This window comes from Meiothermus sp., from assembly GCF_026004075.1.
Taxonomy (GTDB): Bacteria; Deinococcota; Deinococci; order Deinococcales; family Thermaceae; genus Meiothermus.
In genome coordinates, this window is record NZ_BPIK01000001.1 from 1827868 (window position 1) to 1940569 (window position 112702).

At 62.3% G+C, this 112702-nt stretch carries 109 protein-coding genes and 1 tRNA gene (2 of these 110 running past the window's edge); 68 read left to right on the plus strand and 42 right to left on the minus strand.

Translation table 11 applies throughout. The annotated features are described in order from the left end of the window. Both rdgB and rph read right to left on the minus strand, forming a co-directional pair. Positions 1-256 carry the start of an RdgB/HAM1 family non-canonical purine NTP pyrophosphatase gene (rdgB, locus tag Q0X18_RS08835; protein ID WP_297561164.1) on the minus strand. 356 nt of this gene lie to the left of the window's left edge, so the window shows 256 of its 612 coding nt (coding positions 1-256); it begins with the start codon at positions 254-256; the stop codon falls past the left edge of the window. A gap of 54 nt (positions 257-310) precedes the next feature. Next, positions 311-1027, minus strand: a complete 717-nt coding sequence (gene rph, locus Q0X18_RS08840) for a ribonuclease PH (protein WP_297561167.1) — start codon at positions 1025-1027, stop codon at positions 311-313. A 49-nt stretch (positions 1028-1076) separates the two neighbouring features. On the opposite strand from rph, the gene Q0X18_RS08845 reads away from it, so the two are divergent. Then, positions 1077-1151: transfer RNA gene (locus tag Q0X18_RS08845), tRNA-Thr, on the plus strand. Positions 1152-1204: 53 nt separating this feature from the next. Here the strand turns inward: Q0X18_RS08845 and Q0X18_RS08850 are convergent. Then, positions 1205-2038, minus strand: coding sequence for an alkaline phosphatase family protein (locus Q0X18_RS08850; protein WP_297561170.1), 834 nt, complete (start codon positions 2036-2038; stop codon positions 1205-1207). A gap of 118 nt (positions 2039-2156) precedes the next feature. On the opposite strand from Q0X18_RS08850, the gene Q0X18_RS08855 reads away from it, so the two are divergent. The 3 genes from Q0X18_RS08855 to Q0X18_RS08865 all read left to right on the plus strand — a co-directional run bounded on the left by Q0X18_RS08855 (position 2157) and on the right by Q0X18_RS08865 (position 3915). Beyond that, complete coding sequence (locus Q0X18_RS08855) at positions 2157-2576, plus strand: OsmC family protein (RefSeq protein WP_297561173.1); 420 nt, start codon at positions 2157-2159, stop codon at positions 2574-2576. Positions 2577-2728: 152 nt separating this feature from the next. Beyond that, a complete protein-coding gene (locus Q0X18_RS08860; RefSeq protein ID WP_297561176.1) occupies positions 2729-3283 on the plus strand; it encodes an RNA polymerase sigma factor in 555 nt (184 codons plus the stop codon). Beyond that, positions 3280-3915 (plus strand): anti-sigma factor domain-containing protein, encoded by a 636-nt coding sequence (locus Q0X18_RS08865; RefSeq protein WP_297561179.1) that lies wholly within the window; start codon positions 3280-3282, stop codon positions 3913-3915. The genes Q0X18_RS08860 and Q0X18_RS08865 overlap by 4 nt, the downstream gene beginning before the upstream one ends. Here the strand turns inward: Q0X18_RS08865 and Q0X18_RS08870 are convergent. Next, complete coding sequence (locus tag Q0X18_RS08870; protein ID WP_297561182.1) at positions 3910-5511, minus strand: succinic semialdehyde dehydrogenase; 1602 nt, start codon at positions 5509-5511, stop codon at positions 3910-3912. The two genes, Q0X18_RS08865 and Q0X18_RS08870, sit on opposite strands and share 6 nt — an antisense overlap. Positions 5512-5723: 212 nt before the next feature. Here Q0X18_RS08870 and Q0X18_RS08875 point away from each other — a divergent pair, with 212 nt between their 5' ends. From Q0X18_RS08875 to Q0X18_RS08900, 6 genes are all read left to right on the plus strand, one after another. Beyond that, entirely contained in the window at positions 5724-7076 is a 1353-nt protein-coding gene (locus Q0X18_RS08875; protein WP_297561186.1) for an ABC transporter permease subunit, read from the plus strand. Then, the gene (locus Q0X18_RS08880) at positions 7076-8404 is read left to right on the plus strand and encodes a sugar ABC transporter permease (RefSeq protein ID WP_297561189.1); all 1329 of its coding nucleotides are present in this window, start codon (positions 7076-7078) and stop codon (positions 8402-8404) included. The genes Q0X18_RS08875 and Q0X18_RS08880 overlap by 1 nt, the downstream gene beginning before the upstream one ends. Next, positions 8401-10140 (plus strand): glycoside hydrolase family 13 protein, encoded by a 1740-nt coding sequence (locus Q0X18_RS08885; protein WP_297561192.1) that lies wholly within the window; start codon positions 8401-8403, stop codon positions 10138-10140. Before Q0X18_RS08880 ends, Q0X18_RS08885 begins: the two co-directional genes overlap by 4 nt. Positions 10141-10198: 58 nt before the next feature. Beyond that, complete coding sequence (locus tag Q0X18_RS08890) at positions 10199-12451, plus strand: endonuclease MutS2 (RefSeq protein ID WP_297561195.1); 2253 nt, start codon at positions 10199-10201, stop codon at positions 12449-12451. 112 nt (positions 12452-12563) lie between these two features. Then, positions 12564-13238: a response regulator transcription factor gene (locus Q0X18_RS08895; RefSeq protein ID WP_297563049.1), complete on the plus strand. Its 675-nt coding sequence runs from the start codon at positions 12564-12566 to the stop codon at positions 13236-13238. A 293-nt stretch (positions 13239-13531) separates the two neighbouring features. Next, entirely contained in the window at positions 13532-14953 is a 1422-nt protein-coding gene (locus Q0X18_RS08900; protein WP_297561198.1) for a cell wall metabolism sensor histidine kinase WalK, read from the plus strand. An 18-nt stretch (positions 14954-14971) separates the two neighbouring features. Here Q0X18_RS08900 and surE read toward each other — a convergent pair whose 3' ends face one another. Together surE and greA are read right to left on the minus strand one after the other, a co-directional pair. Next, entirely contained in the window at positions 14972-15745 is a 774-nt protein-coding gene (gene surE / locus Q0X18_RS08905; RefSeq protein WP_297561201.1) for a 5'/3'-nucleotidase SurE, read from the minus strand. 135 nt (positions 15746-15880) lie between these two features. Further along, positions 15881-16360, minus strand: coding sequence for a transcription elongation factor GreA (greA, locus tag Q0X18_RS08910; RefSeq protein ID WP_297561205.1), 480 nt, complete (start codon positions 16358-16360; stop codon positions 15881-15883). 169 nt (positions 16361-16529) lie between these two features. Between greA and Q0X18_RS08915 the strand changes: the two genes are divergently transcribed. Next, entirely contained in the window at positions 16530-18593 is a 2064-nt protein-coding gene (locus Q0X18_RS08915; RefSeq protein WP_297561207.1) for a hypothetical protein, read from the plus strand. 8 nt (positions 18594-18601) lie between these two features. Here Q0X18_RS08915 and speB read toward each other — a convergent pair whose 3' ends face one another. The 4 genes from speB to Q0X18_RS08935 form a co-directional block, all read right to left on the minus strand. Continuing rightward, complete coding sequence (gene speB / locus Q0X18_RS08920) at positions 18602-19519, minus strand: agmatinase (RefSeq protein ID WP_297561209.1); 918 nt, start codon at positions 19517-19519, stop codon at positions 18602-18604. 78 nt (positions 19520-19597) lie between these two features. Beyond that, positions 19598-20644, minus strand: coding sequence for a phosphotransferase family protein (locus Q0X18_RS08925; RefSeq protein WP_297561212.1), 1047 nt, complete (start codon positions 20642-20644; stop codon positions 19598-19600). 15 nt (positions 20645-20659) lie between these two features. Beyond that, the gene (locus Q0X18_RS08930; RefSeq protein ID WP_297561216.1) at positions 20660-21853 is read right to left on the minus strand and encodes an acyl-CoA dehydrogenase family protein; all 1194 of its coding nucleotides are present in this window, start codon (positions 21851-21853) and stop codon (positions 20660-20662) included. Between the two features lie 68 nt (positions 21854-21921). Continuing rightward, positions 21922-23667, minus strand: coding sequence for an acyl-CoA dehydrogenase family protein (locus Q0X18_RS08935; RefSeq protein ID WP_297561219.1), 1746 nt, complete (start codon positions 23665-23667; stop codon positions 21922-21924). A 212-nt stretch (positions 23668-23879) separates the two neighbouring features. Here Q0X18_RS08935 and Q0X18_RS08940 point away from each other — a divergent pair, with 212 nt between their 5' ends. The 6 genes from Q0X18_RS08940 (at position 23880) to Q0X18_RS08965 (ending at position 28470) form a co-directional block, all read left to right on the plus strand. Further along, on the plus strand, positions 23880-24440 hold the full coding sequence (locus Q0X18_RS08940; protein ID WP_297561222.1) for an HD domain-containing protein: 561 nt from the start codon (positions 23880-23882) through the stop codon (positions 24438-24440). Positions 24441-24476: 36 nt separating this feature from the next. Further along, positions 24477-26375 (plus strand): DUF2207 domain-containing protein, encoded by a 1899-nt coding sequence (locus Q0X18_RS08945; protein WP_297561225.1) that lies wholly within the window; start codon positions 24477-24479, stop codon positions 26373-26375. A gap of 23 nt (positions 26376-26398) precedes the next feature. After that, positions 26399-26941 (plus strand): LemA family protein, encoded by a 543-nt coding sequence (locus Q0X18_RS08950; RefSeq protein ID WP_297561227.1) that lies wholly within the window; start codon positions 26399-26401, stop codon positions 26939-26941. Positions 26942-27017: 76 nt separating this feature from the next. Then, positions 27018-27272 (plus strand): DUF433 domain-containing protein, encoded by a 255-nt coding sequence (locus Q0X18_RS08955; protein ID WP_297561229.1) that lies wholly within the window; start codon positions 27018-27020, stop codon positions 27270-27272. Continuing rightward, positions 27272-27622 (plus strand): DUF5615 family PIN-like protein, encoded by a 351-nt coding sequence (locus Q0X18_RS08960; protein ID WP_297561231.1) that lies wholly within the window; start codon positions 27272-27274, stop codon positions 27620-27622. The genes Q0X18_RS08955 and Q0X18_RS08960 overlap by 1 nt, the downstream gene beginning before the upstream one ends. Further along, complete coding sequence (locus tag Q0X18_RS08965; protein ID WP_297561233.1) at positions 27619-28470, plus strand: hydroxymethylglutaryl-CoA lyase; 852 nt, start codon at positions 27619-27621, stop codon at positions 28468-28470. Before Q0X18_RS08960 ends, Q0X18_RS08965 begins: the two co-directional genes overlap by 4 nt. On the opposite strand, the gene Q0X18_RS08970 is transcribed toward Q0X18_RS08965, so the two are convergent. The 3 genes from Q0X18_RS08970 to Q0X18_RS08980 form a co-directional block, all read right to left on the minus strand. Then, the gene (locus Q0X18_RS08970; protein ID WP_297561235.1) at positions 28467-28781 is read right to left on the minus strand and encodes an FUN14 domain-containing protein; all 315 of its coding nucleotides are present in this window, start codon (positions 28779-28781) and stop codon (positions 28467-28469) included. The genes Q0X18_RS08965 and Q0X18_RS08970 overlap by 4 nt on opposite strands. 36 nt (positions 28782-28817) lie before the next feature. After that, positions 28818-29666 carry an SDR family oxidoreductase gene (locus tag Q0X18_RS08975; protein WP_297561237.1) on the minus strand — a complete coding sequence of 283 codons (849 nt, stop codon included), beginning with the start codon at positions 29664-29666 and terminating at the stop codon, positions 28818-28820. Positions 29667-29844: 178 nt separating this feature from the next. After that, entirely contained in the window at positions 29845-31017 is a 1173-nt protein-coding gene (locus Q0X18_RS08980) for a thiolase family protein (protein ID WP_297561240.1), read from the minus strand. A 213-nt stretch (positions 31018-31230) separates the two neighbouring features. Between Q0X18_RS08980 and ispF the strand changes: the two genes are divergently transcribed. From ispF to mgtE, 3 genes are all read left to right on the plus strand, one after another. Then, positions 31231-31707, plus strand: a complete 477-nt coding sequence (gene ispF, locus Q0X18_RS08985) for a 2-C-methyl-D-erythritol 2,4-cyclodiphosphate synthase (protein ID WP_297563050.1) — start codon at positions 31231-31233, stop codon at positions 31705-31707. A gap of 68 nt (positions 31708-31775) precedes the next feature. Next, on the plus strand, positions 31776-32393 hold the full coding sequence (locus Q0X18_RS08990) for a trimeric intracellular cation channel family protein (RefSeq protein WP_297561242.1): 618 nt from the start codon (positions 31776-31778) through the stop codon (positions 32391-32393). Between the two features lie 253 nt (positions 32394-32646). Then, a complete protein-coding gene (gene mgtE, locus Q0X18_RS08995; RefSeq protein WP_297561244.1) occupies positions 32647-34011 on the plus strand; it encodes a magnesium transporter in 1365 nt (454 codons plus the stop codon). Here the strand turns inward: mgtE and Q0X18_RS09000 are convergent. From Q0X18_RS09000 to Q0X18_RS09015, 4 genes are read right to left on the minus strand one after another with little or no spacing between them, the layout of a single operon-like run. Then, complete coding sequence (locus tag Q0X18_RS09000; RefSeq protein ID WP_297561250.1) at positions 34006-34806, minus strand: YwiC-like family protein; 801 nt, start codon at positions 34804-34806, stop codon at positions 34006-34008. The genes mgtE and Q0X18_RS09000 overlap by 6 nt on opposite strands. Continuing rightward, positions 34803-35126: a cupin domain-containing protein gene (locus Q0X18_RS09005; protein ID WP_297561252.1), complete on the minus strand. Its 324-nt coding sequence runs from the start codon at positions 35124-35126 to the stop codon at positions 34803-34805. The genes Q0X18_RS09000 and Q0X18_RS09005 overlap by 4 nt, the downstream gene beginning before the upstream one ends. Before the next feature lie 2 nt (positions 35127-35128). Beyond that, positions 35129-35506 (minus strand): metal-sulfur cluster assembly factor, encoded by a 378-nt coding sequence (locus Q0X18_RS09010; RefSeq protein WP_308446048.1) that lies wholly within the window; start codon positions 35504-35506, stop codon positions 35129-35131. After that, positions 35503-36663 carry a hypothetical protein gene (locus tag Q0X18_RS09015; protein ID WP_297561255.1) on the minus strand — a complete coding sequence of 387 codons (1161 nt, stop codon included), beginning with the start codon at positions 36661-36663 and terminating at the stop codon, positions 35503-35505. Before Q0X18_RS09015 ends, Q0X18_RS09010 begins: the two co-directional genes overlap by 4 nt. A gap of 94 nt (positions 36664-36757) precedes the next feature. Between Q0X18_RS09015 and Q0X18_RS09020 the strand changes: the two genes are divergently transcribed. From Q0X18_RS09020 to Q0X18_RS09045, 6 genes are all read left to right on the plus strand, one after another. Next, positions 36758-36985: a DUF2249 domain-containing protein gene (locus tag Q0X18_RS09020; protein WP_297561258.1), complete on the plus strand. Its 228-nt coding sequence runs from the start codon at positions 36758-36760 to the stop codon at positions 36983-36985. A gap of 2 nt (positions 36986-36987) precedes the next feature. Continuing rightward, positions 36988-37803, plus strand: coding sequence for a DUF2249 domain-containing protein (locus tag Q0X18_RS09025; RefSeq protein ID WP_297561260.1), 816 nt, complete (start codon positions 36988-36990; stop codon positions 37801-37803). 6 nt (positions 37804-37809) lie between these two features. Beyond that, positions 37810-38070 (plus strand): ferredoxin family protein, encoded by a 261-nt coding sequence (locus Q0X18_RS09030; RefSeq protein ID WP_297561262.1) that lies wholly within the window; start codon positions 37810-37812, stop codon positions 38068-38070. Positions 38071-38072: 2 nt separating this feature from the next. Beyond that, a complete protein-coding gene (locus tag Q0X18_RS09035) occupies positions 38073-38273 on the plus strand; it encodes a 4Fe-4S binding protein (protein ID WP_297561265.1) in 201 nt (66 codons plus the stop codon). 90 nt (positions 38274-38363) lie between these two features. Continuing rightward, a complete protein-coding gene (locus Q0X18_RS09040) occupies positions 38364-38810 on the plus strand; it encodes a hypothetical protein (RefSeq protein ID WP_297561268.1) in 447 nt (148 codons plus the stop codon). A 412-nt stretch (positions 38811-39222) separates the two neighbouring features. Then, a complete protein-coding gene (locus tag Q0X18_RS09045) occupies positions 39223-40065 on the plus strand; it encodes an isoprenyl transferase (RefSeq protein ID WP_297561271.1) in 843 nt (280 codons plus the stop codon). A 14-nt stretch (positions 40066-40079) separates the two neighbouring features. On the opposite strand, the gene Q0X18_RS09050 is transcribed toward Q0X18_RS09045, so the two are convergent. The 4 genes from Q0X18_RS09050 to Q0X18_RS09065 all read right to left on the minus strand — a co-directional run bounded on the left by Q0X18_RS09050 (position 40080) and on the right by Q0X18_RS09065 (position 44143). Beyond that, a complete protein-coding gene (locus tag Q0X18_RS09050; protein ID WP_297561273.1) occupies positions 40080-41285 on the minus strand; it encodes an MgtC/SapB family protein in 1206 nt (401 codons plus the stop codon). Between the two features lie 101 nt (positions 41286-41386). After that, complete coding sequence (locus Q0X18_RS09055; RefSeq protein WP_297561276.1) at positions 41387-42925, minus strand: GAF domain-containing protein; 1539 nt, start codon at positions 42923-42925, stop codon at positions 41387-41389. Beyond that, entirely contained in the window at positions 42918-43559 is a 642-nt protein-coding gene (locus tag Q0X18_RS09060; protein ID WP_297561278.1) for a response regulator transcription factor, read from the minus strand. The genes Q0X18_RS09055 and Q0X18_RS09060 overlap by 8 nt, the downstream gene beginning before the upstream one ends. Positions 43560-43813: 254 nt before the next feature. Next, positions 43814-44143, minus strand: a complete 330-nt coding sequence (locus tag Q0X18_RS09065) for a multidrug efflux SMR transporter (protein ID WP_297563054.1) — start codon at positions 44141-44143, stop codon at positions 43814-43816. 74 nt (positions 44144-44217) lie between these two features. Here Q0X18_RS09065 and Q0X18_RS09070 point away from each other — a divergent pair, with 74 nt between their 5' ends. The 5 genes from Q0X18_RS09070 (at position 44218) to Q0X18_RS09090 (ending at position 50927) form a co-directional block, all read left to right on the plus strand. After that, the gene (locus Q0X18_RS09070) at positions 44218-44871 is read left to right on the plus strand and encodes a response regulator transcription factor (RefSeq protein WP_297561281.1); all 654 of its coding nucleotides are present in this window, start codon (positions 44218-44220) and stop codon (positions 44869-44871) included. After that, entirely contained in the window at positions 44872-45906 is a 1035-nt protein-coding gene (locus tag Q0X18_RS09075; protein WP_297561284.1) for a M20/M25/M40 family metallo-hydrolase, read from the plus strand. Between the two features lie 256 nt (positions 45907-46162). Next, positions 46163-47002: a hypothetical protein gene (locus Q0X18_RS09080; RefSeq protein WP_297561286.1), complete on the plus strand. Its 840-nt coding sequence runs from the start codon at positions 46163-46165 to the stop codon at positions 47000-47002. Positions 47003-47128: 126 nt separating this feature from the next. Then, positions 47129-48868, plus strand: coding sequence for an ABC transporter ATP-binding protein (locus tag Q0X18_RS09085; protein ID WP_297563056.1), 1740 nt, complete (start codon positions 47129-47131; stop codon positions 48866-48868). Between the two features lie 151 nt (positions 48869-49019). Further along, positions 49020-50927 carry an ABC transporter ATP-binding protein gene (locus Q0X18_RS09090; protein WP_297561289.1) on the plus strand — a complete coding sequence of 636 codons (1908 nt, stop codon included), beginning with the start codon at positions 49020-49022 and terminating at the stop codon, positions 50925-50927. Here Q0X18_RS09090 and Q0X18_RS09095 read toward each other — a convergent pair. Together Q0X18_RS09095 and Q0X18_RS09100 are read right to left on the minus strand one after the other, a co-directional pair. After that, the gene (locus Q0X18_RS09095; RefSeq protein ID WP_297561292.1) at positions 50924-53587 is read right to left on the minus strand and encodes a hypothetical protein; all 2664 of its coding nucleotides are present in this window, start codon (positions 53585-53587) and stop codon (positions 50924-50926) included. The two genes, Q0X18_RS09090 and Q0X18_RS09095, sit on opposite strands and share 4 nt — an antisense overlap. 137 nt (positions 53588-53724) lie before the next feature. Next, positions 53725-54432, minus strand: a complete 708-nt coding sequence (locus tag Q0X18_RS09100) for a gamma-glutamyl-gamma-aminobutyrate hydrolase family protein (RefSeq protein ID WP_297561295.1) — start codon at positions 54430-54432, stop codon at positions 53725-53727. Between Q0X18_RS09100 and lysA the strand changes: the two genes are divergently transcribed. Continuing rightward, positions 54431-55606, plus strand: a complete 1176-nt coding sequence (lysA, locus tag Q0X18_RS09105) for a diaminopimelate decarboxylase (RefSeq protein ID WP_374707511.1) — start codon at positions 54431-54433, stop codon at positions 55604-55606. The two genes, Q0X18_RS09100 and lysA, sit on opposite strands and share 2 nt — an antisense overlap. Before the next feature lie 18 nt (positions 55607-55624). Here lysA and Q0X18_RS09110 read toward each other — a convergent pair whose 3' ends face one another. The 4 genes from Q0X18_RS09110 to Q0X18_RS09125 form a co-directional block, all read right to left on the minus strand. After that, positions 55625-56812 (minus strand): ABC transporter substrate-binding protein, encoded by a 1188-nt coding sequence (locus Q0X18_RS09110; RefSeq protein WP_297563057.1) that lies wholly within the window; start codon positions 56810-56812, stop codon positions 55625-55627. A gap of 242 nt (positions 56813-57054) precedes the next feature. Next, a complete protein-coding gene (locus Q0X18_RS09115) occupies positions 57055-59907 on the minus strand; it encodes a CHAT domain-containing protein (RefSeq protein WP_297561299.1) in 2853 nt (950 codons plus the stop codon). A gap of 152 nt (positions 59908-60059) precedes the next feature. Then, complete coding sequence (locus tag Q0X18_RS09120) at positions 60060-62054, minus strand: diguanylate cyclase (protein WP_297561301.1); 1995 nt, start codon at positions 62052-62054, stop codon at positions 60060-60062. 98 nt (positions 62055-62152) lie between these two features. After that, complete coding sequence (locus Q0X18_RS09125; RefSeq protein WP_297561304.1) at positions 62153-62521, minus strand: hypothetical protein; 369 nt, start codon at positions 62519-62521, stop codon at positions 62153-62155. Between the two features lie 243 nt (positions 62522-62764). Here Q0X18_RS09125 and mqnE point away from each other — a divergent pair, with 243 nt between their 5' ends. The 7 genes from mqnE to Q0X18_RS09160 all read left to right on the plus strand — a co-directional run bounded on the left by mqnE (position 62765) and on the right by Q0X18_RS09160 (position 69560). Then, complete coding sequence (mqnE, locus tag Q0X18_RS09130; protein ID WP_297561307.1) at positions 62765-63952, plus strand: aminofutalosine synthase MqnE; 1188 nt, start codon at positions 62765-62767, stop codon at positions 63950-63952. A 21-nt stretch (positions 63953-63973) separates the two neighbouring features. Next, positions 63974-64786, plus strand: coding sequence for a menaquinone biosynthetic enzyme MqnA/MqnD family protein (locus Q0X18_RS09135; RefSeq protein ID WP_297561315.1), 813 nt, complete (start codon positions 63974-63976; stop codon positions 64784-64786). 144 nt (positions 64787-64930) lie between these two features. Then, a complete protein-coding gene (gene sufC, locus Q0X18_RS09140) occupies positions 64931-65686 on the plus strand; it encodes a Fe-S cluster assembly ATPase SufC (RefSeq protein WP_297561318.1) in 756 nt (251 codons plus the stop codon). Positions 65687-65701: 15 nt separating this feature from the next. After that, the gene (gene sufB, locus Q0X18_RS09145; protein ID WP_297561320.1) at positions 65702-67111 is read left to right on the plus strand and encodes a Fe-S cluster assembly protein SufB; all 1410 of its coding nucleotides are present in this window, start codon (positions 65702-65704) and stop codon (positions 67109-67111) included. 1 nt (position 67112) lies between these two features. After that, complete coding sequence (gene sufD / locus Q0X18_RS09150; RefSeq protein WP_297561325.1) at positions 67113-68447, plus strand: Fe-S cluster assembly protein SufD; 1335 nt, start codon at positions 67113-67115, stop codon at positions 68445-68447. A 72-nt stretch (positions 68448-68519) separates the two neighbouring features. Then, entirely contained in the window at positions 68520-68822 is a 303-nt protein-coding gene (locus Q0X18_RS09155) for a non-heme iron oxygenase ferredoxin subunit (protein WP_297561327.1), read from the plus strand. Between the two features lie 366 nt (positions 68823-69188). Beyond that, on the plus strand, positions 69189-69560 hold the full coding sequence (locus Q0X18_RS09160; RefSeq protein ID WP_297561331.1) for a hypothetical protein: 372 nt from the start codon (positions 69189-69191) through the stop codon (positions 69558-69560). A 21-nt stretch (positions 69561-69581) separates the two neighbouring features. On the opposite strand, the gene Q0X18_RS09165 is transcribed toward Q0X18_RS09160, so the two are convergent. Beyond that, on the minus strand, positions 69582-70667 hold the full coding sequence (locus Q0X18_RS09165; RefSeq protein ID WP_297561333.1) for a LacI family DNA-binding transcriptional regulator: 1086 nt from the start codon (positions 70665-70667) through the stop codon (positions 69582-69584). Positions 70668-70843: 176 nt separating this feature from the next. Here Q0X18_RS09165 and Q0X18_RS09170 point away from each other — a divergent pair, with 176 nt between their 5' ends. The 10 genes from Q0X18_RS09170 to Q0X18_RS09215 all read left to right on the plus strand — a co-directional run bounded on the left by Q0X18_RS09170 (position 70844) and on the right by Q0X18_RS09215 (position 83783). Next, positions 70844-71413 carry a glycerol-3-phosphate acyltransferase gene (locus tag Q0X18_RS09170; RefSeq protein ID WP_297561336.1) on the plus strand — a complete coding sequence of 190 codons (570 nt, stop codon included), beginning with the start codon at positions 70844-70846 and terminating at the stop codon, positions 71411-71413. 63 nt (positions 71414-71476) lie between these two features. Continuing rightward, complete coding sequence (gene abc-f, locus Q0X18_RS09175) at positions 71477-73357, plus strand: ribosomal protection-like ABC-F family protein (protein WP_297561340.1); 1881 nt, start codon at positions 71477-71479, stop codon at positions 73355-73357. A gap of 107 nt (positions 73358-73464) precedes the next feature. Further along, positions 73465-74919, plus strand: coding sequence for a PLP-dependent aminotransferase family protein (locus Q0X18_RS09180; protein WP_297561344.1), 1455 nt, complete (start codon positions 73465-73467; stop codon positions 74917-74919). A 27-nt stretch (positions 74920-74946) separates the two neighbouring features. Next, positions 74947-76404, plus strand: a complete 1458-nt coding sequence (gene eat, locus Q0X18_RS09185; protein ID WP_297561347.1) for an ethanolamine permease — start codon at positions 74947-74949, stop codon at positions 76402-76404. 101 nt (positions 76405-76505) lie between these two features. Continuing rightward, positions 76506-77882 carry a glutamine synthetase family protein gene (locus Q0X18_RS09190; RefSeq protein WP_297561350.1) on the plus strand — a complete coding sequence of 459 codons (1377 nt, stop codon included), beginning with the start codon at positions 76506-76508 and terminating at the stop codon, positions 77880-77882. A gap of 12 nt (positions 77883-77894) precedes the next feature. Then, complete coding sequence (locus tag Q0X18_RS09195) at positions 77895-78665, plus strand: glucose 1-dehydrogenase (protein WP_013013057.1); 771 nt, start codon at positions 77895-77897, stop codon at positions 78663-78665. Between the two features lie 4 nt (positions 78666-78669). After that, positions 78670-80058, plus strand: a complete 1389-nt coding sequence (locus Q0X18_RS09200) for an aldehyde dehydrogenase family protein (protein WP_297561356.1) — start codon at positions 78670-78672, stop codon at positions 80056-80058. Beyond that, positions 80055-80750 carry a gamma-glutamyl-gamma-aminobutyrate hydrolase gene (locus Q0X18_RS09205; protein ID WP_297561359.1) on the plus strand — a complete coding sequence of 232 codons (696 nt, stop codon included), beginning with the start codon at positions 80055-80057 and terminating at the stop codon, positions 80748-80750. The genes Q0X18_RS09200 and Q0X18_RS09205 overlap by 4 nt, the downstream gene beginning before the upstream one ends. Then, positions 80714-82516: a putative nucleotidyltransferase substrate binding domain-containing protein gene (locus Q0X18_RS09210; protein WP_297563058.1), complete on the plus strand. Its 1803-nt coding sequence runs from the start codon at positions 80714-80716 to the stop codon at positions 82514-82516. The genes Q0X18_RS09205 and Q0X18_RS09210 overlap by 37 nt, the downstream gene beginning before the upstream one ends. Before the next feature lie 10 nt (positions 82517-82526). Next, positions 82527-83783: an LCP family protein gene (locus tag Q0X18_RS09215; RefSeq protein WP_297561362.1), complete on the plus strand. Its 1257-nt coding sequence runs from the start codon at positions 82527-82529 to the stop codon at positions 83781-83783. A gap of 25 nt (positions 83784-83808) precedes the next feature. On the opposite strand, the gene Q0X18_RS09220 is transcribed toward Q0X18_RS09215, so the two are convergent. Further along, the gene (locus Q0X18_RS09220) at positions 83809-83991 is read right to left on the minus strand and encodes a hypothetical protein (RefSeq protein ID WP_297561369.1); all 183 of its coding nucleotides are present in this window, start codon (positions 83989-83991) and stop codon (positions 83809-83811) included. Between the two features lie 234 nt (positions 83992-84225). On the opposite strand from Q0X18_RS09220, the gene deoC reads away from it, so the two are divergent. Both deoC and Q0X18_RS09230 read left to right on the plus strand, forming a co-directional pair. Beyond that, complete coding sequence (deoC, locus tag Q0X18_RS09225; RefSeq protein WP_297561372.1) at positions 84226-85209, plus strand: deoxyribose-phosphate aldolase; 984 nt, start codon at positions 84226-84228, stop codon at positions 85207-85209. 31 nt (positions 85210-85240) lie between these two features. After that, positions 85241-87592, plus strand: a complete 2352-nt coding sequence (locus Q0X18_RS09230; protein WP_297561375.1) for an aldehyde dehydrogenase family protein — start codon at positions 85241-85243, stop codon at positions 87590-87592. On the opposite strand, the gene Q0X18_RS09235 is transcribed toward Q0X18_RS09230, so the two are convergent. The 6 genes from Q0X18_RS09235 to Q0X18_RS09260 all read right to left on the minus strand — a co-directional run bounded on the left by Q0X18_RS09235 (position 87589) and on the right by Q0X18_RS09260 (position 91393). Beyond that, complete coding sequence (locus Q0X18_RS09235; RefSeq protein ID WP_297561378.1) at positions 87589-88197, minus strand: hypothetical protein; 609 nt, start codon at positions 88195-88197, stop codon at positions 87589-87591. The two genes, Q0X18_RS09230 and Q0X18_RS09235, sit on opposite strands and share 4 nt — an antisense overlap. A gap of 252 nt (positions 88198-88449) precedes the next feature. Further along, on the minus strand, positions 88450-89010 hold the full coding sequence (locus Q0X18_RS09240; RefSeq protein WP_297557198.1) for an IS630 family transposase: 561 nt from the start codon (positions 89008-89010) through the stop codon (positions 88450-88452). Then, entirely contained in the window at positions 89010-89522 is a 513-nt protein-coding gene (locus tag Q0X18_RS09245) for a winged helix-turn-helix domain-containing protein (RefSeq protein WP_119361502.1), read from the minus strand. Before Q0X18_RS09245 ends, Q0X18_RS09240 begins: the two co-directional genes overlap by 1 nt. Positions 89523-89941: 419 nt before the next feature. Continuing rightward, a complete protein-coding gene (locus Q0X18_RS09250; RefSeq protein WP_297561380.1) occupies positions 89942-90250 on the minus strand; it encodes a BMP family protein in 309 nt (102 codons plus the stop codon). A 39-nt stretch (positions 90251-90289) separates the two neighbouring features. Next, on the minus strand, positions 90290-90754 hold the full coding sequence (locus tag Q0X18_RS09255) for a methylated-DNA--[protein]-cysteine S-methyltransferase (RefSeq protein ID WP_297561382.1): 465 nt from the start codon (positions 90752-90754) through the stop codon (positions 90290-90292). A gap of 9 nt (positions 90755-90763) precedes the next feature. Further along, entirely contained in the window at positions 90764-91393 is a 630-nt protein-coding gene (locus Q0X18_RS09260; RefSeq protein ID WP_297561384.1) for a TetR/AcrR family transcriptional regulator, read from the minus strand. Between the two features lie 196 nt (positions 91394-91589). Here Q0X18_RS09260 and Q0X18_RS09265 point away from each other — a divergent pair, with 196 nt between their 5' ends. Together Q0X18_RS09265 and Q0X18_RS09270 are read left to right on the plus strand one after the other, a co-directional pair. Next, a complete protein-coding gene (locus tag Q0X18_RS09265) occupies positions 91590-92684 on the plus strand; it encodes a phospholipase D-like domain-containing protein (protein ID WP_374707528.1) in 1095 nt (364 codons plus the stop codon). Then, on the plus strand, positions 92681-93286 hold the full coding sequence (locus tag Q0X18_RS09270; protein WP_297561396.1) for a nucleoside triphosphate pyrophosphatase: 606 nt from the start codon (positions 92681-92683) through the stop codon (positions 93284-93286). Before Q0X18_RS09265 ends, Q0X18_RS09270 begins: the two co-directional genes overlap by 4 nt. Before the next feature lie 7 nt (positions 93287-93293). On the opposite strand, the gene Q0X18_RS09275 is transcribed toward Q0X18_RS09270, so the two are convergent. The 4 genes from Q0X18_RS09275 to Q0X18_RS09290 form a co-directional block, all read right to left on the minus strand. Continuing rightward, on the minus strand, positions 93294-95900 hold the full coding sequence (locus tag Q0X18_RS09275) for a valine--tRNA ligase (protein WP_297561398.1): 2607 nt from the start codon (positions 95898-95900) through the stop codon (positions 93294-93296). Then, positions 95887-96708: a hypothetical protein gene (locus tag Q0X18_RS09280; protein WP_297561400.1), complete on the minus strand. Its 822-nt coding sequence runs from the start codon at positions 96706-96708 to the stop codon at positions 95887-95889. Before Q0X18_RS09280 ends, Q0X18_RS09275 begins: the two co-directional genes overlap by 14 nt. A gap of 565 nt (positions 96709-97273) precedes the next feature. Continuing rightward, positions 97274-97420, minus strand: coding sequence for a hypothetical protein (locus tag Q0X18_RS09285; RefSeq protein ID WP_297561402.1), 147 nt, complete (start codon positions 97418-97420; stop codon positions 97274-97276). 18 nt (positions 97421-97438) lie between these two features. After that, positions 97439-98116 (minus strand): GGDEF domain-containing protein, encoded by a 678-nt coding sequence (locus tag Q0X18_RS09290; RefSeq protein ID WP_297561405.1) that lies wholly within the window; start codon positions 98114-98116, stop codon positions 97439-97441. A gap of 176 nt (positions 98117-98292) precedes the next feature. Here Q0X18_RS09290 and Q0X18_RS09295 point away from each other — a divergent pair, with 176 nt between their 5' ends. The 8 genes from Q0X18_RS09295 (at position 98293) to minC (ending at position 105976) form a co-directional block, all read left to right on the plus strand. Then, the gene (locus tag Q0X18_RS09295) at positions 98293-99342 is read left to right on the plus strand and encodes an Mrp/NBP35 family ATP-binding protein (protein WP_297561407.1); all 1050 of its coding nucleotides are present in this window, start codon (positions 98293-98295) and stop codon (positions 99340-99342) included. 19 nt (positions 99343-99361) lie between these two features. Then, a complete protein-coding gene (locus Q0X18_RS09300; RefSeq protein WP_308446049.1) occupies positions 99362-99973 on the plus strand; it encodes an ArsR family transcriptional regulator in 612 nt (203 codons plus the stop codon). Between the two features lie 258 nt (positions 99974-100231). Continuing rightward, complete coding sequence (locus Q0X18_RS09305; protein ID WP_297561412.1) at positions 100232-100435, plus strand: hypothetical protein; 204 nt, start codon at positions 100232-100234, stop codon at positions 100433-100435. 13 nt (positions 100436-100448) lie between these two features. Beyond that, the gene (locus Q0X18_RS09310) at positions 100449-101558 is read left to right on the plus strand and encodes a thiamine pyrophosphate-dependent dehydrogenase E1 component subunit alpha (RefSeq protein ID WP_297561416.1); all 1110 of its coding nucleotides are present in this window, start codon (positions 100449-100451) and stop codon (positions 101556-101558) included. Positions 101559-101571: 13 nt separating this feature from the next. Beyond that, positions 101572-102546 carry an alpha-ketoacid dehydrogenase subunit beta gene (locus Q0X18_RS09315; protein WP_297561418.1) on the plus strand — a complete coding sequence of 325 codons (975 nt, stop codon included), beginning with the start codon at positions 101572-101574 and terminating at the stop codon, positions 102544-102546. A 9-nt stretch (positions 102547-102555) separates the two neighbouring features. After that, entirely contained in the window at positions 102556-103959 is a 1404-nt protein-coding gene (locus Q0X18_RS09320) for a dihydrolipoamide acetyltransferase family protein (protein WP_297561421.1), read from the plus strand. Positions 103960-104015: 56 nt separating this feature from the next. Continuing rightward, a complete protein-coding gene (lpdA, locus tag Q0X18_RS09325) occupies positions 104016-105410 on the plus strand; it encodes a dihydrolipoyl dehydrogenase (protein WP_297561425.1) in 1395 nt (464 codons plus the stop codon). 23 nt (positions 105411-105433) lie between these two features. After that, positions 105434-105976, plus strand: coding sequence for a septum site-determining protein MinC (gene minC / locus Q0X18_RS09330; RefSeq protein ID WP_297561427.1), 543 nt, complete (start codon positions 105434-105436; stop codon positions 105974-105976). Between the two features lie 66 nt (positions 105977-106042). On the opposite strand, the gene Q0X18_RS09335 is transcribed toward minC, so the two are convergent. Both Q0X18_RS09335 and Q0X18_RS09340 read right to left on the minus strand, forming a co-directional pair. Next, positions 106043-106480 (minus strand): DUF420 domain-containing protein, encoded by a 438-nt coding sequence (locus Q0X18_RS09335; protein ID WP_297561430.1) that lies wholly within the window; start codon positions 106478-106480, stop codon positions 106043-106045. A gap of 74 nt (positions 106481-106554) precedes the next feature. After that, positions 106555-106866, minus strand: a complete 312-nt coding sequence (locus Q0X18_RS09340; protein WP_297561433.1) for a hypothetical protein — start codon at positions 106864-106866, stop codon at positions 106555-106557. A 101-nt stretch (positions 106867-106967) separates the two neighbouring features. Here Q0X18_RS09340 and Q0X18_RS09345 point away from each other — a divergent pair, with 101 nt between their 5' ends. The 7 genes from Q0X18_RS09345 to Q0X18_RS09375 all read left to right on the plus strand — a co-directional run bounded on the left by Q0X18_RS09345 (position 106968) and on the right by Q0X18_RS09375 (position 111779). Further along, entirely contained in the window at positions 106968-107828 is an 861-nt protein-coding gene (locus Q0X18_RS09345) for a dihydrodipicolinate synthase family protein (protein WP_297561435.1), read from the plus strand. Positions 107829-107895: 67 nt separating this feature from the next. Then, positions 107896-108681, plus strand: a complete 786-nt coding sequence (locus Q0X18_RS09350; RefSeq protein WP_297561438.1) for a hypothetical protein — start codon at positions 107896-107898, stop codon at positions 108679-108681. A gap of 57 nt (positions 108682-108738) precedes the next feature. Beyond that, positions 108739-109305, plus strand: a complete 567-nt coding sequence (locus tag Q0X18_RS09355) for a winged helix-turn-helix domain-containing protein (RefSeq protein WP_297561440.1) — start codon at positions 108739-108741, stop codon at positions 109303-109305. A gap of 77 nt (positions 109306-109382) precedes the next feature. Next, on the plus strand, positions 109383-109925 hold the full coding sequence (locus Q0X18_RS09360) for a hypothetical protein (protein WP_297561442.1): 543 nt from the start codon (positions 109383-109385) through the stop codon (positions 109923-109925). Positions 109926-109927: 2 nt separating this feature from the next. Continuing rightward, positions 109928-110104: a hypothetical protein gene (locus Q0X18_RS09365; protein ID WP_297561445.1), complete on the plus strand. Its 177-nt coding sequence runs from the start codon at positions 109928-109930 to the stop codon at positions 110102-110104. Between the two features lie 6 nt (positions 110105-110110). Further along, entirely contained in the window at positions 110111-111016 is a 906-nt protein-coding gene (locus Q0X18_RS09370; protein ID WP_297561453.1) for an ABC transporter ATP-binding protein, read from the plus strand. Further along, positions 111009-111779 carry an ABC transporter permease gene (locus tag Q0X18_RS09375; RefSeq protein WP_297561462.1) on the plus strand — a complete coding sequence of 257 codons (771 nt, stop codon included), beginning with the start codon at positions 111009-111011 and terminating at the stop codon, positions 111777-111779. The genes Q0X18_RS09370 and Q0X18_RS09375 overlap by 8 nt, the downstream gene beginning before the upstream one ends. 21 nt (positions 111780-111800) lie before the next feature. Here Q0X18_RS09375 and hutH read toward each other — a convergent pair whose 3' ends face one another. Next, a protein-coding gene (gene hutH / locus Q0X18_RS09380; protein WP_297561465.1) for a histidine ammonia-lyase crosses the window boundary here: on the minus strand, positions 111801-112702 show its 3' portion. Its footprint extends 619 nt past the window's final position; only the last 902 of its 1521 coding nucleotides appear in the window; its start codon lies off the right edge, out of view; it ends in the stop codon at positions 111801-111803.

Sequence of the window (112702 nt, forward strand, 5' to 3'; positions counted from 1 at the left end):
GGGCCGAGTACACCCCTGGCTCGCCCCCTAATGCGGCGACCTCGAGGCCCGAGTCATCGGCCAGGGTGGGCATACCACTGTGCTTAGCGGCAAAAGCCGCCTTCAGCACTGCGTTGTCTTCGAAGGTAGAGCCCTCCTCGGGCGGCATCTTGAAGGGGTAGTCGAGCAGGGAAAACAGCGTCCAACCCAAAGGTGCGAGCCCGTCTCTGATCTCGCGGAACTTGCCGGGGTTGGAAGTAGCAATCAGCAGGCGCATCTAGAACATCTTATCCACAAAAAGCCGAGTAGAGGGGTTACCTGCAGACTTCACTCAAACCCGGTTCTTGAGCTGGGCGTGAACCCGCCGCACCACCTCGGGAATATGCGACAGTCCCATCTCCAGCATGGCCTGATAGGTAGCCTTGGGCACTGGACGTCCCTCCCCTGCCCCGTGCAGCTCGATAATGTCGCCGGACTGGGTTGCCACCACGGTCAGGTCGGCCCAGGCGTTCTCGTCCTCGAGGTGGGTTAGGTCGAGCAAAAGGCTGCCATCGCTCATCCAACCCACGCTCACCGCAGCGAACTCGGTGAGGGGCCATTCGTCCAGCTTGCCCTGATTGACCAGCCGATCCATGGCCATATGCAGCGCCGCATAGCCCCCCAAAAGCGAAGCCACGCGGGTTCCGCCATCGGCCTGAATTACGTCGGCATCTATCACCACGGTTTTATTGGGCAACAGGCTTAAGTCCAGCGCAGCACGGAAAGCCCGCCCCAAAAAACGCTGAATCTCCGCTGTGCGGCCCGATATTTTCTGGCGTTCGCGTTCTTTGCGTTCTTTGGTGGAGCGGGGCAGCAGGCTGTACTCGGCCATGAGCCAGCCTTCGCGGCCCGAGACGTGGCGGGGCACCCCATCGGTGAGCGAGACGGTCACCAGCACCCTGGTATTCCCCAGCTCGACGAGCGCGGAACCTTCGGCGTAATGGGTGTAACCCATGTGCAGGGTAAGGGGGCGCAACTCCTGGGCCGTACGGCCATCCTTGCGTTTCATCGCCGAGACTTTACCACATGCGCTCTTGCCGCTAAAATGACCGAGGCGTGCCGGTGTAGCTCAGCGGTAGAGCACTCGATTCGTAATCGAGCGGTCGTCGGTTCAAATCCGACCACCGGCTCCAGTCCAGGACGCGAAAAACCCGAGGGTGCGAATCCTCGGGTTTGCGTTTTCGCTTCAACTTGACCCCAGAAATTGTTGCTTGATCCAGGGCACCAGTTCGGTCAGCGAGTGCATGGCTGGAACCTTGCCTGCCAAGGCCCCATAGACGATGAGGGGCACCGGGTTGAGGGTGTGCTGGGTATGCCAGGGTTCTTCGGCGTTGCCATGATCGGCGGTAAGAATCAGGGTGGCAGTGGGGTTGGCGTTCAGGAAGCCCTCGAGGAAGCGATCCAGCTCGAGCCAGCGCTCATCGAGTTTTTCCGGGAGGCGATGGGCCGAGTAATCCAGCGCCCAGTGTTCCAGGATGGTCAGGTCGTGTTGCTGGGCTATCTGGGCAAAGCGTGCACCGGCGGCCTCGGGTTCGGGCCAGAAGGCTGGCAGGAGGGCCTGGGGATGATGCATAGGGAGGAGCTCGAGCCGGGCTGCCCTGGCCGCAAATCCAAAAGCCGAGAGCAGGTTGCGGCGGCTGCTCTGCACTCTTTCCAGGTATTCCGGGCGGTAGGCGTTGGCGTGCAACACCCGCAAACCCCGCTGGGTAGCCCAGACCTGCAAGCTATCCTGCTGCAGAAGGGTTTGGAGCTTGCTTAATGGGTGCGGCCCCTGGTGGTATCCCAGCATCTGGGCCGCGTTGAGCCCGGTCAGCAGGGCAGTCTGGCCGGTGCCCGACTGGGGCAGGCCTTCCACCCCTAGCCGGGCATCCAGGACGCGGTAGGCCAGGTTGGGCCGACTAAAGGGCTCCTGGCTGAACCCGCCGCTCAAAGCCTTCAGCGTGGGCAGGTTCAGGCGCCTCGGGGCGCTGCGGGGGTCGTGGGAAAGCCCCAGCCCATCCACGAACAAGAAAGCCAGCACGAGGGCATTGTGCGCCCATACGCAAGAAAGGTCAAACCACCACCCTGCCCAACTTGCGACCTGCGACACAGCCAGACCACAAGGGCCGGTTGCATGATAGGGGTTGAAAGGAGTTTTTATGCCTGTACGTTCGGCCAGTGCGGTTTGGAGAGGTACGCTAAAAGAAGGTCAGGGACACCTGAAACTGGAGAGTGGGGTCTACCAAGGGCCCTACACCTGGGCCTCGCGCTTTGCCGAAGCCAGCGGCACCAACCCGGAGGAGCTGATTGGGGCAGCCCACGCTGGCTGTTTTGCTATGTTTTTGTCGGCCCTCTTGACCAACAACAACACCCCCCCCGAAGAATTACGCGCCGCCGCCAGGGTGCACCTGGGGGAGGGGCCCACCATCAGCAAAATTGAGCTGCACCTTGAGGGCAAGGTGCCCGGACTTAGCCCAGAAAAGTTTCAAGAGCTGGCCCAGGAAGCCAAGGCCAAATGCCCCATCTCCAAGGCCCTGGCCGCGGTGCCTGAAATAACCCTGGAGGCAAAGCTGGTCTGACCTTTTGCAGATTTTCAGTCGCCTTCGTACAAAACTGGTTCCTCAGCGGCCAGGCTTCAACCGGCCCGGACAGCTAAACCAGGAGGCGCTCGAGTATCCATCTCACTTGAACATCTATAGCGCCAGCGCCAAACGTAGTGTTGAATAGAGGCGTGGAGCCAGACATTGCCCTGATGTCGCGCCTCGCCAAAGGGGATGAGCGAGCTTTGGAAGAGCTATACCGCCGCTATAGCCCCTCGCTGTACGCCCTTCTCCTGCGGATGCTCCAAAGCCCCGAGGAGGCCGAAGAAATCTTGCAGGACAGCTTTGTTCAGCTCTACCGAGAAGCCGCCCGCTATCAGCCCGAGCGCGGGGGTGTGGCGGCTTTTTTGTTCACCATTGGGCGCAATTTTGCCCTATCGCGTCTGCGTAACCGCAAGGCCAGACCCCCCAAAATAGACGACCTCGACCTGCACAACCCCGAGCAGGAGCTGGGCCTTTGGCGGGAGGACGACCCCACCGACCGGATTCTGGTGAGGCGGGCCTTGGGTAGGCTCGAGCCCACCGACCGTAAGCTGCTGGAAGAAGCCTTTTTCGACGGCTACAGCCACAGCGAGCTGGCCGAGCGCCACAACCTGCCCCTGGGCACGGTCAAAACCCGGCTGCGGCGGGCCCTGCTCAAACTGCGCGAGTATCTGGGCGGAAAAGCGGTCTCGGAGGAAGCATGAAAGACCTCCGCGAACTGCTCCCCGACTACGCCCTGGGCCTTCTGGAAGGCGAGGAGAAAGCCCAGCTCGAGCAGGCCCTGCAAAGCTCCCCCGAACTACGGGCGGAACTTTCCGAACTCAGGGCGGTGTTGTACCAGCTGCCGGAAAGCCTCCCCCCGGTTGCGCCGCCCCCGAGGGTCTGGGCCCAGGTGCAGCGCAGGGTTTCTCCCAGGCGGGATTTCCTGCGCTGGGCTGCGGCGGCCCTAATCCTGCTGGGGCTGGGCGGCTTCGGGGTGGAACAGTACCGCCGCTATCAGGCTCTGGCCGAGGAACAGGCCAAGCTGGCCCGCTGGCTGAGCGATCCTGAGGTCAAGTGGCAACTCATCCGAAACGACCAGGGCCAGACCTTTGGCACCATGCTCTGGCGGGAAGAGGGGCCCTGCCTAATGGTGCTGCGCGAACCGCCGCCTCGAGGCAAGGTCTATCAGGCCTGGGGCCGCAAGCACGGCGCACCCCCGGTCTCGCTAGGGGTCTTCACGGGGCGGGTTTTCGAGACCAACTACGAAGGCTTCGACCTGATGGGGGTAAGCCTCGAGCCCCCCGGCGGTAGCCCCACACCTACCCGGCCGCTGGGCCGGGTGCCGACCTCATAGCCGGTACCACAGGCGATAGAGCCATTTGAGGGCTCTGAGTAGAGCCGTCACGATGCGCCCGTACCAGCCCCTGGGCAGCCAGGCCGGGCCGGTGACGGGAATGAGACGCTCAATGGCAATGGTCTGTAGCTCGGTAAAGCGGTACAGCCCCTCCTGACCGTGCCGTCGCCCCAGACCCGAGGCCTTGAACCCCCCCATGGTCGCATCCATCGAGGCCCAGGCCGCGGCGTAGCTTTCGTTGATGTTGACCGTGCCAGCCTGAATACGGGCGGCCAGCGCGCGGGCTTTGCGTAAGTCCTTGCTCCAGATGCTGGCGTTGAGGCCATACTCGCTGTGGTTGATCTGGGCCAGCACCTGCTCGAGGTCACTAAACTTGTACAGGCTGACCACCGGGCCAAAGGTTTCTTCGTGGTACACCCGCATCTCGGGCGTTACATCGGTCAGGATGGTGGGCTCGAAGAACAGGGGCCCCAGGTCGGGCCGGGGCCGACCCCCGGTGAGCACCCTGGCCCCTTTCGCCACAGCGTCCTGCACGTGGGCCAGCACGGTATCGAACTGCCGCTGGACGGTGAGGGAACCCATCTGCGAGCGGTGATCCAGGGTGGCCCCCAAACGCAGGCTCGAGGTTTTTTCCACGAAGCGCCGGGTGAAAGCCTCGAAGACTTTCTCGTGCACGTAGATGCGCTCGAGGGAGACGCAAAGCTGCCCGGCATTGGCAAAAGCCCCGTGGATAGCGCCGTCTACAGCAGCCTCGAGGTTGGCGTCCTCCAGCACCAGCATGGGGTTTTTGCCGCCCAGCTCCAGGCTCACCCCAATCAGCCGTTCTCCGGCCTGGCGGGCCACCTTGCGCCCGGTGGGGGTGCTTCCGGTCAGGGCGATAAAATCCGCTGTAGCCACCAGGGCCTCGCCCACCTCGCCACCCCCGGTCACAACCTGAAAAAGGTCGCGCGGCAGTCCGGCCTCCTCCAGCAGGGCCTGAATCCAGAGGGCCGTAAAGGTGGTCTGGGGGTCGGGCTTGAGCACCACCGCGTTGCCCGCCATTAGCGCGGGGATGGGCTCACTCACCGCCATCACCAGCGGATAATTCCAGGGCGAGATAACCCCCACCACCCCGACCGGGTGGCGGTACTCCCAGGTCTGGGTCAGGCCCAGAAAAGTTCCGCCCACGCGCCGGGGGCGCAGCCAGCCGGGGCTACGGGTGGCGTAATACTGCGCCACAATGGCCGCGTCCAGCAGTTCTTCCTGGGCATCGCGGCGGGCCTTGCCGGTCTCGTACTGGGTCAGGTCGAGGATCTCGGCCTGCTGCTTTAGCAGCAGGTCGTGGAAGCGCAGCATGATGCGGGCTCGAGACCTGGCATCCATTCGGGCCCAGGCCGGCTGGGCCTGCCGGGCACGCTCCACGGCCTGGCGCACGTCCTCGGGACTGCACAACGGTATAACCCCCAGCACTTTTCCATCGAAAGGAGAGTACAGGGTATGCGGGGTACCCTGACCCGACAAAAAGACCCGCCGGGCCAGTTGTTCCAGCAGCTCAGGGGTAAACTGAGGGGTCTCCCGTGGGGGATTAATCACCCGCAACCGTCCAGTTTCAATCATCTTAAAACCCATGGTGGGCCGAAAAAATCCTCGAGTCAATACCCCTCCTACACCCAGGTCGGCAAAGCATAAAAGCGCTTCCACACTGACCAAATGGGATTATTTGGGTATCCGCGGACTTACAAAATGGAGCCTTCGAGTATATGCTAGTGGCGTTTAAAAAGGTACGTTGGTTGGGCCATCCCAAGCAACGCCCACGACGGAGGTCTGCAATGTATCGTTCTCCACCTGGCGCTCGAGGTTTTTTGATCGCTATTGGGCTGTTGGGAGGGGCCCTGATGGTGGCTGCGCTGGCAGGGCTCCTGCTGTTCTGGGCCCTGCAGGCGGCTTTCCCCAGGCCGGTAGAAGAGGGTTATCCGGGCTACCTGATCCTGATTTTTGGCACGCTCGTCCTGATTCCCATTCTGGTTGTACTGGGGCGCAGGGTGCCCTACCTCACCGACTGGTACTATCTGCTTCCGGCCATCACCTTCTTGCTGGCTTTCACCGTATTCCCCATCATCCTGACCATCTACTACGCGTTTACCGACTACACCGGGATTCGCAACGGCAAACCCGACCGCTCCACCGAAACCGCCATCGTGCGGGTAGAGGGGCGGCAGTTATTCGTGGAGGGCAATGCCCACGACCTCTTGCGCTGCGATGAGCCCGACTGTGCCGGCCAGGCCCTGGAGATCACCACCCGTACCCAGCGGGCCCGCGTTCGGGTCGAGCAGGCCAGCGGCAATACCATCACCCTCACCGCACCCCCACCCTTCGCACCCACCCTGGTCTACAAGATCAACGAGTTCAGGTTCATCGGCTTCCGCAACTTTGTGGAAATCTTCAGCCGTGCCGGTGCGGTGCTGATTCCCGTTCTGGTCTGGAACATCATTTTTGCGGCAGGGGCGGTTGTGGTGGGGGCCATCCCTGGGCTCATCCTGGGCCTGATACTCAACAACAAAAACCTGGCCTTGCGGGGTTTTTATCGCACAGCCCTGATTATCTCCTGGGCCATCCCCGTGGTCATCAGCGTGCAGATCTTCACGGCCATGCTCAACGTGCAGTTTGGCCCCATCAACCGCCTGCTGGGACTGCTGGGCGCTTACCCCATTCCCTGGCTCACCGACCCCGAGTGGTTCAAGATGTCGGCCCTGCTGATTAGCCTGTGGCTGGGCTTCCCGTACTGGATGACGGCCACCCTGGGCGCGCTCTCGACCATCCCGGACGACGTCTACGAAGCGGCCAAAATTGACGGTGCCAACGGCTTTCAGACCCTCACCGGCATCACCCTGCCCCTGCTGCGCCAGCCCTTTATCCCGCTGCTGCTGGGCTCTTTTGCCTATAACTTCAACAACTTTGGCCTGATCTACCTGATGGGCCCCCAGCCAGGGGTCGAAGGGCGGCCTTCCACGGCCCAGGCCGGTGACATCCTGATCACCTGGGCCTATAAAACCGCCTTCCAGGCCGATGGAGGGCAGGCTTATGGCCTGGGTGGGGCTATCTCCATCCTGATTTTTTTCCTCACCGTTGCCATTAGCTTAATCAACTTCCGCTTCACCGGGGCTTTGCGGGAGGTGCGCTGATGGCCGCCATTTTGCGCTACCTCGGTTGGGCTCTATTTGGGCTGCCGGTGGCCTGGGTGCTCTTTGTCTACTTCCCTGGCCTGCTGGCCCGCATCCAGCCCAACACCCCCCCTGGCTTCGTCCGTATCGAGAACGGCTGGGTTTATGCCCTGGGTGGCCTTCTGGTGGTGATGGGCCTGATTGTGCTGTACGCCTGGCTGGCCACCCTGCTGGCTAACCGGCGAACCCAGCGCAAGCGCAGCTTCTGGCCGCTGGTGGGGCAGGGGCTCACGCACCAGTTTATGTTCCTGGTGCTGGTCTTTGCGTATTACCCGGTGCTGCAGATTCTGGCCGCCTCGTTCGACCCCCGCAACACCCTGTACCGCATCCTGCCCCCCGCCAGCGACAGCCTGCTGGTGCGGGCTCGAGTGATACCGGACTTTTCCCAGCTCAGCCTGGAAAACTACGCCAAGCTATTCGATGGTTTTATCCTCTACCCCTACCAGGCTTTTTTGCTCGTAGTCGCGGCGCTGTGTTTGCTGCTGGTGCTGGTGCTGGCCGCCTACCGCCGCCTCATCGGCGATAACGATAGCGACAGCCGCTGGGGTCGGCTGCAGGGGCGCAGCCTGACGGCCTTTGCCCTCCTGGGCTTTACCCTGGTCATTTTTCTCTCACCTGCGCAGTTTACGGGCCAGGGCACCGAGGCCAAATTTGTGCTCTGGGTGCGCAATACCCTGTTTGTCTCGGGCATTACCGGTATCCTGGCAGTGCTGCTCACGGCCACGGCGGGCTACGCCTTCGCCCGCTTCAACTTTCCGGGCCGTTACCCCATGTTGCTGGTCTTTATCTTCATCCAGATGTTCCCCGGTTTCTTGGGGCTGGTAGCAACCTACATTCTGATCTCCAACCTGGGCCTGCTGAACACCTTTACCGGCCTGGTACTGGCCTACTCGGGCGGGATTATCAGCTTTGGCACCTGGGTATACAAAGGATTTTTGGAGAGCATCTCCAAAAGCCTGGAGGAAGCCGCCCTGATTGATGGGGCTAGCAAGTGGCAGGTGTTTACCAAAATCCTGATGCCGCTTTCGGCCCCCATGTTCGTGTTCATCTTCTTGTTGCAGTTTGTGGGTACTTACTCGGAGTTCATTGTGGCCAACCTGTTCCTCACCGGAGTGGACTCCTGGACGGTGGGAATGGGCCTGCGCAACTTTACCACCGGGCAGTTCTCCACCCGCTGGGGGCTGTTTGCGGCGGCCTCGGTGCTGGGTTCGCTGCCCATCCTGCTGACCTTCTATGGCTTCCAGCGCTACTTTGTTTCGGGGTATACCGCGGGCTCGGTGAAGGAATGAGACACTACCACGACTGGGAGCCTTTTTGCGTAGACCCCCTGAAGCCCGAGCTGGGGCAGGAAATCACCCTGCGCCTGCGCACCCCGGCCCGGGCCGGTTTTCTGATCCTCGAGCGCTACGGCGAGGTGGAGCGGCGGCCCATGAAAGCCGTGCCGGGCGGGCTGGAAACCAGGCTCCCGCTGCACGCCTCCCCTTTGCGGTACTGCTTTTTTCTGACCGAGGAAAAGGCCTACCTCGCAGCAGATGGGCTACAGGGCCCCATGCCCCGCTACGACAAGTTTTTTCACCTGCTGGCCCAGCCCACCGTGCCCGACTGGGCGGTGGGGGCGGTGTTTTATCAGATCTTTCCCGACCGGTTTCGCAACGGCAACCCCCACAACGACCCCCAGAGCGGTGAATGGGTGTATATGGGCCGGCCCATCGTGCGCAAAGAGTGGGACGAACCCGTGAGCTACGGGCCGGGCGAGGGGCCTATCCAGCACTATGGGGGCGACCTCGAGGGCATTCTGGAGAAGCTCGACTACCTCGAGGCGCTGGGCATCGAGGCCCTCTACCTCAACCCCATCCTGCCTTCGGGCTCCAACCACCGCTACGACGCCAGCGACTACCACAACGTAGACCCCCACCTGGGGGGCAATCAGGCCTTCGAAAAGCTGGTCGAGGCCCTGCACCGGCGCGGTATGAAGCTGGTGCTGGACGGGGTTTTCAATCACATCGGCAACACCCACCCCGACTTCCAGAAAGCCCTGCAAGACCCCACCTCCCCCGAGGCCGGGCAGTTCACTTTTTACGCCGACGGCTCGTACGCCGCCTTCTACGGGGTCAAAACCCTGCCCAAGCTGGACTACGCCAACCCCCTCACAGTGGAGCGCTGGATTGACGGCTACCACGCCCCGGTGCGGCACTGGATTCGCAAGGGGGCCGATGGCTGGCGGCTGGACGTGGCCCACCAGATGGGCGAAGGGGGCACCGACCGGCGCAACGCGGAAATCCTGCGCCTGATCAAACACAACAGCATGGAGGAAAACCCCGAGGCCTTGGTGTTTGGCGAGCTGTTCTTCGACACCCTACCCACCCTGCGGGCCCACACCCTGGATGGCTCTATGCACTACGCCGGGTTTGCCAACCCGGTGATGGAGTGGTTATCGGGCAAAAACGTGTACGGCTGGGAGGTGGCGGTCTCGAGCCAGGCGGTGTGGGATACCCTGTGGGACCATTACACCGCCCTGCCGCTGCAGCTCCGCCAGAGCATGTACACCCTGATTAGCAGCCACGATATTCCCAGGGCCCTGTGGCGGCTCTCGGGGGATGTGGAGCGCTTCAAGCTGGCCCTGGGCATTCTGCTCACCTTTCCCGGCGCGCCGGGCCTCTACTACGGCGACGAGATCGGGCTCGACCAGACCAACCCCTACCACGACTGGAACGGCGATCCCATGTGCCGGGGTACGTTTCCCTGGGATGAACGCCGCTGGAACCACGAGGTGCTGGCCTGGGTTAAAACCCTCATCCGGCTCAAAAAGAGCGTACCAGCCCTGCGACGGGGAGGGTTGCAGCCCTTGCAGGTCTCGGAAAAACTGCTGGCCTACAAGCGGCAGTACGAAGATGAAGAGGTCTGGGTGTATGCCACCCTCGAGCCCACCCAGGTGCTGTTGCCCAGGTCGGAAAACCTGCTGACCGGCGAGACCCTGGAGGGCGCTACCTGGGTCTCGGGGCTGGGGGTATTTCGCTTGCGATAAGTAACCTGCGTCGTATCCCGCACAGCCGCCTGGGCTATACTGACCCTTTGGGTTGGGTATGCAGGAGGTTACCGAATCGCTGGATTTTGACCGTATTCGCCAGGCTCTGGCCGAGCGAGCCTCCACCTTTATGGGGCGGGAGGCCCTTCTGGCCCTTGAGCCCAAGCGCACCCTCGAGGAGGCCCAGGCCCAGCAGGCCACCGTGGCCGAGGCCCTGGCCTATCCCTACCGGCTGGGGGGCATCAACGACCTGCGACCGGCCCTGGCAGCGGCGCGGGAAGGGCTCCGGCTGGAAGGGCCCCAGCTACGCGAGGTAGCGGCCAGCCTCGAGGCGGCTGTAACACTCCGGCACGAGCTGCTGGAAATAGGCGAGCACCTCAAGGCCCTGGCGGGCCGCATCGGCGAGCACACCTTCTTTCTGCGGCGCATCCGGGAGTCGCTCGATGAGGCTGGCAACGTGCGCGACGAGGCCACCCCCCGGCTGCGGGAGATTCGCAGGCGGGTCAATCCCCTGCGCGAACAGATTCAGGATCGGCTGCACCAGCTCATGGATCGGCACCCCGAGGCCATCCAGGAGCGCTTCATCACCCTCCGGCGCGACCGCTTCGTGATACCGGTCAGGGCCAGTCACCAGAACAAGATTCCAGGTATTGTGCTCGACCAGTCCGACTCGGGGCTTACGGTGTACATCGAGCCCGCCTCGGTGGTTCCCCTCAACAACCAGCTCGCCAGTCTGCGGCTCGAGGAAGAAGCCGAGGTCAACCGGGTGCTCTTCGAGCTGTCGGCCCTGCTGGGCCACGACCAGGAGCTCGACCAGACCCTGCAGGCCCTCACCGAACTCGACATGGCCCGGGCTGCTGCCGTCCTGGCCGAAGACTGGAGACTGGTGCGGCCCCGCCTCAATCGGGAAGGGCTGTACCGGCTCGAGGCCGCCCGCCACCCGCTGATTGGCAACCCTGTTGCAAACGACATAGAGCTCACCCCAGCGCACAGAATCCTGCTCATCACCGGCCCCAACATGGGCGGCAAGACCGCCCTCCTGAAAACCCTGGGTCTGGCCGTGCTGATGGCCCAGTGCGGGCTTTTTGTGGCCGCCGAGCGTGCAGAGCTGGCTTTCCCGGACAGGTTGTTTGTAGACATCGGCGACCAGCAGTCCATTCAGGAGAGCCTCTCGACCTTTGCCGCACACCTCCTGAGACTGAAGGAAGTACTGGAAAAGGCCACACCCCACAGCCTGGCCCTCATTGACGAGCTGGGCTCGGGCACCGACCCCGAGGAGGGGGCCGCGCTGGCCCAGGCTTTTGTGGAGGGGCTGCTGGCCAAAGGGGTGCGCGGCCTGATCACCACCCACCTTTCCCCGCTCAAGGCGTTCGCCCAGGACACCCCCGGTGTGCAAAACGCCTCTATGCGCTTCGACCTCGAGCACCTCCGCCCCACCTATCAACTGGTGGTAGGCGCACCAGGGCGCAGCTACGCCCTCTCCATCGCCCGGCGGCTGGGCTTTCCCCAAGAACAGCTCGAGCGGGCCGAGGCCCTCCTGGGGCCGGAGGGCGGGCGACTCGAGCGCCTGCTGGCCTCGCTCGAGGCCGAACGGGAACGCCTGCGTGCCCAGAGCCAGGCCGCCCAGGCAGAACGGGAGCAGGCCGCTCGCCTTCAACAAGAGCTTTCCCGGCAACTGGCCGAGCTGGCTCAGAGCAAAGCACGCTTGCTCGAGGAGGCCCAGGCCCAGGCCGAGCAGGTGGTCAAAGAAGCCCAGGAGCGCATCCGCCAGGCCCGCGAGCGCCGCAAAACCCAGGGCCAGGGGCAGGCCCTGCAAGAGCTCATCCAGCTCCGGAGCCGCTACCAGCGCCCCGAGAAACCCGCCCCCGCCCAGCCCGGCCTGCAGGTAGGCACGGTAGTAGAGGTGCCCGAGTACGGGGGCCGGGCCACCGTGGTGGAGCTAAGGGGTCAGGAGGCCGTCTTGCAGATGGGCGCGGTGCGCCTTACCCTGCCGGTTGCGCGCCTACAGCCCAGACCCGCCCCACGGCCCGAGCCTTCGGCAGGCCGCGTAGCCCACAAAGCTAAAATTCCCACCGAACTTAACCTGCGCGGCCTGACCGTGGAGGAGGCGTTGCTGGCCGTAGACGACTACCTGGCCGAGGCCAAGGCCACCGCTACCACCCCCGTTCGCCTGCTACACGGCAAGGGCACCGGGGCCCTGCGCAATGCGCTGCGCGAATCGCTCAAGCGCGACCGCCGGGTGGAGCACTTTCACGACGCGGTGCCCTACGAGGGCGGCCACGGGGTCACCGTGGTGCATTTGCGCGTCTAGCACATGCCGGTAGGCCCTCGCGGTCTCATCCAGGGCGCAAATCTGAGTTTTTTCTTAGTAGATTAGCCATATTTCTCATGAGAAATCCGGCTACCCTGCTGGTATGGAAGGTATGGAACAACCCCTGATCCTGATCGTCGAGGACGAAAAGGACATCGCCCGCTTCATCGAACTCGAGCTCCAGGCCGAGGGTTACCGCACCGAGGTGGCCTACGACGGCATTACCGGCCTATCGCGCTTTCGTGAGACCAACCCCAACCTGGTGGTGATGGATCTGATGCTACCCGTAATGGACGGCCTCGAGGTGGCCCGCCGGATTCGCAAGACCTCCAATGTGCCCATCGTGATCCTGACCGCCAAAGACCGGGTGGAAGACAAGGTGGAGGGCCTGGACGCTGGAGCCGACGACTACCTGGTCAAGCCCTTCAGCATCGAGGAGCTTTTGGCCCGCATCCGCGCCCATCTGCGCCGGGTAACCCCCGCCATTACCGGCGAAATTCGGGTCTCCGACCTAATCATCAACCTCGAGGGCCGCGAGGTCTACCGGGGAGGGCGGCGCATCGAGTTCTCCAACAAGGAGTTCGAACTCCTGGAGCTGCTCGCCAAAAGCCCCGGCAAGGTCTTTAGCCGCTTCGAGATCGAAGAAAAGGTCTGGCCCGGCTACCAGGGCGGCTCCAACGTGGTGGATGTGTATATCGGCTACCTGCGCAAGAAGCTCGAGGGCACCGGCGAGCGCCGCCTGATACACACCGTGCGCGGTGTGGGCTACGTGCTGCGCGAGGACTGAGCCACAAGGCCATCATCCGAGGCCGGGCATCAACCCGTTCCGCTGTGATATTAAGCCAGTACTCAAGCCCTGTTCGAATCATACAAGGCCTCTATTATGGTAGTTGGGCAGTGCGGTTTTCGAACGATCATCTGCTATCGATGAGCGATTTGAAGAAGGTATCCCGTGTAGCTTTCTTTGGTTGGGCCTCATTGGGGGCAGGGGGCTCTGGCCCAAAACGACGCTGGTATTTTTCTCTCGCTGTGGCAGCTCTGGCTTTGGCATCCCAGTACGAGCCCTAAGAAACCAAAATCATGACCCTTCGCACCCGAATCACCCTGCTGACGCTGGCCCTGCTGGCTTTTTCCTTGTTGCTCATCGGGGGGTCGGTGTATGGCAGCCTGCAATTCACCCTTTACGACAATCTCCGGCGCGAACTGGTTGAAACCTCCCAGGCAGCCCAGCGCCTCATCCGCGAGCAAGGCAGCCTGGAGGGCTTACCGCTCACGGTGTACGGCCAGGCCCTGTGGGTGCCTTTCCCCAACCCCACCCCCAGCGATATCCTGCAAGGGGCTGCTATTCCCATCGCCAAATCTCTGGCAATGGGTGATGCCACGCTGACCCTTTCAGAAAAGGGCTTGCTAGAGGTTTTGCGCTCCGGCGGTTTCTATACCCAAACCGTCCTCATTCGCCCAGATGGCACCCAGGTTCCCCTACGCGTGCGGGCCGAACGCCTGATGACCGAGATTGCTGGTATTCCCCAAGGCCCCCAATTGGTCATCCTGATGGTGGGCAAGTCCACCGAGGGCATCCAGAGTACCCTCACCGATTTCGCCCGCACCTATACAGCGACGGCCCTATTGGTGCTAATTTTTGGCGGTTTGCTGGCCTTTCGCCTGGTACGACAGACCCTCGAGCCCCTCGAGTGGGTAGCCAAAAAAGCCGAGCAGGTCAGTAGCAAACCCGAAAAGCTACCTGAACTCGAGGGCCACAACGAGGTAGCCTCACTGGTCAAGTCACTCAACCGCATGCTCACGCGGCTCGAGAGCGCCTGGGAGACCCAGGGTCGCTTTCTGGCCGACGCTTCCCATGAGTTGCGCACGCCCGTAACGGCCATTCTGGGGCACGTTAACTATTTGCTACGACGAACGCAAATTACCGAGCAGCAGAAGGAAAGCCTGGAGATCATCAAGCGCGAGTCGGAGCGGATGCAAAAGCTGGTAGGCGATTTGCTCGAGCTCTCCAAAACCGGCGGGAGCTGGAAGGTTGAGCTGGGCTCGGTGCACCTAAAAACTGTGCTCAACGAGATTGAGGAAGAATATAGCAAAAGTTTCGAGGGACAAATTGAGGTGCAGGCCCCCGACCATGTCTGGGTGTTGGGCGATCCCGAGCGGCTCCATCAGGTGGTAGCCAACTTGGTTTCCAACGCTATTAAAGCCAATTCCACCCGGATCAAGCTCATTGTGCTCGACCTAGCCGAACGAGTGGTTCTTCGGGTGGAGGACAACGGCGAAGGCATTAGTAAAGAGCATCTCCCCCATCTGTTCGAGCGTTTTTACCGGGTTGACAAGGCCCGCGACCGTGAACGCGGCGGTAGCGGGCTGGGTTTGGCGATTGTGCGTTCAATTGTTGAAGCCCATGGAGGCAACGTATGGGCCGAGAGCGAGCCAGGCAAGGGTTCGGTCTTTAGCATATCCCTCAAAAAAGCCTCTGCTCCCCACCCTCAACTGGCCTGAGCCGGCCACAACAATATTTTAGCGTCTGGCCGTTTTTTTTGGGGTGCGCACCCTGAACTTTTGCTCGAGCTCGGCAGCAAAAGCATGATTGGTGTAGTCGAGCGAGATGGGGGTCACGGAGATAAAGCCGTGCTGAACTGCCCAGTAATCGGTACCCTCCTCTAGCTCGGCGGTAGGTTTACCAGCTACCCAGTAGTAAGGCCGCCCCTCGGGGTCTTCCCGTTCGACAATGGAGTCTTCGTAACGGTGAGTGGAAAGGCGGGTAATCTTTACCCCTTGAGGTGTGCGGTTGGGGAAATTCACGTTGAGAAGGGTTTTGTTAGGCAGGCCGTGCTTCAAAACCCAGCGGGCAATTGGCACAGCATACTGAGCAGCTTCCTCGAAGCGCAGCTCCTCGCCGGAAGCATCCAGGCTAAACGCGATGGAGGGGATACCCAGCGAAGCCCCTTCCAGAGCCGCCGCCACCGTACCCGAATGGGTGAGGTCGAGGCCCATGTTAACGCCAATGTTAATCCCGGAAACCACCAGGTCGGGCCAGCCCAACAGGCGACTGCCCAAAACCACGCAGTCTGCTGGCGTTCCATCTACTCGGTAGGCTGGAATCTCGCCAAACCCCGCCGAGGCGGTGTGCTTGAAGCGCAAGGGGCGGCGAAATGTGATGCTGTGCCCTACGCCCGACTGCTCTACATCGGGTGCTACCACGTTTACTTCGGCCAGCTCACGTAGCGCAAAAGCCAGCGCCTTGATCCCAGGAGAAAAGATGCCGTCGTCGTTAGCAACCAAAATTCGCATACTCGACTAGCCTAATCCTAAAGTGTCGGGGTGCAAAGCAGGGCAAAAGATAGAGGCCAGCCATCCGCCTCAGTCAACCTTTATCGGGTTTTGCAATCTTTGGCCTATATTCCCGAGTGCAGCCCGGGTTGGTAATCACGCGTACACTAGTTCAACAACCACATAGGTCTGGCTGCCTTTAGGGCTTTTGACCTGCACTTCATCGCCTACTTTTTTGCCCATCAGGGCCTGGCCCAGAGGGGATTCGTTGGAAATTTTACCACTGAACACGTCGGCTTCGTGGCTACCGACCATGGTCACGCTCATACGCTGACCGCTGGGGGTCTCGAGTTCGACTGTTACCCCGAGCTGTACTTCGGTGGGAACACCATTGCCCGATTCCACAATCTGCACCCGGCTGAGGATGTCCTCGAGCTCGGCAATACGGCTGTTGTTTTGCCACATGGCCCGGCGGGCTTCATCGTAGCCAGCATTCTCACGCAAATCGCCCTCGGCGATGGCCCGGCCCATCTCATCGGCAATCTGCTGCATTTTTTCGGTTTTCAAATAGGCAAGCTCTTGCTCGAGTCGCGCCTTGCCTTCTGCGGTAAGGTATACCGGTTTTTTATCTGACATTCAGCAAAACCTCCAGGAGTCTACTCAAGGTAGACCCCAGCTTCAGTATAGTACAGCCGAGAGCAGACTAGCTTAAGCGCAGGTTTTACCCGAGTTTATCGCAATTGGATGCCTTAGCTGACCGAAATAGGTTTTACGATCTCACTTTTCCGTAGCATAAAATGACGCCATGCGCTGGATAGCGGGTGTTCTCCTATGGGGTATGGCGCTGGCCCAGAGCCTGGCCGTATCCCCCGAGGCCCAGGTTGGGCAGACCCTTGAAATACGGGGGGCTGACTTTCCTCCAGGCCGTTATACCCTAAAAATCGCTTCGGAAGCAGCTACCACCGAGGTAGACCTCGAGACCTTCAATGGCAGCCTGGCCACAACCTGGACGCCACCGGCAGAGGGTACGTACAAAATCAGCATTCAGGTAGGCGAGCGCGTCATACAGGCGGAGACGCAGGTGCGTTCTGCTCCTCCCCCTACGCCACCAGCAGCTCAATCCACCACCCCTGCTCAGCCCCCAAAGGCATTACCGACCTTCACGCCCGAAGGGCTGGTACTGGGTAGCTGGAAATTGCCACTTAAGGGTGAGTGGGTCGGCCCAAGAGTGCTGGGGCAGCGGGCTTTTATTGCCCGGGGCCCGCTGGTGCTGGAAATAGACCTTCAATCGCCCAAAGTGGTCGCGCAGCACTATCCTCCAGGAGAGGTGCGGGCCCTGGAGGCCGATGCCGAACTCACTGTGCTACTGGAGGATGGCCGACGGCTGGGTCTTGGGGCTTTTGCCGGTAAGCCCTACGAGGGCCGGTGGGAAAGCCTGGCAGTAATTCGCGAGTACCTCGATACACTGAAGGCTACCAGTACAGGCGCGCTCGACCAAAGCCCTTCCTCCAACCGCCCGTACTGGTATTTTTTTAGCCTCGGGGTGGACAACGTTCACCCAACCGACCTCGAGTCCATCGGGCGGGATTTGCTCCAGCGCGGCCATCGCCCCGAACTGGCCTGGGGGCCGGGGGTAATGCGCTGGCTCGAACCCTGGCTGATGCAGGTACGGGTCGCGCGCAAGCAGGGGATTGAGCAAAGTCTGCTTTGGTCAGACTTTTTTTTGAAGTATCTACCCCAAGTACCCGGCGCCAAAGCCATGTTGTGGGAGCAGGTTGGCTGGCTCGAGGCCCAGGGCCGTCCGGATCTGGGGCAACGCTACCGTGCAGCCTTGCGTCAGGTCGCAGGCTGGCAGTCCCCACTTACCTCAGCCAATATGGCTGCAGCCACCTGGGTGCTGCTGGGGCTGTACAGCCTAATGCTCCTGTATCTGGCTCTAATCTACCTACCAGCCCAGCTACGTGGGCTGCGCTCTAGCGGGGGCTGGCTGGTCGGCTGGTTTCAACACCCGTTGCTGCGCCTACGTCACAGTGTTCTGGCCTATACCACCATTGGTGAGCGCAGCATACTTCTAGTTTTGTTTGCATTAGCAGCCCTGGCTTTGCTGAGCTGGGGCTTCATGGCCCGTTCTGAGGCTCTCTTGGCGCAGGATAGCCTCATGCGGGGCACGCTACGCTCGAGTGCAGCCGCAGAAGCCCTGCGCGGTTTTGCCAACACCGCACCATTACGGGGCCTGCTGGCCTACGCCCTGGCCAAAGAAAATCCTGGTGAGTCCCAGCGACTTTTCCAGGAAGCCCCGCCTTGGACTTACGTTCTGTTGGGACGGGGCACTCCAGAGGCTTTGGCGCAGGCCTACCAAAGAGCGCCTTCCCTGGCAGCCGTGCGTGAAGCCCTGGGTCTGGGTGGCGACTTTTGGACGCCTGTGTACCGCGACGCAGGGGTGGTGCGGGAAGCCGTTCCAACACCCAGGATTATTGTTGCCTCGGTGGGGTTGAGCAGCTTGCAAGGGCTGGGTTCGGATTTTTTTGCTACCTGGCGAGACCTGCCCATCTGGCCCAGTGCGTTCTGGGCCTGGACTGTGGCTGCTGCGATTCTTGTGTTCACGCTATACCACATGCTTTGTTTTTTTCTGCCCAAGCCTCAAAGCACCACCGACAACCTGGCCTGGCGGCGTACTGTGCAGCTCCTGTTCCCCGGAAGTCCTATCTATAACCAGGGTTGGGGCCTGCTGGTACTGCTGGCTTTTGCGGGTGGCCTATGGCTGTGGCGGCAGGATAATGGCTGGGGGGTCGTTCTGGCCGGTGCGGCCCTGAGCATGCACCTATTGCTGTGGGTACTGCTGGTCTACCGGGGCGGCAAAACCGCATAATGCACGCTTTATACAGCCCAGCAGGCCAGCACCTCGGCCAGCAAGCGCGCCCCTACCAAGGCTGATAAATCGCTGCTATCCAGGTTGGGCGCGAGTTCGACAAAATCGAGGCCCACAAGCTGGTTTTGCTCTAGCGTCCGTCGCACTATCTGTAGGCTTTCGCCGTAGCTCAGGCCCTCCACCTCGGGGCTGCTGGTGCCAGGCAAAATTGAGGGGTCGAGCACGTCGGCATCGAAGCTCAGGTAAACCTTCTTGCCCTTGGGAAGCTGTGCCAGTACCCAGGGCAGGTTCTCCCGCACCCTGGAGGCGGTAATCAGGGTATGGCCCCGGTTTTTGGCCGCTTGGTAGGCCTCGGGGCTGGTGCGCAGGCCGCGCAGCCCCACCACGGTGATGTGCTTGAGTCCCGGAACATCCTCCACCGCCCGGCGGAAGGGGCTGCTGTTGGAAAAGCGGGTTCCGTTGCGGCTATCCGAGAAGTCCAGGTGTGCGTCGAGCTGGACGACGTGGAGCTCCTCGAGGTCGTCGTAGGCCCGCAAAACTGGGTAGGTGACCGAGTGATCGCCCCCTACAAACACCGGCAGTTTCACCCGCCCGCGCAGGGCGCGGGCCGCCTCGGTAATGCGGCGGAAGGTCTCGGGGTACTCGAGCTGGGCCGGGTCTACGTCACCCGCGTCCACGAGGCGCACCCCCTTGAGGCGGTAGGTCTCGGTCTCGAGGTCGAACCACCCCTCCGGCCCCGGTGCATAGCGCCCGCTGGCCTCACGCAGGGCACTGGGGGCAAAACGAGCGCCGGGGCGGTAGCCCACGGCAAAGTCGTAGGGTAGGCCCAGCAGCCCCACCTCGGCCTGCCAGGGCTCGGTAAGGGGCCGGTGGGGTGCCTTAAAAAAGGTGGCCGGGCCGGTAAAGGAGAGTTCGGTGTATCGCATAAGGCATATCCCTGGTTTGCTCTTCTGGGCTTCTTATAGCAGCACCCAGCAGCACGCCATACAAAGTACCTTATACGTCTAAATCTCGCCCGTGGCGATGGCTTTCTGTATCTTCTGACCAATTTCGCGAATCAAGTGTATCAGCACCGCAAAGCGCTCGTCGCGGGTGTAGCCCTTCTGGTAGCGGGCAAAAATCTGCTGCATAATCACACCGACCTTGAACAATCCGAACACGTAATAAAAAACGATGTTATCCACACTGCGACCGCTGTGGGCCGCGTAGGCCGCGACCAGCTCGGCCCGGCGCAGGTTGCCCGGTAGGTGGGTCAGGCCAAAGCGCCTTAGGCCCGGCGGGTCGTCCGGCTCTGCCCAGTAGCCCAGGGTAGTGCCCAGGTCCATCAGGGGGTCGCCCAGGGTGGCCATTTCCCAGTCCAGCACGGCCATTACCTGGGTTGGGTCGGCGGGGTTCAGCATCAGGTTGTCGTATTTGAAGTCGTTGTGGATCAGGGCGGCGCTCGAGCTGGCCGGGATGTGGGCAGCCAGCCACTCCATGGCCTGCTCCATGCCGGGCACCGCCTCGGTGCGGGCCTTCTGGTAGCGCTCCGTCCAGCCCCGCACCTGCCGCTCCACATAGCCCTCGGGCCGGCCCAGGTCGCCCAGGCCGGCTTTCTGATAGTCCAGGCTGTGTAGCTCGACCAGGGCCTCGAGCGCGGCCTCGCAAATCCTGCGCATGCGCTCGGGGGTCAGGTCGGGCGGGGGCTGGGTGCGCAGAACCACCCCGTGCAGGCGCTCCATCAGGTAAAAGGGCGCACCGATCACCGAATCGTCCGGGCAGTAGAGCAAGGGCCGGGGCACCTTGGGGTAGACCGGCTTGAGGGCCGAGAGAATCCGGTACTCCCGGGCCATGTCGTGGGCGGTCTTGATGTTGGCCCCAAACGGCGGGCGGCGCAGCACCAGCTCCTGCCCGCCCAGCCTGAGCAGGTAGGTCAGGTTGGAAAAACCGCTGGGAAACTGCAGCACCTCGAGGCGGCCTTCGGCCCCTGGCAGGTGCTCCAGCAGGTAGGCTTGCAGCCGCGCAATGTCCAGCTCTTCGCCGGGTCGGGTGGGGGCGGGTTGGTCGGTCATGGCAGTACGTTTGGGTCAGAGCGAGATATCCAGGCCATAGTCCTTGAGCAGCGCTCGAGTCACCACGGTCTTGTGGACTTCGTCGGCCCCGTCGTAGATGCGGGCGGCCCGTTCGTGGCGGTAGAAGAACGAGAGCGGCAGGTCGTCGGACATCCCCAGGCCCCCGTGCACCTGGATGGCCCGATCCAGCACCCGCTGCAGCACCCCTGCCACAAAGAATTTGATGAGCGAGATTTCCACTCGAGCCCCCTCGGCCCCCTTTTGCTCGACCTTCTCGGCGGCATCCAGCACCATCAGCCGGGCCGCGTGAATCTCGGCCTGGGACTCGGCGATCAGGTGCTGGATAGCCTGGCGCGAACCCAGGGGCTTGCCGGGGGCAAGCTCGCGCCGGGCGGCGTAGGCGCACATCAGCTCGAGGCTGCGCTGGGCAATGCCAATCCAGCGCATGCAGTGGTGGATGCGCCCCGGCCCCAGCCGCTCCTGGGCGATGGCGAAGCCCTTGCCGCGCGCACCCAGCAGGTTCTCCTGGGGCACCCGCACGTTCTCGAGTCGAATCTCGGAGTGGCTCATCCAGTCCTCGCCCTCCTCCCCCATCACCGAAATTTTGCGCACCTGCTGGAAGCCGGGGGCATCGGTGGGCACGATGATCTGGCTGGCCCGGGCGTAGGGGTTGGGCTGCTCGGGGTCGGTGATGCACATCACGATGCAGAAGCTCGAGCCCTCGAAGCCGGTGGTGTACCACTTGTGCCCGTTGATGACCCACTGGCCGCCCTCGAGCACCGCCCGTGTGTTCATCCAGACCGGGTTGGAACCGGGGTACTCGGGCTCGGTCATGCCAAAGGAACTGCGAACCTCGCCCTTTGCCAAAGGCTCCAGAAAACGCGCTTTCTGCTCCGGCGTGCCATGCTTGAGCAGTACCTCCATATTGCCGATGTCGGGGGCCTGGGTGTTGAAGACGTAGTGGCCCAGGGGGCTGCGGCCCAGCTCCTCGCTCAGGCGGGCAAAGGCCCCCAGGCTCAGGCCCATACCCAGCGGCTTTTGCAGCGGGGGCAGCCACCAGCCCTTTCCCTTTACCTTTTGCCGAACCCGCTCTAGCTCGGGCAGAACAGCCTTGAAGCCGTGCTTCAGGAAGATGGGCTCGAGGGGCAGCACCTCGGCCTCGAGGAACCTGCGTACTTCCAGCGCCAGGTCGGTGGTTTGTGCGGTCATTTGGCCCCAGTGTACCAACTTAAAGCAAGAAAGGGCGCAGCTCGTGCGCCCCTGGAAATCTGACCCGTTCAAGCCCTGGGCTGGGGATAGCCGCCCGCTTCCAGCACCTTCTGGGCAATCCGGCGGCGCAGCGCCACCAGGTCGGCGGGGTCGTGCTTGGTCAGGCGGCGGGCCGCCGAGGCCATCAGGCGCATATCGTCGCCCTCGGCCAGGCGCGGCAGAATCGAGAGCGCCGCGGCCTGGGCGCGGTCGAGGGCCTGGTACAGGTAGAGCGCGGCCATCTCGGCATACACCCCACCGCCCAGCCGGCGGGCCCGCAGCAGGGCGCTTTCGGCAGCGAACACATCTATCAGGATGTCGGCGGCCACCGCCAGCACCTCCTGCTCCTCTTCAATCTGCTTGCCGTACTTGAGGGCGGCCAGGCCCAGCACCGCCAAGGCCAGCTTTTTGAGGCCCTCGAGCTGGGCCAGCTCCTTGTCCTCGGGCTCCTCGAAGCTGGGCTCCAGCAGCTCTTTTTGCAGCTTCATGGCTGCATCGAAGAGGGGCAGTTCGCCCTTCATGGCCCGGCGCAGGAGCATGCCCGGAATCAGCAGGCGGTTGATCTCGTTGGTGCCCTCGAAGATGCGGTTGATGCGGCTGTCGCGGTAGGCCCGCTCGATCTCGTACTCGGCGGAGTAGCCGTAGCCGCCGTGAATCTGCACGCCTTCGTCCACCACGTAGTCCAGCACCTCGGAGCCCAGCACCTTGATGATGCTGGCCTCAATAGCGTACTCCTCGATGCCGGCGAGCACCGCCTCGGCGGCGTTGGCCTTGTCCAGGCTGCTCAGAGCCTGGTCAATCATGCCCATGGTGCGGTAGACCGCGCTTTCGCCGGCAAAAATGCGCGCGGCCATCTCGGCCAGCTTTTGCTGGATCAGGCCGAACTGGGCAATGGGCTTTCCAAAGGCCACGCGCTCCTGGGCGTACTTGGCCGAGAGCGCCAGGGCCCCTTTAGCGCCGCCAATGGCTCCCGCGCCCAGCTTGTAGCGCCCCACGTTGAGCACGTTGAAGGCGATTTTGTGGCCCTTGCCCAGCTCGCCCAGCACGTTCTCGACCGGCACCTTCACGTCTTCCAGGAAGACCTGGCGGGTGCTGGAAGCCTTGATGCCCATCTTCTTCTCTTCGCCGCCCAGGCGCAGGCCGGGGGTGTCGCGTTCGACCAGGAAAGCGGTCAGGCCCTCCGGGGTCTTAGCGAAGATGGTAAAGAGATGGGCAAAGCCGGCGTTGGAGATCCACATCTTGGTGCCGTTTAGGATGTAGTATTTGCCATCGGCGGAAAGCTCGGCGCGGGTCTTGGCCCCCATGGCGTCGGAGCCGGACTGCGGCTCGGTCAGGCAGTAGGCCGCGATTAGCTCACCCGAGACCAGTTTGGCCAGGTATTTGTCCTTCTGTTCCTTGGTGCCCCAGTAGACCAGCGGCAGCAGGCCGATGGAGGTCTGCACCCCGTAGGTCACGCTGAAGCCACCGGTGCCAGCCAGGGCCTCAGCAATCACCGTGCTGACGGTTTTGGGCAGGTCGAGGCCGCCGTACTCCTCGCCGACCTCTACGCCCAGCAGGCCCAGTTCACCGCACTTCCGCAGCAATGGGATGTTGTGCTCGAGCTCGCCGTGCTCCATAGCCTCGGCTACAGGCCGGTACTCCTTCTCCACAAACTGCCGCACGGTCTCTTGAATCATGCGGGTGGTGTCGTCGAAGTCTTCCGGGGTGAAGATCTGCTCGGGCTTCTCCAGGAGCCAGCCGCCGCCTTTGGTTGAGAGTTTTTTGTCTGCAATCACCGCTTACCTCCACACCATTCTTTGACTCGTTATAAATTTATACTGAGTCAAAGTTTAGCGTCAAGGTCTGGAGTCGTCAATCGGCCATATCACACACCAGACCCAGCATTTCGCGCCCTGCGGCTGGGGCTTCAATCTCCTGTTTTCGATCCGAGCACACCGGGTTGCTATGTCCCTTGACCCCAGGTATCCGGCTCCTCAGAATGAGCCATATGGCGATTTACATGGTGTACGAAGATGCATTGGCCCTTATGCAGCGGTTTACTCCCTCTGAAAGCCTGCAACGGCACATGATGGCGGTCGAGGCGGCCATGCGGGCCTACGCCCGGAAATATGGTCAGCCCGAGGAGAAGTGGGCCATTACCGGCATTCTGCACGACTTTGACTACGAGCAATTCCCCGAGGAGCACCCCTACAAAGGGGTGGAGATGTTGCGTGAGATGGGCTATCCCAAAGATGTGCTCGAGGCCATTCTGGGCCATGTGGATACCCCCGAGCACCCCCGCAATTCTCTGATGGCCAAGGCGCTGTTTGCAGTTGATGAACTGGTGGGCCTGATTGCCGCAGCGGTATACGTGCGACCCGATCGGAGTATCCACAGCCTCGAGCTATCCAGCCTAAAAAAGAAATTCAAAGACAAAGCCTTCGCTGCCAAAGTAGATCGGGAGGGCATCGTGCGCGGTGCACAGGAGCTGGGTGTCGACCTCGACGAGCACATGGCCTTCGTACTCGAGGCCATGAAAGCCGATGCCCGGCGGCTGGGGCTGGGATAACCCTTGCCGAAGCAAGATTTACAGTAGGCTAATGGCGTGAACCTACTGCGCTCCGGGTTGGTCGCGCTGGTTTTTCTGGCGCTGGCCTGGGGAAGAAGCTACAGCCTCGAGCGCGTCGAGCAGGATGTATATCTGCAGGCCGGTGGGCTGGTGCGGGTGGTGGATGTGCGTACCTGGCGCTTCGATGGCGCCTTTCGCGAGGTCTTCCTGGAGATCGATCCCCGCCCAGGCGGTGTTGTGCGCTTTGAAGAAGCCCAGGCACTGGATAGCGGCCCCCCTATTCGGTACGAAGTACAGGGCAATCGCATCAGCCTGACCGCAGGCCCCCCTGACCGGTCGGGCAACCTACCGGTGCTGGCCGAAAACCAGAGCCGCACCTTCCGAATCAGCTATACGCTCAGCAACGAGATCACCGTGGCCCGCGACGCAGCGCTCTTCGACCGGCAGGTGCTGGAGCCCGAACACGCCGCCGTGGACACTTATCTACTGCGGCTGCATGCCCCAAAACCTGCACCGGAGCAGTTTAGGGTGTTTGTTTTCACCGGACGGGGGCGCATTGGCACGCTCGAGTTCGACCAGGCCAAGCAGGTTGCCATCGTACGGCTGTCCCCGGTCAGCCAGAACGAGTTTGTGCGGGCCCGGGTCATCCTGGAAGCCGAGGCTTTTGCCTTCCGCAGCGTGAGCCAGCCCCGCCTGGAGCAGTGGCTGCAAGAGACCGAGGAAGAAACCCGTAGTTTCCGCGAACGCTCCCGGCAACTCACTGAAAATCAGCAGATGCCCGGCTGGGCCTGGGCGCTGGCTGCCGGGCCAGGTTTGCTGCTGATTGTGCTGTTTGGTTTTTTCTGGCAGGCCTATCAACGCTATGGCCGCGAACCCCGCATCGAGGAAGTGGGACGCTACTACCGCGAGCCTGCCGAGGCAATTCCACCGGGCCTGGTGCCCTACGTGATGACCCAGGCCGACCCTGGTCAGAGCATGCTGGGCCGGTTGATCTCGGCTACTTTGTTGGATTTCGCCCGCCGAGGCTCGGTAGAACTGATTCGCCACGAGAACCCAGGCATTTTGGGCTTATTTGCAAGCACCGAGACCCATTTCAAACTGGTGGCACCGCCCGAAAATGCCACCGCCCTGGAGATGGAAGTCTGGAATGTACTGCGGGCCGCAGCAGGAAAGGACAGCGTACTTCGGCCCGATGAGCTTAAGAAGTACTTTCAGCAACACCCCAGCCTCCTGACCAGCCTGAGCCGCCGCCCCCGCGCCATTTACGAAGCCACCTACGGCAAACTACTCGACCCCCAGAGCAGCAAGGCCGCCGTCCGTTGGGGGGGCTGGCTGGTAGGGCTGGGTTTTGTGTCTCTCCTGCTCACTTTTACCGCCGGGCCCAGCCTGCTAGATGCCCAAAACGGTGCCCTGTGGGTGGGGGTGCTGATGCTCAGTGGGATACTGGCCGGTATCGGCTTTTTGGTGCTGGGCTTTCTGGCTTTCGGGGTACTGGCTCGCTGGATGCCGGATAAGTTGCTCAATGCCAAGCGCTGGCAAGCCTATCGCAACTTTCTCGCCGACTTCTCCCAGATGGAGCAGGCCCCCGCTGAGCACTTCAAGATATGGGACTACCACTTTGTGTACGCAGCAGCCCTGGGCGTGGCCGAACGCTATTTACGAAACCTGCGTCGAGTGGCCGAGCAACGCCCCGAAGTTTTGGCAGTACCCCGCTGGATTCCAGGTGCAAACCTGAGCCAGGCAGGGTCGGTGATGGCCTCCGGCGACATGCTGCAACAAATTAGTCAGATGGCGGGGGGACTCGAGCAGATCACCCGCAACCTGGAGAGCCTCGAGCGGGCCCTCAGGCCCTCCTCGAGCGGCACCGGTGGAGGCTTTGGGGGTAGCTCGAGGGGAGGTTCTTCGGGTGGTGGCAGCTCGAGTGGGGCTCGATAATGGAGCCCAGGGAGGAATAAGGTATGGAAATCCTGTTGATCCTGGTTCTGCTGGTGGTGGCTTTATTCGTTCTGTACTACAACCGCATCATCACCCTGGAAAATCGGGTGAACAACGCACTCTCGCAGGTAGATGTGCAGCTCAAGCGGCGCAACGACCTGATTCCCAACCTGGTCAATACGGTCAAGGGCTATGCCGCCCACGAGACCGGGGTCTTCGACCGGGTCACCCAGGCCCGCGAGCGGATGCTATCGGCTGGCAGCATCGAGGAAAAATCGGCGGCCTCCAACCAGCTCACCCAGGCCCTGCGCAGCGTTTTTGCCATCGCCGAAGCCTACCCCGCGCTCAAGGCCGACGCCAACTTCCGGGAGTTGCAAGGGCAGCTCGAGGAGACCGAAAACAAGATCGCCTACGCCCGCCAGTTCTTCAACGACACCGTGCTGGACTTCAACAACACCGTCACCACCATTCCCGGCGTATTCGTCGCCCAGCTCATGGGCAAGAAACCCAGGCCCTTCTTCGAAGTCGACGAGGCTACCCGGCAGGTGCCCGGTGTGAATTTCTGAGGGCTGTTAAATCACTCTCCGCCGGAATAAAACCCGCTATGATGAGTCGGTAACCCCGCCTCGAGGGAGGTACTTTATGAAGCTCGGCGCACAGGCTCGAAGCGAACTCCTCTCCCGCATAAGCGCCAACCCCGACGTTCTGCGCGGCAGGCCCCGCCTCAAGGGAACCCGCATCGCGGTGCACATGGTGCTGGAAGCCCTGGCCGCACAGATGTCCATCGAAGAAGTGTTGTTGCAATGGCCGGAACTCACCCGCCAGGATATCCAGGCAGCCTTGCTGTACGGGGCCCGCTCGACTAACTACGAGTGGATCGCCCTGCACGAAGAGTAATGCGAATTCTGCTCGACGAAAACATCCCCCAGCGGGTCTTGTGGTGGCTCATTGGCGAGGGCCACGAGGTGGTCACAGCACGGGAGGTAGGCCTTACGGGGCGCTCCGATCAGGTATTGTACGACTACGCCGAGCGCCACAACTACGTGCTGGTCACGCTCGACCTGGACTTTTCCGACCCCGTGCGCTTTCCCTTGAGCTTTCCGCGCATTGTATTGCGCCCCGGTGTGATTGACCCCGAGCTGATGCGCGAAATCCTGCGCGATGTCTTCCGGCAGGGATTTCCGCTCTGGGGCGAACTCTACGTGGTTCAGCCGGAGGGCATCGCCCGGTATAGTGAGGAACTGTGAAGTGGGTGGAGTGTCCACGGGACTCCTGGCAGGGTTTTGCCCGGTTTATCCCGACCGAAGAAAAGGTGAGCTATCTGCTGGAGCTGCTCGAGGCCGGTTTTACAAACCTCGACCTCACCAGCTTTGTCTCGCCCAAGTGGGTGCCCCAGCACGCCGACGCCGAGGCGGTGCTGGCCGCCCTGCCCGCGCCGCAAGGGCGGGAGTACCTGGCTATCATCGGCAACCTGAAGGGCCTCGAGCGGGCCCGACAGGCCGCCCACCTCACCGCGGTGGGCTACCCCTTTTCCATCTCCGAGACCTTTCAGCGCAAAAACCTCAACCTGGGGATTGAGGAGTCCTGGCCGGTGTTGCAACAGCTCCTGGCCGAGGCCCAGGGGCTCAGGTTTGTGGTCTACCTCTCGATGGCCTTTGGCAACCCCTATGGCGATACCTGGACACCGGGCCTGACGGCGCAGTTTGTGCAGCGCATGCGAGCGCTACCTGGGCTGAGTGGCATCGTGCTGGCCGACACCTACGGGGTGGCCTCGGCCCAGACTATCGCCCAGACTCTGGAAGCCGTGGCCCAGGCCGGCGGGCTGGATGAGCGCCTGGGGCTGCACCTGCACAGCCGCCCGGAACACACCCTGGACAAGGTGCGGGTGGCCCTGGCGTCTGGGGTGGGCTGGCTCGAGGGGGCCCTGGGCGGAATTGGCGGCTGTCCGTTTGCCGGCGACGACCTGGTGGGCAACCTGGCCACCGAGCAGGTCTTGCCTTACCTGGCCCAGCAAGGCCGGGACACCGGGGTTGACCTGAACCGGCTGTCAGAACTCTCCAGCCGGGCCCATTTGCTCCGCACCAAGTACGCCTAGCCCCGCCGCAGGCCCAGCAGCAAACCCGCCACAAAGGCCCCCCCAAAGGGCAGGTTGGTGGTGAGCACCCGAACCAAAGCATCCCAGGCGCTCTTGATCTGATCCTGTTGCAATAAAGGCTCTACGTCGCGCTGGATACGCGTCCAGTCTACGTTGATGTAGCCCATCGAGGCCAGCACCTGTACCACCACAAAGATCAGGCCCAGGATGATAGCTACCCAGCGCCCCACGGTCTTGATGGCATAGCCTACGGCAAAGCCAGCTACACCCCCAAAGGTGATCTGGCCGATGTACGGTTGTATCAGTTCCACGTTTCCATTGTGCCACGCTCAGGCTGGACGAGTGGTTCAACCCTTTTTACGCATGGCCTCGAGCATATCCCACTGCTCTGGTGTTACCGCGTCCAGCACGTTGAATTCTCCGGCGTTCCAGACCGTCTCGCCTCCGTCAATGGTGATAACGTCGCCGGTGATAAAACCGGCATAGTCCGAAATTAGATACGCAGCCAGGTTGGCGAGTTCGATGTGCTGGCCCACCCGCCCCAGGGGAATCTTCTTCTCGAACATCTGGGCAATTTCCGGGGTGGGCATCAGGCGCGTCCAGGCTCCCTCGGTGGGGAAAGGCCCCGGCGCGATGGCGTTGAGGCGGATGCCGTACTTGCCCCACTCCGCGGCCAGCGATCTGGTCAGAACCACCACCCCGGCCTTGGCCGTGGCCGAGGGCACCACGTACCCCGAGCCGGTCTGGGCGTAGGTGGTGGCGATGTTGAGCATGGTGCCTTTTTGTTTCTTGGCAATCCAGCGCTTACCCACTTCCAGGGTGCAGTACACCGTACCATGCAGCACAATATTCAGAACCGCATCGAAGGCCCGGTAGGAAAGCCGCTCGGTGGGCGAAATAAAATTGCCCGCAGCGTTGTTAACCAGCACATCAATTCGGCCAAAATGGGCCTCCACCGCATCTACCATGGTCTTTACGGCTTCGGGATCACGCACATCCACCGGTGTAGCAAATACCTCTCCTCCGGTCTGTTGCATCATCTCCTGAGCGGCCTGCGCGATGGTTTCGGCCCTGCGGCTGGTAATGGCTACCTTGGCCCCGAGTTCCAAAAAGCGCGTGCTCATCGAGCGACCGAGGCCCGTGCCGCCACCCGTAACCAGTACCACCTTATCCTTCAAAAGTCCTGGCTCAAACATATGCACCCCGCTGGTTCAGCTTAGAAGCGCGCGAATGCGCTCACCCTCGGTGAGACGTCATCTGCACAACGTTCTTGAAAGCAGACATCTTTTCTCTCAAACCTGAGTCTCCTTGCCTTGTCTGAAAAAGGCTGTCGCCAGCAGACTTTGACCCGAATTTGTGCATCCCAATCTGGCATCAGGCTTGTGGGTACACCTCAAACACCCCAGCAGCCCCCATCCCACCACCAATGCACATGGTCACCATACCCAGCCCGCCCCCACGCTTGCCAAGTTCGTGGATAAGCTGGGTGGTGAGCTTGGCTCCGGTCGCACCCAGGGGGTGGCCCAGCGCAATGGCCCCACCGTTGACGTTGACTTTTTCGGGGTTCATTTGCAGCTCCCGCATCACCGCCAGCACCTGAGCCGCAAAGGCTTCGTTGAACTCGATGAGCTTGAGGTCGTCCAGGGCAATGCCGGCCTTCGCCAGGGCTTTAGGAACTGCCTTGATGGGGCCTACACCCATGATGTCCGGGTCTACCCCACCCGTAGCAAAAGAGACGAACCGGGCCAGCGGCTTCAGGCCTAGCTCTCTGGCTTTGTCCGCGCTCATCACCAGCAAGGCCGCTGCCCCGTCGGAGTAGGGGGAGGCGTTACCGGCGGTCACAGTACCCCCTTCTTTGAAGGCAGGTTTGAGCTTGGCGAGGCGCTCGAGGCTGGTATCGGCACGGGGAAGCTCGTCTTTAGCAAACAACACTTCCTCTACCTGTTTTTTGCTCCCTTTCCAGTGCACCTTTTTGACCGGGATGGGCACAATTTGCTCGTCGAAAGCACCCCGGGCCTGGGCTTCCAGGGCTTTCTGGTGGCTCCGCAGGGCCCAGGCATCCTGGTCGGCGCGGCTAATGCCCCAGCGCTCGGCCACCCGCTCGGCGGTGAAGCCCATCCCGATATAGGCTTCGGTAAGTTCGGGGTGGAGCTGGGTATGGTAGCCCGACATCGGCACCTGGCTCATCATCTCCACACCCCCGGCCAGCACCACCTCGTTCATACCCGACATAATGGCCTGGGCTGCATAGGCCACGCTCTGCAGGCCCGAGGAACAAAACCGGTTGATGGTCGCCGCCGAGACCTCTACGGGGAAACCAGCCCGCAGCATGGAGAGCCGGGCCACGTTCAGGCCCTGGCTGGCCTCCGGCATTGCACACCCCCACTGAATGTCTTCGATGAGGGCGGGGTCTACACCGGCCTTGGCCGCCGCCGCTTTCATCACCTCAGCCGAAAGGTCGATGGGGTGCACAGTAGCCAAAGAACCGTCGCTTTTGCCGCGCGCAACTGCGCTACGAACTGCACTGACGATAACCGCTTCCTTCATGGTTGCTCCTTAAAAGTTATACTGAGTCAAAGTTTATGGCAAAGTGATTCGGGCTTCAAGCCTCTGGCCGCTCGAGGAAGTCTATGTCGGTGTGGTGGTAGTGGTTTGGCAAGTTTACCATCATGACAGGCTAGAACACGCAACGTTGTTGGGCATTGCTTCAAAACACGATAGGATATGAATGTGGCAGAGAAGCCTTCTACTTGGTCACAACTGCTCGTGGGCTACGGCGAAGACGCGCACCGTCTGGGTGAGGGGCGCGAGTTATGGCTGGGGGGCGTCCGAATCGAAAGTGACCGCGGCGCCATAGCGCACTCAGACGGCGATGTGCTGTTGCACGCCCTCTCCGATGCTTTGCTTTCCGCCTTTGCGTTGGGCGATATCGGCAGCTACTTTCCCGACCACGACCCCAGGTGGAAAGGCCTGGAAAGCCGGGTGATCCTCGAGGTGGTTTTGCAAAAAGTACGGGAGAGCGGCTATAGGCTAAGCCAGCTTTCGGCGGTGGTGGTGCTCGACCGGCCTAAGCTGGGGCCTCACCGCGCGACCATTCAGCAACACCTGGCCCTTCTGACCGGATTATCCGAAAAACGGGTGGGCCTTACCTTCAAAACCTCCGAAGGGCTGGCCCCCGACCACGCCCAGTGCCGGGCGGTGGTCTACCTCGAGCCTCTTCCCGGCAAAGAAGCGTAAAACTGGAGTTTACCAAGTGCGGCAAAGGATATCCGTTTAGTGCCCTTTGTAAGCAGCGTTGAGGGGGTATGCAGCACTGGCAATTGCTCGATATTCTGGCCTGGGCTGGCCTCCTGGCTTTTGGGGTCTCGGGCGCTCTGGTAGCGGTTCAAAAGCGTTTCGATTTAGTAGGCATTATTGTTTTGACCGGGGTTACAGCCATCGGCGGAGGGGCCATTCGGGATGTGTTGGTAGGCTCGCTGCCGGCCGGCTCACTCCGTAACGAAGCAGTGTTGTGGTTGGTATTTTTGATAGCTCTCTTGGTGTGGCGGTTCAACCAGCGGCTGGGCCGGCTCGAGCGCCCCATCTACTACCTCGACACCATCGGACTCGGGCTGTTTGCCGCGCTGGGCGCCGAGCGGGCTCTGGCGTTTGGTCTGGGGTTTTGGGGTAGTGTGTTCGTGGGTACGGTTTCGGGCGTGGGGGGCGGGGTTTTGCGCGATGTGCTGGCCGGAGAAATCCCCGGTATTTTTTACCGAAACCGCGACCTCTATGCCTCGGCTGCTAGCGGCGGGGCGGCAGTGGTTTTTTTGATCTACACATTTTTACCCGCTTACTCCGCCCTGGCAGTGCTACTGGGCGCTCTGGTCACCATTGGACTGCGGCTCTCGAGCCGCTGGTTGGGACTGCGCCTTCCCACTCCCTAAACACAACAAGCAAGGCCCGCTTTGCTTGCTTTAGAGGGCCTCGAGTGCTAGGCTACTTTAGGCTTTGCCAAGCGGGAAACACTCGGGTTTGCCTGCGGGCTGCGAGCACATAGGAGGCACCGTGGAAGATCACAGTTCTAGTCGAAGATTTTACCCGGTGTGCTCCCACACCGAGTAATCCTCGACAAACCGTGTACCCTGCGGAGCTTCCTTCCAAGATTCGGCCTTGGCCGAAAACCGAAGGAGGCCGCATATGTACGATACTGAAAGCTTGGTTGGGCTGGAAGCCCTCAAAAACGCCCTGCGCGATAGCGACGCTTTCAAGGTCAAGGCGGCGCTGGAGGAGCTATACCCGGCGCAAATTTTGGAGCATTGGTCGGAGTTTGCGCCGGAGCACCGGCTGCCCATCCTGACCCTGCTCTCCCCTGCCGAGGCAGCGGAGGTCTTCAGCCACCTCGAGGAAGCCGAGCAGGCCGAACTGCTCGAGGCCCTGCCCCCCTGGCGGGTCAAGGAGCTGCTGGAGGAGCTGTCGCTGGACGACCTGGCCGACGCCATCAACGCGGTTGAGGAGGAAAACAGCCCCGAGGCCGCCCAGGCCCTTTTGCGCCAGCTCGACCCGGAGACCCGGGCCGAAGTAGAGGAGCTGGCCGAGTACGACGAGGACGAGGCCGGCGGCATCATGACCTCGGAGTACATCGCGGTGCGGGACTCCATGCGGGTGGAAGAGGTGTTTCGCTTCTTGAGGCGTGAGGCCCCCGACGCGGAGCAAATTTACGTGATTTACGTGGTGGACGCTGAGGGACACCTGCAGGGGGTGCTCACTTTACGCGACCTTATTGTGGCCGACCCCAAGACCCGCGTCGCGGAGATCATGAACCCCGACGTAATTTACGTGCGCGACGACACCGACCAGGAAGAAGTAGCCCGCTTGATGGCCGACTACAACTTCACCGTGCTGCCGGTGGTGGACGAAGACAAAAAGCTGGTCGGGATTGTAACCATCGACGACGTCATAGACGTAATTGAGGAAGAAGCCACCGAGGACATCTATCGGCTGGGTGCGGTGGAGTCGCCTGAGCTGGTATACAGCAAGTCGAGCGTGTGGGAGTTGTGGAGTGCTCGAGTGCGCTGGCTAATTATTCTGATTGTAACGGGCAGCATCACCAGCACTATTTTGCAAGGCTTTGAGTCGGTGCTCGAGGCCGTTACAGCCCTGGCTTTTTACGTACCGGTGCTGGTGGGCACCGGGGGTAACACCGGCAACCAGTCCAGCACCCTGATCGTGCGGGCTCTGGCCACCCGCGATGTGGCCTTAGGTGACTGGCTTCGCATCATGCGCAAAGAACTCGGGGTAGGTATGCTCCTGGGCCTGACCCTGGCCAGCCTGCTCACCATCAAGGTTCTGATCGATGGCCAGGTTCAACTACTGGCAGTGGTGGGTATCTCGCTGGGCCTGGTGGTGCTGTTGGCCAACGTGGTGGGGGCCATGCTGCCCCTGCTCCTGCGCCGGCTGAAGCTAGACCCGGCCCTAATCTCCAACCCCCTGATTGCCACCGTCACCGACGTTACCGGACTGGTGGTGTACCTGAGCGTGGCCCGCTGGCTATTGAAGCTATAAACCCCCTCGAGCCCCCAGCGCCGTGAGCAGCACCACCCATAACCCCAGCGCCATCTGGCTCCAGCCCACCACCCTGGCCGGCACCGGAGGCTTGCTAAAGGTATAAAGCGAAAGTGGAATGAGAATAGCCAGGGCTACAACACTCAGCCAGGGAACCAGGCCCAACCCCGTTCCTGCAATGAGCACCACAACTGCGAGAGTTTCCGCAAAGTAGGCGGCTACCAGATTGACCGATTCTCCCCGGGTTCGGCGCACCTGGGCTCGAGCGTAGAAAATGGAAGCCACCGCACGGGCCGCCAGCACCAGCCAAAGCCCATAGGCCAGCCGTGGGTCTTGACCCGCGGCCAGGGCAATACTGCTAGCCATAGCACCCATCGCTACCGCGCCAGAAAGCTCGGGCAGTAGGTTTCGCCCCCGGTTGTGGGCATCAAACCAGAGCTGCACCCCCACCAACGGCAGCGCCAGCAGCAGCGGTAGCCAGAAAGGCCCGCTTGCCCACCACGCCGCCAATGTCAGACCAGCCAGGGCCAGCAGGCCGTACAGCAGGGCGAGGTTTCGGGCCAGGGCCGTGCGAGGGAATTTTTTACCCCGGCGCAGGTCGGAAAGCCAGAGCTTGAGGGGGTGGCGGGTAAAAAAGGCCGCCAGCGCGAATAGCCCCAGGCCCAGCCCGGCCCCGCTCGGGGCTACCAGCAGGCCCAGCAGGACGGGCTCGAGGGTGAAGCCCCAGCCGCCGTGTTCGCTGGGGAGGGCCACGGCCTTAAGGGAAACTTTGGGCGTCGAGATGGTGTTCATCATTTTTTAGGTAACAAGATTAGCAACATTACCAAGGGACTTTCGGCCCGCACCGCATGTACCAGACCCGCGGGCATGTAGGCCAGGCTTCCAGGTTGGGCCTCGAGTTCCTCCTCGCCCAACTTCAAGCATCCCTTGCCCGAAAGAATTTGCAAAAGCGCAGGACGCGAAGCGGTATGCTCGGAAAGCTCCTGCCCAGCATCGAAGGCAAAAAGCACCACCTTGTGCCCCTGCGCGCTTTGCAGGGTGCGGCTCAGGATACCCCCCTTTGGAATGGGGGCTTCGCTCAGCAGGTCGGGGTAATAGTGCGCCGGTGTCTCCATGCTTACCTCCACCCCAGCACCAATCTGGCTTCAGGGCTGAGCCGGGCTGGGCTCCAGGGGGGATCCCAGGTGAGTTCGACCTGCACCTGCCGAATGCCAGGTAGGGCTCGCAAGGCCGCCTCGACACCGCCCTTAATGGCATCGTGCAAGGGGCAGCCGCGGGTAGTCAGGGTCATGCGCACATAGGCTTGCGGCGGCTCCACGCGCAGTTCGTAAATCAGGCCCAGGTTGACTACATCCAGTGCCAGTTCGGGATCGTAGACCTGTTGAAGGACTTCCCAAGCCTGGGCCTCTAGGGAAGGTGCGGCCACTTGATCCAAAGACGCTACCTCTTGCGTCTCCTGAGGGGATTGCACCCTGGGAGTCTCCGATTTATTCATCTCCGTATCACCTCCTGCAAGCTATACACAAATACCAGGCTGCCCAACACCAGCAGCGCTATTGCGTGGGGCGTAAAAGGCGTGAGCAATGCCCCAACCCCCCACAGCAGCCCAGCCAGCCGGGTCGTTGAGTCGGGCAGCATATCTTTGAGCAGCGGCACCTTCTGCTTACCCACCAAAGGGGCGTAGCGGTGCGTCCAGATCAAGAAGGGGGTGATCTTGTAAAGCATGCCGGTTACCACCAGCCCCACAAACCCCAAGGCAAACCACAAGCCCGCCACCAAGGAATGGCCCAGGCCAAAGGCTCCAGCGCAAAGCAGGAGAAAGCCCAGCCCGGCCAGGTAGTGTTGCACTCCAATATCGAGGGCTTTTTTGTTGCGCTGGGCCAGAATGTTCCAGGTATCGAACAAAGCTAGGGCCAGCCCTGCCCAGAGAAGCGCCGCCCCCAGCTCTCGCTGGAAGGCCAGCGCCAGGAGGCCCAGGTTAAAGGCCCAGAGCTGCAAACCCAGCCACCGAACGGACCCCCCATGAGAGAGGCTAAACATGCCTACTAAAAGATGGCCCACCCCCAGAATAGACAGCACAAACACGCCCACCAAGCCTGCTGCAGCGTGCCAGCCCAGCCGGGCGGGGTCGTAAAAGCCGTATCGCAGGCTCAGGGCCTGTAAAAGGCCCAGCAAAGGGGTCAACATCAGGTAAAACAGTGTCCAGGACAGGGCCGTGGCCACAGGGTTCCATCGAGGTGCCTGGCGAAAGGTTAGCACCATTCCCAGGGTAAAGACCCCCAAACCCACCCAGGCCAGCCCACCGCCCAGCGCAATTCCCAAGGGGTTCTGTTGCAAAAAGCCCACCGCCTGAAGCGGCGTGCCCAATCCCCAAAAAAACAACGCCACATAGCCAAGGCTGGCTCGAGCCAGTGGCACCTCCAAAACCACCGGCACCAGCTGGTGCATGACCCCCATCAACACCCCCACCCCAAAACCGAGAAAAAACAGGTGGGCAGCGGCCAGGAGTACCGGATGCCGATAGGCCCCCAAAGCCTGGGGTTCCAGCGCGACCAGTCCCACAGCCAACAGCAGATATAAAGCTGCCAGGCCCACAAACGAGAGCGGCAGGCTCAGGGGTACGACTGCGTTCTTGGGGGCCAGCAAAGTCATGGTTCAAGCCTACGAAGGGCTTCCGCGCCCGGGCCATGACTTAAGTCATGGCGCAGGGGGGATTTCGGATGCATCCTGGCCTCGAGGTGAACCCATGGCGCACACTCTAGACGTTCGTACCTTGGCCCCCCGTGACCGGCACCCCCAGATCTTCGCCTTGTTCGATGGACTGAAGCCGGGGGAGGCCTTCGTGTTGGTAAACGATCACGACCCGAAGCCGCTGTTTTATCAGTTCTCCGCCGAGCGAGCAAACCAATTTACCTGGAACTACCTCGAGGCCGGCCCCGAGGTCTGGCGGGTCGAGATCGGCAAACGAGGCTGAAGATGGTACACCCCGAGATGCGCGTGAGCGAGGTTTTGCAGCGCTACCCAGCCCTGCTCGATGAGCTGATTGCCGCCAGTCCGGCCTTCGCCAAGTTGAAAAACCCCTTGCTGCGGCGTACCATGCCCCGGCTGGTAAGCCTGGCGCAGGCCGCGCGAATGGGTGGCCTCGAGCCTCAGGAACTGGTTAGTCGGCTCAACCGGACCCTGGGTCTGGCGACAAACCAAACACCCCAGTCCAGCCTGGAAAGCGTGTCGGAAGCACAAAGTAAGCTGGGTACACCCAGTCCCACCTGGCTACAAGCCGCCATCGGCTTTCACCTGGATGTGCGGCCCATTCTGGAGGCTGGAGGGGAACCCTTCCAGGCCATTATGGAAGCAGCCAACGAAGTATTACCGGGGCAGCGGCTGGTGCTGGAGGCTCCTTTCGAGCCCCTACCGCTTTACCGAGTAATGTCCGGGAAAGGCTTCGAGGCCTGGTGTGAGCAGATAGATGAACACTACCGGGTGCACTTTTACCGCACACCCCGCCGGCCCCAAACAACCCCGGCCCAAAGCCCAAGCAAGCCAGCCCAGTTCAGCCAAGACGACTGGAACCGGCCTGATGCCGTGGTACAGATTGAGGCCCAGTGGGAACCGCCCCTGCCGATGCAGGCTGTGCTGGAAGCCCTATCTAAGCTCACACCCGGTCAGTGGCTGCTGGTGCACCACGTGCGCCGCCCGGTGCACCTGCTGGCCCGGCTCGAGCAAGAAGGTACGCCCTATGAATTGCGCGACCTTGGACCCAACCGAGTGGATTTGCTCATTGAAAAGAGGTGAGGGGAAGTGCCGCACATCATAGCTGAGCCCTGCATTGGGGTTAAAGACCGTAGCTGTCAGGAAGTTTGTCCAGTGGAGTGCATTTACGATGGGGGCGACCAGCTCTATATCCACCCCGATGAGTGTATCGACTGTGGAGCCTGTGTACCGGCCTGCCCCGTCTCAGCCATCTTCCCTGAAGAAGACCTGCCCGAGCAGTGGCACAGCTACATCGAGAAAAACCGGCGGCTTTCGGCAGGGCCCAATCTACATTTTCGGGAGAGCTAGGCATGGCGTACGTGATTACAGCAGCCTGTACAGGCCAAAAGGAACAACCCTGTATTCGAGTCTGTCCTGCCGATGCTTTCGTGGATAGGCCAGCCGACCCCCGTCCTGTTATCGACCCTGACCTATGCATCGAGTGTGGGCTGTGCGCAAGCGTCTGCCTGATAGGAGCCATCCTTCCCGGAGAAGACCTACCACAGGCCTAAAATCCCAACACCGAGCGCTAGCGGGCAAACCTCAGACACTGGGTTGCTTAGACCAGATTCAGAAAATCCGTCGCCCAAGAGCATACGCCTATGTCTTTTTACGAGCATCTCTTTGTCCGGAGCAGTCTTTTTTATCTGCTCTATACAACCCTCACCGGAACGGCCTTCTATGTTTGGCCCGGCTTGATACCCTACTTCAAACCCAGTCATGTGCACGCCGGACTGGTGGGGTTTTTTTTGTGCATGGTCATGGGAGTGGCTTTTTGGATGATGCCCAGGCCTGGCCAGATTCGTCAAGATAGGCTGGAAGCGCTGGCTTTTTTTATCCTCAACGCCGGGCTGCTTCTGCGTCTGATTGTCGAACCCTGGCTTCTTTTCAGCGGAAACCGCGAGCTGCTTTGGCTGCTGGTTACTTCGGGCTTGCTGCAGACGACGGCTATCGCGGTGTTCGCCTATGCCATGAGTAAGCGGGTGCTAACCAAGGAAAAGCTCTTCGAGCTAGCCGAGCGGCGCAAGGCGAAGAATAACCAAGGGTAATTCGTCTAGAAAGTGCGTTCGCGGCAGCAAGCACAGCCCCTTTGAATAGAATTTGTGTCGGCACCTTTCCACAAAAGTTTTCATCAGCAGGTATCCTCCCCGATATTTCCCTCAAGCACTCCAAGTTGTTCTGCGCCTCTAGCGCACCCGCAGAACGCTTGTGGCAGCTCCAGGTGAAGCTGCCAGGGGTGCTTCTCGGTGTTATCCGGTACAGGGGATGACATTACCCGTCGAAGTCAGTGCGTCCGGGAAACCGGTTATTTCAGGGAACGGCTGTAGGTTGTGCGGGGCCCGACTTGGCATTAGAACCAGGCTTGCTTTTGCTAATCACAGCTATTCTCGCTCTTATCTGCACCATATGCACATCGAAAAAGCCCGGCTTCCGGCTAAGATGTTAGTGTTGAGGTGGCTCATGGCCCTAACTTCCCCTGCACGCATTCCGAAACCTTCTTTGCGAAAACAAATGATCGAGTTATTCAGCACAGCCCTCAAGCCGCTGTACTGGTGGTATGAAAAGCGCATCGAAGCCGAGGTGCGGAGGGGACATACCCCCAAGCACTTGGGCTTAATTCTGGATGGCAACCGTCGTTTTGCGAGGGAGCTGGGTTTGGAAGGGCACCAAGGGCACGAATTCGGGGTACAGAAGGCCTATGAAGTCCTGGAGTGGTGCCTCGAGCTCAGGATTCCCACTGTGACCATCTGGGTTTTCTCTACTGACAATTTCAACCGCAGCCAGACCGAGGTAGAAACCCTCATGCAGCTCTTCGTGCAGGAAGCCAAGCGCATGGCCCAGGATCCGCGCATACATGCCAACGAGGTGCGGGTCAAGGTGATCGGGCGGCACGACCGCTTCCCCCCCAAGGTGTTGGAGGCCCTGGAAGAACTGGAGAAGGCCACCGAGCACCACAACGGCATGCTCTTGAACATTGCCATGGGCTACGGTGGACGGGAAGAAATTGTAGATGCCGTCAAGAGCCTGTTGCTGGAAGCAGCCCAGACCGGCAAGTCGCCGGAAGAACTGGCCGCCGAGCTGGACATGAAGCACATCTCCGAGCGCCTCTACACCGCCGGCGTGCCCGACCCCGACTTCATCATCCGCACCTCGGGCGAGATACGGCTCTCGGGCTTTTTGCTCTGGCAGGCGGCCTACAGCGAGTACTACTTCTTCGATGCCTTCTGGCCCGCCTTCCGCAAAGTGGACTTTCTGCGGGCGGTGCGCGACTACCAGAAGCGGGAGCGTAGGTTTGGTAAGTAGCGCACTGGATGGGGTCAAATCAGAAGCAAAACAAGCAAGGCCAGCACACCCCCCGGTATCAGGCCAAGGGCCACGTAAGCTCCCAATCCCTTAGCGCCAAACGACAGGGCGGTTTTGAACACGGTGTTGCTCAGCGCAGCAACCACGATGGCGATGGAGGCCACCGACGCCATTAGCTGCTCGTTGGCCGCCAGCCGGGCTAGCGAGAGCGTGATGGCGTCCACATCGGCCACCCCCGAAAAAGCGCTCACCACAAACACCCCGGCACTACCAAAGACCTCGAGGCCCGCCCTAGCCAGCAGCTTGACCAGGGCATAGACGCCCGCGAAAAGCAGGGCGCTTTGGAGTTGTAAAGGATTCTGCACCGAGACCGGCTGGGCTTCGCTGGTGTCGCGCCGGGTCAGCCAGAAGGCCACCAGCAGCCCCCAAACCAACCATAGCAACATCGCAGGCCACAATCTTTGCAGCAAAACAGGTGCTATGGCAGCACTCCAAACCAGAATTCGTCCCAACATCATCTGCGAAGCCAGCACCGCCCCACTGGCCCAGAGCAGGTTTTTGCCGGGGTTGGCCCGGCTTTGGGTCACCATCGAGAGGGTGACGGCAGTGGAAGAAACCAATCCTCCCAGAATGGCCGCTGCCCACAAGCCCCTCGAGCCCAGCAAGCGCAAAGCCAGATAACCTACAAAGTTAACCCCCGCCACCAGCAAGACCACCTGCCAGATTTCCTGGGGGTTCCATACTCCATAGGGGCCATAGTTGGCGTCGGGCAGCAAGGGATAGACCACCCCCAGGAGCAGGGCCAGCAACACCGCCGCTTCCACCTCGCTTCGCTCTATTCCACCCGCAAAGGCGTGCAGCTCGTCGTGGAAGGCCAGAAAGCCCAACAGCAAAGCCCCGGCAAACAGCGCGGGCAGCACAATCCCCAGGCCACACAGCACGCCCAGCACATACACCACCAGGGCGGCCACCTGGCTGGTAGCATCGCGGCTGTTTCGGAGCGAGTACACTGCCAGCCCGGCCACCGCAGCCAGCCCCACCACGGGCAACCACTGGTTTTGTCCGAGGGCGCCCACCCCGCCCAGCAGACCCAGCAGGGTGAAGGTGCGCACCCCTCCGATGGTCGAGCCCTGGCGCTCGACTTTGGCGCGCTCGCGCTCGAGGCCCACCGCAAAACCAATCAGGGTGGCGGCCAGCAAATGCCATAAAGCGTCTTGCACCCCCTTACGCTACTACGTTTGTAAGGGGACAAAGACCCTTTGGGTGTAATCAAGGACAAGGGTTCGAGCCGACCGAAGGGAGTAGGAGTGCGTGCTAGCCTTCACGAAGACGTACCGGGCGACTGGCTTTGCGGGTTTGGTAGCGCATGGCTTGGCTGCTCAGGCAGGTCTAGCTCGGCCCGCACGGTAGTGCCCGAGCCGGGGCTGCTTGTGATACCAAAGCGCCCTCCCAGACGCTCAATACGCTCGCGCATGGAAACCAGGCCCAGGTGGCCGGGGTACTCACGCTGGCTGTCGAAGCCGACCCCGTCGTCGCGAACCTCGAGCTCGACCCTGCCTTCTTGTTGTTGCAAGCGCAGGTGAACTTTGCGGGCTTGCGCGTGCTTGACGATATTGTTGAGGGCTTCCTGGGCCACCCGGTACAGGGCTTCCTTGGCCTCCGGGGCCAGGGGTGGCTCGGCGCACAGGTGGGTCTCGACCAAGAAGCCGTGCCGGCTTCGCATAGCCGCCGCCTGCTTGGAGAGGGCCGCCACCAACCCTTGCTGCTGTAGCGAGTCCGGTCGCAGCTCGAAAATCAGGGCCCGCATCTCCGCCGTGGCCGCCTCGGCCAGCTTCAAGACGAAGTCCAGCGTCGCAGGAACCCGCTCGGGGTACTGGGCAAGCTGGGCTTTGGCGCTGCGCACGCCCAGGACGATACCGTAAATAGTCTGGGAAACCGAGTCGTGCAGGTCACGGGCCAGCTTTTGCCGCTCCTCGAGGGCCGCCCTGCCCTGGGCCTGGGCATACAGGCGGGCGTTGCGGATGGCGATGGCAGCCCGCTGCGCCAGCGAGGTAAAAACCCGCTGTTCCTCGGGGCCCAGGGTGTGGGGACGCAGGCTATTAATGCTAAAAACCCCAAACACCTGGCCCTCGAGGCGTATCGGAATATGCATGAAAGCCCGAATGCCCTCGGCGTCGGTGATGTGTCGGGCCACCCGCTCATCTTTGTGGGTGTCCTGTACCACCACCGTCTCCCCGCTGCGGGCGGCATGGGCAATCAGGCCATGCCCGGAATAGGCGTTCATGACCTGCACGAACTGGGAGGTAAAGCCCCGCTGGGCACGGGTAATCAGGTGCTGGCGGGTTTCGTCCCAGGTCAGGATGCAGCTCTTGTCGGCTCCCAGCAGATCCACGCACACATCGGCCAGGGCTTGCAACACCTGGTCGAGCTCGAGCGAGGCATAAAGCTTTTCGTCGGCCTGGTAGAGGGCCTCGAGGTGGCGCAGGGTCTGGCGGGCCTCGGTAAGGTCATGGGCAATCACAATTCCGTAAATCTGGCCATCAAGTTCAAGGCGCACGATCGAACCATGCACAGTACGCAGGCTCCCATCCTTACGCACCAGATCAATCTCGAAAATATCGGGCTGGGCAGTACTGCTGGGCCGGATACGTTCTGCAAACCATTCGCGGTGGGAGGGCGCAATCCAATCCAGCTTGTCTTTGGTGTGCAGTTCCTCCAGCTCATAGCCCAGTAAATCTTGAGCCGCGCGGTTGGCATAAACCAGTTTGTGCTCGGAGGAGGCGATCAGGATGGCGTCGCGGGTCGCCTCTAAAAATCCGGCCAGGGTCTTGGCCTCGAGCCGGTGTAAAAAGTTACTCAAGCCCCACCAACCCCTCCCGGATGGCAAACAACGCGGCCTGGGTACGCGAGGATAACCCCAGCTTGGAAAGCAAGTTAGAAACGTGGGTCTTGACGGTTAGCTCGGACAGGTTGAGCTGCTTAGCGATGCGCTTATTGGAAAGCCCGTGCGCCACCAGCCGCAGGATCTCGGTCTCCCTGGGAGTCAGGGCCTCGCGCATCCCGGCGGTACGTACCTCCTGGGCCAGCCTTCGGGCTGCCTCGGGATGCAGCCGCACCTCCCCCCGGCTCGCTGCATAGATGGCCTCCACCAGTTCTTCGGGGTGGGTGTCCTTGAGCAGATAACCCGATGCACCCGCGTGTATGGCCTCGGCCACCAGTTGGTCTTCCAGGGCGCTGGTCAGGGCCACCACCTCTATCTCGGGATAACGGGCCTTGATCTCGCGGGTTGCCTGTACCCCGTCCAAAACCGGCATCAGCAGGTCCATGAGCACCACATCGGGGTGCAGCTCGGCCACCTTCTGGATGGCTTCCTGGCCGTTCTGGGCCTCACCCACCACCACCAGCCCCCCATCGGTCGCCAGAAACATCCGCAACCCCTGGCGTACCACCGCATGGTCGTCAACCAGCAGAACCTTCAGGGCGGGGTCGCTCATGGCCCCAGGGTACAACGAGGCAGTGAAGCTCACCAGGGGCACAGATTCTCCGCATCAGAAATAAGGGAAAATACCCCTGTACCCCGTTCCGATGGCGGGCTTACTTGCCCCAGCACCCCAACCGACGGATAATGCGTATGAGGGCAGTTCCTGCGCATACCCCGCACAACGGTTTTGATGTACTGGATAAATAACTCCGCCCGTGGTGCGGAGCGATTGTGGGCAACGCGATACGTCGGCTAGGTCTGGCGGCGCTACCCCTGGGCCCTCGAGGCCAGGTTCAACACCACCACCCCCACGATAATCAGCACGATACCCAGGGCAATGGTGCCGTTCATAGGCTCTTTGAGCACCCACCAGCCTAGCAGCGCAATCAGGGCCGTACCCAGCCCCGACCAGACTGCATAGGCGGTATTGAGCGGGATGGTTTTGAGGGAGAGGCTCAGAAAATAAAATGCCAATCCATACCCCAGCACTACCACCAGCGAAGGCAGCAGCTTGCTGAAGCCCTGGGAAGCCTTGAGCGCGGTAGAACCCACCACCTCGGAGACAATCGCCAGCAGCAGTAAAGCCCAACCGTTCATCATTGCTCCAGATTACGTTATACCCAGTGCTTACATCCTCGTTTGAGTCGGGCTACTGTGTACAATACATACCAATGATTCGCATCTTACTCGCCGACGACCATGCCCTCTTTCGCCAGGGACTCAAAAGTCTTCTGGAAGCGGAACCCGATTTTAAGGTCATGGGCGAGGCCAAGGACGGGCGCGAGGCCTTACGCCACGCCCTCGAGGCCCACCCCGACATCATCCTGATGGACATCCAGATGCCCGGCCTCGATGGTGTGCAGGCCACCCAGGAAATCCTCAAGGAATGGCCCCAGGCCAAGGTGATTATGCTGACCATGTACCGCCAGGACGGCTACGTCTTCGAGGCGGTGAAAGCCGGGGCGCGGGGCTACATGCTCAAGGACGCCGACGCCAAGGAACTGCTGGACGCCATTCGGCGGGTGTATCAGGGTGAGGTCTTGCTGGATGCCGAGATGGCCGAGCAGATCATCCAGGACTTCAAGGCCAAACAGGAAACCACCCCCAAAGCCCACGCCGAGCTTTCCGAGCGGGAGGTACAGATTTTGCGCCTGGTAGCCCAGGGCTACACCAACCTCGAGATCGCCTCGGAGCTGTCGCTTTCGGAAAAAACCGTGCGCAACCGGCTTTCGGACATCTTCCAGAAACTCCACCTCAACAACCGCACCCAGGCGGCCCTCTACGCTTTGCGCGAGGGGCTGGCAGAAAAGAGCGACGAGCAGTAAATGAGCGACTTTACCACCGATACTGCCCTCGATCCTGTGAGGCTGCTGGGCGAGATTGCCGAGATTGGCGGCGACGCCGCCCGCGGAGCCTGGGTAGCCCGGAACCTGCAGGCCCAGGGGCTGGAGCCCCATACCGACGAACTGGGCAACGTCTGGGCCGGCCATGGCTCTACCCTGCTGGTCGCCCACATCGACACCGTTCTGACCCCCACACCCCTGCGGCGAGAGACAAACCGCTGGTATGGCCCGGCAGTAGGGGACAATTCCTCCGGGGTAGCTGTTTTAATGGCCCTGGCCGCGGAGCTGGTGCCCCTGGGCTGTACGGTAGCCTTCAGCGTGGGCGAAGAAGGGTTAGGCAACCTGCGCGGTGCACGGCAGTTGGTTCGGCACCTACAACCCCAGCAGATGGTTGCAGTGGATGGATACCTACCCGGTGTCGTAAGTCGCTCGGCAGGTTCGCACCGGATGCGGGCCCGGCTGATTGGGCCGGGCGGCCATGCCTGGGGTGACCGAGGGGCCCCATCTCCGGTACCGGCCCTGGGACATGCGCTCGCCCAGATGTATGCCCTCGAGCGCAGCAGCAACACCAGCCTGAATGTGGGCAGGTTGTGGGGAGGTGAGGCCATCAACGCCATCCCGCAAGAAGTAGGCTTTGAGCTTGATCTACGAGCCACAGACGCCTCGGAGCTGGGCCGGATGGTTGTCCAGGTGCGGGAAATTCTGATGGAAGCCGCTCGCAGGTTCAGTCTTCGAATGGAAATTGATGTACTTGGCGAGCGCCCTGCTGGCATGACAGCCACCCAGGCCATGCTGGAAGCCGCCCACCGGGCTTTGCTGGAGATTGGCCTCGAGGCTCAGTTCACCACTGGCTCCACCGATGCCTCGGCAGGGGTAGAGGTAGGTATTCCCGCCATTACCCTGAGCGTCTACCAGGGGGGCGGAGCCCACACCCCCGAAGAATGGGTGGAGCCCGACTCCCTGCGCTTAGGCCTGCGTGCGCTCCGAAGCTTTGTGCGACAGCTCCTCCAAACATAACGGCTTCGTAACGTTGGCCTTGCTATCCTCTGGCGCAAGGAGAGGGCTATGTCCAAAAACAAAACCTTTTTGCTGCAAATCTGGCAAGACCCAGGGGGCATCTGGGCCGTGCTCAAGGATGAGGATTGCGGGCTACTGCACCAGTTCGAGAGCCTCGAGGCGCTTGTCCAATTTTTGTCGCGAGAAGCTGAACCATACCCGTCACCTAGCCTCGAGCCGGTGCACACGGGGCCCAAGAGTGCGATAGGATAGTCGGGTGCGTGTAGGTGTCTTGAATAGCTGGCTTGCCGATCGCTACCTACCCTTCTGGGCGTCCTATTTACAGGCTTTAGAGGTCGAGGTTGTTCGTCCCCAGGAAATTTCGGTAAACCTGCCGGTTCCCGCACCCATTCGGCGGGTGCTCAGCCAGGTTTTTAGCCTTAAGAGCCAAGGGATAGACTTTCTGCTGCTACCAGATGTGCAGCTCGGCGTCGAAGCCCACAGGGGCAACCCTTCGCCCTGGCTGGTAGACCTGGGCGCAACCCTGGAGCGGCTGGTACCGGGCCTGCCCCCTACCCTGGTGGTTCCCGCCGAGCTCTCGCCAGAGGTAGCCGGTCTTGCTGCGAAAATTGGGCAGCTTCTGACTCAGAACCCCATGCTGGCCCGGCGGGCACTGGAGCGTACCAAGCACCAGTTGAACAGCTCTTTTACGCCACCCAAGCAGTCTGGAGTCCATCTGGTTGGAGTGGTGGCCCAGCCCATGCTGCTAAGCGACACTGACTGGCTAAACAATCTGCGGGCCGGGCTGGCCGAGTACGGGCTGCACCTATTCCTGGCCGACAAAGCCCCTGCCGAACTTCGCCAGGAAGGTGCCAGCCTCGCACTGGGCCTCGAGCTTCCGACCGACCTCGAGGCCGCCGGTATGCACCGCTACCTCTCGAGGCTGGGCAAGGTCAAGGGACTGCTGTACGTGCACGACCCCGAGTACCTGCCTTTGCCCAACCCCCTGCGCAAACTGTTGAAGAAATCCGAGCCCCCCAAGCCCTGGCGGGTGGTGGGCCTCGAGGCCCCCTGGCCCCAGGTGGCCGCCGAACTGGCCCAGCGCCTTCGGCTCTGATGCTTGGTCGAATAAACTACAGTTAAGCTATTGGGGAGGAATAAAGTGGTAAAGATGCCCTCATCCGATCATTCTAAGACATCCTCCAGAACTGACCGGTCAGTTTTCGGCCCGCTGATGGCCCTGATGCCGTACCTGCGGCGCTACGGCCCCCAGTACCTGTGGGGCATGCTGGCCGGCATTGCCTCGGTGGGGGTGGCCTCGCTGTCGCCCTACTTTTTGCGCCATGCCATTGATGCCATCCGGGCCGGGGAGGCCTACCTGGTCTGGGTCTGGGCCATTCTGGGCGCGGCGGTGGCCTCGGCCTTTTTCTCCTGGGCCAACCGGCAGCTTTTGGTGGTGGCCAGCCGCTACATCGAGCACGACCTGCGCATGGATCTTTTCAAAAAGGCCCTCTCGCTGGACAGCTATTTTTACAGCAAAAACCGCATCGGCGACCTGATGAACAAGTTCACCACCGACCTGGGCGCGGTGCGCGAGATGCTGGGCGGCGGTATCAACATGGGCAGCCGCCTGCTGATGTTTGTGGTGTTCGCCATTGTGGCCATGTACCTGGTGAGCGTACCGCTGGCCCTGGCCCTCTCCCTGGTCTTCCCTATCATTTTTGGGGTGATGTACTACGTGCTGCGCCTGATTGACCGGCGCTACCGCGAAAGCCAGGAGTCCTTCGATCGGATTTCCACCCGCGCGCAGGAGAACTTCTCCGGTATCCGGGTGGTAAAGGGGTTTGCCCTGGAAGACCGCGAGCTCGAGGCCTTCCAGGCCCTCAACAAGGACTACATCGCCAAAAGCCTGGCCCTGACCCGCGTGGACGGGCCGGTACGGGCCTTGATGGGGCTGCTGATGGGCTTTGCCGCGCTCATTGTGCTGTGGATGGGCGGCGGCATGGTCATCCGGGGTGAGATGACCGCCGGGCAGTTCGTGCAGTTCAACGCCTACCTGATGATGCTGGGCTGGCCCATTGTGGGCCTGGGATGGACGCTCACCATCTTCCAGCGGGGTTCGACGAGCTACAAGCGGCTGGAGGAGTTCTGGCGCGAACCGGCGCGGATTACCGAACCTAGCCCCCTCTCCCCCGCCCTTTCTCTCCCACCAAAGGAGAGGGGGGTGGCTGAAGATATTAGCCTAGCGGGAGAGGTCAAGTTTGAAGAGGTCAGCCTCGAGCTGGGGGAGCGCAAGGTGCTGGACGGCATCACCCTGACCATCCCCGAGGGCACCACCCTGGGCATCACCGGGCGCACTGGCAGCGGCAAGACCCTGCTGGTGAGCCTGATTCCACGCATCCTGGATCCCACCTCGGGCCGGGTGCGGGTGGGGGGCTACGACGTTCGGGAACTGCCCCTCACCACCCTGCGCAGGGTCATCGGGATGGTGCCACAGGAGCCCTTTCTGTTTTCCGATACCCTGGCCGAGAACATCTGCTTCGGGCTACCGGAGGTAGACCTCGAGCGGGCTATCTGGGCCGCCAAGCTGGCTGGGGTGCACGACGACATCATGGGCTTTCCCAAAGGCTACGAGACCTCGCTGGGCGAGCGCGGCGTCACCCTTTCGGGCGGGCAGCGCCAGCGGGTAGCCCTGGCCCGGGCCCTGGCCCGCAAGCCACAAATTCTGATCCTGGACGACGCCATGAGCGCGGTGGACACCGAGACCGAGTCGCGGATTCTCTCCGGGCTCAAAAGCGTGCTGGGACAGCAAACCACCCTGCTCATCGGCCACCGCACCTCCACCTTGCAGTACGCCGACTGGATTGTGGTGCTGGATCACGGCAGAATCGTGGAGGAAGGTACCCACGAGATGCTGCTGGCCGCAGGCGGCATCTACGCCGAACTCGACCGCATCCAGCGCCTGCAAGCAGAGGTGGACTAAACCCCCATGGGAAAGCTTCAGCCCCTGGCTCATCGGCAGCGAACAGCGTACCTGCACTTCCCGTGGAGGCCCCAGAATGCAGGAAAATTAGCGGTAGAGCACTTAGCAGAGCTGCGATCGGCCATCTGTACTCAACTACCAGCGGAGCCTTATGCACGAAGAAGAAGCCTTTAAGAAGAGTTTTGATGCCAAGCTGGCCCGGCGCATCCTGAAGTATGTGCGGCCCTACTGGAAGCAGGTGGGGCTGGCCCTGCTGGCGCTGGTGGTGAGCACCCTCACCGCCGCCTCGACCCCGCTTTTCCTCAAGTACGCCATTGACAACGCCATCGTGCCGCGCGAGGTGCTACCTTTGGCCCAGCGCTACGAGACCCTGCTGCTCATCAGCGCTGTTTTTCTGGCGGTACGGGTGGTGGACTTTATCGCCAACTACGCGCAAACCTACCTGATTAGCTGGGTGGGGCAACATATCCTCTTCGACCTGCGTTCGGAGATTTTCGCCAAGCTCCAGCGCATGCACCTGGGCTACTTCGACCGCAACCCTGTAGGCCGTCTGATGACCCGCATCACCTCCGATGTGGACGCCATCAACCAGTTCATCACCGGCGGGCTGGTGGGGCTGATTGCCGACTTCGCCCTGATGATTGGACTGATGACCTTTATGCTGGTGCTGGACTGGCGCCTGGCCCTGGTGGCCTTTGCCATCATGCCCATCTTCCTGGCCGTGACCACCTGGATCCGGGGTGGGATGCGCGAGGCCTACCGGGCCATGCGGCTGCGACTGTCCAGGGTTAATGCTTCGCTGCAAGAAAACCTGGCCGGCGTCCAGACCACCCAGCTTTTCAACCGGGAACCCAAGAACGAAGCGCAGTTCAACCTGCTCTCCGCCGATTTGCGCAGGGCCTGGGTGGAGATCATCAAATGGTTTGCCCTGTTCTTCCCCCTGGTGGGCCTCATGGGTGAGGTCACGGTGGCCCTGGTGCTGTGGTATGGGGGCGGGCAGGTGGTACAGCAGGCCATTACCCTGGGCTTGTTGGTGGCTTTCACCGATTATGTGCGCCAGCTCTTCCAGCCCCTGCAAGACCTTTCCGAGAAGTTCAATATCTTCCAGGCCGCCATGGCCTCGGCAGAGCGCATTTTTGGCCTGCTGGACGCCAAAGAAGAGGTGGCCGACAAGCCGGGGGCGATACCGGTCGAGCGCTTTAGGGGCCAGATTGACTTCGAGGACGTCTGGTTTGCCTATGGCCGGCGGGGCGAGGCCAAACCCGAGAGAACGGGGCCTGGGGAAGAAGGAAAAGAGGTTGAAGGCCAGCCAGCAGCCGGCCTCGAGGTGCTCGAGCCCAGCGCCCCTGAAGAGGGCGAGTGGGACTGGGTGCTACGGGGGGTGAGCTTCCGGGTGCGGCCCGGCGAGAAGGTGGCCCTGGTGGGGGCTACCGGTGCGGGCAAGACCAGCGTGATTAGCCTGATTGCCCGTTTCTACGATGTGCAGCAGGGTGCGGTCAAGATTGATGGCCTGGACGTGCGGGACTACCGGCAGCGCGACCTGCGCCGTGCCATTGGCATCGTGCTGCAAGACCCCTTCTTGTTCAGCGGCAGCATTGCGTCGAACCTACGGCTGGGCGACGAGCGCATTACCTTAGAGCGCATCCAGGAAGTGTGCGCATTTGTGGGGGCCGACGAGTTTATAAAGCGGCTGCCGCAGGGTTACGAGACCGTTCTGCACGAGCGCGGCGGGGGGCTTTCCACGGGGCAGAAGCAACTGCTGGCCCTGGCCCGGGCCATCCTGCACAACCCCGACATCCTGCTGATTTTGGATGAGGCCACCGCCAACGTGGACTCCGAGACCGAGCAAAAGATTCAGGCCGCGCTCGAGCGGGTCATGGAGGGTCGCACCTCGATTGTGATCGCTCACCGTCTCTCGACCATTCGCCACGTGGATCGGATTCTGGTCTTCCGCAAGGGCAAGCTCCTGGAAGAAGGCAGCCACGACGAACTACTGCAGAAGGGCGGCTACTACGCCAAGCTGTACGAGCTGCAGTATGTGCATGGAAGCGGCGACTAGAGGGCTTCCAATGCGTCGCGGTGGCGCTCGATGAGCACAAGCAGGCGGGAGAGCAGGGCTTTTTCAGCGAGGATGACCAGTCCTTTTTGCTTCAAGGGCACCAGCACCAAAACCCACTGCGGCAAGGAAATAACCGATAGCTGGGCCGACCGGCCCGATAGCTCGTTGGCTAGGCTGAGCAGGTCATCGAAAATCACCTGGGCGCTCTTGGGCGCAAAGGGCAGGCTGCCTGCCGCTATCCGCCCCGCCTCGATAATGGCTATGGCTTCTACGCCGCGCATCTGAAATTGCTGTAGCACTGAGGGCTCGCCTGTGGTTCTGGCAGGTTCGGTCTGGGGACTGGTCTGAGCCGGGCTCGGCGTTTCGAAGATGTCGAGCAAGGCCTCGAGATCCGCGCCCTTCAACTGCTGAAGCACACTTTGCGCTGCTTGATATTCTTGCGCTAGCTGAACCTCGAGGCGTTCAGCTTCCTCCAGAGCCCGCCGCACCTCCAAGAGGCCGCTCACCCCCAGACGGGGCAGGCGCTCAGTGGCAGATTGCAGGAAGTCGCAGAGGGGTTTGAGGCGCAAGGCTGTTTCGCCCCCCACCCCTTTATGGGTGTTGTAAGCCTCGAGCAAAGCCCCTATCCGTGCGCCCAGCTCGGCCCGCAGGGTTTCCTGGGCGCGGCGCAGGCGACCCAGAAGCTCGTGAATCTCTGTCAGGTCGGGCAGTTCGCCAGCCTGAAGATAGGCTCTGGCCTGGGCTACCTTTTCCTCGAGTTCTTCGCCGCCCAGGCCTTTGAGGCTACGGGCTACCGCTTCGTAACGCGTGAGTTCCTCGGCTATCGAGGCTCGACGGGCCGCCACCAAATCGCTCAGAGCCTGCTCCAGCGGGGCAGGGTCTGCAATGCGCCCCTGGGCCAGGGCCTGGCGGCTGGCTTGTAGGGGCTGTTTGAGTTCGATCAGAGATTCCTTGAGTATGCGCCCTAGGTGCTGGATGCGGGCCTCGAGATCATCCAGCTTGCTAGCGACCAACGTCTTGGCTCGCTCGGCCAGGGCCTGTACCGCGGACTCGAGTTCATCCAGGCTGCCCAATCCTTGCTCGATCTGCTGCATCAGGTGTCGCTTGTCGGAATCGAGGGGCTCGAGACTTGGCAAAGCCTGTAAGGTGGCCCGCAGGCCCATGCGTTTGAGGCTTTCTTCTTCGCGCTCTCGGGCCAGCTGGGACAGCAGCTCGGAAAGCTCCTGGCGCAAGGTAGTCAGGGCTGCTTCCGAGATATCCGGCGCGGCCAGCGCAGTCAGGAAAGACTCCACCTGCGCCCGTCCGCGGAAAGGCGAAAGGGCCTGTTCGGCCTCGGCGCGCAGGGTAGTCAGCGCGGCCTCGAGGCGAGCTTGACGGGCCCTGCTTTCACGGTGGGCTTTTTCTTCGAGCTCGAGGCTTTCCAGGTTGCGTTCCAGCTCGGCCAGCTCGTGGGGTATGCCACCCGCTTGTAAAGTTTCCAGCGTCACGGCCAGGCGGGCCTGGAGGGGGGCGGTTCGTTCTGGGGGCAGCTCGAGGCGGCCCAGTCGATCGGCCAGCCACTCGTAACGTACCCGTGCCTCGGTCAGGGCCTCTACATGGGTATTTTTGAGCAGCTCAGAAAAAGCGCCCAAACGCTCTCCTAGAGGGATACCAGCCGCTAGCTGGGCTTCCAGATCGGCCAGTTGACCGGCCAGGTTGGGCAGGCTCAGTACGGCGGCATACCGCTCCTTGAGCGATTCCAGCTGACGGGCATCCTCGGCCACTTCAATCTCGCGAATGCGCGATAATTGTTCGGTGGTCAGGGCTTCGAAGTCGAGGTCGATGATCAAGGCTTCGTCGTCGAAGCCATCGGCAGGCTCATCCAGCACCACCGGCGCCTCGATGGTGGGGTCTTTGAGCACCACTTGTGGCTCGGTCGGCGTTGCTATGGGCGAGGCATCCTCGATGGTGTCCAGGGTAATGGCCGCCTCGCTGGTAGGGTTCTGTACTACCGAGGATTCCACCAGTTTGCGCATATCCGCCGCCAGGGCTCGAGCCCGCTCTACCTCGGCCACGGCCAGGGTTTCTTGTGCGTGGGCCTCCTGGATAAGCCGGATCAGGTTTTCCAGGCGGCGCACCTTGGCCCCGCCCACACTCTGTACCCGAGACAGGTTCATCTCCAGCTCGGCAATGTCGCGGGTTTGACGCAACAAAGCCGCCTGGAGCTTCTCCTCGAGCTGAACCAGCACCTCCTGCCCCTCGCGCAACAGCGAGCGCACCGTTGCAGCTGCTGGGTCTTGCTTGATCACATTGATCACGCCGCGCAAACGCCCTACCTCGGGCCAATCAAGGTACAGGCTAAAGCGCTTGAGGCCCGCCTCGAGGTCGGCCAGTACCGCACTGGCATGCGCCGACATTGCCTCCGCTTTCGACTGAGCGGCTTTCTCGCCAGCAATACCCAGCTCCTTCAGGAGTTCTTCAATGCGACTGCGGGCTGCACCGGGGCTCATTTTGGCCTGCAGCTCGCGATAAACCAAGCGCTTGAGGATGGTCTCGGCCTGGGATGCGTCGAGCTGCTCTGGGCTGATACCCAGCCGGCGCACCCCCTCTTCCAAGACTGCCCGGGCACGCTCGCCCAACACCGGCTCGAGGGACTTACTGAGAGTTTGATACAGCGACAAGCCCTGACCTCCAGTCAAAACCATACGATTTCCCAGCCCAGTGTATAGCGAAAAGTAGGTGACGATGGTTCAAAACGACATTATGAGCACTTTCTAGATTAAGGCTAGCTCAATTTCTGCCCACAACAAGTCAGCGGTCAGCGCACCGCGGGGTGGGCAGCGGCCTCGAGCAGCAGACGGAAGATGCCCCATTGCTCGGGTAGCAGCTCCGGGTGCCACTGTACCCCCAGGTAAAACGGATGCCCCTCGAGCACCACCGCCTCTACAATGCCATCGGGCGCGACAGCCACCGCCCGCAGGCCAGGGGCCAGATCCTTAATGGCCTGGTGGTGATAGGAGTTAACCCGGAAGCGCGGTTCAAACAGCTTGCTGAGGGGGCTTGGCTCGGTCTGCTCGAGGCTATGCCCCAGCACCGGCGGCTCGGATTTCTGGCTGTGCTGCACGGTGCGAAACCCTTGCGCGGGCAGATCCTGGTACAGGCTACCACCCAGGGCCACGTTCATGACCTGGATGCCGCGACAGATCCCCAGGGTGGGAATGCCGTGCTGAGCAGTGTAACGAGCCACGAATAGCTCGAGAGCATCGCGCTTCAGGCTCACCTCCCCCATCTCGGGGATGGGCTCTTCGCCAAAGTGGGCCGGGTCTACATCCACACCTCCCGGCAGCAAGATGCCATCCAATTTTTCCAACAGCCCAGGCAGCTTATCGTCGGCCTGGGGAGGAAGTATTACAATGCTGGCACCCTGACTCTCCAGAGCCCTCAGATAGGGCTCGAGCAGGCCCCATATTTTGGTGCGAAAGAGTCCTTCTGCGTTACGCGACTGAGGGGTTACACCGATGAGCATGTCCCAATCCTACACCGCCCTACGCCCCGAGTTTAAAGAGGCCCTTCTGGAAGCCGCGACCCGCTTCGAAACCCCTTTCTATGCCTACGACTGGCTCACCACCCTCGAGCGCCTCGAGCGCCTACAAAAAGCCTTTCCACAGGCCGAGATTTTTTATGCTATTAAGGCCAATCCCCGTCTAGGACTCTTGCGGCGCCTGTTGGAGCGGGGGATCTTTGTAGAGGCGGTCAGCCTGGGTGAGGTGTATCGGGCCTACAGGGCTGGCTTCCGCCGAAACGAGGTGCTGCTGAACGGGCCGGTTAAAACGCCGGCTGTACTCGAGACCCTGGGCCGAATCGGTATCCCCATCCTGGGGCTGGATTCGCTGGTGGATGTCCAACGGGTGGGCCAGGTGCTACCCGGAGCCCGGGTGCTCCTGCGGATCAACCCCGATCTGCCCGTCGTTGCTCACGACCACCTGGCCACGGGGCGCGGCGAGAGCAAGTTTGGCATCCTGCCCGAGGACGTGGGACAGGCCCTGGAACTGGCCCACCAGAACCGCCTCGAGGTGCTGGGCTTGCACATTCACCTGGGTTCGGCCCTGGAACACCCCGAAGACTACCAGGCGGGCTACAGGGTGATGGACGAGCTTTACCGCACCCACGGCCCCTTTCCGGTCATGAACCTGGGCGGGGGCTTTGGGCTGGGCCTTAACCTGGCCGAGCTGGGAATGCAGGTTACAACCCTAGCCCAAAAGCATAACGCCGAGGTTTGGCTCGAGCCGGGCCGCTATTTGGTTGCAGAGGCCGGGGTGCTGGTCACGCGCTGCTGGGGCACCAAGCGCACCCGGCGCAACTACCTACTGATAGATGCTGGGATGAGCCAGCTCATTCGGCCCATGCTCTATGGCGCGGCACACCCGGTGGAGCCGCTGTACCACAACCCCCGTCAAGCCACCTACGATCTGGCCGGCCCCGCTTGCGAGTCGGGCGATGTGCTGGCCCGCGACGTCACCCTGCCCGAACCCAGGGAGGGCGACCTGCTGGCCATTCTGCAAGCCGGAGCCTACGCCAGCAGCATGAGCAGCAACTACCTCGACACGCCCCACTCCGCTGAGCTGTTGTGGACAGGCTATGGCTGGGAGGTGCTCCGCCAGCAACAGACACTAGATACCCTGTTGCAAGGCGAAATGTGAAAAAGAAGTCCCGGTACTTCAGCGCGCCGCTTCGGCTTTGCGCTGGGCCTCTTCCAGGGCCTGACGGGCCGGCACGTTGCCCTTGAGGGCTTTTTCCAGGGCTTCTTCCAAAAAGTTGCGCCACACCGCAAATTGCGGTACTCGAGGGCGCGGCTGGGCTACCGCAACCTGCTCGAAGGCCACCTTGCGGTAGGGGTTTTCGCGGTAGAAGGCTTCCAGCAGCGGCGTGGCCGATTTGCGCAGGGGCACGTAGTAGCTGGCCTCCACCCAGGTTTTGATGTTCTGAGGCTCCATCAAAAAGCGCCAGAACTCGAAGGCCCCGCGCTGCTGCTCGGCGCTGGCCCCGCGCAGCACCACCAGTTGAGCCCCACCCAGCGGCACTTTTCCGTTGGGCTCGCGCGGGATGGGGGCCACCCCCAGCTTGAAGGCAAAGGAAGCATTCTCGGCGGCGGGCCAGTTAGCAATCGAGGCCATCACCATCATGCCCTTGGTGCGAATGAAGTCGGTCTGGGCGAAAAAGCTCTCCGAGAGGTTGCGCACGCTGGTACTGCCCTCACGCCCCAGGCGTTGCAGGAACTCGAGCGCCTCCACCACCTCGCGGGAGGTAAAGTTGGGCCGTCCATCGGACGTTACCAGGTTGCCGCCCCGGCTGGTCACCTGGGCCTCGAAGGTCCAGGACTCCGAAAGGGCAATAAAGCCCTTGGAGGTACGGCTGGTCAGGCCCTTGGCCGCCTGTTCAAACTCGCGCCAGTTGGTAGGCACTTTTAGTCCCCTGGCCCGCAGTTGGTTTTCGTTGAAGAAAAGCACCGGGGTGGAGGTATTGAAGGGCAGCCCATAGCGGCGGTTGTTGATCAAGCCGTAGTCCCAGGCCGCCTCGAACAGATCGTCGGTAAAGGCTTTGGGCAGGGTACTGGTCAGCTCGTCCAGCGGCAGCACCACCCCCTCGGCCACCAGGCACGGGAACAGCAGAATCTCGGCCTGGAACAGCACTGGCGCACCACCCGCCCGCAATGCCGCCAGCAAGCGGGTCTCGCCCTCGCGGTAGTCGCCAATCAGGCGCGGGGTCACCCGGTAGTTCCGCTGCGAGGCATTAAACGCACTCGCAAACTGGGCGATCACCCGCTCGGCGGGGCCATCCATGCTATGCCAGAAAGAAATCTCGGTCTGGGCCGAAGCCAATCCTGCCATCAAAACCAAAGAAGCCATCCAACGCTTCACATCTTCCTCCTAGGCGTCACCCTATTCTATGCCCATAGCCGGATTGTCAAGGCGAATTGCATATGCGCCAAGATTCATCTCACACTCCCCTCGACCAGCCCATCGGCAGCGTGGGGGCCAATCCTCCAAGCTCGGTAAGCCGCTTTTTTGTGGGGAAACTCTAAAACAACTTTGCCTGCTATATTCCTACCTGGAGAGAAGCCCGTTTTGGTAAGGCTGGATGAAACGCCTCAGAGCTGGAGCGTACGATATGAGTCACCCATGGCGACAAAAGCCGCCCAAAAATAGGGGTTGGGAAAGACCGCGCGCACAGCAAGCTGTGCCTCACGCAATGCTGTGGCTATGGGCTGGCCCAACCGTAGATGGGTGTAAAAGGTGGTCATAAACTGAGCCGTAACATCGTCTCGAACCGGCCACAGGCTAGCAATCAGACAGGGCGCGCCAGCATACAGGAAGCCCCGCGTCAGACCCATCAGTTCGTCGCCGCCGGCCTGTTTGGTCAGCCCTGTTTCACAAGCCGAGAGCACCACCAATTCGGCCTGGAGGCGAAGGTTGTAAAGGTCGCGGGCCGTCAGCCATCCATCGGCCATACGCAGGCCGGAAAACATAGGGTTATCGGGACGGAACGCCCCATGGGTTGCAATGTGCAAAACCCCTGCCTGGGGCGCAGCAGCAAAGAAATTCTGCAAGGTAGCCTCGTCACCCACAAACTTTTGGGTGTTTTGTACAATTCGGCAAATCTGCTCCACCTCTTCAACAGCATAGGGAATGTTGGCAAGCGGTACACCAAAAGCAGTTAGGGGGCCTGTCTCGAGATAGCTGCGCTTACGACACAAAGTGTACACCGCCGCACTGGGGGCTAGAGAGACCTCCGCGCGATCAAGCAGGTACTGCTCACCATCGAACAAGGCGGCAAAGGGCACGGCGTGCAGCGCCCCATGCGGCACGATAATCAGGGGTTGGCCGGTGAGCTGGAGCGGAAGGGGTTCGATCAGCAGGTGGTACAGAGCCTGGAGGTGTTCGTCCACCGCGCGCCGAAGGGCTTCTTCGCCATAAATTTTGAGCATGATGCCGCCCTGCGCCACGCGGGTCAGAAAGAACTCGAGCTGCTCGAGGTGCTGCCGAGCCCGCTCAAGCGAGCCCAGGTTGCGCACCACCTCAATGCGCTTTTCTTCAATCAAAAAAGCTACCAGTCCGCGGTGCGTATTGTAGTACTCCAGCAGAACAGCGCCAGACTCGAGGGCTTGCCGCACATCCCACAAGCCAATACCCGGCACCTGCTCAAAGGCCGCGGCTTCTGGCTGAAGGCGCTCGATCTCGCGAACAAGCTGCGTAATCCGATGCTCGAGGCTCACCATTTTCTCCCGCTGGCTGCTGCGGATCCCCGAGGTTTCCGTTTCCAGGATCAGGAGATACTGGTTCAATTCCTGGCGCGTCTGGGCTAGCTCCTGTTGCAGTCGTTCTATTTCAGGATCAAAAAGGGTTTGGGGCTGTTCACCCCTTTGGGCCAGCATGTCTACCAAAGCCCGTGACTTGGCCCGCTCGGCGTATTCAAAGGCTTCGGGCAGGCGCTGTTTATCCAGCAGCAGCTCGACCAAGCAGTCGTACACTTCCAGCTTATCGCCCAGGTATGCCGACTTAAACTCGTCCACCCTCAGGCTTACCCGCATGCTCTCGAGGCGCTCGATGGCTTGTTTAAAATGCAACTCGGCAGCTTGCGTGCGATTCTCCAGCAGGGCCATCTGGCCCCGCAGGCGTTCGATGCGAATGGTGAGATCGGGAATATTCAGCCCCACCATCAGCGAGACCGCTTCCTCCAGATAGCGTCTGGCCTCGGTATGGTTGCTCAGGCTCAGCAAGGCCTCGGCCATAACGCTCAGACCCAGGGCCTTGGCCGAGGGGATCTCGGTCAAGGCCTCGAGGGCCCGCCCCACCACCAGCACCGCCTGCTCCAAGGCCTCGACCTGACCCTTACGGCCCGACTCCAAAAACAAAGACGCCACCGCTACATCCACTAGGGCAACCTGGATGACATTGTCCAGCACCAGCCAGCCCGCCCGCGCACGCTCTAGGGTCTGCCGGGCTTCCTCGAGCTGGCCTTGCTTGGCCTGTGCACCACCCAAGGTGGTCAGGGCTTCGGCCAGTTCCTTCTGCATCCCCCGTGCAGAAAAGAGCTCCACCAACACCCGAGAAAGTTGAATGGCCTCGGACAGCAGGTTGAGGTCGAGGCAAATACGGGCTTCCTCGAGCTGGGCAAAAGCAGCGTTGGGGTAGTCTTCCAGGTTCCCATACATGAGTCGAACCCGGCTCAGAAGATCGAGGGCCTGGTTCAGGCGGCCCTGCTTGCGGTGCAGCAGGGCCAGCTTGACGCTGTTTCCGATAAAGTCTTCGGTCTGGTTGTGGGTACGAAAGATCTCCAGCGCCCGCTGGTAGTGCTCTACGGCCTCGGAGTAGCGATCCTGGGCCTCGTAAATGAGGGCCAGGTTGCTGTGGGCCTTGCCCTGCCCAATTAAATCACCCAGCCGCTCGAGCTGTTCCAGCGCATACCGCACAGCCCCTTCGGCCTCGAGCATGCGACCCGAGCGGTAATGGATAATGCCGATATTTATGCTGACCAGCGCTGCATCGTGCAGCAATTTCAGATCGATAAAAGCTTCGCGAATCTGTTCTGCCAGGGCTAGAGCACCAGCCATGTTGCCCGTAATGGCCAGGGCCTGAATTTCTCGCATGCCCGCGCGGGCCGCATCTTCTTTGTGGCCCAGACTTTGCAGACCCTGGCGGGCCTCCGCGTAGTACGGCAATGCTTCGGTAAACCGTCCCCGCACAGTAAGACCAACTGCATAGGCCCAAAAAGCCAACCAACGCGCTCGAGCATCCCGCACATAAGCTGCTATCTCCAATGCCCGCTCGCCCGCTTGCAGGGCCCTGGCTGTATCCACATCTTTATGGCGATCAACCTCGGCTTTGAGGGCTTCAATCAGGTGAGCGTACTCGGCCTCGGATGTAAGCTGTTGCAACCAGGCCTGTCTCCTAGCCGGATCGGGCTCGTTCATAATGTATTGGGCCAGGTCGTAAGGGGTCATGAATATCGCGAATTCCAGAGCAAATTACAAATAAATCGATACAAATAAATCGATCCGTGCTCACTTAAAGTTCCCGTAGCAGCTCGTACCAGGTGTGAGTCCTGCGGATTGTAAAAGCTATAGCGGCCTTCGCTTCTTTACTGAAGCGTGTTCTAAGCTGCCGATTGATCACTTAGCCATACCCTCAGAGAGTATAAGGCCTCTACTACTCCGGGATCAAAGCGCTGGTGGGCTTGCGCAACAATCTCCTCTAAGGCTTCCTCCGGGCTTCGGGCAGCCCGTCCTTCTGCCGGCTGGGTGGCTGTGATGTAGTGTAAAGCCACCTGCAGTACCCGTGCCGCTCGCGGAATCGACTCGCTCAGCAATTCCCGGGCATCCCAGGGGCTCTGAAGATACATCAACACCCTTGCAGCCTCGCGCAGCAGGGCTTCAGGGAGCTGTGCTTCCGTCGTCGGCATGGCCCGCCCCAGGGCCAGCTCGAGCAGATAGCAACTGGCCTGTAAAACCTGCTGCTCCTCCCAGTCCAGTTTTAGCACCTGCGCCAGGCGGTCAGCCAGGCGAAACAATGGGGTATCCAGCTGTAGGCCCCACTGGGCTGGCTCGAGTCCGGGTGCAAATAACGGAGTGCGACCCTTGCGCAAGGCTTTGTCTTTGTACATCTGATCGTCGGCCCGTCGCCAAAGGTTTTGGGCGTCGGTGACCTCGGTTGGGAAAACCGCATAGCCAAGACTCACTTTTAGATATGTACTGTCCGAAACTCGAATCTCCTCTAGCAAAGCTCGGTAGCGCTCGGCAATGCGCTGGGGATCCAGGTTGCTCGAGCCCTCGATTAGCAGAGCAAACTCGTCGCCCCCCAGGCGGTAGGCCCGGTCGCCGGCCCTGGCCCTGGCGCGCAACACTCCGCCCAGCCGCACCAGCAGATGATCGGCGTGAATATGGCCATAGGTGTCGTTGATGGACTTGAACCCATCCAGGTCGAGCAACATCAGCACCACCATCCGGCCATTGGTTCGGGCGGTCAGCTTTTCCAGGTCGCGCTCAAAAGCCCGGCGGTTGCCCAGGCCCGTCAAGGGGTCGGTGTAGGCAGCCCAGGCCAGCTCGCGCCGCAAGGCCCACTCAGCCCGCACGACCCCAATGGCCGCTGCCATATCACCCAGCAGTTCTTGTGTCTGGGCGTCGGGCAACCAGTGTCGTTGGGTGCTGAACAGCAGCAGTGCGCTGGTTTCGCTGCTCTGGCGCAGAATGGGCAGGATAAACAGGCTACGCAGCCCAGCTTCGAACAGTTCGGGGCGCCGGTTGGGGTAGAGGTCGTAGCGCGGTATGCCCACCTGCTGGCCGCTGCGCAGACGCTCGCCCAGCTGGCGGGTAATGGCCGCCTCCACCACCAGCCCCGAGCCCCAGCCGGCCTGGGCGATGGTGCGGATAGCGTGTCCTTCAAACACAATTAGGCGTGCGCCTTCGGCCCCGGAAAGCCGGGTGGCTTCCTCGATGGCATCCTGCAAGACTAGCTCGAGCGGTTGTTCGCGTGAGGTTTGTAGAAGAGCATTGATGGCCGATAGCCAGAGCGCTTTCCGCTCGGCTTGCTCACGCAGATACACCTCGCGCAGAATTGGCGCAATTCCCGAAACAAACTGCCCCACCCAGCCAGCCTCGTCCGGGCCAAGGTGCTGGGCCTGTGCATGGAGTTGCAACACCGCCCACACCTGCCGATCCGCCACCAGGGGCAGGGTTAGGTTGGCTGGCGGCTCCTCTACCGAGAGCCCGGCAGGCTGCAGCCCCAGAACCCGCTCCAGGATGTGCTGCTGATTGTCAAGGTGGGCTACCCCACCCTGCCAGTCTTCCGCTGAGCCCAAGTAGGCCGACTTGAGGGAAGACTCCAGCACCTCCTCGAGGCTTCCTTTTGGCACACCTCGAGCAGCCTGCAAATAAAATTGATGGGGGCCCTGGCGAACCCAAAAAAAGGCTTGCGCTATCCCCGGTAGTTCGTGCAGCAGCTCGTCCAGGGTCAGCTCAAAGGATGCTGTTGTACTGCCCTTCAACAGACGGTCAATCAGGGCGGCAGGAACCGCAGGGCGTGCTTTATTGGCTCTGGCACCCGAGGGTACTCGAGGCAAGCGCAAACGGCGCGGCAAACGTTCTTCAGACATACTAGTACCTTTGTCAGACAATTCGCTTGAAGGTGTTTATCAAGTATCAGAGCGCGGGATGGTATACCAAATTCCGGTTGCAGAGGCTTTGGAGAAAATCAAGGTATATCCAGCGAACGCACTACAAACGAATGTCCGCCCAGGTGCATCTCGAGGCGGCAGACCCCACCAGCAGGAACCCGAAAATGCCAGGCTCTCATGGCCCCCAGCTCGGCATCCTGCAGCACCTCCTGGTTTTCGGCCACCAGCCGAACCCTGCCTTCCAGGGGGTTGGGTGTCAGCAGTTTGCCCATCAGAAGCGGCCCCGACCCATCTATCTTTAGGCTCAAGTCGAGGTAGAGATTGTCCAGCTTGTACAGGCGGTTCCAGGATTCGCAGGTGCTGTGGCTGCCAACTATAGCGGGTGCGCTGCGCGAGTACATAATCAAAATAGCTTCACCATACTGGGGTATTGTATCTGGTGTCATACTGGTTTCTCCTAAGCATCTACGCCATCCACCAATGGCTGTTCTCACAATAAAAACCATTCTCAGGTTGGAGGGTACATATAACCGTTACGCGTAAATGTCAAGCTCCTCACGTCCCAGATGAGCTTCAATACTCCACAGGCGACCGTGAAACCCTTTGCAGGCGAACACGGCTTCAAGGTTGCTCGCAATGGTTAGCCAGGCACATGGTCTTTTTGGAGGGCAGTGTTAGGATTGAGGGCGATGAACGCGGTTTCTTCCTCCGCTGGGACTTGGCGATATGCGCCCGTGCGCGACCCCAGGCTACTTCCGATTGTTGAAAAAGTAGAGGCTGGCGAGCGCCTCACCTTCGAAGAGGGCCTGGTGCTCTACCACACCCCGGACTACAACACCCTGATGCGCTTAGCCAACCGGGTGCGCGAGCGCAAACACGGCTCTAAAACCTACTTTGTGCACTCGCTGCGGCTCGAGTTCACCAACATCTGCTATGTGGGCTGTACTTTTTGTGCTTTTGCTGCCCGAAAAGGCGAGGCGCGGGCCTGGGATTATAGCGTGGAAGAGGTGATAGCCAAGGTACGGGAGAAGTGGGAGCCGGGCCTGACCGAGCTGCACATGTCCAGCGGCCACCACCCCAACCGCCCCTGGAGCTACTACCCCCAGATGGTGCGGGCTCTGAACGAAAACTTCCCCGGCATTCAGGTCAAGGCTTTCACCGCCGCCGAGATCGAGCACCTCTCGAAAATCAGCAAGAAGCCCACCCTCGAGGTGCTGCGCGAGCTCAAGGAGGCCGGCCTGGTAGCCCTGCCGGGCGGCGGGGCAGAGATCTTCGCCGAGCGGGTGCGCAAGCAGATCGCCAAAAACAAGGTCAAGGCCGAAAAGTGGCTGCAAATCCACCGGGAAGCCCACAGCCTGGGCCTGCGCACCAACGCCACCATGCTGTATGGGCACATCGAGACCCTGGAAGAACGCCTCGACCACATGGACCGGCTGCGCCGTCTGCAGGACGAGACCGGTGGCTTTTATAGCTTTATCCCCCTGGCCTTTCAGCCCGACGCCAACGCCCTGGCCTTCAACCTGGGCAAGACCGAGTTCACCACCGGCCTCGACGACCTGCGCAACCTGGCGGTGGCCCGGCTTTACCTGGACAACTTCGACCACATCAAGGGCTACTGGGTGATGATCTCCTCTGACCTGGTGCAGGTCTCGCTGGACTGGGGGGTCTCGGACATCGACGGCACCATCATTGAGGAACACATCGCCCATGCCGCGGGGGCCACCTCGCCACTGGGGCTCTCCCGCCAGAAGATGGTGCAGCTCATCCAGGCCGCCGGGCGGATACCGGTAGAACGAGATGCGCTGTACAACGAGCTGCGCGTCTTCGAGGCGCCCATTGCCAGCGGAAACCGCGCCCCCCGGGCGGCCGCCCACTAGACCCCCGACCTCAACACCGCTATGTACATCCTGGGTGTTCCCCGTTACGCCAACACCGCGCCGCTCTATCACTTTCTGGAGGAAGGGGATGGCGTAGCTTTTCGCTACGGCGTACCCACCGAGCTCAACCGCTGGCTACTGGAGGGCACAGTGGACCTGAGCCTGGTCTCGTCGTACTTTTACCTCGAGCACGCCCACCAGCTACGCCCCCTGCCCGACTTTAGCGTGGCCGACCTGGGGCCGGTGTATTCGGTCAATTTATTTCACCGCATCCCCTGGAAAGATCTAAAACGCATTGCCCTGACCATCGAAAGCGCCACCTCGGTGCGGCTTTTGCAGTACCTGCTCGAGGCCGATGGCATCCAGGCCCAGTACACCCCGGCGCAGGGGGGCCTGGAGCTGCTGGAGCAGTACGACGCTGTGCTCCTGATCGGCGACCGGGCCATCACCACCTACTACGGCCTGCTTTCTGTCATCCCCGAGTCGGTGCACCAGGTTCCCAACCAGATCGAAGGCATCCGCATCACCGACCTGTCGATGAAATGGTTCGAGCGAACCCGGCTGCCCTTTGTGTTTGGGGTCTGGGTCACCCGCAACAATGCCCCACCCCCCCCTGAGGTTGTCCGCCGGCTGCGGGCTGCTCGCTCACTGGGGCTGGGCAACCTGGCCGCTGTGGCCGGTACCGAGGCCCAGCGCCTGGGCGTACCCGAGCGGCTGATGCAGCACTACTTGTGGAACTTCCGCTACCACCTCGAGGCCCCCGACCGGCTTGGCTTACAAACCTTTGCTCAAGCGGTAGGTCTGCCTTATCCCGACGACTACTGGGAGGTATAAAGCGGCAGTTGTGGCCTTTGTAACCCAATGCAGCAGAATCCCGACTAAACTACTATACATTCTTGGATACAAGACCTATACTCTTATTGCGAGTGATTCGCATTAAGAGTTCTAGGCCAAGCGAATACAGCAAGGGGAACAAGCATGGTAAATCAACTGGAAATCCGCAACCTGCATGCCAGAATCGTAGACGGCGAGACCATTCTGAACGGGGTTAATCTGGTGCTGCCCAAGGGCCAGGTACACGCCATCATGGGGCCCAATGGGGCCGGCAAAAGCACCCTGGGCAAGATTATCGCCGGTGACCCCAGCTACGAGATAATCAAGGGTGACATCCTGATGGACGGGGAGAGCATCCTGGAGATGGAAGCAGACGAGCGCGCCCGCAAGGGGCTGTTCCTGGCCTTCCAGTACCCGGTGGAGGTTCCGGGGGTTTCCAACGCCAACTTTTTGCGGCTGGCCTTGCAGGCCAAAAAGGGCGGCGAAGTCAATATGATGGAGTTCTACGGCAAGCTGCAAAAGGCCCTGGAGACCCTCGAGTGGGACGAGAGCATCCTGACCCGCTACCTCAACGACGGCTTCTCCGGGGGCGAGAAGAAGCGCAACGAGATCATGCACATGATGGTGCTGGAACCCACCTACGTCATCATGGACGAGACCGACTCCGGCCTGGACATCGACGCTTTGAAGGTGGTGGCCAAGGGGGTTAACGCCATGCGCGGCCCCAACTTTGGCGCGCTCCTGATTACCCACTACCAGCGCCTGCTCAACTACATCGTGCCGGATATGGTGCACGTGATGATTGATGGCCGCATCGTAACCTCGGGTGGTCCCGAGCTGGCTATGAAGCTCGAGGAGCAGGGCTACGACTGGGTCAAAGAGCTGGCCGTGTCGAACTGACGGGAAGGAGCCAGTATGTCCGATAACATCCTGATCGAAGACATTGGGAATGAATACAAGTACGGCTTTGTGGACGAGGTAAAGCCGGTCTGGAAAGCCGAAAAAGGTCTCAACCGGCGGGTGGTAGAGGCCATCAGCTACCACAAAGACGAGCCGGCCTGGATGCTCGAGTTCCGCCTCAAGGCCCTGGAAATCTACCAGTCCAAGCCCGTTCCCGCCTGGGGCGCCGACCTCTCGGGCCTCAACATGGACGAGATCTACTTCTACGCCAAGCCCACCGAGAAACGCGACGCGCGGAGCTGGGACGAGGTGCCCGAGGAAATTCGCCGCACCTACGAGAAGCTGGGCATTCCCGAGGCCGAGCGCAAGGTGCTGGCCGGGGTGGGCGCACAGTACGACTCGGAGATGGTCTACCACCAGGTTAGGGAAGAACTCCAGCGCCTGGGCGTAATCTTCGTCTCCATCGAGGAGGGGCTCAAGCACCACGAAGACCTCTTCCGGGAGTACTTTGCCACGGTCATTCCACCCGAAGACAACAAGTACGCCGCCCTCAACTCGGCGGTCTGGTCGGGTGGGAGCTTTGTGTATGTGCCCAAGGGGGTCAAGGTAGACCTGCCCTTGCAGGCCTACTTCCGGGTCAACACCGCCGAGCTGGGCCAGTTCGAGCGCACCATCATCGTGGTGGACGAAGGGGCCGAGGTGCACTACATCGAGGGCTGCACCGCCCCCACCTACACCACCGACTCCTTCCACTCGGGTGTGATTGAGATTGTGGTGAACCAGGGGGCCAAGAGCCGCTACACCACCATCCAGAACTGGTCGCACAACATGTACAACCTGGTCACCCAGCGGGCTTTGGTGAAGAAGGACGCCTACCACATGTGGCTGGATGGCAACCTGGGCTCCAAGGTGACCATGAAGTACCCCAGCAGCTACCTGGTGGAGGAAGGGGCCCGCTCGGACATCCTCTCCATCGCCTTTGCCAACACCGGCCAGCACCAGGATGCCGGCGGCAAGCTGATTTTCGCAGCCTCCCACACCGGCGGCTCCATCGTCTCCAAGAGCATCTCCAAAGGCTCGGGGCGCAGCAGCTACCGGGGCCTGATTAAGGTGTACGAGGGGGCCAAGCACGTCAAGGTGAACGTGGAGTGCGACGCGCTCTTGATTAACGAAGAGTCGCGCACCGACACCTACCCCTACATGGAGATCGAGGACGACACCGCCACCGTGGGCCACGAGGCCACCGTGAGCCGCCTCAACGACGAGCAGATTTTCTACCTGCAAAGCCGAGGCCTGCCCGAGGACGAGGCCGCCGCTCTGATTGTGCGCGGGTTCATCGAGCCGGTGGCCAAGGAGCTGCCCCTCGAGTACGCCGTCGAGCTGAACCGGCTGATCGAGCTCGAGATGGAAGGATCGGTGGGCTAGTATGGAACTCACCTCGAGCCTTTCCCGCGACCTCGTTTTAGAGGTCTCCAAAAAACTCAACGAGCCCCAGTGGCTCCAGACCAAGCGGCTGGAGGCCTGGGAGACCTTCGCCAAGCTGCCCTACCCCACCACCCGCACCGAGGAGTGGAAGTACACCGACATCACCGAGGTGCCCTTCGAGGAGCTGCCGCTCGAGCTACCCAAGGGCGGCATAAGCGAGATTCCCCAGGCCGTCCAAGACCGCCTGGCCCAGGCCCAGCTCTCGGGCTACGCGGTGTTCGTGGGGGCCGACCTGGTACACGTGGAGCTACCGGAGGAGTACCGGCAGCAGGGCGTTATCTTCACCAGCCTGCACCAGGCCATCGCCCAGCACCCCGAGCTGGTAGAGGCCAACCTCTTCAAGGCCGTCAACTGGCACGACCTGGTGGGCACCCAGAAGAACCGCCCCGAGAACTCCAAAATTCCCGCCCTCAACGCGGCCCTCTTCACCCATGGGGTGTTTTTGTACATCCCCAAGAACGTGGAGTTCAGCAAGCCCATCGGTGTGTTCAAGTACCTGGAAGGCGGTAGGCTTTCCGGCTCACGCACCCTGATTGTGGGCGATGTGAACAGCCAGGCCGTCTACATCGAGGAGTACATCTCGCCGGCCAGGGTAGCCCCTTCGGTGAACACCTCCTCCACCGAGATTATCGTAGGCAACGGGGCCAAGGTGCGCCACGCCCACATCCAGCTTCTGGGCCAGGGCTTCTACCACTTCCACCGCCAGCGGGCCCACCTCCAGCGCGACGCCGCCCTCAACGACCTGGTGGTGAACATGGGGGCCTCCATCAGCCGGGCCGAGGTACAGTCGGAGATGCTGGGGCCGGGTTCGTCCTCGGAGATGCTGGGCCTGTACTTCACCACCGGCCAGGAGCACGTGGATCACTACACCCTCCAGCACCACGTGGCCGACCACGCCTACTCCGACGTGCTCTACAAAGGCGCGGCCAAAGACCAGAGCCGCACGGTGTACGCGGGCCTGATCAAGGTGGAGCAGGGGGCCCAGAAAACCGACGCCTACCAGACCAACCGCAACCTGCTTCTGTCGGAGGATGCCCGCAGCGACAGCGTGCCGCAGCTCGAGATTGGGGCCAACGACGTGAAGTGCTCCCACGGCTCCTCCACCGCGCCGGTGGCCCCCGAGGAGCTGTTCTACCTGATGAGCCGGGGCCTGCCGCGCCACATGGCCCAGCAGATTCTGGTCAAGGGCCACATGACCGATGTGCTCACCCGCATCCCCATCGAGCCCTTGCGGCAGTACATCGAGAGCATCATCGAGGAGAAGGTGCGGGTCTGAGTGCGCTTCCCGTGGGAGCCCCAGGGTGGGGAAAACCCGTGATAGAAGCTGTCTTTAGACCTCAATAAGCTTATGTGGATTCCCGTTGCCAAGCTCGAGGAGTTCCAGAATGGCCGCCTGGTGGTGCGGGTGGAGGGCGAGAAAACCCCGGTGCTGCTCATCCACGCCGGCGAGGAAATTTTCGCCATCTCGGACATCTGCACCCACGACAAAAACCCGCTCTCCGATGGCCCGGTAGAAGGCGAGACCATCCGCTGCACCCGCCACGGGGCTAAGTTCAACCTGCGCACCGGCCAGGCCACCCTGCCCGCACCCCGTCCGGTAAAGGCCTACAAGGCCCGGCTGGAGGACGGGCAGGTCTGGCTCGAGGTGTGATACCAGATTCGAGCAGTTCGTCGCTAATCGGCGACGAGCTGCTCTGCTTTATAGCAGCTTCTCTCCTTTTTGCCGCTGCTCGGGCCAGCGTAGGCCGCTGCGACCTCGAGGTTTCTGAAGCAAAAGCAAGCTCGGAAAAACACTTCTCACGCTGGAAGTCTGTCCTTCTCGCCGAGGCCACTCTAGATTAATGTTAACTGTTTCTTGGCCCTACTGTGCGCAGCAATGGCATTAATTGCGTTGGGCGTAACGAGACGTAACGGTCAAATTTGAACTTGACATGGGAAAGGGATGGCTATCTTTAATTTGGACTTTACGGATGGACTGGCTCGAGCCAGCACCACAAGGTCAGGTTAGGAGTACGTCATGCTCTCAAGCCCGTCTTCGTCACACAGTGAAGGAATCCTGATTCTGGATTCGCGCAATATGCCCGGTACCACACTGCGGTATCAGGGCTCTTTTAGTGTGTGGAACAGGCTTTATAAAGTGGGGCATTTTTATCTCGACTTGTCCCTCAAGGGCGATGAAAGCGGTGCCTTCTTGGTTGGGCAGGTGATTTGCGAGACCCAAAAGCCATCATCCTGGCAGATAACCCTCCATGGCCCCAGCCAGCACTACAGCAGCCCTGTCAGTGAATATGGAAGCTTCCGGATAAAGGTTGCAGAAAAGGGCGAGTACGACCTCGAGCTTGCCCTGGGCCATGAAACCTTCTGGGTACGGGGCTTGGATATATCGTAGCTGCGGAAACACCGCCCTGGATCAGCGTTTTATCTGAGCACTACCCAGTTTAGCCAGCTTTTGGTATTCGTTCTGGTACTTTTTTTTACGTGTGCGTGGGGGCTGGGTCGATTGGCGGACAATAAGGGTAGGCTCAAAGCGCCGGGCTCGAGGGCTGCCCCTGTAGCCCCGGATGCGATCGAGCAACAGGCGGGCGGCCTCGGCCCCCATGGCCTCGATGGGCTGGGCCAGGGTCGAGAGACCCCGGGCTTCGGTCCAGGGGTGCCCATCGAAGCCCAGCAAGCGCACCTCCTCACCGACCTCGAGCCCCTGCCGCTCGGCCTCCTCCAGCACCCCCAAGGCCAATAGGTCGGCCCCGGCAAAGATGTTGTAAGGGGGCTTGGACTGCCGCATAAAGTGCTGCAGGGCCAGCCGCCCGCCCTCGGCCGAGAACCGCGAGATAAACACGTGGTTATCGGGCAGTTTCCGCCCGGCCTGCTCGAGCCCTTCTCGGAACCCCGCAACCCGCTCCTGCCCCACGGTATTGCGCATCAACTCGTCGAGCTCTTCTTGCATCTGGATGGCAAACATCTCACCGGGAAACTGGGCCAGGTGCTGGGCTGCCATCTGCCCGCCCAGACGGTTGTCCACGTAGGCTGAGTCGTAGCGAGGACTGTAGGCATCCACCAGCACCACGGGCCGCTCGGTAGGAAATTTCTGGTCGGGCAACAGGTGGGCCAGGCCCTGCGAGGCCACCAACAGTCCGTCGGTCTGGTAGGCCAGCGAGCGGCTTTCCAAATAGCGCTGTAACCGTTGCGGCGAGAAGATAGGGAACAGCGCAATTTCGTAGCGCTCTTCACTCAACACCTGCTCGATGCCCTCGAGCAGTCGGTTGTAAAACTCGGTGGAGATTACCGGGAGGATGAGCGAGATGGTGTAGCTGCGCCCCCCCGCCACCCGCCGGGCATGGGGGTTGGGGCTGTACCCCAGGCTGGACATTGCGGCCAGCACGCGTTCGCGGGTCTCCGGTCGTACCGAGGGGTGGTTGTTGAGCACCCGGCTTACCGTTCCGATTCCAACCTTGGCTAGGTGAGCAACTTCGTGGATGGTAGGTTTGCGTTTGGCCACGTGGGTTTCCTCTTTTGCGTGGAAGCGTTTTCGTTTCGTAAGCCAAACATAGTCTATCACACAATCTGTACCATTAAGCAGGCTCCCACACCCATAGTACTGCCCAAAAGCAAGGGAAGGCTTAGGGTTACGCCCTGTCAGCAAAAAAGCCTGTCGCGATAGCATGGGGGTAGATTATGGACTTTCTATGGGTGGTGGTGGCCTATCTGGTAGGTTCACTAACTTTTGGACAGATTGCAGGGGTGATCAAAGGGTTCAACCTGGCCGACCGGGATACACCCGGTGCTAGCGGCACTTTTCGCCAACTGGGAGCCCGGTGGGGGGTTGCGGTGGCGCTGGCCGATGTGCTCAAAGGGGTTTTGGTGGCCTACCTGAGCCAGTTTGGTCAGGGGCCCTGGAGCGTGGTTTTGATGGGTGTGGCCGTGGTGGCGGGCCATAACTGGCCGATCTTTTTTGGTTTTCGCGGAGGGGGTGGAATTGCCCCAACCCTGGGTTTTTTTGGCTTTCTGTACCCCACCATCACCTTTATTGCGGCAGCGATCGGCCTGGGGGTCGCAGGCCTCTACTGGCAACTCTATTGGAAACGTCACCGACAAAGCTGGTATCCCTTCCCGGTAGGCGCATTGGTTGGCTATATTTATGCACTCATCGCCTTTTGGCCCACCGGCATAGGGTTCTGGGCCTTTCTGGGGGTGAGTGGGGTGGTGGCGCTGCGGGGTTTGCGCATGGTCAGAAATGGACGATGAGCAGCCCAAAAGGTTTGTTGTGATCGAGCAGGCCAGGACACTTCCCTTGCTAAACTGAGGTTTGTGCGGATTGTATACGCCGAGAACCTCGAGTACACCCTGGGGGCCCGCGACCTGCTGGCGGGGGTAAACCTGGAATTGCGCCACGGCGACCGGCTGGCCCTGGTAGGGGCCAACGGCTCGGGCAAGACCACCCTCATGCGCCTGCTGGCGGGGGCGCTGGAGCCCACCGCAGGCCGGATTCACCGGAGTGAGGGGGTGCATCTGGAGCTTTTGGCCCAAGACCCCCAGTACGGCCCCGCAGACACCGTGGAATCGGTGCTCAAGCGGGGGTTTGCTCGGGTACAGGCCATGGAGGCCGGGCTGGCCCAATTGGAAACCCATCTGGCCGACCCTGGCATCTACCACCGCTGGGAGGCGCTGCACGAGCGTTATCAGGCCATTGGCGGCTATCAGCAACGGGCCCGCTACGAGGCGGTGCTCAAGGGTTTGCGCTTCGAGGGGCGTGAGCAGGAGAAGGCCAGCGTACTCTCGGGGGGCGAGGCCCGTCGCCTGGCCCTGGGGGCCTTGCTGCTCTCAGGGGCGGATGCGCTATTGCTGGACGAGCCGACCAACCACCTCGACCTCGAGATGACGGCCTGGCTGGTGGGTTTCTTGCAATCCTACGGCGGCGCCATTCTGACCGTCTCGCACGACCGGCGCTTCCTCGACCAGGTAACCCAGCGGGTGGCCTGGCTGCGCCGCGGGCAGATCCGGCTCTACGAGGGCAACTACTCGGCCTTTCGCCGCGAGCGGGCGCTTCAGGAAGAGCAGGAAGCCCGCGAATACGCCAACTGGCTCAAGGAGAAGGAGCGGCGCGAGGGCATTCTGGAGCAGGCCCAGCGCTGGGCCCACAGCAGCGCCAAGCACGCCCGGCGCCTGCACAGCCTGGAAGCCCGTATGGCCCAGTTCATGGAGGAAGCGGTGCAGGCGCCCGAGGCCGACGACCCCAGCCTGCGGATTCACTTCCCCCTGGAGAAGGAAGCCACCGCCGAGCGGGTGCTCGAGGGCTGGGAGTTACACAAAACCCTGGGGGGCCGCCCGCTGTTTCAGATACCCCACCTGCTGGTGCGCAAGGGCGAGCGCATCGCCCTAATTGGCCCCAACGGGGCCGGCAAGACCACCCTGCTCAGGGTGCTGCTGGGCCTGCTGCCCTCCGACCATCCGGCGGGGCGGGTCAAAACCGGGCCGGGGGTGCGGGTGGGCTACTACGACCAGAAGCTCTCCGGCTTCGACCCCGAGCTCACCCTGTTCGAGACCCTTTACCGGATGCTGGGCGAGAAGGCCCATGCCGCGCTGGGGGCCTGGATGTTTCCCTACGAGGCCCAGTTCAAGCAGGTCAGGCACCTTTCGGGCGGGGAGCGGGCCCGGCTGGCCCTGCTCGCGCTTTCGTTGCAGCAGGCCAGCCTGCTGGTCTTGGACGAGCCCACCAACCACCTCGACCTCGAGACCGTGGAGGCCCTCGAGCAGGCCCTGCTGGACTACCCCGGTACGCTGCTGCTGGTCTCGCACGACCTGGCCTTCCTCGACCGACTGGCTACCCGCACCTGGCACGTTCATAACGGGCAGTTCGCCGACTACCCGGCCCCGCCCGGCGAGTATCTGGAACGCCGGAATGTGCGCATAGCGCCCGAGAAAAGCCCCGACCCCAAGCCCCAGAACCCCACCGCCAGGCCTGGCAGGGTTAAGGGCCGCTGGCACCTCGAGCGGGAAAAAGAACGGCTGGAGGCCGAGATAGCTGGGCTCGAGGCCCAGCTTCAGGCCGTGCTGGCCCAGGCCAACCAGCCCGGCCTGCACCACCTCGAGTACGCCCGGATTGCCGAGGAACAGCACCGACTCCAAGCCCTGCTCGAGCAGGCCTTCGCCCGCTGGGCCGAGGTCTCGGAGCGACTGGAAGCCCTGTAAGGGCGCCGTCACCCCCCACCTGATTGTCCTAGCACAATCCGGCAACTTGTACCTTTCCCCGGCTGGAGCCCTGTGCATATAATGCCCTCCATCACCAAGGAGGTTGCATGGGGGTGCGGGTCAAGCTGCGGCATGACAAACATATGGCTTTGTACCGCCATATTGCCGAGGAGTTCCGCACCCGCATCGCCAAGGGCGAGCTGCCCCCCGGCACCCGGCTGCCCACGGTGCGGGCCCTGGCCCGCGAGGTAGGCACCACCCGCCTCACCGTGCACAACGCCTACCGCGAGCTACAGTCCGACGGGCTGATCGAGTCGGTGGTGGGGCGGGGCACCTTTGTGAGCCCGCAAGCCCGGCCCTCCACCCCGCTCAGCTTTGGCGAGCGGCTGGAGCCCGACTCGGTGCTCTCCGACCTGCACCGCCTGCAACACGCCCGGGTGTTGCACAACCTGGCCCTGGCCACCGCCGACCCTGCTCTGTTCCCGTATGCGGCGTTCTGGGCCTGCCTGGATAGCCTGAAGCCCCTGGCCCAGGAGGTTTTTGGCTATGGCTCCCTGATGGGCGAGCCCGAACTCCGGGTGGCTATTAGCGAGCTGCTGGAGCAGCGGGGCATCGGGGCCGACCCCAAGGAGGTGCTGGTCACAGTAGGGGGTCTGCAGGGACTGGCCCTGGTCTGCCGGGCCCTGGCCGAACCGGGCGAGGAGGTGCTGCTGGAAGAGCCCACCTACCTGGGCCTGCTGGGCATCCTCAAGCAGTTTCGCCTCAAGCCCCTGCCGGTGCCCCTGAACCCCGAAGGCCCCCGGCTCGAGGTGCTCGAGGCCCTGCTCAAGCGCCACCGCCCGCGCTTTTACTACACCATCCCCAGCTACCACAACCCCACCGGGCTGCGCTTCCAGGAGGGGCGGCTACAGGGTTTGCTCGAGCTGGCCCGCACCTACGGCTTCACCCTGGTCGAAGACGACACCCTGGGCCTCTTGTCCTACGAGAAAACCCCGCCCACCCCGCTCCTGGCCCTGGCCCAGCGGATGGGCCTGGAGGCCCAGGTAGTACACCTGGCCAGCCTCTCCAAGGTGCTGATGCCGGGCCTGCGCATCGGCTACCTGGTCGCCGCGCCGGCTTTGCTCGAACGCTTCCTCCCCCTGCACAACGTTTCCGACATCACCGGCCCCCCACCCCTCCTGCAGCGGGCCACCGCCCGCTTCATCCGCCAGGGCGGCCTGAAACAGCACCTCAAGCAGGTACTGCCTCTGTATCAGAAGCGGCGGGATACCCTCTTGCAGTCCCTGCGCCGCTACATGCCCAAAGGGGTGGAGTGGAGCCGTCCGGAGGGGGGCTTCTCCTGCTGGGTGAGCCTGCCCCGGCTTTTTTCCAACCTGGAGTTGCATCACCAGGCCCTGGCCCAGGGGGTAGCCATTACCCCCGGCGAGGCTTTTTTAGTGCAGACCGACGAGACCATGCACTTCCGGCTGTGCTTTGGGGCCCAGACCGCCGAGGGCCTGGAGGAGGGGGTGAAAGAACTGGCCAAACTGATCCGTGCGCGGGTTGCACAAGAACCGGCTTGAAACGAGCGGATGGGAGGTAGCTCTGTTATGGAAAACAAACCCAAAGCGGTGCGCGGGGCGCACTACGTAGACGTAGACAACACCTATCTAGAGAAGCGGCGCTTGCGCAAGAGCGCGGGCTGGGTGCTTTTGTGGGGTCTGGGGGTCGGCGCGGTTATCTCGGGCGACTTCTTCGGCTGGAACTTCGGGCTGGCCGCCGGGGGTTTTGGCGGGCTGCTGCTGGCCACGCTGGTGGTGGCGGTGATGTACGTGACCATGGTGCTCTCCATCGCCGAGCTTTCCACCGCCCTGCCCCACGCAGGGGGCTTCTACTCCTTCACCCGCAGCGCCTTCGGCCCCAACTGGGCCTACCTGAACGGGGTCACCGACCTGATTGAGTACGTGATTACCCCGGCGGTGATCGTGGTGGGCATTGCTGGCTACATGAACGCGCTGGTTCCCGGTGTGCCGGCCTGGATCTGGTGGGCGGCCTTCTACGCCCTCTTTGTGGGCATCAACATCCGGGGTACGGCCCTTACCCTGCGGGTCTCGCTGATCGTAACCCTGCTGGCGCTGGCGGTACTGGTGGTCTTTTACGTAGCCGCGGGGTTCTCCGGCGCTTTTAGCTGGGATAAGGTCTTCAACATCGCGCCGCAGGAAGGGGGCTCGAGCTTCCTCCCCTTTGGCTGGTACGGGGTCTTTGCGGCGCTGCCGTTTGCCATCTGGTTCTATCTGGCCATCGAGCAGCTTCCCCTGGCCGCCGAGGAGTCCCACGACGTGGTGCGGGACATGCCGCGGGCCCTCATCCTGGGCATTATCACCCTGCTGGTGCTCTCGGTGCTGACCCTCATCCTCAACACCGGGGTGGCCGGGGCCAAGGAGGTGGGCGAGTCGGGCGCGCCGCTGGAACTGGGCTTCAAGGCGGTCTTCGGCGACGCCGCTACCAGCACCTTCCTGACCCTGATTGCCATTACCGGTCTGGTGGCCAGCTTCCACGCCATCATCTACGCCTACGGGCGGCTCATCTTCGCCCTCTCGCGGGCCGGCTACCTGCCGACCGGGCTTTCCATCGTGAGCCGCTACCACACCCCACACTTCGCCCTGATTCTGGGCGCGGTGGTGGGCTTTTTGATGTGCGTGCTGATCAGCACCTTCTCGGACAGCGTAGGCGCGGCCTTGCTCAACATGGCGGTCTTCGGTGCGGTGATCTCCTACGCCATGGTGATGTTTGCCTATATCCGCCTGGCCCGCACCCGCCCCGACCTGCCCCGCCCCTACAAAAGCCCGTTGGGCGTGCCGGGGGCCTGGGTGGGGGCCATTCTGGCCCTGGTCTGCCTGGCCGCCACCTTCGCGGTGGAAAGCTACCGGCCGGGGGTGGTGGGCACGGCGGTGTTTGTGGTGCTGATGATGGCCTACTACTGGTTCTATAGCCGCTTCCGCCTGGTGGCCCAGGCCCCCGAGGAGGAAGCCGCCCTGATTGCCGAGGCCCAGCGGGAGATTCGCTAAGCCCCGGCCCAATGCCGGGTCTGTTGTATGACCCAAAAGGTGTGTGAAGAGACCCTCGAGGGCAGCAAATGTGCGCCGCCCAGGCGCAGAGGTGGTAATAGATGACGGAAAACGCCGCAAGAAATCTCAGTTGGCTGGCCCATAAGGTCGGCATCGGCGAGATTGACACAGTTTTGGTGGGCTTCCCCGACCACTACGGGCGGCTGATGGGCAAGCGCTTCGAGGCCGAGTACTTTCTGGAAGAGGTGGCAGAGCACGGCACCCACGGCTGCGACTACCTGCTCACCACCGACATGGAGATGGAGCCGGTGCAGGGCTACCGCTTTGCCAACTGGGAGCTGGGCTACGGCGACTTTCACTTAGTGCCCGACCTTGCCACCCTGCGGCCTGCGACCTGGCTCGAGAAGAGCGCCATCGTGCTCTGTGACCTCGAGGACGAGCGCACCCACCGCCTGATTGGGGTGGCCCCCCGCACCCTTCTAAAGCAGCAGCTCGAGCGGGCCAGGGCCATGGGCTACACCGTGATGGCAGCCTCGGAGCTGGAGTACTACCTTTACCAAGTCTCCTACCGCCAGGCCCACCAGCAGGGGTACGGCGGGCTCGAGCCCGCCGGGTACTACCTCGAGGACTACCACCTGCTCCAGGGCACCCGCGAGGAACCCTTTACCCGCGCGGTGCGCCAGCACCTGAAGGCTTCCGGCATCCCGGTGGAGAACTCCAAAGGGGAGTGGGGCCTGGGCCAGCACGAGGTAAACCTGCGCTACGCCGAGGCCCTGGAGATGGCCGACCGGCACGTCCTCTTCAAGCAATGCCTGAAAGAGGTGGCCGAGTCTATGAGCCTTTCCGTGACCTTTATGGCCAAGCCCCACCACGGCCAGGCCGGTTCTTCCTGCCACATCCACCTCTCGCTCTGGAAGGACGGCCAGAACGCCTTCGCCGGCGAGGAGGCCTTTGGGCCGGTGCAGGGCTCGAGGATCTTCGGGCAGTTTCTGGCTGGCTGGATTGCCCACATCCCCGACTTCATGCCCTTCTACGCCCCCACCGTCAACAGCTACAAACGCTACGAGGACGGCTCTTGGGCTCCCACCCGGCTGGCCTGGAGCTACGACAACCGCACCGCCGGGTTCCGCGTGGTGGGGCGGGGGGCCTCGCTGCGCATCGAGTGCCGAATTGGAGGGGCCGACCTGAACCCCTACCTGGCCCTGGCCGCCGCGCTGGCCTCGGGGCTCGATGGGCTGGAGCAGGGCCTCACCCCGCCCCCCATCTTCCAGGGCGACATCTACCAGGCCCGCCACCTGCCGCGCGTACCCTACACCCTGGGCGAGGCCGCCGAGGGGTTTGCCCAGAGTACCTTTGCCAAAGCTGCCCTGGGCGAAGCGGCCCACGAACACTACACCCACTTCTTCAAGAGCGAGTGGCAGGCCTTCAACCGGGCCGTCACCGACTGGGAGCGCAAGCGGTATTATGAGCGGATTTGAGGGAGGTCTTGCATGCAACTAGCCGACAAAGTAGCCCTGATTACCGGAGCCGCCAGCGGGATTGGCCGCGAGGCCGCGCTGCTTTTTGCCCGCGAGGGGGCCAGGGTGGTGGCGGTGGATCTCTCGGAAAAAGGCCTCGAGACCGTGGAGGCCATTCGAAGCGCGGGGGGCCAGGCCCACTTCGTGCAGGCCGACGTCTCGAAGGCCGAGGATGCCCAGCGGATGGTGTCTGAGGCCGAACGGGTCTTTGGGCGGCTGGAGATCCTCTTTAATAACGCGGGCATCTCCCACGCCGAGGACGACGACGCCATCCACACCAGCGAGGCGGTCTGGGATCTGACCTTCGCGGTCAACGTCAAGGGGGTCTTCCTGGGCTGCAAGTACGGCATCCCGGCTTTGCAGCGGGCCGGGGGCGGCAGCATCATCAACACCGCTTCCTTTGTGGCCTTTATGGGAGCCGCCACCCCCCAACTGGCCTACACCGCCAGCAAAGGGGCGGTGCTCTCCATGACCCGCGAGCTGGCGGTCATCCACGCCCGGCAGGGCATCCGGGTGAATGCGCTCTGCCCGGGCCCCTTGCAGACCGAGCTCTTGATGAAGTACCTGGACACCCCCGAGAAGCGCCAGCGCCGGCTGGTGCACATCCCCATGGGCCGCTTCGGCCAGGCCGCCGAGATTGCCCAGGCCGCTTTGTACCTGGCGAGCCCGGCCTCTTCGTTCATGACCGGGGCGGCTTTGCTGGTGGATGGGGGCATTACCGCCGCCTACGTCACCCCGGAGTGAGGCCATGCAGATTCAAAAAACCATCAGCCCCGTAGACGGGCGCGTGTACGTCGAGCGAACCCTGGCCGGGCCAGCGGAGCTCGAGCACGCCCTGGCCCTGGCCGCCCGGGCCCAGAAAGCCTGGGCCCAGACCCCGCTGGACGGGCGGCTGGCCGTGGTGAACCGCATGGTGGAGGTCATGCTGGGGGCCACAGAGGCAATAGCCGAGGAACTGACCTGGCAGATGGGCCGGCCCATCCGCTACAGCCCCAAGGAGGTTCAGGGGGGCTTTGCCGAGCGGGCCCGCTACATGGCCCGCATCGCCCCGGCCGCCCTGCAGGACATCCCCGCCGAGGCCCTGCCGGGCTTCACCCGCTTCATCCGGCGGGAGCCTTTGGGGGTGGTGCTGGTGCTGGCCCCCTGGAACTACCCCTACCTGACCTCGGTCAACACCATCGTACCGGCCATCCTGGCCGGGAATGCGGTGCTGCTCAAGCACTCCGCCCAGACCCCCCTGGTGGCCGAGCGCTACGCCTGGGCCTTTCAGGAGGCCGGGCTGCCGGAGGGGGTCTTCCAGTACCTGCACATGGACCACGACCTCACCGCCCAGGCCATCGCCGACCCGCGGGTGGCCTTCGTGGCCTTTACCGGCTCGGTGGCGGGGGGGCGGGCGGTGGAGCGGGCCGCCGCGGGGCATTTCAAGGGGGTGGCCCTCGAGCTTGGCGGCAAAGACCCGGCCTATGTGCGGCCCGACGCCGACCTCGAGTACAGCGCGGTCAACCTGGTGGATGGGGCCATGTTCAACTCGGGCCAGTCGTGCTGCGGGGTGGAGCGCATCTACGTACACGAGTCCATCTACCAGCCTTTCGTGGAGGCCTTCGTGGCCGAGGCCCTGCGGCTTCGGCTGGGCAACCCCCTCGAGCCCGAGACCACCCTGGGCCCCATGGTGCGCACCGAGGCCGCCGAGTTCGTGCGGGCCCAGATTGCCGAGGCCATCGCCCAGGGAGCCCAGGCCCTCATCAACCCCAAGGACTTCCCCGCCGACGCCCCCGGCACGCCCTACCTGGCCCCCCAGGTGCTGGTGAACGTGAACCACCGGATGCGGGTGATGGTGGAGGAGAGCTTTGGCCCGGTGGTGGGCATTATGCCGGTCAAAAGCGACGAAGAGGCCCTATTGCTGATGAACGACTCCCCCTACGGCCTCACCGCCTCCATCTGGAGCCAGGACGAGGACGCGGCCCTGCGGCTCGGGGCGGGCCTCGAGACCGGCACGGTCTTCCTCAACCGCTGCGACTACCTCGATCCGGCGCTGGCCTGGACCGGGGTCAAGGAGTCCGGGCGGGGCTGCTCGCTCTCGGTGCTGGGCTACGAGCAGCTCACCCGGCCCAAGTCGTATCATCTGCGTAAACCATGAAACTCGCCGTACTGGTCTGCGACGAACCCCCGCCGGGCTTGAGCGGGATTGCCGGCGATTACCCCGCCATGTTCGAGCGGCTGCTGGGCCAGGCCCTCACCCCCTTCGACGTGCGGGCGGGGCAGTACCCGGCCCAGGTGGAGGATTTTCAGGGCTATCTGATTACGGGCTCGCGGGCCTCGGTCTACGACCCCCTGCCCTGGATTCCCCCGCTGGAAGATTTTGTGCGGGCCGTGGCCGCCTCGCCCAGCAAGCTGGTGGGGATCTGCTTCGGCCATCAGATGATTGGGCAGGCCCTGGGCGGACGGGTGGAGCGCTGGCCCCTGGGCTGGGGGGTGGGAATCCACCGTTTTTCGGTCTACCGGCGGGCCCCCTGGATGGAGCCATTCCTGGAGGAGTTTCGGCTCATCCTCTCCTGCCAGGATCAGATTACCCAGCTGCCGCCAGGGGCAGTGGTGCTGGGCGGGAGCGCGTTTAGCCCCCATGCCCTGATTCAGATAGGCCTCAACGTGCTGGGTATACAGCCCCACCCGGAGTTCCCCAAAGCCTTCGCCGAGGCCCTCCTGGAGCAGCGACGCCTCTGGGTTGGGCCGGAACGCTACGCCGAGGCCAAGGCCAGCTTTGCTCTGGAGCCCAGCGCCAAGGAGGTGGCCGGCTGGATTCGGAATTTTCTCGCTACCGGGCCTTCTTAAGGCAGTATCCCCCCTTCGATCAGCTCACCGAGGCCGACTGGGTAGGGCTCGAGGGGGCCCTTACCCTCCATCGCTTCGCCCCAGGGGCAGTGATCCTCGAGCCCACCGGGAAGGAGGCCGAGGGCCTGTACGTGGTTTACCAGGGCACGGTGCGGCTGGAGCAGGACAGGCAGGCCGTGGCCTGGCTCGAGCCCGGCGAGGCCTTTGGCTACCCCTCCCTGCTGGGCCAGCAACCCCCCAGCCTGACGGTGCGGGCCGAAGGCGAGGCCACCTGCTTGCGTCTGAGCAAAGAGGCCTTCCGTCAACTGCTGCAAAAACCCGGCTTTGCCCTGTTCTTTAGCGCCCGGCTGGCCGAGCGGCTGCGGCTGTTGCAGCCGGTGGCCCTCCACCTGCCCGACCTGGGGCAGCCGGCCGGCGAGGCCGCCGAAGCCCCGGTCTGGCTCGAGGCCGGCGCCACCGTCGCCCAGGCCGCCCGGCTCATGCGCGAGCGGGGGGTGAGCGCGTTGCTCCTCCAGCAGCCCCAGGGGCTCTCTATCCTTACCGACCGCGACCTGCGCAACCGGGTGCTGGCCGAGGAACTCGCCTACAGCACCCCCGCCGCCCGCGTAGCCAGCGCCCCGGCCAAAACCCTGCCCGCCAGCACCCCGCTCTACGAAGCCCTGGCCTATATGGAGCAACAGGGCATCCACCACCTGCCGCTCACCCAGGGCCACCAGGTGGTGGGCCTGCTGACCGACCGGGCCTTCCTGCGGCGCTGGCTTCAGACCCCTTTGGCCCTGCTGCGTCGGCTTTCACAAGCCGACGACCCCCGCGCGCTTTCGGATTACCGCCCGCAGCTCGAGGCCATCGTGCAGCAGATGTTGGTGGCGGGGTTCGCGGTACAGGCCATCACCCGGCAGGTGAGCCTCCTCACCGACGCCCTCACCCGCAGCCTCCTCCGCCGGGCCGAGCAAGCCCTGGGCCCCCCGCCCTGCCCCTACGCCTGGCTGGCCCTGGGCTCCGAGGGACGCGCCGAGCAGGCCCTGCTCACCGACCAGGACAACGCCCTGGCCTACCAGGAGCAAAGCGCCGCTGGCTACTTTCAGGCTCTGGCCCGGCAGGTGCTGGACGGGCTGTTGCAAGCGGGGCTCCCCCCCTGCCCTGGGGGTTTTATGGCCGACCGCTGGGGTTTTCCCCTGGCCGAGTGGGAAGCCCGCTTCGACCGGTGGCTAACCAACCCCGAAGGCGAGAACCTGCTGGAAGCCCAGATCTTCCTCGACTTTCGCAGCATTGCTGGGGGGCTTTCCCTCGAGCCCCTCACAGACCGCCTGCGCCGGGCCTCGCAAAACCGGCCCTTCCTTACCGCGCTGGCCCGCTCGGCCCTGGTCTTCACCCCGCCTCTGGGCTTGCTGGGCCGCCTCCGCTTCGAGGAGGGCACCATCAACCTCAAGAAAGGGGGCCTGGCCGCTATTGTGGCGCTGGCGCGGGTGTATGGCCTCGAGGCCCAGAGCCTGGCCCGCCCCACCCTCGAGCGCCTGCGGGCCGCCGCGCTGGCCAGGGTGATCTCCAAAGAAGAAGCCGAAGACCTGAGCGAAGCCTTTTTGTTCCTGTCCCACCTGCGCCTGCGCCACCAGCTCCAGGCCCTGGCCCAGGGCCAGCCCCCCACCAACCGGGTGGCCCAGGCCGCCCTCACCCCCCGCGAGCTGCAGGTGCTGCGCCAGGTTTTTTTGCGGATACGCCAGGCCCAGCAGACCCTGGCGGCGCGTTTTCGGCTGCAAGTTTTGTAATCTAGTGCTCATGGCACAGCCGCCAAGTCGCCACCGTACCCGTTCAAGTGCCTGGGCGTATGGGCGTCGTTCTGGGCCACGGCTTTCGCTGGTTTTGCTCGGACTGGCCTTGCTTACCCTGGCTTTTGCGCTGGCCTATGAACCGCAGATTAATAAGACACGGGCCGGGTTGTTGGGTGAATATCAGAACAGGGGCCTTTCCGAAGAACTTAGCCTGGTGGTAGCAGCCCGCGACACCGAATACTGCGGCTACCATACCGCTTGTGGGCCGGGGCTCCGCACCGACACCATTTTTTACATCCGCTTGCGCGGCTCGGAGGCTACCGTGGTAGCCATTCCCCGCGATTTACGCTACGTTGGCGAAACACCCAAGGGCTACTTCGAGGGCAAAATCAACACCGTCTACGAACGAGGCGGAGCCGAAGGTCTGCGCCTGGCCGTGTCCGAATTGCTAGGCGTACCGGTAGAGCACCACGTGATTTTGACCTTTGAAGCCGTCATGAAGCTGGTGAATGCGGTGGACGGGGTGGATGTGGTGCTGCCCTATCCGATGAAGTACACCGACCGGGCGGCTGGTTTGTACATCGACTTTCCCGCCGGCCCGGTACATCTGGATGGGAAAGACGCTGTCAAATACATGCGCTTTCGCCGCTGGGAGGGCTCCGACCTGGGCCGGCTGGATCGCATCAAGGAAGTGATGGGGCTGGCGCTTCGCAAAGCCCAGAATCCCCGCTACTGGTCGCGCTTGCCGGGGGTCGCCAGTGCGGTGTGGAACTCCCTCGAGACCAGTCTTGCCTCGAGCGAAGCCCTGCGTTTGCTGCCCAACCTGCGTAACCTGACCCTAAAAAGCGCCACCCTACCCACCCTGGAAGAGGGCAACTCTCTGATACCCGATCCGGCCGCCATGCCTTCCTTTGTCGCGGGGCTGCTGGGCCAGACCGCCGATGCCGAGGTGATGGCCCGGCTGGTGCAGGCCGAGGCCCTGGGCCTCAAAACCCTGCTACTCGACCAGAGTGGAACCGGGCAAGGCGAGCGCTACCGGCAGGGCTTTATCGAGATGGGCCTGCCACCGCCCGAAGTGCAGCTTGGAGAGGCAGGGGGCTCGAGCGTGGTCTTGGTACGCAGTGGTGTTTCGGTGGTGGGTCGCGAGTCCCCGGCTTTCGTGCTGGCTAGAGACTACGCCGATCTGCTGCATCTGCCACTGCAAACCCGCATCCGCCTCGAGCCCAGGGGCTACGATGTGATCATCGTGCTAGGGCCAACTTGAAGCGAAGCCCGTTTGACATTCAAGTCTACTCGTCGGGCAGGGGCTCCTCGTCGGGGTCAAGAGCGTAGTACAGCTTGAGCGGGTGCGTCCCCACCACCCGCAACACCTCTCCACACTCCGGGCACTCGACCTCGAGGCCCACCCTGGCATCGGCCACCTCGACCAGCTCACCACAAACCGGACATTTCGAGACCTCTAGGGTTTCCATCTCTCACCTCCCGGAGCTTTTGTCGAATCCGCAACACCCTGCGCACTACCAGCATGGCAGTTCGCAGGGAGGCCGAATGTCCTCTACTCCGTCTTTCTTCCCTATAAACCGCCCCGAGCAACAATTGCGGCATAGGCATTGTACGCCAACCTCAGTCCATCGGAACCGCTGCCGGAACTTTTTAGGTTCCATCACTGCAAAACCGCTATAATCGGCTGTACTCGAGGCCATCCTATGGCAACCGCAACCCTACCCCACACCCATCCGCTGCCGGAGCGCAACCCCGGCACCCCCTTCGACCCCGGCGCCCTCGAGGGCGCACTGGTCAACAAAAGTGCGGTCGAGCGGCGGGCCGCCACCCTGCCCACCCGCCGCACGGTCAAAAAGGAGTGGCAGGCCGCCTGGCTGCTGCACGCCATCCGCACCATCGACCTCACCACCCTCTCGGGCGACGATACCCCCGGCACGGTGCGGCGGCTGTGCGCCAAGGCCCGTCAGCCGGTGCGCCCGGAGCTGCTGCGCGACCTGGGCGTACCCCACCTGCGGCTCACCACCGGGGCGGTGTGTGTCTACCACGAGATGGTGCCCACCGCGGTGGAGGCCCTGGAGGGCTCCGGTATTCCGGTAGCCGCGGTCTCAACCGGGTTTCCAGCGGGCCTCACCCCGCACCGCCTCAAGCTACAGGAGATCGAGGCCTCGGTGGCTGCCGGGGCCAGTGAGATTGATATTGTAATCTCGCGCCGTCACGTTCTGACCGGTAACTGGAAAGCCCTCTACCAGGAGGTGCGCGACTTCCGCGAGGCCTGCGGCCCGGCCCACATGAAAAGCATCCTGGCCGTGGGCGAGCTGGGCACCCTCAAAAACGTCTACAAGGCCAGTATGGTGTGCATGCAGGCCGGCTCGGATTTCATCAAAACCTCCACCGGCAAAGAGGCGGTCAACGCCACCCTGCAAAACAGCCTGGTGATGGTGCGGGCCATCCGGGCTTTTTACGAGCAGACCGGCTACAAGGTGGGCTTCAAGCCCGCCGGGGGCATCCGCACCGCCAAGCAGGCCCTGGACTGGCTCATTCTGATGAAGGAGGAGCTGGGCCACGAGTGGATGCAGCCGCACCTCTTCCGGATTGGGGCCAGCGCCCTGTTGAACGACATCGAACGGCAGCTCGAGCACTTCGCCTACGGTCGCTATGCCTCCATGCAGTACCAGCCGCTGGGCTAGCAGCCTTGCCCCTCGAGCCCAGGAGTCCATCATGACCCTCACTGAACTTATGGAAACCCTCCCCTACGGCCCCGCCCCCGAGGCGGCCCAACCCGCCCTGGACTGGATCCAAGCCCACAAGGGCCGGTTTCAGCTCTTCATTGCAGGCCGGTGGCGCAAGCCGGCCAGCCAGGAATGGTTCACCACCCTCAACCCGGCCAACAGCCAGCCCCTGGCCGAGGTGGCCCAGGCCAGCGCTGCCGACGTGGACGAGGCGGTCAAGGCCGCCCGCAAAGCCTTTGCAAGCTGGAGCCAGACCAAAGGCCACGTGCGGGCCCGCTACCTGTACGCCATGGCCCGCCAGATTCAGAAGCACGCCCGCCTGTTTGCCGTGCTGGAAACCCTGGACAACGGCAAGCCCATCCGCGAGACCCGCGATATTGATATCCCCCTGGTGGCCCGCCATTTCTACTACCACGCGGGCTGGGCCCAGCTCATGGAAAGTGAGCTGGCGGGCTATGGGCCGGTGGGGGTGGTGGGGCAGATTATCCCCTGGAACTTTCCCCTGCTGATGCTGGCCTGGAAGATTGCCCCCGCCCTGGCCATGGGCAATACGGTGGTGCTCAAGCCCGCCGAGTTTACCCCCCTGACCGCGCTTCTGTTCGCCGAAATTTGCCAGCAGATTGGCCTGCCGCCGGGGGTAGTCAACATTATCACCGGCGACGGGAAGACCGGCGCGGCCCTGGTGGAGCACCCTGGGGTGGACAAGATCGCTTTTACCGGCTCGACCGAGGTGGGCCGCCTGATCCGAAAAGCCACCGCCGGCAGCGGCAAAAAGCTCTCCCTCGAGCTCGGGGGCAAGTCGCCTTTTGTGGTCTTCGAGGATGCCGACCTCGACAGCGCGGTGGAGGGCGTGGTGGACGCCATCTGGTTCAACCAGGGCCAGGTCTGCTGCGCGGGCTCGAGGCTTTTGGTACAGGAGAGCATCGCCGAAAAGATGTACGCCAAGCTCCGCGCCCGCATGGAAAAACTGCGGGTGGGCGACCCACTGGACAAGGCGGTGGACATCGGGGCCATCATCGCGCCGGTGCAGTTGCAAAAAATCCAGCGGCTGGTGCAAAAAGGCGTGGAGGAAGGAGCCAGGCTCTGGCAGCCGAGCTGGGCCGTCCCCGCCGAAGGCTGTTTCTACCCCCCCACCCTCTTCACAGACGTCGCCCCGGCTTCCACCATCGCCCAGGAGGAGATTTTCGGGCCGGTGCTGGCCGCTCTCACCTTCCGCACCCCCGAGGAGGCCGTCCGGCTGGCCAACAACACCCGCTACGGCCTGGCTGCCTCCATCTGGAGCGAGGACATCAACCTGGCCCTGGATGTGGCCACCCAGATCAAGGCCGGCACCATCTGGATCAACAGCACCAACCTCTTCGACGCCGCCAGCGGCTTTGGCGGCTACCGCGAGAGCGGTTTTGGACGCGAGGGGGGCAAGGAAGGGCTGTGGGAGTACGTCAAGAAAACCGCCAGAGCGCCAAAGGCAAAAGCGGTGGCCGGGAAAACCAGGGCCGCACAGCCGGTAGCTGCTGTGCCCCCCATTGACCGCACCGCCAAACTCTTTATCGGCGGGAAGCAGGTGCGCCCCGACAGCGGCTACAGCAAGGTAGTCTACGACCCCGATGGGCACCCCATCGGCGAGGTGGGGCTGGGCAACCGCAAGGATATCCGCAACGCGGTGGAGGCCGCTCGAGGGGCCTTTGAGAGCTGGCGCAAAACCAGCGGCCACAACAAAGCCCAGATCCTGTACTTCCTGGCCGAGAACCTTTCCGAGCGGGCCGAGGAGTTCGCCCGGCGCATCGCACAGCAGACCGGGCAGGACGGCGCCGCCGAGGTCGAGGCGGCCCTCGAGGCCCTCTTCACCGCCGCGGCCTGGGCCGATAAGTACGAGGGCGTGGTGCACAACACCCCCATCCGCAACGTGACCCTGGCCGTCCCGGAGCCCATCGGCGTGATGGGCATCCTCTGCCCCGACGACCAGCCCCTCCTGGCCCTGGCCCGGCTGGCCGGAACCGCCCTGGCCATGGGCAACACCCTGGTGGTGGTGCCCTCTCCCCTGGCCCCCCTCACGGCCACCGACTTCTACCAGGTGCTGGAGACCTCCGACATCCCCGCCGGAACCTTTAACCTCGTGACCGGCGAGCGCGACGACCTGGCCAAGACCCTGGCCGAGCACGACGACGTAGACGCCCTCTGGTATGCCGGCCCCCAGGCCGGCTGGGCCCTGGTAGAAAAGGCCAGCGCCAGCAACATGAAGCGCACCTGGACGCTACCCGCCAGCGGCCCCCTGCCCGACTTCGACGAAATACTCAGGCAGGCCACCCAGGTTAAGAACATCTGGGTTCCTTATGGGGCCTAAAGTGAAGATTCGTAGTGTTGCAATTGGGGCCACAAGGTTAAGCGGGCGGTGCCCATAAGCAAGGCCAGCTTGAACCAGTCCCACTGGGTGTAGGGAGCCAAAAAAGGGCCGGGGCGGGCTCCCTTGGCAAATCGTTTTCGGTCGGCCTCGAGGCTTGGCAGACCCAGCCGCTTGCGCTCGAGCGCCACCACCTCGAGGGGTTCTGAGGGCCACTCACCCAAACCCACCCCAAAGGTGGCAAACAGGGTGGGCTTGCCCTCGAGGGCCCTCGCCCGATCCACAATATGGGCATAGGCCCGAGGGTCGGCCTCGTGCTTTTCTGCCGCCAGCCGCATCTGGCTCAAGGCTATCTGCCGTAGGCGAGGCTCATGGTCGGCATGCGCCAGTAAAGCAGCCGCTGCAAAAGCCCCCGCCGCCCCTACCGCCCGCCTACCAGGCCATCCCCATTGAATCGCCTCCCAAAGCAAATGGGTATAGGCGTCCACCACCAACAAGTAGCGTCGCACCAAGACGGGCTGGGGCTCTGGGAATCTTCGTAGGCCAGCTTGAAAGACAAACATCGCCGGCACACCCGCCGCTGCCGCCTCTTGCTCGGCAGCTTTCATTTGAACCGCAAAACCGGGCATACTAAGCTTTGCCCTTTCGATAGCGAGCATACAATCTTGCTCAGCAAAAAATAAATGTAGTAGACTCCTCCGCAGCCTCCAATTCATGTCTAGTACACCCCCAAACCTCCAAATTCGCAGCATGAAACCATTAGTTCTAGCTGTATGCCTTATCGTTGATTTTTCCTCATCCTGAGGTTCTTATGGGAAGCACGAATAGGTTTTCATATGAAATCCTTTTGATTCATTCCCCTAACATCCCCCCGGCCACCAGTGAAATAGGGTGTAGCTCTGGATAAGCGCGGGCTGGGTTTGTAGGTAAGCGCACCGGGCTTCCACCTTGGCCCACAGCTCCTCTTCATCCTGCACCTGCCCATTGGCCACGACCGCGTCAATGAGCCCCCAGACTCGTTCTACCGGCTGCAACTCGGGCGAGTAGGGTGGCAGATAACACAGCCCCAGGCCCTTGGCTGGCTCCACCCGCCCCGAGGTGTGCCAGCCAGCCTGATCCAGCACCACCAGTACCAGCTTGCCCGCCCCCGCCCCCCGTAGCCGGGCAAAGGCCTCCAACACCAACTGGAACCCCTCCACCGAGACCGAGGGCAGCAGCCAGTACTCGCTTTCCCCCGTACCCGGTCTTATGAAGGCGTACACATACAGCCAGCGATAGCGGGGCCGCTCCTGCGCTAGCGGCGTCCTCCCTCGCAAGGCCCATACCCGTCGGCGGATGGGCTTCAGCCCTATTCGGCGCTCATCAAAGCCCCACACCTCCAACTCCAGTTCAGGAAAGAGCAACCTGAACAGGAAAACCATCAGAAAGAGCTTTTTTTGAAAGCCTCCTGCCGCTTCGCATCCGCCTCCCGGTGGCGCGGCCGGGGGCGCAGCGGGGCCAGGCCCAGGCGACGCATCCAGTACCAGGCCCGCCGCCCATCCACCGGACGTCCCAGCCTTTCAGCCAGCCACTCCGCAGCGTTGCGTATGCTCCAAAGCCCGTCCCTGGGATGGGGCTGGAGGAGGGCCTGGCGGAAGCCCTCCTGGAGTTCGGGCGGTACGAGGGGGGCCCGGCCTTTGTTCTCGTGCCGCAGATTCTTCATGGGCAGGCCCTGATTGTAGCGGTGGATTACCTGACGCACCCAGCGATCGGTATAGCCCAGATTCCTGGCTACCTCGGGGATGCTCTGACCCCTGGCCAGCAGCCAGAGAGCGTGCCAGCGGGCGCGTTCGGTGTGGTCTTGGGACTCCCGGTAGAGGGCGTGGAGGTTATCCGGATGGTGTCGCAGTTGGAGTTCCAACCGGGGGCGGCGCTGATGTTGGGCCAGTTGCATGGCTCCATTTTAGTGGAAAGAGTCTTGAAGATTTCTTATCAAACAGGAAAACGCTATTTGCTGCTACGGGCTAAGGGGCGAAGCCTCTAGCCAAATTATAGGGCCATCTTCTCGGAATCAGAGCGATCGCCATGACCAAGAAGAGAGCACCGCCCGTAAGCGAACCATCGTGGTCTCATACGCATTCCGGCAGTATCGTTCACTTCTGAAAGCCTAAACGATACTGCCGGAATGCACTTCTACTCCCTTCGGTCGGCTTAAATCCTTCACCTTTGACTACGCATGGCGGTAAAGAATTCAAGCGGAAACGGTATCACAAACCATTGAAGGGACAAGGAGATCGCCTTTACAGAGCGCAGCGCACCCCGTTTGGTGGGGGCGGACTATCTACATTCAGTACACTGCCTGCTAACCTGGTACTAGCGTTTATCTGGCACCACAATCCGCCCGGCCACAATGGCCTGGCGGATGGCGTTCACTTCGCGGCGCAGGCTTTCGGGCAAGAGCGCCTGGTTGTAGGCATCCAGCGCATAGCCCAGGCCGTTTTCCCTGAGCCCCAGGCTGATCAGGCCGCCCTGGAAGGTGTTGCGGGCCACCGATTCCACCGCGCGCTGGGCTGCCACATCCACCCGCTTGAGCATGCAGGTGAGGGCGTGGTTGAGGGTAGCGGGGTTGTTGTCGGTATCGCCCAAAAAGTTCAGGTTGCCGTCGCCCCCGATGAAGAACATCGGTCGGGTATCCCCGGCGCACTCCCGGGTGTAAGCCCCTCAGGGCGACAACTGAGCCCCCTCCCATCGCAAAAGCCACTCCTTAACGCCCTCCCGCCCGGCAAAACCCCCCAGCCGCCCATCGGCATGAATCACGCGCTGCGCCGGAACCACCAGGAAAAACGGACAGGCCCGCATACCCGCTCCCGCTGCCCGAGGCGTGAGGCCACACAAGCGCCCCATCTGGGCGTAGCTGCGGGTCTGGCCGAGGGGAATGCGCCGCACTGCTTCGTATAGTGCGACCCGGCGGGCCTCGAGGCCGCCGTAATCCAGGGGTACTTCCAAAAAAGTTTCACCTTTACCGGTAAAGTAGGCCTCTACCCGCCGGGCCAGGTCGTTGAGCAGGGCGTTGGGACGTTCGGGAAAGCCCTCCCCCAAAACCAGCAGCTCCACCGACAGCAGCCCCTGGGCACCAGCTTTGGCGTAGAGCGGACCAATGGGGGTAGGAATCAGCAGGCTATACATGGACTTGCTCTAGCCCCGTGCAGCTTTTACAGGCTTGCCGGTTTCTCTAGCCAAGGCACCTTCCAGCATCAGGTTAAGGAATTTGGTCATCTCATCCTTGAGTTGTCGGCCCGGTGTATAGGCGGCCCAGCGCAAAGCCGAGAGCAGGTACACGTCGGCGATTGAACGGGAGATGCGCTCGAGCGACATATCTTTTCGTAGCTGGCCTTCCTTTTTTAGGGGGCTTAGAATTTCCGCGATCAAGTCGCCCAGGGGCAGGGCTTCAAAGGCGGCCTTGGCCCGCTCAGGATCCGGGTTCAAAAGCTCATAGGCTAGCGGTGAGAGCAAAACCCGCTCCCGCTCACTAACCTCGGCCAGGCGGCTCCATAGCCGGCGCAACACCTCGAGCGGCGGCACACCTTGGCTTAGCTCGGACAGGGCCTGCTCGCGCAGCTCGCCCAGCAATTGTGCCCCAAAGTCGAGTAGAACGGCTTCCTTATAAGCATAGTAGTTGAAAAAAGTGCCCCTTGAAACGTGCGAGGCTTTGGCAATATCGGTGGCTGTGGTCTGGTGGAACCCCTTCTCACGAAAAAGGTTGATGGCGGTACGGAAAATGCGGTCTCGACGGCGCTGTTTCTGCCTTTCCCGAAGCGTGAGCATGAAGAGATTGTACCCGAGTCCAATAAGTTGCGCTAGTCAGCTCAGGCTGAGAATATCTCTTTCCAGGGCATATGGTAAAGCCCAGTGGAGTAGTTTCAAACAAAGCCCCGCCAAGGCAAACCGATAAAACTTCCGTTGCGTTGTACAGTAAACATTTGTTATGCGTCGTCGTTCCCAATTCAGCCTGCTGTGGGCCATATGGAACCTATTCCAACCCAAAGCAAGCCGCAGCCGAGGCCGCCGCAGGGGTGACCAAATATGGCTGTTTCTGCTGTTTTTGGGGGTGGTGGGCTATCTGGTCTGGGATGCCTACCTTCGCCCAATTCCACCAGTGTACAAAGCTTCCGGCGGCCTCGAGCTGTACTTTGCTCCCGAGCAGGGGCGTGCGGCCAAGGGTCGCCTGATTGGTCTGATCGGTGCTGCCCAAAACCGTATTGAGGTAGCCGCGCTCGAGCTCGAAGACCGCGAAATTGGGCAGGCGCTGGTACAGGCCGCGGCCAGAGGTGTGCGGGTGCGGATGCTCAACGATAGCGACTACCGTCGCGAAACCCACGAAAGCCTGGGCGTAAGCAGCAGCAGCCCGGCCCGCTGCGAAACCCTACAGCGGATACAGGTCTGCTACGACAGCCGCCCCAACGCCCTGATGCACCACAAGTTTGTAGTGGTGGACGACCTGGGGGTCTGGACGGGCAGCACCAACCTGACCTGGAACGCCTTTGAGCGCAACAACGAAAATAGCCTGTGGCTGCCGGTGCCGGGCCTGGTGCAGGTCTACCGGGCCGAGTTCGAGGCCCTGTTCGCGGGTCAGGAAAATGGGCTGGGTCGTTCTGCACGCTTCCAGATTGGGAGCACCCTGGGCGCGGTTTACTTTAGCCCCGCAGGTGGACAAAAAGCCCGCAACGCCATCCTCGAGCTGCTGGGACGGGCTCAGCGGGAAATTTGGGTGGCCGCTTATGTTCTGACCGATACCCGCATTGTAGAGGCTCTGGTAAAAGCCCATCGGCGCGGGGTGCGGGTTCGGGTCGTCATCGACACGCGCAACCTGGAGAACTCGCGGGACGAGACCCTGAAGCAGGCCGGGGTGGATGTGCGCAAAGACGGCAACCCCTACACCATGCACCACAAGGTAATGGTGGTGGACGGTGAGTGGGTGATTACGGGCAGCTACAATTTCACCAATTCCGGGTTCGGCCGCAACAACGAAAACCTGCTAATTTTGCGGGACAGCGCACTGGCCCAGCGCTATCAGCGCGAGGTGGAAAGCATCTGGCGGGCAGGCAGACGTTTATGAAGAACCTTCCTACCCTGATCCTGGCCTCGCAAAGCCCGCGCAGGGCCGAGCTGTTGCAGCGGCTGGCCCTGCCCTTTGAAGCGCGCCCTGCCGACATTGACGAAGAAACCTTGGGGCACCTCGAGCCCGCCCAGATGGCCCTGGAGCTGGCTACCCAGAAAGCCCAGGCCGTCTGGCAGCCCGGGCAGTGGGTGCTGGCGGCCGATACCGTGGTGGCGCTGGAGGATGAAACCCTGGGCAAGCCCCGCAACCCCCAGGAGAACCGGCGATTCTTGCAGCAGCTCTCGGGGCGGCAGCACACGGTGTACACCGGCTTTGCCATTCTCAAACCAGGCGGAGGCCTGCACCGTGAGGTGGCCCTGGCGCAGGTCACCTTCCGCCCGCTACAGGCCTGGGAGCTCGAGTGGTATGTTCAAAGCGGCGAGGGGCTGGACAAAGCCGGAGGCTACGGCGCACAGGGGCTGGGCATGGTGCTGCTAGAGCGCATCGAGGGCGACTTTTACACCGTGATGGGCTTACCCGTGAGCCGGGTCTGGCAGCGGTTGTACGAGCTGGGCTATTTTGGCCTCGAGCCCCATCTGCCAGACCCAAAGGAGCTGTAAGCCTCCCCTACCCCAGGCGGGCCAGGTTTTGCCGGATGCGCTCGAGCTGGGCCTGGTTCTCGGCCAGCCGCTCCCGCTCGGCCTGCACGATGGCCGGGTCGGCCCGCTCCACAAAACCTGGGTTGGCGAGTTTTTTCTGCCCCTGCTCAACCTGCTTCTCCAGCTCGAGCAGCCGCTTGCGCTGGCGCTCCAGGAAGCTCGACAGGTCGCCTTCGGGCTTGAGGTAGACGGTGGTGTTAGCGGTCACCTGGGCGATGGCTTTTTCGGGGCTACCTATAGAGGCCTGGGCTTTGCTAAGGAAGCGGAATAGCGCCAGGTTCTCCATCACCAGCGCGGCCCCCGGCCCATCCAGATGCACCGCGACTTCCTGCTGGGGCGGGATGCCCAGCTCAGCCCGCAGGTTGCGGGTGGCGGTGATGGTGGCCTGCAGGGTTTCGAAGGCTTTTTCGGCCTCGAGGTCGCGCGCACCGGCCTGGGGCCAGTCCTGCAGGGCTAGCTGGGTGGTATCACCGGTGAGGGCCTCGTACAGCTCCGAGGTGATGAAGGGCATGATGGGGTGCAGCAGTTTGAGCAGGGCCGCCAGGGTAGATTCCAGGGTGTGCAGGGTGGCCTGGTTACCCTCGCGCAGCGCGGGCTTGGCAGCCTCCAGGTACCAGTCGCAAAACTCGCTCCACACCAGCTCGTAGACCAGCCGGGCGGCCCGGCCCAGGTCGAAGGCCTCGTAGGCCTCAGTAATCTCGGCGATGCCCCGGTTCAGGCGCGAAACCATCCAGCGGTCGGCCAGGGTGGGGGTGGCCGGGGCGCTGGAGAGGCCCGCCTGCCTGTTCATCAGCACGAAGCGGGCGGCGTTGTAGAGCTTGTTGGCAAAGTTACGCCCCTGCTCGTAGCGCCGCTCGTCGTGGCGGATGTCCTGCCCGCCCGTAGCCAGATAATCCCAGGCAAAGCGGCAGGCGTCGGCCCCGTATTTATCAATCAGCTCGAGGGGGTCAATGCCGTTGCCCTTGCTTTTGGACATCTTCTGGCCCTTGGCGTCCAGGTACAGCCCGTGCAGCACGATGGTGTGGAAGGGGGCCCGACCGGTGAACTGGTAGCCCGACATCTGCATACGGGCCACCCAGAAGAAGATGATGTCGTAGCCCGTCACCAGCACGTCGGTGGGGTAGTACTTCTTCAGGTCGGGGGTGGCATCGGGCCAGCCCAGGGTGGAAAAAGGCCACAGCGCCGAAGAGAACCAGGTATCGAAAACGTCCTCGTCGCGCCGCAGCTTGAGGTGGGCGTAGCGGGGATCCTGATCGCAGTCGAGGTCGGGGTTGTCCGGGTCGGGCACGTAGATGTTGCCCTCCTCGTCGTACCAGGCCGGAATCTGATGGCCCCACCAGAGCTGCCGGGCGATGGCCCAGTCCTTGATGTTTTCCAGCCAGTCGCGGTTGACCTTCTCCCAGCGCTCGGGCACGAAGCGCATCTCGCCTCTATCCAGGCCTTCCAGCACCTTTTGGGCCACCGGCTTCATCCGCACGAACCACTGCTCGAGCAGGAGGGGCTCCACCGGGGCCTTGGTGCGGTCGGAGTAGCCCAGGGCGATGGTGTAGTCGCGGACTTCCCGCAGATGCCCGGCTTCTTCCAGCGCCTGCACCACCCGCCGGCGGGCCTCGAAGCGCTCCAAACCCCGGAACGGCTCGGGCACCAGCTCACCCGCGAGGCAGCCCTTCAGGTCAATTACGCTAGGCATCTCCAGGTGGTGCCGGCTGCCGATCTCGAAGTCGGTGGGGTCGTGGGCCGGGGTAATCTTCAGGGCCCCGGTGCCAAAGTCCATCAGCACCGCTTCATCGGCGATGATGGGAATGTACCGCTCGGTGAGGGGGATGCGGGCCTTCTGCCCAATTAAGTGCCGGTAGCGCTCGTCGGCGGGGTTCACCGCGACGGCCACATCGGCAAAGATGGTCTCGGGGCGCACCGTGGCAATCTGAATCTCGCCGCCCCCTGCCAGGGGGTAGGCCAGGGTGTAGAGCTTGCCGGGGGTGGGCTCGACGTTGACCTCGAGGTCGCTCACCACCGTCTGGGCCACCGGATCCCAGTTCACAATGCGCTTGCCCCGGTAGGCCAGCCCCTGGTGGTAGTACTCGATGAAGGCCCGCCGCACCGCGCGGGAGAGCCCTTCGTCCATGGTGAAGCGCTCGCGGCTCCAGTCGCACGAAGCCCCAATGCGCCGGAGCTGATGCAGGATGGCGCCACCGTTTTTCTCCTTGAAAGCCCAGACCCGCTGCAAAAACTTCTCCCGGCCCAGGTCGTGGCGGGTTAGCCCCTCCTGGGCCAGTTCTTTTTCCACCAGCACCTGGGTGGTGATGCCGGCATGGTCGGTGCCGGGCAGGTACAGGGCCTCGTAGCCCTGCATGCGCTTGAAGCGGATGATGGTATCGATGATGGTGTTGTCCAGCGCGTGACCCAGGTGCAGGTTGCCGGTCACGTTGGGCGGTGGGATCACGATGGTGAAAGGCCCCTTGCCCTTGTGGGCGTTGAGTTCGGGCTTGAGGGGGTTCTGGGCCCATTCCAGGGCCCAGCGGGGCTCCACTGCCTGGGGGTCGTAGGTTTTGGGTAGTTCCTTAGGTTCGGTCATGGCTTCTCCTCGGTGACAGGTAATAACGCTTTTCTTTGTCCTCAAAGCTGGCTTCCTCGTAGGCCACCCCAATCACTTCGGTGTTTTCATCGAAGGTGTGGCTCCAGAAACCCACGGTCAGGCGGTTGCCCTCGAGGCTCACCATACCCACCGCAATTTCCTCCCAATCCTGCTCTTCCTCCTCTTGTTCAAAGTCTTCGTCGTCCTCCAGAAGGTCGAGGGGCTCGAGGTCGTCTTCATTCAGGTCGTCCAGGTCCTCCGGGTCGTCCTCATCGAGCAGCTCGAGGTCTATTGCGCTAAGAGTGCAGACCTGGCCCACCAGGCTGCGGATGGGGTTGTTGGGCCGGCCGAAGCGGGTGCTGAACTCCGATCGGAAAGGGGTGTAATCAATGCTGGCAACCAGCAGGTAGTCGCCCAGCTCCCATTTGCACGAAAGCAAGGGGGGTAGCGGTTTGTCCCGGTCGGGGTCGTAGTCGGGCGGGGGGGTGGCGATGGGGGTATTGAGCAACTCGATGACCATCTGCTTGCGGACTTTACCACTGACCTCAATGGGCGCACGTCGGCCCAGCAAGTCTTCCATGTTCCAGTGCTTGAGGCGGGACTTCAGGGTGGCCAGGGCCTCCTCGAGGCTATCTACAATTCGCATGGAATCGCCGCGCTGAAGAAAGTACCAGCCGGGGTACTCCTCCGACTCTGTGGCCGGTATTTCCTCCCCTAGCAGCTTGAGGGACTGTGGCTCCCGGCTGAACCAGTAAAGGCCGGGTTCATAATGGGGCTCGAGCTGCCATTCCTTGGGAATATCGTTCATAGCACCTCCCTAACGTGGCCGGGAAAAAAGAGATGGCTCCATAAAACAAGAAGCGCGTGCGATCGGTTTCTCGAGGTCGTCAGGATAGAACCCGAACACCGTCCACCTTGATGCTGGCCTACAGCCTGTCCGCTGCTCCCTCATCCTCACCCTGCCCTATAAACAAAAACGCCCCTGCAGGCTTTGCTGCACGGACGAGGAAAACCCCGCGGTACCACCGCGCTTCCTGAAGTACTGGTAGGAACTTCAGGCACTCAGATGTGCTGTGACGGGCACCCCCGGCAGGCTCTACTGGGCCGGTTGGCTGTTCTTCCTGCGGGCTCGCGGGCGACGTTCGGCTGGTGCGTTTCCAGGTGCCCTCTCAGCCGGTGGGGCACCCTTTCTGTGGGCGCAGTCAGCCTACTCTTCCCGGTCTACGCCATAACTTAGTATACAGCAACCCAAAGCGGCTCTCGCGAAGAACCCGGCAATCCTCAGCCGTCAATAAGCTGCGCTGAACGTGTTTCTTCCGCTAGGTCTGGCGAAAATACAGAGGCAACCGCAACTGCGCTGCCTCGGAAATCCGCTAAAAGGCCTGGGTTAGCTCCAAAATGAGCCAGCCCAAAAAGAGTACCGCTGAGAGAACCGCTACCCTGTAGCGTAGCGGGATTCTGTCCTTGATTTCACGGTGGTCTGCGAGGCGCTCGAGGGGGTTGTGGGCGGGGCTGATCATGGCGAATCACTCCTTGCGTTAGTAGTAAAGTCCGGGGAAGGTTTGGTTGCGGCCCGAGCTTTTGGCCTCGGCCTGGAAGCGGTCTGCGCGTGCAAGTACTTCCTGGGCCGAAGGCTCGTCGTCGCGGCAAGCAAAGCCCAGGCTGATGGTGACTTTGAGTTCGGGGTGGAGCTGGTTCCAGGGGTATTTGAGCACGGCCAGGCGCAGCCGCTCGCAGACGCCAAAGGCCCGGTCGCCGGTAATGCCGCGCAGGATCAGGGCAAACTCCTCACCGTCTATTCTTCCAGCCACATCCGAGGCGCGCAGGGCTTTGCGCACCAGCTGGCCGATGCGGCGCAGCACCTCGTCACCTACCTCACTGCCAAAGCGCTCATTGATCGCCTGGAAGCCATCGATGTCGAAGGTTACGACGCTGAAAGCCTCGCTGCTGGCGAAAGCCCGCTCGAGGGCCTTCTCGAAGGCTATTTTTCCGGGCAGTCCGGTAAGTTTGTCGTCGTCTTCGGCTCCATAGCCTTCCAACAGGGGGCTGCGGGCATTGAGCAAGCTCTGGTTACGTTCCTCCACGAGGCGCCGGGCTAACTCGAGGGCCTCCTTGAGGGACTCCAGGCTGCTGCTCGACTGGGCAATTTGGCCTTGCATCTGCTCGAGCAATTGCAGCAGCTTGAGATCTTCTTCGCGCAGCTTTTCCGCACTCATCTTGCTACGGAGTATATTCAGGCCCAGGCCTTGCCCCTGTGCGTTTTGACCATCACCAACAGACAGGAAGTTACGAATCCACCGTTGGGTGGATTGACAAGACTGTGTTTGGGTCAGCTCTAATGTGAGCCTTGCCCCGTTCATTGGCATATTTCCAGGCATAATCTGAATACGAGATGAGTACGCTCACCGAAGCTCTGGTATTGGAAGCCCTGAAAACCGTCCACGACCCCGAGCTACACAAGGATCTGGTGTCGCTCGGCATGATCGAGCAAATCGCCGTGAAAGGAACCAAAGCCACGGTCAAGATCAACCTAACCACCCCGGCCTGCCCCCTCAAAGAAAAAATCGAGGGGGATGTGCGGCTGGCCCTGGGCAGGATTGGCGCTACCGAGGTTGAGGTGCATTTTGGCGCCCAGGTGCGTGGGCCCCAGAACCTGCCTCTGCCGGGAATCCAGCACATTGTGGCGGTGGGTTCGGGCAAGGGGGGCGTGGGCAAAAGCACCGTTGCCGCCAACCTGGCCGTCGCGCTGGCCCAGGAAGGTGCACGGGTAGGCTTGCTGGACGCCGATATCTACGGCCCCAGCCAGGCCCAGATGTTTGGCACCCAGGGCGAGAAGCTACGCGTAGACGAGCAAAAGCGGATGGTGCCCCTGGAGCGCTACGGCATCAAGCTCATCAGCATCGCCAATATTGTGCCGCCGGGCCAGGCCATGGTCTGGCGCGGCCCCATTTTGCACGGCACCCTCAAGCAGTTCCTGCAGGAGGTGGCCTGGGGCGACCTCGACTATCTGATTGTAGATCTGCCGCCCGGCACAGGGGATGTGCAGCTTTCGCTCGCGCAGCTCACCCGGCTTTCGGGGGGTGTGATCGTGACTACCCCGCAGGATGTGGCCCGCATCGACGCTGAGCGAGCTTTAGATATGTTCAAGCGGGTGCAGGTCGACATCCTGGGCATCATCGAGAACATGTCGTTTTTCGAACAAAACGGGCAGAAGACCTACATCTTTGGGCAGGGGGGCGGCCGCAAGATGGCCGAGCAGTACAACACCGCCTTTCTGGGCGAAATCCCCATCGCGCTCTCGGTGCGCGAGGGGGGGGACAGCGGTGTGCCGGTGGTGATTGGGGCGCCCGATTCGCTCGAGGCGCTGGCTTTCCGTCAGGTGGCGCGCAATTTAGCAGGTCGATTGTCGGTGCAGGCCTACATGCTGCTGCCGATGGCATAGGGGAACTATGGCTTTTGGGATGGGTGAAACCAAGTTACGGATTCTGGAAACCCTGCGCTCGAGGGCAAGTTGCGCGGGTTCGCTGGCCGAGTCGCTGGGCATTTCCAAGGTAGCCGTGCACCGCCACCTGGAAGATCTCGAGCGCGAAGGGTTGGTACGGGCCCGCCTGGAGAAAAATGAGGGCCGGGGCCGTCCCAAACAGGTCTACCAGGCTGTGGACGAGCAGGCCCCGTATGCCCGCATGTGCGCCGACGTGCTTACCCATCTCAAAGAGCTTTTTGGGGAAGGGTTGGTACTGGAGGTGCTGACCCGGCGCAACAACAAGCTGCTCGAGGAGTTAGCCCCGCATATGGAGGGTCTGAGCCTCGAGCAAAAAATTTACCGCCTGGCCGAGTTTCTGACCCAGCAGGGCTACCAGGCCAGCTTTTACCAGGAAAACGGGGCCTGGTACTTAGAGCAGGCGCGCTGCCCCAAGCTGGCGCTTTCCCTCGAGCACAACGAGTTTTGTCAGACCGAGCTCGAGATGTATCAGAAGCTTCTGGGTGTCCCCATCACCCGCGAAGAACGTATCGCTGTCGGGAGCGACTGTTGTCGCTACCGTATTGAGCCCACGCTCGAGTCTGGCGAGTAGTACCCGAACGAGAGTTATCAGCAAAGCGAGGTAGGCCGCCCTCGGAAGGGAGGCGCTTTTTTTACCGGGCAACGTGCGGGGGGATCCTCTGCGCCGACAGAATCGTGAGCAACCCAGAGCGGCTCTCGCAAAGGGCCAGCCTTTAGAGCCAAAAAAATGCGCTGAATTCGTTTTTTTGCCGCAATAACTGGCGGTAAACATATAGCTAACCGCGATGGGCGCAAAAACCGCTATAATCTTGAATACCAAGAGGTTCCTATGGAGACGCGCCTAGAACCGGTGGCAGGATTGGGCGCACCCAAAACCTTTGGCCCGGTATACCAAAGCCTTAGCGACCTCCCATCCAGGGGGTCTTTTGCTTGGGCCGGGTGGTTCCCCGCGGAAGCCCTTACCCAGGGCGACCCGCGCTCGAGGGCCTTTACCCAAGGCCCCACAGAAGAGGCGAGCCGGCCACCCCGGTAAGCCAGGAGGCAACATGGTTCAGGAAAAAGTACGCTTTCAGCCCTTTAGCAGCGAGCCCATCCGCTTGGTGGATGAGCAGGGCCACTGGGTGGCCCCGTTCGAGCACGGTCTTCCGCCCGAACTGCTGCAACGCTTCTACCGCGATATGCTGGCCGCCCGGCTGCTGGATGAAAAACTGGTCATCCTGATTCGCACCGGCAAGACCAGCTTTATCGCTCCCCACGCCGGCCACGAGGCCGCCCAGGTGGGCATTGCCCATGCCCTGCGCAAAGGCCACGACTGGCTCTTTCCCTACTATCGCGATATGGGGCTGGTGCTGGCGCTGGGGGTGCCGCTGGTGGAAATTTTCGGCCAGACCCTGGGCAACGCCGCCGACCCGGCCAAGGGCCGCCAGATGCCATCACACCCTGGCAGCAAGGCCCTCAATGTGTTCACGGTTTGTTCGGCCATCGCTTCGCACATTCCGCCTGCGACCGGGGCAGCCCTGAGCATGAAGCTGCGCCGCACCGGCCAGGTAGCGGTCTGCACCTTCGGCGACGGGGCCACCAGCGAGGGGGACTGGCACGCCGGCATCAACTTTGCGGCCGTGGGGCGGGCTCCGGCGGTGTTCGTCTGTGAAAACAATCGCTACGCCATCAGCGTGAACATCTCCAAGCAGACCGCTTCAGAAAACATCGCCATCAAGGCCCAGGCCTATGGCATGCCCGGCTACTACGTGGACGGCCTGGACGTGCTGGCCAGCTACTTTGTGATGCAGGAAGCCATCGAGCGGGCTCGAGCCGGCCAGGGGCCCAGTCTGGTGGAGCTGGTGGTGCACCGCTTTGGGGCCCACTCCTCCGCCGACGACGACAGCCGCTACCGCTCGCGCGAGGAGCTGGCCGCCGAGCGCCAGCAAGACCCCTTGCTGCGCTACCAGCGGTTCTTGGAGCAACAGGGCCTGTGGGATGCCCAGTGGGCCAACGAGCTACGGCTGGAAATCTCCAAGGCCCTCGAGGCCGCCCTGCAAGAAGCCCTGCAGGCCGGTGAACCCGACCCGCTCGAGATGTTCGACGATGTCTACGCCGCCCGACCCTGGCACCTGGAGGAACAGCGGCGCCTGGTAGCAGAGGAACTGCAGTCCTGAAAGCGGAGGATATATGCCAACCATGACCCTGATCCAGGCCATAAACACGGCCCTGGACGAAGAGATGAAGCGCGACGAACGCGTGATGTTGCTGGGCGAAGACGTGGGCAAACGGGGCGGGGTGTTCCTGGCTACCGAGGGCCTCCAGCAAAAATACGGCCCCGACCGGGTGATGGACACCCCTCTCTCGGAGGCTGCCATCATCGGGGCGGCGGTGGGGCTGGCCGCGCATGGGATGCGCCCGGTGGCCGAAATTCAGTTTGCCGACTATGTATTCCCCGGCATCGACCAGCTTTTTTCTCAGGCCGCCAAACTGCGCTACCGCTCGGGCGGCCAGTTCAGCGCACCCATGGTGGTGCGCATGCCCACCGGCGGCGGCGTAAAGGGCGGGCACCACCACTCGCAAAGCCCGGAAGCCCACTTTGCCCACACCGCCGGCCTGAAGGTAATTGTGGTCTCGACCCCCTACGACGCCAAAGGGCTCCTGAAGGCGGCCATTCGCAACGATGACCCGGTGGTCTTCATGGAGCCCAAGCGCCTGTACCGGGCGGTAAAGGAAGAGGTGCCCGCCGACGACTTTCTGCTGCCCATCGGCAAGGCGGCGGTTCGCCGGGAGGGCCGGGACATCACGCTGGTTTCCTACGGGGGGCCGATGGTCGAGACCCTCAAAGCCGCCGAGGAGATGGTGGCCGCGGGCCTCGACCCCGAGGTGATCGACCTGCGCACGGTGATGCCCTGGGACAAAGAAACGGTGCTGGCCTCGGTAGCCAAAACCGGCCGTCTGCTGATGATCTCCGAAGCGCCGCGCACGGCCAGCATCGCCTCGGAGGTCACCGCTACCGTTTCGGAAGAACTCTTCGACCAACTGCTGGCCCCGCCCCTGCGGGTCACCGGGTTCGACACCCCCTACCCGCTGGCGCAGGATAAGCTCTATATGCCAACTGTTACCCGTATCCTGGCTGCGGCCAAACGTCTACTGGACTACTAGGGAGGAATCATGCCTAAAGAAGTGGTGCTGCCCGAGCTGGCAGAGTCGGTGGTGGAAGGTGAAATTCTGCGGTGGCTGGTGAATGAAGGCGATGCCTTGAAAAAAGACCAGCCTTTTGTGGAGGTCATGACCGACAAGGTCACGGTGGAGCTACCGAGTCCCTACGAAGGGGTGCTGCTGCAAAAGCTGGTCAAGGAGGGGCAGGTGGTGCCGGTGCACGCCCCCATCGCCCTGATTGCCGAGCCTGGCGAGGTGGACGCGGTGGTTAGCGATAAAAAGCCCGCCCCGGCGCCCAGCCTGCAAGCCCAGGAGGAGCGCTCCATTGTGGAGCCGGGCCAGGTAGCAGAAGACGACGGGGCCAGCCTCTCGTTGTTCAAACCGGATAACAAGCCAGAGCAGGTCAAAAACCCCTTCACCAAAGCCGCGCCGCTGGCGGTATCCGGGCCAAGCACCGCCACGGTTCAGGCCCACGGACGGGTGATCGCAGTGCCGGCGGCCCGCAAGCTGGCCCGCGAGCTGGGGCTGGACATCGCCCAGATACCGGGTTCGGGGCCCAACGGGCGGGTGCGGGTGGAGAACGTGAAGGCCTACGCCGAGCAAAAAAGCCGTGCCACACCGCCCGCTGCCGCACCTTCGACACCCGAGCGCGGTGCGCCCCTGCTGGGCCTGGCGCCGGTGCAGTACAAGACCCCCAAGGGCTACGAGGAGCTCGAGACCCGCGTACCCCTGCGCGGCCTGCGGCGGGCCATCGCCCAGCAGATGATGGCCTCGCACCTTTACACGGTGCGCACCCTCTCGGTGGACGAGGTGGACATGACCGAGCTGGTGGCCCTGCGCAACCGGCTCAAGCTCGAGGCCGAAGCCCAGGGGGTCAGGCTCAGCTACCTGCCCTTCATCTTCAAGGCGGTGGCGGTGGCCCTCAAAAAATTCCCGGCCCTCAACAGCTCGCTGGACGAGGCAAGGCAGGAGGTGGTGCTCAAGCACTACGTTAATATCGGCATGGCCGTGGCCGCCGAAAACGGCCTGATTGTGCCGGTGGTGCGGGACGTGGAGCGCAAAAGCCTGCTGCAGATTGCCCGCGAGATAAACGACCTGGCCGAGAAAGCCCGCAGCGGCAAGCTATCCCCGGAGGAGGTGAGCGGCTCTACCTTCAGCATCACCAACATCGGCTCGATTGGGGCGCTGTTCAGCTTCCCCATCATCAACGTGCCGGACGCCGCCATCCTGGGTGTGCACTCCATCCAGAAGCGCCCGGTGGTTGGCGAGCACGACGAAATTGTGGTGCGGCAGATGATGTACCTCTCGCTCTCCTTCGACCATCGGCTGGTAGACGGGGCCGAGGCGGCCCGCTTCACCAAAGAGGTCATCCGGCTCCTGGAAAAACCCGAGCGGCTCTTCCTGGAAGCGCTGTAGTTTTTCGCCGTGTGGATTTTGTTTTTCACACCTAGCTCGACTAGAATGGAGTGTCTATGTCCACCATCTACGACGTAATCGTGATCGGAACCGGCCCCGGCGGCTACCATGCGGCCATCCGGGCCGCCCAGCTTGGCAAGAAGGTGCTGGCGGTAGAGGCCGAGTATGTGGGGGGGGTCTGCCTGAACGTGGGCTGCATTCCCACCAAAGCCCTGCTGCACGCTGCCGAGGAGTTGGAGGGCACCAAGCATGGCAGCACCTTTGGTCTGGAAGTTAAGGAGGCCAGGCTCGACCTGAAAAAGCTGGGCGGCTGGCGCGACGGCATCGTCAAGAAACTGACCGGCGGGGTCTCGCAGCTCTTGAAGGGCAACAAGGTAGATCTGAAAACCGGCTTTGCCAGGTTTGTTGATAAAAACACCATCGAGGTAGGGGGCGAGCGCATCCAGGGCAAGACCTTCATCGTGGCTACCGGCTCGGAGCCCAACACCCTGCCCGGTTTCGAGGTTGACCAGAAAGACATCGTGGACTCCACCGGGGCCCTGCGCGTCGAGGATAAGTTCCCCAAGCGGATGCTCTGCATCGGCGGGGGGGCGATTGGGCTCGAGTTCGCCCAGGTCTACAAGCGCATGGGGGCCGAGGTCACAGTGATCGAGTTCATGGGCCAGATTCTGCCCGCCGCCGACCCCGAGACCGCCAATCTGCTGGCTAAAATCCTGGGCAAGCAGGGCATCGCCATCAAAACCCACACCAAAGGCGTGAAGGTCGAGCGCAAGAAAGACGGCCTTTACGTCACCCTCGAGCACACCCAGACCGGCCAGCAGGAAACGCTGGTGGTGGACAAGATTCTGGTGGCCACCGGGCGCAGGCCGCGGGGCAAGGGGCTGGGCCTCGAGGCCATCGGGGTGGTGGTAGACGAGCGCGGTTACATCCCCACCAACGAAAAAATGGAGACCAACGTACCTGGCATCTACGCCATCGGCGACGTCACCCGCCCGCCCCTGCTGGCCCACAAAGCCATGAAGGAGGGCCTGATTGCCGCCGAGAACGCCGCCGGGGGCAACGCGGTAATGGACTACCAGATTCCCAACGTGGTCTACACCAGCCCCGAGTGGGCCGCGGTGGGCCTGACCGAGGAAGAAGCCACCAAGGCCGGCTACAAGGTCAAGGTGGGCAAGTTCCCGCTCTCGGCCTCGGGCCGGGCCATGACCCTGGAAGCCACCGACGGCCTGATCAAGCTCATCGGCGACGCCGAGACCGACCTGTTGCTGGGGGGACATATCGTGGGCCCCAACGCTTCCGACATGATCGCCGAGATCGCCCTGGCCCTGGAGATGGGCGCCACCGTGACTGACGTGGGCCTCACCGTGCACGCCCACCCCACGCTCTCCGAGGGCATCATGGAGGCCGCCGAGCACCTGCACCGCCAGGCCATCCACATCGCCAACCGCTAGGCTTTCTGGTATAACTGCCTTGCATGCGGATTCGTGCGACCCTAAACGCCCTGGCCCTCCGGCTCGACGGCAACGAAACCCCGGAACTGCTGCACAAAGCCCTGGCCGACCTGCCCCCGCTGCCCCTCGAGGTCGAGGTGGCCGGGGTGGTGGGCCAGGGGGTGCTGGAGGCCCTGCTCGAGCTCGGACGCGAGCGGGGCTTGCAGCTCAGGCCGCCGCGGGGCGAGAAATACATCCCCTACACCGAGGTGATTGACCAAACCGTCCGCTCGGGCGTGCGCATCGAGTCGCCGGGCACGGTGGTCATCCTGGGCGACGTAAACGCCGGGGCCGAAGTGGTGGCCGCCGGCGACATTATCGTGGTGGGCAAGCTACGCGGGCTGGCCCACGCCGGGGCCACCGGCCAGGAAGAGGCCGCCATCTGGGCCATGAGCCTGGAGGCCAAGCAGATCCGCATCGCCCATCATGTGGCCCAGGCCCCTGCCGGCGAGGCCAGCGCGCGCAACCCCGAGCGGGCCAGGGTTGTGAATGGCCAGATCGTGCTGGAAGCCTGGGGCAAGCGCTAGGCAGCCCAGGTAATTTTCCCTCACCCCAGGACAAATACGTGGTTGACTGCAACGGGCCAGGGGGCTCTAAAAACCAATCCCCCCCGCCGGCTCTCCGTAGCGCTTGAGCACCAGGTCAATCACCCAGCCCGTCACCGCCACATACAACCAGACCGGCACCGTCCAGCGAGCCCAGGCCTTATGGATAGTAAAGCGCTGCTTGAAGGCGTTGTAGAGCAGCCACAAAACCAGCGGGCCGTTCAGGGCGGCCAGGATGGTGTGGCTGATTAGCAAGGCATAGTACGCACCGCGCCACTCCTCGGGCCCGACGTAGCGGGTGGTGCCATACAGCCCCCATTTGAGCAGGTAAAACACCAAAAACAAAGCGGCCAAACCCGTTGCCAGCAGCATGACCCGTGGGTGCCAGACCCGATCCCCTCGCTTGATCAAGATCACGCCCACCACCACCGCCAAACCCGAAAGCGCAATAAGCGTCGCAGCGATATCTCCCAGTAACTCTCCCATCTAAATCGGCTCCTCACTTGGGCCACAGGGTTCTCCTATGGCATGCTCGAGTAGTGTAGGGGTCTGCGGACTAGTTATCCCTGGCGTTGGCTCACAAATTCGCTGTTGAGTTTTTCCGCCAACCGACGTACCCGCTCCTGCCTCGAGCTGCGGGCATAGCTATAGCCTAGCATAAAAAACCGCTCGGCCTCGTTACGCTTGCCTAACTGGCGCTGTAACTGGGCCAGCCGCAGATAGGCCAGGGCCATCAAGCCGTCGCGCTCCTTGGAGGGGCGGGCAGCTTCCAGCAAGGCCACCGCTTCCTTTAGCAAACCCACCGCCTGCTCGAGCGGGGCCTCACGGGCATCCCGAATAAACACCGCGGCCTGATCGAGCAAGCGTTGCACAAACCCCAGTATATCGAGCCAAAGCACTCAGGGATAGCCTTTTCAATTAACCCTGGCCTTGCGATACAATCACCTGGCTTTATAAAAAGGAAAACAGCCCTATGATCATCCCGCCCCTACCCACCCCCTTCGACCACAACGGCCGCCTCGATACCGAAGCCTTCCGCGCACTGGCCCAGGCCATCGAACCCCATGTGGACGGCCTGCTGTTCTACGGCTCCAACGGCGAGGGCGTTCATCTGACCCGCGAGGAGCGGGCGGCGGGCCTGGCCGTCCAGACCCCCCAGAAGCCCGCCATGGTGGGCCTGATGGAAGAGACCCTGGCCCAGGCCGCCATCGCCCTCGAGGAGGCCGCTAGCCTTGGGGCCAAAGTGCTGGTCACACCCCCCCGCTACTACGAGGCCAACCTGGGCCCCGACGGCCTGCTGCGCTACTTCGGCGGGATTGCCGATATGGGCCGGGCCGAGGTCTGGCTGTACCATGTGCCGGCCAATACCAAAGCCCCGCTACCCCTACCGGTGGTGGCCGAGCTGGCCCGGCACCCCAGGATTGGAGGACTGAAAGACTCCAGCGGGGAGCTGGCCCGCATGGCCTTCTACGCCTCGCAAAACCTGGGCATCCAGCTTTACACCGGCCACGCCCCCACCTTTCTGGGGGCTTTAGCGCACGGCGCCCACGGGGGTATTCTGGCGGTCTCGAACCTGGCCCCCAAACCCTATAAAAGGCTGCTCGAGCTCTGGCGGGCCGGCCAGGTGGCCGAGGCCCAGGCCCTGCAAGCCGAACTCGAGCCCTTTGGCCGGGTGCTGGCCCAGGGGGGCTTTGTGCTCCTGAAGCAGGCCCTGCGCCACCTGGGCCTGCCCGGAGGCTACCCCCGCCCCCCCTACCCTGCCGAAAGCCCGGTCTGGCCTAGCTTCAAGCCCCTTCTGGAAGCCTTCAAAGAACGGGGCTGGACAGTAGGTTAAGGCTCGCTAAGTGAGCAATTCGGTGTTAGGCTACCGCAAATTCGGTAAGCTCAACTGGGAGATAACCATGAAGCGATACGCACCGTGGCTCTTGTTCGTACTGGCTTTGCTGCTGAGCGCTTGCGTACCCCAGGCGGTGCGGCCCCAGCCCCCCCAGGTCGAGCTGTTGCAGTTTAGCCTGGTCTCCATAGACCCCTTCAGCGGGCGGGGCGAGTTTGACGTGCGCCTGCGCCTGACCAACACCAACTCCTTTACCCTGCCCTTGCTGGACAGCACCCTCACCGCCGAGCTGGGGGGCTCGCAGTTCCGCCTGACCCTGCCCGCTCTGGAAATCCCCGCCGGGGCCAGCCGCGAGGCCCAGACCCGCCTGGTGGTGCCCCTGGTGGAGGGCACCCGCGCCCTGGCCAGCCTGGTGGGCGGCCAGAGCACCCGCTTCCGCCTCCTGGGTGAGCTGCGGGTGCAGCTCGGCCCGGCAGTGGTTCCGATTGGGCCGGTGACGCTCCTGGATCGCGAGGTGCGCATCCAGTTCACCTTCCGGCTCCCTACCATCCGCCTGGTCGAGATCCGGCTGGACGGGCTGGCCGTCCGGCTGGTGCTGGAGGTAGAGAACCCCAACCCCATCGGGTTTACCCTGGAGGGCCCGCTGCGCCTCCTGGTTGGCGGGCGGAGCGTGGCCGAGAGCGCGTTCAACCTGGGGCTTGGGCCCAATGGGCGCAACCGGGGCGAGCTGCGCCTGGGTTTGTCGGGGCTGCCGGGCTTTGGGGGTGTGAGCGTAGACCTGGGGCTTACGGCCCGCATTCCGGGCATCCTGGATCGGCCGGTGGTGCAGGTTTTGCAGGGGGTGTTGCGGTAGCCAACGGGCTGTACCCAAACAGCATAGTCTGAGTCTGGTGGTAGACTATCGTTACCCATGCCCGATCTGCCCCTTGAGCTGGCTCAGATTTTTCACGACCCAAACCTGCTGCGGCTGCTCGAGGCCTTCAAAACACCCTGCACCACGGCGGAGGCAGCGCGCAAGCTGGGCGAGCCCGCCAACCGGATTGGTCACCGCGTACACAAGCTCAGGAGAGCGGGCCTCCTGATCGAGGTGAGGCGCCAGGGGCGCAAAGTCTTCTGGCAAGCCCGCTCCCTCAGGCACACCCTACCGCCCTCGAGCGAGCTTTTGGTCGCCAGCCTCGAGCACGTGGACAGGCTGCTGGAAGAGTTGGGCGCTGCCATCAAGAAACAGCTCGAGCGGCGCTTTTTGCTAGGTGACAGGCCTGCCGATCCTGCGCCCACCCTGGTAAGCCTTCAAGACCACCCCGATCTCGAGCCCCTCTTGCCGCAAGTCTACCTGGCCACCAAAGCACTTTCTGAATCGAGCCGCCAGCAGCTACGGGCTCTGACCCACCAAATTCGAGAGGTGGTTCGGTCGGAAGCGAACCGCCAAGGTTCCAAAACCGTGGTGGGCATCTTCGTGGTTGAGCTGAGTGATTGATCTCGCATGACAGCAAAGGCACTTGAAACTGTTATCACACAAACGTAAATGTTTTGTCGAGCCAAAAGGAGGCTACTATGCTCAAGTCACAGCATCAGAGCGATAAAAATTTTCAAACTGTTTCGCTAGTAGAGCAAGCCATCGCGCTCGGAGCAAAGTCACCGCTAGAACTCGATAAAGTTCTAAGGCACATGGGTTTAGAGCCCCGCCTTGTCAACCCCTTTCTTGCAACAAAGGTTAGTTATTTGGGACACACTTATCTTTACCTACCCATCCAAATATCTGACGACCCGGGAGGTCGCCGTTCAATTTATTTTCTCAACACTTCTGAGGAGGCTCCCACTGGATTCATAATTCCCCTTCAAGATGATTCTGACCAAATTTTGGTTCGATGGATTGAGAGAATATCCGGGAATGGTAAGGCGAAAACTGGAGACCAGTATATTGAGCGCATTAGGTACCTGAGTGGCGAAGTTCTTGCCGAGTGCAAGTGCGAGTTAGAAGTTCTTGATGAAGAAAAAGGCCTAGGCCGCTTCAAACAAATGGCAGCGCCTTTTGCAACAATAACACCTTTTGGCAGGGTCTGGATTGGTTGGAGCTTGATACTCATAGAGTGGTAACTATGAACCTCTGGCTTTGGATCGGCGCATTGCTCATGGCTGGCTCTTTGCTGACCTGGGCTGTCACCGGGGTTTCGGGCATGGGCGAGGGAAGTCTGCGGGTTCTGCCCCGGTTGCTGCTAGCACTGGGGCTACTGACTACTCTGGTGGGCCTAGGAAAACGTTTGATGATAATCTAAAGCCTGATGAACGCTGTGCTCGAGGTCACCGGCCTGCGCAAACGCTTTGGCAGTCTGGTTGCGGTGGATGGGGTGAGCCTGCATCTGGCGGCGGGGGAGGTGCTGGCCTTCCTGGGCCCCAACGGGGCGGGCAAGACCACCACCATCAAGATGCTGGCCGGGTTGCTCTGGCCCGATGGGGGCCAGGTGCAACTGCTGGGCCAGAGCCCTCACCAAAACCCCTGGGCCCTGCGCCACCTGGGGGCGGTGCTGGAGGGCAACCGCAACGTCTACTGGCGCATGACCGCACTGGAGAACCTGGTCTATTTTGGGGTGGCCCGTGGGCTGCGCTACCAGGCGGCCCAGCGCCGGGCGCGGGCTTTGCTCGAGCAGCTCGAGCTTGGCGCCAAAAGCCACACCGAGGTGCGCCACCTTTCGCGCGGGATGCAACAAAAGCTCTCGCTGGCGGTGGCCCTGATGCACGACCCCGAGCTTTTGCTCCTGGACGAGCCCACCCTGGGGCTGGACGTGGAGAGCGCCCTGCGGGTCGAAAGCATGGTGCGGGAGCTGGCCCAGGCCGGCAAGGCCATCCTCCTGACCACCCACCAGCTCGAGGTGGCCCAGCGCCTGGCTGGCCGCATCGCCATCATCCAGCAGGGGCGCATTGTGCTAGAGGGCCGCACGCCCGAGCTGCTGGGCCGCTTTGCCGGGGAGCACTACCTGATCGAAACGGAAACCCCGCTCTCACCCGCGCAGCTCGGCCACCTGCGCTCGCTGGGCCTCGAGGGCGAGGGGCCACCATATGTGTACCATGGCGATAGCGACGGATTGTGGCGGCTGCTCGAGGCCCTCAAGCCCACACCCCTCAAGAAGGTAGCGCGGGCCGAGGCCGATCTGCTCGAGGTTTTCCTGAAGGTGGTGGGCCGTGCTTGATCTGTTCTGGGTGGAGTTCAAACGTAGTTGGCTGTATCTGCGCCGTTACCCCAGCGAGTTTGTGGGGGCGGTAGTCAGCCTCAGCATCCTTTTCTTGCTGTTGTTTCTGGGGGCCCGGTTCCTGGCCGGGCCGGGGGCCGACTTCGGCGAGCGAACCGAGGCCCTCCTGGTAGGGTTTTTGCTCTGGACGCTCACCATCTTCGCCTACAACTCGCTTTCCTTTGGCCTTTCGGAAGAGGCCCAGACCGGAACCCTCGAGCAGCTCTTCCTCACCCCCTATGGCCCCATTCCTCTGTTTTTGCTGCGCAACCTGGCCGGCCTGGGAACCCAGCTCCTGATGCTGGGCAGCATTGCCCTGGTGCTAATGCTCCTGACCGGGGCCCGCCTGAGCTTCCCTCTCTTCGTGGTGCTACCTATTCTTACAGTACTGATTGGCAGCTATGGCCTGGGTTTTGCCATGGCCAGCCTGGCCCTGCTTTTCAAACGGGTGCAGCAGATTCTGGGGATCAGCCAGTTTCTGCTAATTTTTTTGTTGCAGGTGCCGCTCGATGGCAGCGGCTGGCTGGCTCAACTGGGCTACTTTCTACCCCTGGCCCCCGGCGCCCACCTGGCCCGGCAGATGATGAGCGCCGGTGCCAGCCTGGACTGGGGCCTGCTGGGCCTAGCCTTTTTGAACGGGCTCTGCTACCTGGGGCTGGGCCTCTTGATCTTTAGCCGGGCCGTGCGTGCGGCCAAGCGACGGGGGCTTTTGTTCGGGTACTAACTCCCAGCAAACAGGCAGGCCCTATTCCAGCCCCCCCACCGCCTGCTCGGCCACCCGCACCAGCTCGCCGGAACGAATCAGTTCGCACAGGCGGGCCAGCTCGGGCTTGAGGTAGCGGTCGCGGTCGAGGTGGGGGATCTCCTGCCGTATACGGCGGTAGACCGCCTCCACCCCCCGGCCCGGGCGCAGCGGGGCGTGGAAGTCGAGGGCCTGGGCCGCCGAAGCCAGCTCGATGGCCAGCACCCAGAGGGTGTTCTCGAAGATGCTACGGGCCTTGCGGCAGGCAATGGTGCCCATCGAGACGTGGTCTTCCTGGTTGGCGCTGGTGGGAATCGAGTCCACCGAGGCCGGGTGGGCCAGCACCTTGTTCTCGCTCACCAGGGCCGCCGCGGTGTACTGGCTGATCATCAGGCCGGAGTTGAGGCCGCTGCCCTCGGCCAGGAAGGCCGGTAGGCCCGAGAGGGAGGGGTTCAGCATCTGCTCGATGCGGCGCTCGGAGATGCTGGCGATTTCGGCCAGGGCCATGCCAGCGTAGTCGGCGGCCAGGGCCAGGGGCTGGCCGTGAAAGTTGCCCGCCGAAAGGGTACGGCCCTCTTCGGGCAGCACCAGGGGGTTGTCGGTGACGCTTTGGAGCTCGCGCAACAGCACCGCCCGCACGTGCTCGAGCGCATCGCGGCTGGCCCCGTGCACCTGGGGGGCAGCCCGCAGGCTGTAGGCATCCTGTACCTTGTCGCAGTCCTGGTGCGAGCGCATAATTTCCGAGTCTTCCAGGAGCTTGCGCACGTTGGCGCAGGTCGCCCGCATACCGGGGTGGGGGCGCAGGCGGGCCACCGCTTCGTCGAAGGGCCGGTGGCTGGCCTTCAGGGCCTCCACGCTCATGGCCACCGCGATATCGGCGGTTTTGAGCAGCACCTCGCTATCCA

Coding starts and splice junctions, on each gene's coding strand:
- rph (WP_297561167.1), bottom strand. CDS start 1,027: ATGAAACGCAAGGATGGCCGTACGGCCCAGGAGTTGCGCCCCCTTACC.
- Q0X18_RS08855 (WP_297561173.1), top strand. CDS start 2,157: ATGCCTGTACGTTCGGCCAGTGCGGTTTGGAGAGGTACGCTAAAAGAA.
- Q0X18_RS08865 (WP_297561179.1), top strand. CDS start 3,280: ATGAAAGACCTCCGCGAACTGCTCCCCGACTACGCCCTGGGCCTTCTG.
- Q0X18_RS08870 (WP_297561182.1), bottom strand. CDS start 5,511: ATGATTGAAACTGGACGGTTGCGGGTGATTAATCCCCCACGGGAGACC.
- Q0X18_RS08875 (WP_297561186.1), top strand. CDS start 5,724: ATGTATCGTTCTCCACCTGGCGCTCGAGGTTTTTTGATCGCTATTGGG.
- Q0X18_RS08880 (WP_297561189.1), top strand. CDS start 7,076: ATGGCCGCCATTTTGCGCTACCTCGGTTGGGCTCTATTTGGGCTGCCG.
- Q0X18_RS08885 (WP_297561192.1), top strand. CDS start 8,401: ATGAGACACTACCACGACTGGGAGCCTTTTTGCGTAGACCCCCTGAAG.
- Q0X18_RS08890 (WP_297561195.1), top strand. CDS start 10,199: ATGCAGGAGGTTACCGAATCGCTGGATTTTGACCGTATTCGCCAGGCT.
- Q0X18_RS08895 (WP_297563049.1), top strand. CDS start 12,564: ATGGAACAACCCCTGATCCTGATCGTCGAGGACGAAAAGGACATCGCC.
- Q0X18_RS08900 (WP_297561198.1), top strand. CDS start 13,532: ATGACCCTTCGCACCCGAATCACCCTGCTGACGCTGGCCCTGCTGGCT.
- surE (WP_297561201.1), bottom strand. CDS start 15,745: ATGCGAATTTTGGTTGCTAACGACGACGGCATCTTTTCTCCTGGGATC.
- greA (WP_297561205.1), bottom strand. CDS start 16,360: ATGTCAGATAAAAAACCGGTATACCTTACCGCAGAAGGCAAGGCGCGA.
- Q0X18_RS08915 (WP_297561207.1), top strand. CDS start 16,530: ATGCGCTGGATAGCGGGTGTTCTCCTATGGGGTATGGCGCTGGCCCAG.
- speB (WP_297561209.1), bottom strand. CDS start 19,519: ATGCGATACACCGAACTCTCCTTTACCGGCCCGGCCACCTTTTTTAAG.
- Q0X18_RS08925 (WP_297561212.1), bottom strand. CDS start 20,644: ATGACCGACCAACCCGCCCCCACCCGACCCGGCGAAGAGCTGGACATT.
- Q0X18_RS08930 (WP_297561216.1), bottom strand. CDS start 21,853: ATGACCGCACAAACCACCGACCTGGCGCTGGAAGTACGCAGGTTCCTC.
- Q0X18_RS08940 (WP_297561222.1), top strand. CDS start 23,880: ATGGCGATTTACATGGTGTACGAAGATGCATTGGCCCTTATGCAGCGG.
- Q0X18_RS08950 (WP_297561227.1), top strand. CDS start 26,399: ATGGAAATCCTGTTGATCCTGGTTCTGCTGGTGGTGGCTTTATTCGTT.
- Q0X18_RS08955 (WP_297561229.1), top strand. CDS start 27,018: ATGAAGCTCGGCGCACAGGCTCGAAGCGAACTCCTCTCCCGCATAAGC.
- Q0X18_RS08960 (WP_297561231.1), top strand. CDS start 27,272: ATGCGAATTCTGCTCGACGAAAACATCCCCCAGCGGGTCTTGTGGTGG.
- Q0X18_RS08975 (WP_297561237.1), bottom strand. CDS start 29,666: ATGTTTGAGCCAGGACTTTTGAAGGATAAGGTGGTACTGGTTACGGGT.
- Q0X18_RS08980 (WP_297561240.1), bottom strand. CDS start 31,017: ATGAAGGAAGCGGTTATCGTCAGTGCAGTTCGTAGCGCAGTTGCGCGC.
- Q0X18_RS08990 (WP_297561242.1), top strand. CDS start 31,776: ATGCAGCACTGGCAATTGCTCGATATTCTGGCCTGGGCTGGCCTCCTG.
- mgtE (WP_297561244.1), top strand. CDS start 32,647: ATGTACGATACTGAAAGCTTGGTTGGGCTGGAAGCCCTCAAAAACGCC.
- Q0X18_RS09000 (WP_297561250.1), bottom strand. CDS start 34,806: ATGATGAACACCATCTCGACGCCCAAAGTTTCCCTTAAGGCCGTGGCC.
- Q0X18_RS09005 (WP_297561252.1), bottom strand. CDS start 35,126: ATGGAGACACCGGCGCACTATTACCCCGACCTGCTGAGCGAAGCCCCC.
- Q0X18_RS09010 (WP_308446048.1), bottom strand. CDS start 35,506: ATGAATAAATCGGAGACTCCCAGGGTGCAATCCCCTCAGGAGACGCAA.
- Q0X18_RS09015 (WP_297561255.1), bottom strand. CDS start 36,663: ATGACTTTGCTGGCCCCCAAGAACGCAGTCGTACCCCTGAGCCTGCCG.
- Q0X18_RS09020 (WP_297561258.1), top strand. CDS start 36,758: ATGGCGCACACTCTAGACGTTCGTACCTTGGCCCCCCGTGACCGGCAC.
- Q0X18_RS09025 (WP_297561260.1), top strand. CDS start 36,988: ATGGTACACCCCGAGATGCGCGTGAGCGAGGTTTTGCAGCGCTACCCA.
- Q0X18_RS09035 (WP_297561265.1), top strand. CDS start 38,073: ATGGCGTACGTGATTACAGCAGCCTGTACAGGCCAAAAGGAACAACCC.
- Q0X18_RS09040 (WP_297561268.1), top strand. CDS start 38,364: ATGTCTTTTTACGAGCATCTCTTTGTCCGGAGCAGTCTTTTTTATCTG.
- Q0X18_RS09045 (WP_297561271.1), top strand. CDS start 39,223: ATGGCCCTAACTTCCCCTGCACGCATTCCGAAACCTTCTTTGCGAAAA.
- Q0X18_RS09060 (WP_297561278.1), bottom strand. CDS start 43,559: ATGAGCGACCCCGCCCTGAAGGTTCTGCTGGTTGACGACCATGCGGTG.
- Q0X18_RS09065 (WP_297563054.1), bottom strand. CDS start 44,143: ATGAACGGTTGGGCTTTACTGCTGCTGGCGATTGTCTCCGAGGTGGTG.
- Q0X18_RS09070 (WP_297561281.1), top strand. CDS start 44,218: ATGATTCGCATCTTACTCGCCGACGACCATGCCCTCTTTCGCCAGGGA.
- Q0X18_RS09075 (WP_297561284.1), top strand. CDS start 44,872: ATGAGCGACTTTACCACCGATACTGCCCTCGATCCTGTGAGGCTGCTG.
- Q0X18_RS09085 (WP_297563056.1), top strand. CDS start 47,129: ATGCCGTACCTGCGGCGCTACGGCCCCCAGTACCTGTGGGGCATGCTG.
- Q0X18_RS09090 (WP_297561289.1), top strand. CDS start 49,020: ATGCACGAAGAAGAAGCCTTTAAGAAGAGTTTTGATGCCAAGCTGGCC.
- lysA (WP_374707511.1), top strand. CDS start 54,431: ATGTCCCAATCCTACACCGCCCTACGCCCCGAGTTTAAAGAGGCCCTT.
- Q0X18_RS09100 (WP_297561295.1), bottom strand. CDS start 54,432: ATGCTCATCGGTGTAACCCCTCAGTCGCGTAACGCAGAAGGACTCTTT.
- Q0X18_RS09110 (WP_297563057.1), bottom strand. CDS start 56,812: ATGGCTTCTTTGGTTTTGATGGCAGGATTGGCTTCGGCCCAGACCGAG.
- Q0X18_RS09115 (WP_297561299.1), bottom strand. CDS start 59,907: ATGACCCCTTACGACCTGGCCCAATACATTATGAACGAGCCCGATCCG.
- Q0X18_RS09120 (WP_297561301.1), bottom strand. CDS start 62,054: ATGTCTGAAGAACGTTTGCCGCGCCGTTTGCGCTTGCCTCGAGTACCC.
- Q0X18_RS09125 (WP_297561304.1), bottom strand. CDS start 62,521: ATGACACCAGATACAATACCCCAGTATGGTGAAGCTATTTTGATTATG.
- mqnE (WP_297561307.1), top strand. CDS start 62,765: ATGAACGCGGTTTCTTCCTCCGCTGGGACTTGGCGATATGCGCCCGTG.
- Q0X18_RS09135 (WP_297561315.1), top strand. CDS start 63,974: ATGTACATCCTGGGTGTTCCCCGTTACGCCAACACCGCGCCGCTCTAT.
- sufC (WP_297561318.1), top strand. CDS start 64,931: ATGGTAAATCAACTGGAAATCCGCAACCTGCATGCCAGAATCGTAGAC.
- sufB (WP_297561320.1), top strand. CDS start 65,702: ATGTCCGATAACATCCTGATCGAAGACATTGGGAATGAATACAAGTAC.
- sufD (WP_297561325.1), top strand. CDS start 67,113: ATGGAACTCACCTCGAGCCTTTCCCGCGACCTCGTTTTAGAGGTCTCC.
- Q0X18_RS09155 (WP_297561327.1), top strand. CDS start 68,520: ATGTGGATTCCCGTTGCCAAGCTCGAGGAGTTCCAGAATGGCCGCCTG.
- Q0X18_RS09160 (WP_297561331.1), top strand. CDS start 69,189: ATGCTCTCAAGCCCGTCTTCGTCACACAGTGAAGGAATCCTGATTCTG.
- Q0X18_RS09170 (WP_297561336.1), top strand. CDS start 70,844: ATGGACTTTCTATGGGTGGTGGTGGCCTATCTGGTAGGTTCACTAACT.
- Q0X18_RS09180 (WP_297561344.1), top strand. CDS start 73,465: ATGGGGGTGCGGGTCAAGCTGCGGCATGACAAACATATGGCTTTGTAC.
- eat (WP_297561347.1), top strand. CDS start 74,947: ATGGAAAACAAACCCAAAGCGGTGCGCGGGGCGCACTACGTAGACGTA.
- Q0X18_RS09190 (WP_297561350.1), top strand. CDS start 76,506: ATGACGGAAAACGCCGCAAGAAATCTCAGTTGGCTGGCCCATAAGGTC.
- Q0X18_RS09195 (WP_013013057.1), top strand. CDS start 77,895: ATGCAACTAGCCGACAAAGTAGCCCTGATTACCGGAGCCGCCAGCGGG.
- Q0X18_RS09200 (WP_297561356.1), top strand. CDS start 78,670: ATGCAGATTCAAAAAACCATCAGCCCCGTAGACGGGCGCGTGTACGTC.
- Q0X18_RS09205 (WP_297561359.1), top strand. CDS start 80,055: ATGAAACTCGCCGTACTGGTCTGCGACGAACCCCCGCCGGGCTTGAGC.
- Q0X18_RS09215 (WP_297561362.1), top strand. CDS start 82,527: ATGGCACAGCCGCCAAGTCGCCACCGTACCCGTTCAAGTGCCTGGGCG.
- Q0X18_RS09220 (WP_297561369.1), bottom strand. CDS start 83,991: ATGGAAACCCTAGAGGTCTCGAAATGTCCGGTTTGTGGTGAGCTGGTC.
- deoC (WP_297561372.1), top strand. CDS start 84,226: ATGGCAACCGCAACCCTACCCCACACCCATCCGCTGCCGGAGCGCAAC.
- Q0X18_RS09230 (WP_297561375.1), top strand. CDS start 85,241: ATGACCCTCACTGAACTTATGGAAACCCTCCCCTACGGCCCCGCCCCC.
- Q0X18_RS09235 (WP_297561378.1), bottom strand. CDS start 88,197: ATGAAAGCTGCCGAGCAAGAGGCGGCAGCGGCGGGTGTGCCGGCGATG.
- Q0X18_RS09240 (WP_297557198.1), bottom strand. CDS start 89,010: ATGGTTTTCCTGTTCAGGTTGCTCTTTCCTGAACTGGAGTTGGAGGTG.
- Q0X18_RS09245 (WP_119361502.1), bottom strand. CDS start 89,522: ATGCAACTGGCCCAACATCAGCGCCGCCCCCGGTTGGAACTCCAACTG.
- Q0X18_RS09250 (WP_297561380.1), bottom strand. CDS start 90,250: ATGTTCTTCATCGGGGGCGACGGCAACCTGAACTTTTTGGGCGATACC.
- Q0X18_RS09255 (WP_297561382.1), bottom strand. CDS start 90,754: ATGTATAGCCTGCTGATTCCTACCCCCATTGGTCCGCTCTACGCCAAA.
- Q0X18_RS09260 (WP_297561384.1), bottom strand. CDS start 91,393: ATGCTCACGCTTCGGGAAAGGCAGAAACAGCGCCGTCGAGACCGCATT.
- Q0X18_RS09270 (WP_297561396.1), top strand. CDS start 92,681: ATGAAGAACCTTCCTACCCTGATCCTGGCCTCGCAAAGCCCGCGCAGG.
- Q0X18_RS09275 (WP_297561398.1), bottom strand. CDS start 95,900: ATGACCGAACCTAAGGAACTACCCAAAACCTACGACCCCCAGGCAGTG.
- Q0X18_RS09280 (WP_297561400.1), bottom strand. CDS start 96,708: ATGAACGATATTCCCAAGGAATGGCAGCTCGAGCCCCATTATGAACCC.
- Q0X18_RS09285 (WP_297561402.1), bottom strand. CDS start 97,420: ATGATCAGCCCCGCCCACAACCCCCTCGAGCGCCTCGCAGACCACCGT.
- Q0X18_RS09290 (WP_297561405.1), bottom strand. CDS start 98,116: ATGAGTGCGGAAAAGCTGCGCGAAGAAGATCTCAAGCTGCTGCAATTG.
- Q0X18_RS09295 (WP_297561407.1), top strand. CDS start 98,293: ATGAGTACGCTCACCGAAGCTCTGGTATTGGAAGCCCTGAAAACCGTC.
- Q0X18_RS09300 (WP_308446049.1), top strand. CDS start 99,362: ATGGGTGAAACCAAGTTACGGATTCTGGAAACCCTGCGCTCGAGGGCA.
- Q0X18_RS09305 (WP_297561412.1), top strand. CDS start 100,232: ATGGAGACGCGCCTAGAACCGGTGGCAGGATTGGGCGCACCCAAAACC.
- Q0X18_RS09310 (WP_297561416.1), top strand. CDS start 100,449: ATGGTTCAGGAAAAAGTACGCTTTCAGCCCTTTAGCAGCGAGCCCATC.
- Q0X18_RS09315 (WP_297561418.1), top strand. CDS start 101,572: ATGCCAACCATGACCCTGATCCAGGCCATAAACACGGCCCTGGACGAA.
- Q0X18_RS09320 (WP_297561421.1), top strand. CDS start 102,556: ATGCCTAAAGAAGTGGTGCTGCCCGAGCTGGCAGAGTCGGTGGTGGAA.
- lpdA (WP_297561425.1), top strand. CDS start 104,016: ATGTCCACCATCTACGACGTAATCGTGATCGGAACCGGCCCCGGCGGC.
- minC (WP_297561427.1), top strand. CDS start 105,434: ATGCGGATTCGTGCGACCCTAAACGCCCTGGCCCTCCGGCTCGACGGC.
- Q0X18_RS09335 (WP_297561430.1), bottom strand. CDS start 106,480: ATGGGAGAGTTACTGGGAGATATCGCTGCGACGCTTATTGCGCTTTCG.
- Q0X18_RS09345 (WP_297561435.1), top strand. CDS start 106,968: ATGATCATCCCGCCCCTACCCACCCCCTTCGACCACAACGGCCGCCTC.
- Q0X18_RS09350 (WP_297561438.1), top strand. CDS start 107,896: ATGAAGCGATACGCACCGTGGCTCTTGTTCGTACTGGCTTTGCTGCTG.
- Q0X18_RS09355 (WP_297561440.1), top strand. CDS start 108,739: ATGCCCGATCTGCCCCTTGAGCTGGCTCAGATTTTTCACGACCCAAAC.
- Q0X18_RS09360 (WP_297561442.1), top strand. CDS start 109,383: ATGCTCAAGTCACAGCATCAGAGCGATAAAAATTTTCAAACTGTTTCG.
- Q0X18_RS09365 (WP_297561445.1), top strand. CDS start 109,928: ATGAACCTCTGGCTTTGGATCGGCGCATTGCTCATGGCTGGCTCTTTG.
- Q0X18_RS09370 (WP_297561453.1), top strand. CDS start 110,111: ATGAACGCTGTGCTCGAGGTCACCGGCCTGCGCAAACGCTTTGGCAGT.